91 protein-coding genes, 2 tRNA genes and 2 pseudogenes (1 of these 95 only partly in view) are annotated in these 111,965 nt (G+C 72.8%); 55 read left to right on the top strand and 40 right to left on the bottom strand.

The annotated features are described in order from the left end of the window. The first annotated feature begins 332 nt into the window (after positions 1 to 332). The 3 genes from galE (at position 333) to idi (ending at position 3,220) form a co-directional block, all read left to right on the top strand. On the top strand, positions 333 to 1,310 hold the full coding sequence (galE, locus tag ACFYXA_RS03640) for a UDP-glucose 4-epimerase GalE (RefSeq protein ID WP_389027864.1): 978 nt from the start codon (positions 333 to 335) through the stop codon (positions 1,308 to 1,310). Between the two features lie 179 nt (positions 1,311 to 1,489). Further along, positions 1,490 to 2,425, top strand: a complete 936-nt coding sequence (locus ACFYXA_RS03635) for a cation diffusion facilitator family transporter (protein ID WP_389027862.1) — start codon at positions 1,490 to 1,492, stop codon at positions 2,423 to 2,425. Positions 2,426 to 2,626: 201 nt separating this feature from the next. Beyond that, positions 2,627 to 3,220, top strand: coding sequence for an isopentenyl-diphosphate Delta-isomerase (idi, locus tag ACFYXA_RS03630; protein ID WP_351097131.1), 594 nt, complete (start codon positions 2,627 to 2,629; stop codon positions 3,218 to 3,220). A gap of 24 nt (positions 3,221 to 3,244) precedes the next feature. Here idi and ACFYXA_RS03625 read toward each other — a convergent pair whose 3' ends face one another. Beyond that, complete coding sequence (locus ACFYXA_RS03625) at positions 3,245 to 3,763, bottom strand: ATP-binding protein (RefSeq protein WP_352248298.1); 519 nt, start codon at positions 3,761 to 3,763, stop codon at positions 3,245 to 3,247. 230 nt (positions 3,764 to 3,993) lie between these two features. Between ACFYXA_RS03625 and ACFYXA_RS03620 the strand changes: the two genes are divergently transcribed. After that, positions 3,994 to 4,743, top strand: a complete 750-nt coding sequence (locus ACFYXA_RS03620) for an enoyl-CoA hydratase/isomerase family protein (protein ID WP_389027860.1) — start codon at positions 3,994 to 3,996, stop codon at positions 4,741 to 4,743. Here the strand turns inward: ACFYXA_RS03620 and ACFYXA_RS03615 are convergent. Both ACFYXA_RS03615 and ACFYXA_RS03610 read right to left on the bottom strand, forming a co-directional pair. Then, the gene (locus ACFYXA_RS03615) at positions 4,730 to 5,365 is read right to left on the bottom strand and encodes a DJ-1/PfpI family protein (protein WP_351097127.1); all 636 of its coding nucleotides are present in this window, start codon (positions 5,363 to 5,365) and stop codon (positions 4,730 to 4,732) included. The two genes, ACFYXA_RS03620 and ACFYXA_RS03615, sit on opposite strands and share 14 nt — an antisense overlap. A 41-nt stretch (positions 5,366 to 5,406) precedes the next feature. Continuing rightward, a complete protein-coding gene (locus tag ACFYXA_RS03610) occupies positions 5,407 to 6,378 on the bottom strand; it encodes a GlxA family transcriptional regulator (RefSeq protein ID WP_389027857.1) in 972 nt (323 codons plus the stop codon). 164 nt (positions 6,379 to 6,542) lie between these two features. Here ACFYXA_RS03610 and ACFYXA_RS03605 point away from each other — a divergent pair, with 164 nt between their 5' ends. Next, positions 6,543 to 6,674: an LPFR motif small protein gene (locus ACFYXA_RS03605; protein WP_389027855.1), complete on the top strand. Its 132-nt coding sequence runs from the start codon at positions 6,543 to 6,545 to the stop codon at positions 6,672 to 6,674. Between the two features lie 93 nt (positions 6,675 to 6,767). Then, positions 6,768 to 9,128: a Tex family protein gene (locus tag ACFYXA_RS03600; RefSeq protein ID WP_389027853.1), complete on the top strand. Its 2,361-nt coding sequence runs from the start codon at positions 6,768 to 6,770 to the stop codon at positions 9,126 to 9,128. A 76-nt stretch (positions 9,129 to 9,204) separates the two neighbouring features. On the opposite strand, the gene ACFYXA_RS03595 is transcribed toward ACFYXA_RS03600, so the two are convergent. Together ACFYXA_RS03595 and ACFYXA_RS03590 are read right to left on the bottom strand one after the other, a co-directional pair. Further along, the gene (locus ACFYXA_RS03595) at positions 9,205 to 10,845 is read right to left on the bottom strand and encodes an ABC-F family ATP-binding cassette domain-containing protein (RefSeq protein WP_389027851.1); all 1,641 of its coding nucleotides are present in this window, start codon (positions 10,843 to 10,845) and stop codon (positions 9,205 to 9,207) included. Positions 10,846 to 10,893: 48 nt separating this feature from the next. After that, on the bottom strand, positions 10,894 to 12,861 hold the full coding sequence (locus tag ACFYXA_RS03590) for a Xaa-Pro dipeptidyl-peptidase (RefSeq protein WP_389027849.1): 1,968 nt from the start codon (positions 12,859 to 12,861) through the stop codon (positions 10,894 to 10,896). A gap of 201 nt (positions 12,862 to 13,062) precedes the next feature. Between ACFYXA_RS03590 and ACFYXA_RS03585 the strand changes: the two genes are divergently transcribed. Further along, the gene (locus ACFYXA_RS03585; RefSeq protein ID WP_389027847.1) at positions 13,063 to 14,574 is read left to right on the top strand and encodes a M1 family metallopeptidase; all 1,512 of its coding nucleotides are present in this window, start codon (positions 13,063 to 13,065) and stop codon (positions 14,572 to 14,574) included. Between the two features lie 40 nt (positions 14,575 to 14,614). Here the strand turns inward: ACFYXA_RS03585 and ACFYXA_RS03580 are convergent, their stop codons facing one another. From ACFYXA_RS03580 to ACFYXA_RS03570, 3 genes and pseudogenes are all read right to left on the bottom strand, one after another. Beyond that, positions 14,615 to 15,550: a PfkB family carbohydrate kinase gene (locus tag ACFYXA_RS03580; RefSeq protein WP_389027845.1), complete on the bottom strand. Its 936-nt coding sequence runs from the start codon at positions 15,548 to 15,550 to the stop codon at positions 14,615 to 14,617. Between the two features lie 37 nt (positions 15,551 to 15,587). Then, positions 15,588 to 15,716: pseudogene (locus ACFYXA_RS03575) on the bottom strand (Appr-1-p processing protein); the annotation flags it as partial. A 60-nt stretch (positions 15,717 to 15,776) separates the two neighbouring features. Beyond that, positions 15,777 to 17,243 (bottom strand): amino acid permease, encoded by a 1,467-nt coding sequence (locus ACFYXA_RS03570; RefSeq protein WP_389027843.1) that lies wholly within the window; start codon positions 17,241 to 17,243, stop codon positions 15,777 to 15,779. A 218-nt stretch (positions 17,244 to 17,461) separates the two neighbouring features. On the opposite strand from ACFYXA_RS03570, the gene ACFYXA_RS03565 reads away from it, so the two are divergent. Further along, positions 17,462 to 18,184: a MerR family transcriptional regulator gene (locus tag ACFYXA_RS03565; RefSeq protein WP_389027841.1), complete on the top strand. Its 723-nt coding sequence runs from the start codon at positions 17,462 to 17,464 to the stop codon at positions 18,182 to 18,184. 41 nt (positions 18,185 to 18,225) lie between these two features. Here the strand turns inward: ACFYXA_RS03565 and ACFYXA_RS03560 are convergent, their stop codons facing one another. Genes ACFYXA_RS03560 through ACFYXA_RS03550 form a run of 3 tightly spaced genes read right to left on the bottom strand, consistent with a single transcriptional unit; the run spans position 18,226 to position 22,860 of the window. Further along, on the bottom strand, positions 18,226 to 20,403 hold the full coding sequence (locus tag ACFYXA_RS03560; protein WP_389027839.1) for a 3-hydroxyacyl-CoA dehydrogenase NAD-binding domain-containing protein: 2,178 nt from the start codon (positions 20,401 to 20,403) through the stop codon (positions 18,226 to 18,228). Between the two features lie 40 nt (positions 20,404 to 20,443). Then, a complete protein-coding gene (locus ACFYXA_RS03555) occupies positions 20,444 to 21,658 on the bottom strand; it encodes an acetyl-CoA C-acetyltransferase (RefSeq protein WP_389027837.1) in 1,215 nt (404 codons plus the stop codon). Beyond that, entirely contained in the window at positions 21,655 to 22,860 is a 1,206-nt protein-coding gene (locus ACFYXA_RS03550; protein ID WP_352248148.1) for a CaiB/BaiF CoA-transferase family protein, read from the bottom strand. The genes ACFYXA_RS03555 and ACFYXA_RS03550 overlap by 4 nt, the downstream gene beginning before the upstream one ends. 294 nt (positions 22,861 to 23,154) lie before the next feature. Here ACFYXA_RS03550 and ACFYXA_RS03545 point away from each other — a divergent pair, with 294 nt between their 5' ends. After that, positions 23,155 to 24,333, top strand: coding sequence for a saccharopine dehydrogenase family protein (locus tag ACFYXA_RS03545; RefSeq protein ID WP_389027835.1), 1,179 nt, complete (start codon positions 23,155 to 23,157; stop codon positions 24,331 to 24,333). A gap of 17 nt (positions 24,334 to 24,350) precedes the next feature. Here ACFYXA_RS03545 and mmpA read toward each other — a convergent pair whose 3' ends face one another. The 4 genes from mmpA to ACFYXA_RS03525 all read right to left on the bottom strand — a co-directional run bounded on the left by mmpA (position 24,351) and on the right by ACFYXA_RS03525 (position 26,780). Beyond that, a complete protein-coding gene (gene mmpA / locus ACFYXA_RS03540) occupies positions 24,351 to 24,497 on the bottom strand; it encodes a morphogenic membrane protein MmpA (RefSeq protein ID WP_352248143.1) in 147 nt (48 codons plus the stop codon). 82 nt (positions 24,498 to 24,579) lie between these two features. Then, positions 24,580 to 25,275, bottom strand: coding sequence for an endonuclease V (locus ACFYXA_RS03535; RefSeq protein ID WP_389027832.1), 696 nt, complete (start codon positions 25,273 to 25,275; stop codon positions 24,580 to 24,582). Between the two features lie 60 nt (positions 25,276 to 25,335). Then, on the bottom strand, positions 25,336 to 25,665 hold the full coding sequence (locus ACFYXA_RS03530) for a plasmid stabilization protein (RefSeq protein WP_351097099.1): 330 nt from the start codon (positions 25,663 to 25,665) through the stop codon (positions 25,336 to 25,338). 59 nt (positions 25,666 to 25,724) lie between these two features. Next, a complete protein-coding gene (locus ACFYXA_RS03525) occupies positions 25,725 to 26,780 on the bottom strand; it encodes a WD40/YVTN/BNR-like repeat-containing protein (RefSeq protein ID WP_389029039.1) in 1,056 nt (351 codons plus the stop codon). A gap of 382 nt (positions 26,781 to 27,162) precedes the next feature. Between ACFYXA_RS03525 and ACFYXA_RS03520 the strand changes: the two genes are divergently transcribed. From ACFYXA_RS03520 to ACFYXA_RS03500, 5 genes are all read left to right on the top strand, one after another. After that, positions 27,163 to 27,576 carry an SsgA family sporulation/cell division regulator gene (locus ACFYXA_RS03520; RefSeq protein ID WP_130437639.1) on the top strand — a complete coding sequence of 138 codons (414 nt, stop codon included), beginning with the start codon at positions 27,163 to 27,165 and terminating at the stop codon, positions 27,574 to 27,576. Between the two features lie 334 nt (positions 27,577 to 27,910). Continuing rightward, positions 27,911 to 29,533 (top strand): ABC-F family ATP-binding cassette domain-containing protein, encoded by a 1,623-nt coding sequence (locus ACFYXA_RS03515; protein ID WP_389027830.1) that lies wholly within the window; start codon positions 27,911 to 27,913, stop codon positions 29,531 to 29,533. A 196-nt stretch (positions 29,534 to 29,729) separates the two neighbouring features. Next, complete coding sequence (ddaH, locus tag ACFYXA_RS03510) at positions 29,730 to 30,506, top strand: dimethylargininase (protein ID WP_352248135.1); 777 nt, start codon at positions 29,730 to 29,732, stop codon at positions 30,504 to 30,506. A gap of 247 nt (positions 30,507 to 30,753) precedes the next feature. Further along, a complete protein-coding gene (locus tag ACFYXA_RS03505) occupies positions 30,754 to 31,728 on the top strand; it encodes an acyl-ACP desaturase (RefSeq protein WP_389027827.1) in 975 nt (324 codons plus the stop codon). A gap of 103 nt (positions 31,729 to 31,831) precedes the next feature. Continuing rightward, complete coding sequence (locus tag ACFYXA_RS03500) at positions 31,832 to 32,695, top strand: hypothetical protein (protein ID WP_389027825.1); 864 nt, start codon at positions 31,832 to 31,834, stop codon at positions 32,693 to 32,695. 13 nt (positions 32,696 to 32,708) lie between these two features. Here the strand turns inward: ACFYXA_RS03500 and ACFYXA_RS03495 are convergent. The 4 genes from ACFYXA_RS03495 to ACFYXA_RS03480 all read right to left on the bottom strand — a co-directional run bounded on the left by ACFYXA_RS03495 (position 32,709) and on the right by ACFYXA_RS03480 (position 34,748). Further along, positions 32,709 to 32,784: transfer RNA gene (locus tag ACFYXA_RS03495), tRNA-Trp, on the bottom strand. A 69-nt stretch (positions 32,785 to 32,853) separates the two neighbouring features. Beyond that, positions 32,854 to 34,284: an SDR family NAD(P)-dependent oxidoreductase gene (locus ACFYXA_RS03490; protein ID WP_389027822.1), complete on the bottom strand. Its 1,431-nt coding sequence runs from the start codon at positions 34,282 to 34,284 to the stop codon at positions 32,854 to 32,856. 32 nt (positions 34,285 to 34,316) lie between these two features. Beyond that, positions 34,317 to 34,388, bottom strand: a tRNA-Glu gene (locus tag ACFYXA_RS03485). A gap of 114 nt (positions 34,389 to 34,502) precedes the next feature. Further along, positions 34,503 to 34,748 carry a WhiB family transcriptional regulator gene (locus ACFYXA_RS03480; protein WP_207228691.1) on the bottom strand — a complete coding sequence of 82 codons (246 nt, stop codon included), beginning with the start codon at positions 34,746 to 34,748 and terminating at the stop codon, positions 34,503 to 34,505. A 128-nt stretch (positions 34,749 to 34,876) separates the two neighbouring features. Between ACFYXA_RS03480 and ACFYXA_RS03475 the strand changes: the two genes are divergently transcribed. Then, complete coding sequence (locus ACFYXA_RS03475) at positions 34,877 to 35,674, top strand: VOC family protein (RefSeq protein WP_352248126.1); 798 nt, start codon at positions 34,877 to 34,879, stop codon at positions 35,672 to 35,674. Positions 35,675 to 35,688: 14 nt separating this feature from the next. On the opposite strand, the gene ACFYXA_RS03470 is transcribed toward ACFYXA_RS03475, so the two are convergent. Further along, a complete protein-coding gene (locus ACFYXA_RS03470) occupies positions 35,689 to 36,708 on the bottom strand; it encodes a LacI family DNA-binding transcriptional regulator (RefSeq protein WP_389027819.1) in 1,020 nt (339 codons plus the stop codon). 87 nt (positions 36,709 to 36,795) lie between these two features. Continuing rightward, positions 36,796 to 37,809 (bottom strand): non-homologous end-joining DNA ligase, encoded by a 1,014-nt coding sequence (gene ligD / locus ACFYXA_RS03465; protein WP_389027817.1) that lies wholly within the window; start codon positions 37,807 to 37,809, stop codon positions 36,796 to 36,798. A gap of 74 nt (positions 37,810 to 37,883) precedes the next feature. Here ligD and ACFYXA_RS03460 point away from each other — a divergent pair, with 74 nt between their 5' ends. After that, positions 37,884 to 38,972, top strand: a complete 1,089-nt coding sequence (locus ACFYXA_RS03460) for an ATP-dependent DNA ligase (RefSeq protein WP_352252284.1) — start codon at positions 37,884 to 37,886, stop codon at positions 38,970 to 38,972. Between the two features lie 32 nt (positions 38,973 to 39,004). Here ACFYXA_RS03460 and ACFYXA_RS03455 read toward each other — a convergent pair whose 3' ends face one another. Continuing rightward, positions 39,005 to 40,195, bottom strand: coding sequence for a zinc-dependent alcohol dehydrogenase (locus tag ACFYXA_RS03455; RefSeq protein WP_352252286.1), 1,191 nt, complete (start codon positions 40,193 to 40,195; stop codon positions 39,005 to 39,007). Between the two features lie 196 nt (positions 40,196 to 40,391). Between ACFYXA_RS03455 and ACFYXA_RS03450 the strand changes: the two genes are divergently transcribed. Next, positions 40,392 to 41,513 (top strand): DUF3048 domain-containing protein, encoded by a 1,122-nt coding sequence (locus tag ACFYXA_RS03450; RefSeq protein ID WP_389027814.1) that lies wholly within the window; start codon positions 40,392 to 40,394, stop codon positions 41,511 to 41,513. Between the two features lie 17 nt (positions 41,514 to 41,530). Here ACFYXA_RS03450 and ACFYXA_RS03445 read toward each other — a convergent pair whose 3' ends face one another. Continuing rightward, entirely contained in the window at positions 41,531 to 42,004 is a 474-nt protein-coding gene (locus ACFYXA_RS03445; RefSeq protein WP_352252290.1) for a MarR family transcriptional regulator, read from the bottom strand. 255 nt (positions 42,005 to 42,259) lie between these two features. On the opposite strand from ACFYXA_RS03445, the gene ACFYXA_RS03440 reads away from it, so the two are divergent. The 6 genes from ACFYXA_RS03440 (at position 42,260) to pcaD (ending at position 47,763) form a co-directional block, all read left to right on the top strand. Further along, a complete protein-coding gene (locus tag ACFYXA_RS03440; protein ID WP_389027812.1) occupies positions 42,260 to 43,042 on the top strand; it encodes a CoA transferase subunit A in 783 nt (260 codons plus the stop codon). Continuing rightward, a complete protein-coding gene (locus ACFYXA_RS03435) occupies positions 43,042 to 43,686 on the top strand; it encodes a CoA transferase subunit B (RefSeq protein ID WP_389027810.1) in 645 nt (214 codons plus the stop codon). Before ACFYXA_RS03440 ends, ACFYXA_RS03435 begins: the two co-directional genes overlap by 1 nt. A gap of 172 nt (positions 43,687 to 43,858) precedes the next feature. Further along, on the top strand, positions 43,859 to 44,632 hold the full coding sequence (gene pcaH / locus ACFYXA_RS03430) for a protocatechuate 3,4-dioxygenase subunit beta (protein WP_389027808.1): 774 nt from the start codon (positions 43,859 to 43,861) through the stop codon (positions 44,630 to 44,632). A 1-nt stretch (position 44,633) separates the two neighbouring features. Next, complete coding sequence (pcaG, locus tag ACFYXA_RS03425) at positions 44,634 to 45,275, top strand: protocatechuate 3,4-dioxygenase subunit alpha (RefSeq protein WP_389027806.1); 642 nt, start codon at positions 44,634 to 44,636, stop codon at positions 45,273 to 45,275. Next, positions 45,272 to 46,633, top strand: coding sequence for a 3-carboxy-cis,cis-muconate cycloisomerase (gene pcaB, locus ACFYXA_RS03420; RefSeq protein ID WP_389027804.1), 1,362 nt, complete (start codon positions 45,272 to 45,274; stop codon positions 46,631 to 46,633). The genes pcaG and pcaB overlap by 4 nt, the downstream gene beginning before the upstream one ends. Then, positions 46,630 to 47,763 carry a 3-oxoadipate enol-lactonase gene (pcaD, locus tag ACFYXA_RS03415; protein ID WP_389027802.1) on the top strand — a complete coding sequence of 378 codons (1,134 nt, stop codon included), beginning with the start codon at positions 46,630 to 46,632 and terminating at the stop codon, positions 47,761 to 47,763. The genes pcaB and pcaD overlap by 4 nt, the downstream gene beginning before the upstream one ends. A gap of 13 nt (positions 47,764 to 47,776) precedes the next feature. On the opposite strand, the gene ACFYXA_RS03410 is transcribed toward pcaD, so the two are convergent. Next, a complete protein-coding gene (locus ACFYXA_RS03410) occupies positions 47,777 to 50,488 on the bottom strand; it encodes an ATP-binding protein (RefSeq protein WP_389027800.1) in 2,712 nt (903 codons plus the stop codon). 401 nt (positions 50,489 to 50,889) lie between these two features. Between ACFYXA_RS03410 and ACFYXA_RS03405 the strand changes: the two genes are divergently transcribed. After that, on the top strand, positions 50,890 to 51,888 hold the full coding sequence (locus ACFYXA_RS03405) for a DUF2510 domain-containing protein (RefSeq protein ID WP_389027798.1): 999 nt from the start codon (positions 50,890 to 50,892) through the stop codon (positions 51,886 to 51,888). Between the two features lie 400 nt (positions 51,889 to 52,288). Here ACFYXA_RS03405 and ACFYXA_RS03400 read toward each other — a convergent pair whose 3' ends face one another. Continuing rightward, positions 52,289 to 52,903 (bottom strand): TetR/AcrR family transcriptional regulator, encoded by a 615-nt coding sequence (locus ACFYXA_RS03400; RefSeq protein WP_130437662.1) that lies wholly within the window; start codon positions 52,901 to 52,903, stop codon positions 52,289 to 52,291. A gap of 211 nt (positions 52,904 to 53,114) precedes the next feature. Here ACFYXA_RS03400 and ACFYXA_RS03395 point away from each other — a divergent pair, with 211 nt between their 5' ends. Next, positions 53,115 to 53,921: a phosphatase PAP2 family protein gene (locus ACFYXA_RS03395; protein WP_389027796.1), complete on the top strand. Its 807-nt coding sequence runs from the start codon at positions 53,115 to 53,117 to the stop codon at positions 53,919 to 53,921. Next, complete coding sequence (locus ACFYXA_RS03390; RefSeq protein ID WP_389027794.1) at positions 53,918 to 54,895, top strand: hypothetical protein; 978 nt, start codon at positions 53,918 to 53,920, stop codon at positions 54,893 to 54,895. Before ACFYXA_RS03395 ends, ACFYXA_RS03390 begins: the two co-directional genes overlap by 4 nt. A gap of 80 nt (positions 54,896 to 54,975) precedes the next feature. Here the strand turns inward: ACFYXA_RS03390 and ACFYXA_RS03385 are convergent, their stop codons facing one another. Together ACFYXA_RS03385 and ACFYXA_RS03380 are read right to left on the bottom strand one after the other, a co-directional pair. Further along, complete coding sequence (locus tag ACFYXA_RS03385; RefSeq protein WP_389027792.1) at positions 54,976 to 57,027, bottom strand: phosphocholine-specific phospholipase C; 2,052 nt, start codon at positions 57,025 to 57,027, stop codon at positions 54,976 to 54,978. A gap of 242 nt (positions 57,028 to 57,269) precedes the next feature. Beyond that, on the bottom strand, positions 57,270 to 57,788 hold the full coding sequence (locus ACFYXA_RS03380; RefSeq protein WP_389027791.1) for a VOC family protein: 519 nt from the start codon (positions 57,786 to 57,788) through the stop codon (positions 57,270 to 57,272). A 316-nt stretch (positions 57,789 to 58,104) separates the two neighbouring features. Here ACFYXA_RS03380 and ACFYXA_RS03375 point away from each other — a divergent pair, with 316 nt between their 5' ends. The 3 genes from ACFYXA_RS03375 to ACFYXA_RS03365 are packed head-to-tail and all read left to right on the top strand — an operon-like array spanning position 58,105 to position 60,328. After that, entirely contained in the window at positions 58,105 to 59,169 is a 1,065-nt protein-coding gene (locus ACFYXA_RS03375) for an aromatic ring-hydroxylating dioxygenase subunit alpha (protein ID WP_352250997.1), read from the top strand. Further along, the gene (locus ACFYXA_RS03370; protein WP_352250999.1) at positions 59,166 to 59,384 is read left to right on the top strand and encodes a hypothetical protein; all 219 of its coding nucleotides are present in this window, start codon (positions 59,166 to 59,168) and stop codon (positions 59,382 to 59,384) included. The genes ACFYXA_RS03375 and ACFYXA_RS03370 overlap by 4 nt, the downstream gene beginning before the upstream one ends. Next, complete coding sequence (locus ACFYXA_RS03365; RefSeq protein ID WP_389027788.1) at positions 59,381 to 60,328, top strand: PDR/VanB family oxidoreductase; 948 nt, start codon at positions 59,381 to 59,383, stop codon at positions 60,326 to 60,328. The genes ACFYXA_RS03370 and ACFYXA_RS03365 overlap by 4 nt, the downstream gene beginning before the upstream one ends. A 71-nt stretch (positions 60,329 to 60,399) precedes the next feature. Here the strand turns inward: ACFYXA_RS03365 and ACFYXA_RS03360 are convergent, their stop codons facing one another. Then, positions 60,400 to 61,065 (bottom strand): hypothetical protein, encoded by a 666-nt coding sequence (locus tag ACFYXA_RS03360; protein WP_352251003.1) that lies wholly within the window; start codon positions 61,063 to 61,065, stop codon positions 60,400 to 60,402. 229 nt (positions 61,066 to 61,294) lie between these two features. Here ACFYXA_RS03360 and ACFYXA_RS03355 point away from each other — a divergent pair, with 229 nt between their 5' ends. The 3 genes from ACFYXA_RS03355 to ACFYXA_RS03345 all read left to right on the top strand — a co-directional run bounded on the left by ACFYXA_RS03355 (position 61,295) and on the right by ACFYXA_RS03345 (position 62,996). Continuing rightward, positions 61,295 to 61,945: a helix-turn-helix transcriptional regulator gene (locus ACFYXA_RS03355; protein ID WP_351340921.1), complete on the top strand. Its 651-nt coding sequence runs from the start codon at positions 61,295 to 61,297 to the stop codon at positions 61,943 to 61,945. Between the two features lie 32 nt (positions 61,946 to 61,977). Then, a complete protein-coding gene (locus ACFYXA_RS03350; protein ID WP_352251071.1) occupies positions 61,978 to 62,523 on the top strand; it encodes a toxin-antitoxin system, toxin component in 546 nt (181 codons plus the stop codon). Positions 62,524 to 62,756: 233 nt separating this feature from the next. Then, positions 62,757 to 62,996 carry a hypothetical protein gene (locus ACFYXA_RS03345; RefSeq protein WP_352251005.1) on the top strand — a complete coding sequence of 80 codons (240 nt, stop codon included), beginning with the start codon at positions 62,757 to 62,759 and terminating at the stop codon, positions 62,994 to 62,996. Positions 62,997 to 63,024: 28 nt separating this feature from the next. Here the strand turns inward: ACFYXA_RS03345 and ACFYXA_RS03340 are convergent, their stop codons facing one another. After that, positions 63,025 to 63,738 (bottom strand): 4'-phosphopantetheinyl transferase, encoded by a 714-nt coding sequence (locus ACFYXA_RS03340; RefSeq protein WP_389027785.1) that lies wholly within the window; start codon positions 63,736 to 63,738, stop codon positions 63,025 to 63,027. Then, entirely contained in the window at positions 63,735 to 64,613 is an 879-nt protein-coding gene (locus ACFYXA_RS03335) for a metallophosphoesterase (protein ID WP_352251009.1), read from the bottom strand. The genes ACFYXA_RS03340 and ACFYXA_RS03335 overlap by 4 nt, the downstream gene beginning before the upstream one ends. Before the next feature lie 381 nt (positions 64,614 to 64,994). On the opposite strand from ACFYXA_RS03335, the gene ACFYXA_RS03330 reads away from it, so the two are divergent. From ACFYXA_RS03330 to ACFYXA_RS03320, 3 genes are all read left to right on the top strand, one after another. Further along, positions 64,995 to 66,125, top strand: a complete 1,131-nt coding sequence (locus tag ACFYXA_RS03330) for an ATP-grasp domain-containing protein (protein WP_351340926.1) — start codon at positions 64,995 to 64,997, stop codon at positions 66,123 to 66,125. A gap of 407 nt (positions 66,126 to 66,532) precedes the next feature. Next, on the top strand, positions 66,533 to 66,946 hold the full coding sequence (locus ACFYXA_RS03325) for a hypothetical protein (RefSeq protein ID WP_389027782.1): 414 nt from the start codon (positions 66,533 to 66,535) through the stop codon (positions 66,944 to 66,946). Continuing rightward, the gene (locus ACFYXA_RS03320) at positions 66,943 to 72,495 is read left to right on the top strand and encodes a hypothetical protein (protein ID WP_389027780.1); all 5,553 of its coding nucleotides are present in this window, start codon (positions 66,943 to 66,945) and stop codon (positions 72,493 to 72,495) included. Before ACFYXA_RS03325 ends, ACFYXA_RS03320 begins: the two co-directional genes overlap by 4 nt. Before the next feature lie 334 nt (positions 72,496 to 72,829). On the opposite strand, the gene ACFYXA_RS03315 is transcribed toward ACFYXA_RS03320, so the two are convergent. The 4 genes from ACFYXA_RS03315 to ACFYXA_RS03300 all read right to left on the bottom strand — a co-directional run bounded on the left by ACFYXA_RS03315 (position 72,830) and on the right by ACFYXA_RS03300 (position 79,388). Beyond that, complete coding sequence (locus tag ACFYXA_RS03315) at positions 72,830 to 74,080, bottom strand: alpha-L-fucosidase (RefSeq protein ID WP_389027778.1); 1,251 nt, start codon at positions 74,078 to 74,080, stop codon at positions 72,830 to 72,832. An 81-nt stretch (positions 74,081 to 74,161) separates the two neighbouring features. Then, a complete protein-coding gene (locus ACFYXA_RS03310; protein WP_389027776.1) occupies positions 74,162 to 77,218 on the bottom strand; it encodes an alpha-mannosidase in 3,057 nt (1,018 codons plus the stop codon). Positions 77,219 to 77,289: 71 nt separating this feature from the next. Beyond that, positions 77,290 to 78,627, bottom strand: coding sequence for a 6-phospho-beta-glucosidase (locus ACFYXA_RS03305; RefSeq protein WP_389027774.1), 1,338 nt, complete (start codon positions 78,625 to 78,627; stop codon positions 77,290 to 77,292). After that, on the bottom strand, positions 78,624 to 79,388 hold the full coding sequence (locus ACFYXA_RS03300) for a DeoR/GlpR family DNA-binding transcription regulator (RefSeq protein ID WP_352251022.1): 765 nt from the start codon (positions 79,386 to 79,388) through the stop codon (positions 78,624 to 78,626). The genes ACFYXA_RS03305 and ACFYXA_RS03300 overlap by 4 nt, the downstream gene beginning before the upstream one ends. A 149-nt stretch (positions 79,389 to 79,537) precedes the next feature. On the opposite strand from ACFYXA_RS03300, the gene ACFYXA_RS03295 reads away from it, so the two are divergent. From ACFYXA_RS03295 to ACFYXA_RS03270, 6 genes are all read left to right on the top strand, one after another. Further along, positions 79,538 to 80,557, top strand: a complete 1,020-nt coding sequence (locus ACFYXA_RS03295; protein ID WP_389027771.1) for a carbohydrate kinase family protein — start codon at positions 79,538 to 79,540, stop codon at positions 80,555 to 80,557. 310 nt (positions 80,558 to 80,867) lie between these two features. Then, on the top strand, positions 80,868 to 82,154 hold the full coding sequence (locus ACFYXA_RS03290; protein ID WP_389027769.1) for an ABC transporter substrate-binding protein: 1,287 nt from the start codon (positions 80,868 to 80,870) through the stop codon (positions 82,152 to 82,154). Beyond that, on the top strand, positions 82,154 to 83,116 hold the full coding sequence (locus tag ACFYXA_RS03285; RefSeq protein WP_389027767.1) for a carbohydrate ABC transporter permease: 963 nt from the start codon (positions 82,154 to 82,156) through the stop codon (positions 83,114 to 83,116). The genes ACFYXA_RS03290 and ACFYXA_RS03285 overlap by 1 nt, the downstream gene beginning before the upstream one ends. Before the next feature lie 14 nt (positions 83,117 to 83,130). Continuing rightward, positions 83,131 to 83,994 carry a carbohydrate ABC transporter permease gene (locus ACFYXA_RS03280; protein WP_389027765.1) on the top strand — a complete coding sequence of 288 codons (864 nt, stop codon included), beginning with the start codon at positions 83,131 to 83,133 and terminating at the stop codon, positions 83,992 to 83,994. Beyond that, complete coding sequence (locus ACFYXA_RS03275) at positions 83,991 to 86,930, top strand: glycoside hydrolase family 2 TIM barrel-domain containing protein (protein ID WP_389027763.1); 2,940 nt, start codon at positions 83,991 to 83,993, stop codon at positions 86,928 to 86,930. The genes ACFYXA_RS03280 and ACFYXA_RS03275 overlap by 4 nt, the downstream gene beginning before the upstream one ends. A 245-nt stretch (positions 86,931 to 87,175) precedes the next feature. Then, positions 87,176 to 88,861, top strand: coding sequence for a PHP domain-containing protein (locus tag ACFYXA_RS03270; protein ID WP_389027761.1), 1,686 nt, complete (start codon positions 87,176 to 87,178; stop codon positions 88,859 to 88,861). Between the two features lie 104 nt (positions 88,862 to 88,965). On the opposite strand, the gene ACFYXA_RS03265 is transcribed toward ACFYXA_RS03270, so the two are convergent. The 4 genes from ACFYXA_RS03265 to ACFYXA_RS03250 are packed head-to-tail and all read right to left on the bottom strand — an operon-like array spanning position 88,966 to position 92,764. Continuing rightward, entirely contained in the window at positions 88,966 to 89,421 is a 456-nt protein-coding gene (locus tag ACFYXA_RS03265; protein WP_389027759.1) for a MaoC family dehydratase, read from the bottom strand. 19 nt (positions 89,422 to 89,440) lie between these two features. After that, entirely contained in the window at positions 89,441 to 90,946 is a 1,506-nt protein-coding gene (locus ACFYXA_RS03260) for a long-chain fatty acid--CoA ligase (RefSeq protein WP_389029036.1), read from the bottom strand. A 12-nt stretch (positions 90,947 to 90,958) separates the two neighbouring features. After that, positions 90,959 to 91,834 (bottom strand): amidohydrolase family protein, encoded by an 876-nt coding sequence (locus ACFYXA_RS03255; protein ID WP_389029033.1) that lies wholly within the window; start codon positions 91,832 to 91,834, stop codon positions 90,959 to 90,961. 12 nt (positions 91,835 to 91,846) lie between these two features. After that, complete coding sequence (locus ACFYXA_RS03250) at positions 91,847 to 92,764, bottom strand: SDR family NAD(P)-dependent oxidoreductase (protein WP_389027757.1); 918 nt, start codon at positions 92,762 to 92,764, stop codon at positions 91,847 to 91,849. Positions 92,765 to 93,042: 278 nt separating this feature from the next. Here ACFYXA_RS03250 and ACFYXA_RS03245 point away from each other — a divergent pair, with 278 nt between their 5' ends. After that, on the top strand, positions 93,043 to 93,471 hold the full coding sequence (locus tag ACFYXA_RS03245; protein WP_389029030.1) for a MarR family winged helix-turn-helix transcriptional regulator: 429 nt from the start codon (positions 93,043 to 93,045) through the stop codon (positions 93,469 to 93,471). A 152-nt stretch (positions 93,472 to 93,623) separates the two neighbouring features. After that, on the top strand, positions 93,624 to 94,382 hold the full coding sequence (locus tag ACFYXA_RS03240; protein WP_389029027.1) for an IclR family transcriptional regulator: 759 nt from the start codon (positions 93,624 to 93,626) through the stop codon (positions 94,380 to 94,382). Positions 94,383 to 94,430: 48 nt separating this feature from the next. Here the strand turns inward: ACFYXA_RS03240 and ACFYXA_RS03235 are convergent. After that, positions 94,431 to 94,586: pseudogene (locus tag ACFYXA_RS03235) on the bottom strand (IS5/IS1182 family transposase); the annotation flags it as partial. A gap of 232 nt (positions 94,587 to 94,818) precedes the next feature. Between ACFYXA_RS03235 and ACFYXA_RS03230 the strand changes: the two are divergent. The 4 genes from ACFYXA_RS03230 (at position 94,819) to ACFYXA_RS03215 (ending at position 101,029) form a co-directional block, all read left to right on the top strand. Continuing rightward, positions 94,819 to 95,646 (top strand): FAD binding domain-containing protein, encoded by an 828-nt coding sequence (locus ACFYXA_RS03230; protein WP_389027755.1) that lies wholly within the window; start codon positions 94,819 to 94,821, stop codon positions 95,644 to 95,646. Further along, the gene (locus ACFYXA_RS03225) at positions 95,643 to 98,360 is read left to right on the top strand and encodes a molybdopterin-dependent oxidoreductase (protein WP_389027753.1); all 2,718 of its coding nucleotides are present in this window, start codon (positions 95,643 to 95,645) and stop codon (positions 98,358 to 98,360) included. The genes ACFYXA_RS03230 and ACFYXA_RS03225 overlap by 4 nt, the downstream gene beginning before the upstream one ends. A gap of 6 nt (positions 98,361 to 98,366) precedes the next feature. Next, on the top strand, positions 98,367 to 99,338 hold the full coding sequence (locus ACFYXA_RS03220) for an antibiotic biosynthesis monooxygenase (protein ID WP_389027751.1): 972 nt from the start codon (positions 98,367 to 98,369) through the stop codon (positions 99,336 to 99,338). A gap of 284 nt (positions 99,339 to 99,622) precedes the next feature. Beyond that, positions 99,623 to 101,029 carry a glycoside hydrolase family 16 protein gene (locus tag ACFYXA_RS03215; RefSeq protein ID WP_389027749.1) on the top strand — a complete coding sequence of 469 codons (1,407 nt, stop codon included), beginning with the start codon at positions 99,623 to 99,625 and terminating at the stop codon, positions 101,027 to 101,029. A gap of 65 nt (positions 101,030 to 101,094) precedes the next feature. Here ACFYXA_RS03215 and ACFYXA_RS03210 read toward each other — a convergent pair whose 3' ends face one another. Beyond that, positions 101,095 to 101,988: an AraC family transcriptional regulator gene (locus tag ACFYXA_RS03210; RefSeq protein ID WP_352251053.1), complete on the bottom strand. Its 894-nt coding sequence runs from the start codon at positions 101,986 to 101,988 to the stop codon at positions 101,095 to 101,097. A gap of 146 nt (positions 101,989 to 102,134) precedes the next feature. Between ACFYXA_RS03210 and tkt the strand changes: the two genes are divergently transcribed. The 8 genes in view from tkt to ACFYXA_RS03170 are tightly spaced (at most 59 nt apart) and all read left to right on the top strand, a layout consistent with a single transcriptional unit that may run on beyond the window. Next, positions 102,135 to 104,228: a transketolase gene (gene tkt, locus ACFYXA_RS03205; protein ID WP_389027746.1), complete on the top strand. Its 2,094-nt coding sequence runs from the start codon at positions 102,135 to 102,137 to the stop codon at positions 104,226 to 104,228. 19 nt (positions 104,229 to 104,247) lie between these two features. Then, on the top strand, positions 104,248 to 105,417 hold the full coding sequence (gene tal / locus ACFYXA_RS03200; RefSeq protein ID WP_389027744.1) for a transaldolase: 1,170 nt from the start codon (positions 104,248 to 104,250) through the stop codon (positions 105,415 to 105,417). Next, the gene (gene zwf, locus ACFYXA_RS03195) at positions 105,414 to 106,946 is read left to right on the top strand and encodes a glucose-6-phosphate dehydrogenase (RefSeq protein WP_389027742.1); all 1,533 of its coding nucleotides are present in this window, start codon (positions 105,414 to 105,416) and stop codon (positions 106,944 to 106,946) included. The genes tal and zwf overlap by 4 nt, the downstream gene beginning before the upstream one ends. Then, positions 106,943 to 107,878 (top strand): glucose-6-phosphate dehydrogenase assembly protein OpcA, encoded by a 936-nt coding sequence (gene opcA, locus ACFYXA_RS03190; RefSeq protein ID WP_352251061.1) that lies wholly within the window; start codon positions 106,943 to 106,945, stop codon positions 107,876 to 107,878. Before zwf ends, opcA begins: the two co-directional genes overlap by 4 nt. After that, a complete protein-coding gene (gene pgi / locus ACFYXA_RS03185; RefSeq protein WP_389027739.1) occupies positions 107,871 to 109,517 on the top strand; it encodes a glucose-6-phosphate isomerase in 1,647 nt (548 codons plus the stop codon). Before opcA ends, pgi begins: the two co-directional genes overlap by 8 nt. 10 nt (positions 109,518 to 109,527) lie before the next feature. After that, positions 109,528 to 110,409: a phosphogluconate dehydrogenase (NAD(+)-dependent, decarboxylating) gene (gene gnd / locus ACFYXA_RS03180; protein WP_352251077.1), complete on the top strand. Its 882-nt coding sequence runs from the start codon at positions 109,528 to 109,530 to the stop codon at positions 110,407 to 110,409. 59 nt (positions 110,410 to 110,468) lie between these two features. Next, entirely contained in the window at positions 110,469 to 111,911 is a 1,443-nt protein-coding gene (locus tag ACFYXA_RS03175; protein WP_389027737.1) for a membrane-associated oxidoreductase, read from the top strand. A gap of 53 nt (positions 111,912 to 111,964) precedes the next feature. Further along, on the top strand, position 111,965 holds a 1-nt sliver of the coding sequence (locus ACFYXA_RS03170) for a helix-turn-helix transcriptional regulator (protein WP_351093012.1). The gene runs 443 nt beyond the window's last position; just 1 of its 444 coding nucleotides falls inside the window; the start codon is cut by the window's right edge — 1 of its three bases falls inside, at position 111,965; its stop codon lies off the right edge, out of view.

Below are 111,965 nucleotides of genomic sequence, written 5' to 3'. Positions count from 1 at the left end.
CCCACGGCGGCGGGACCGAGCCGCACCCGACAGCAGGCCCGAGCAGCCCACGGCGGCGGGACCGAGCCGCACCCGACAGCAGGCCCGAGCAGCCCACGGCGGCGGGACCGAGCCGCACCCGACAGCAGGCCCGAGCAGCCCATGACGGCGGGACCGAGCCGCACCCGACAGCAGGCCCGAGCAGCCCATGACGGCGGGACCGTGCCGCGCCCGGCGGCGGGACCGTGCCGCGCTCGACGGGCGGGCCCGTGCGGCCCATGGCGGCGGGCCAGTGCGGCGCTGGACGGCGGGACCGTGCGGTTCGTGTGGGTGCCCTCATAGAGTGGGCCGTCATGACCTGGCTGATCACCGGCGGAGCCGGATACATAGGCGCCCACGTGGCACACACCATGACCGCCGCCGGCGAACCCGTCGCCGTCCTCGACGACCTCTCCTCGGGAGACCCCGCCCGCCTCCCGGCCCACGTCCCCCTCGTCACCGGCGACACCGCCGACCCGGCCCTGCTCAAGCGCGTCCTCGCCGACCACCAGGTCACCGGCGTGATCCACCTGGCGGCCCGCAAACAGGTCCCGGAGTCCGTGGCCCACCCCACCCGCTACTACCGGGAGAACGTGGGCGCGCTGGCCACCCTCCTGGAGGCGGCGGCCGAGGCCGGAGTGCGGCGCTTCCTCTTCTCCTCCTCCGCGGCCGTCTACGGCACCCCCGACGTGGCCCTCATCACGGAGGACACCCCGTGCGCCCCGGTGAACCCGTACGGCGAGACCAAGCTCGCCGGGGAGTGGCTGGTGCGGGCCGCCGGCCGGGCGCACGGCATGGCGACGACCTGCCTGCGCTACTTCAACGTGGCCGGCGCGGCCGCCCCCGAACTGGCCGACACCGGGGTCTTCAACATCGTCCCGATGGTCTTCGACCGGCTGACGCGCGGCGAGGCCCCGCGGATCTTCGGCGACGACTACCCGACCCCCGACGGCACCTGTGTGCGCGACTACATCCACGTGGCCGACCTGGCGGAGGCGCACCTCGCGGCGGCCCGGCGGCTGGCCGCGCCGGACACGGCCGGGGACCTGACGGTGAACATCGGCCGGGGCGAGGGCGTCTCGGTGCGGGAGCTGGTCACGCTGATCGGCGAGGTCACCGGGGAACGGCGCCCGGCCGTGGTCGAGGGGCGCCGGCCGGGGGACGCCCCGCGCGCGGTCGCCTCGGCCGCGCTGGCCGGGCGGGAGCTGGGCTGGACGGCGTCCCGCGGGGTGCGCGAGATGGTCGGCTCGGCCTGGCGGGGCTGGCTGCTGCACCAGGGCGCGGCCCGGTGAGGCTGCCCTGACCTGCGGTTCGTTTGCGCAGGTCAGGGGACATGACAACGGTGTTCAATGCCGCGTTGCCGGATACCCCCCGCCCGTAGTTGACTGTGCTTTCGGACCCGCTCCGACGGACCCCGGCCGACATCGGCGGGCGCCGTCGGACACGGACGGACGGCAGGAAGGCATTCCCCATGGGGGCTGGGCACGACCACGGCCACGCGCACGGGCCGGTCACCGGCACCGCCGGGGCGGCGTACCGGGGGAGGCTGCGCGTCGCACTGTCGATCACGCTGACCGTGATGGTGGTCCAGATCGTCGGCGGGCTCCTCGCGGACTCCCTCGCCCTGATCGTGGACGCGGCGCACATGGCGACGGACGCGCTCGGTCTCGGCATGGCGCTGCTCGCCATCCACTTCGCCAACCGGCCCCCGAGCGAGAGCCGTACCTTCGGCCTCGCCCGCGCCGAGATCCTGGCCGCCCTCGCCAACTGCCTGCTGCTGCTCGGGGTGGGCGGCTATGTGCTGTACGAGGCGGTCGAGCGGTTCCTCACGCCGGCCTCCACCGAGGGCGGGCTGATGCTCGTGTTCGGCGCGATCGGCCTGGTCGCCAACTCGGTCTCGCTGACGCTGCTGATGCGCGGCCAGGCGGAGAGCGTGAACGTGCGCGGGGCGTTCCTGGAGGTGGCGGCGGACACGCTGGGCTCGGTCGCGGTGATGATCTCGGCGGCGGTGATCCTCACCACCGGCTGGCAGGCCGCCGACCCGGTCGCCTCGCTCGTCATCGGCGTGATGATCGTGCCGCGGACCGTGAAGCTGCTGCGGGAGACGCTGGACGTGCTGCTGGAGGCGGCGCCGAAGGACGTCGACATGGCGCAGGTGCGGGCGCACATCCTGGAGCTGGAGGGGGTCGAGGACGTGCACGACCTGCACGCCTGGACGATCACCTCGGGGATGCCGGTGCTGTCGGCGCACGTCGTGGTCCGCTCGGACTGGTTGAACGCGAGCGGCCACGAGAAGATGCTGCACGAGCTCCAGGGCTGCCTCGGCGACCACTTCGACGTGGAGCACTGCACCTTCCAGCTGGAGCCGAGCGGGCACGCGGAGCACGAGGCGCGGCTGTGCCACTGACACCGCCCTCTCGCTGACCTGGACCTCTCGTCGACGGGGCCTCACCGGGAGGGCGTCCGCACATCCGTTCAGGACGGTTCCGTGCCCGCACCGCAGGGCAAGATCACCTCTGCGCGGGACATGCGGGCGTTCGCGCGAAGTGCCGGAGGCGCCGGACGCGTACGGCAGACTGGGGCGCGAGGACCGATGCTAAGGATGGGTATGCCGATCACTTCTGCCACCACGACGAACGGTTCGTCGAACGGCGCCGCGGACGCGATTTTGCTGGAACTGGTCGACGCCGACGGCCTGACCATCGGCACCGCGGAGAAGCTCGCCGCCCACCAGCCCCCCGGGCAGCTGCACCGGGCGTTCTCGGTCTTCCTCTTCGACGAGCGGGGCCGGCTGCTGCTCCAGCAGCGGGCGCTGGGCAAGTACCACTCCCCCGGCGTGTGGTCCAACACGTGCTGCGGGCACCCCTACCCCGGTGAGGCGCCGTTCGCGGCGGCGGCGCGGCGTACGTTCGAGGAGCTCGGGGTGTCGCCGTCGCTGATGGCGGAGGCGGGCACCGTGCGCTACAACCACCCGGACCCGGCGTCCGGGCTGGTGGAGCAGGAGTACAACCACCTCTTCGTGGGACTGGTGCAGTCGCGGCTGCGGCCGGACCCGGAGGAGGTCGGCGACACGGCGTACGTGACGCCCGCCGAGCTGGCCGAGCGGCACGCGAAGGACACGTTCTCGGCCTGGTTCATGACGGTGCTGGACGCGGCCCGGCCGGCGGTCAGGGAGCTGACCGGCCCGTCGGCGGGCTGGTGACGCACGCCGCGGCCGTGCCGGATCTCATCTGAAGCGGGCGTCCCGGAGGGGCAGGGAGGCCCAGATCACCTTCCCACCGCTCGCCGTGTGCTGGACGTCGCACGTCCCGCCGGCCTCCCTCGCGATCTCGCGGACGAGGAGAAGCCCCCGGCCGCCGGTGCGGCCGTGGTCGGTCTCCAGGGCGGTCGGACGGTAGGGGTGCTCGTCCTCCACGGCGACCCGCACCCACCCGGCCCCGACCGCGACCTCCACCCCGAGCGTCGGGGACAGCACCGCCGCGTGCCGTACGGCGTTGGTCACCAGCTCGGAGACGATCAGCAGGAGTCCCTGCAGCAGGTCGTCGTGGAGGGGCACCCCCTGGCGGAACAGCAGGTCCCGTACGGCGTGGCGGGCCTGCGGGACGGAGGCGTCCACGGCGGGCGCGGTGAACCGCCAGACCCCTTCGTACGGCAGTGGCCGGGGACCGTCCTCGTCGTCGGGATCGTCCTGCGCGCCCGTGTCGCCGTCGGGGCGTGGGCCGGGTCCGCGCCCGTCGTCGTCCATCGTCCGGTCGCCGCCCTCGCGCTCGATTGTCGCCACACGTCGAGTGTTGGCACCGAGGTGCGCACCCCCCGATGACTGAACACAAGTCAGCTGATATCGAGCGTCCCTGACCGCCTCGGCGCGAGACGGCCGACGACACGACCGCTTCTGTCCGCCTCACGCCGCCTTCGCGCATTGTTCGGGTTGTACGGCTTCGGCGGGACGCCGACCGGGGCGCTAGCATCCGGCGCATGGAGCCCGAACTGTTGCACGGTGTCATCGAAGAGGTGGCCACCGTCGTCCTGCACCACCCGGCCAAGCGCAATGCCATGACGGCCGCGATGTGGCGCGCACTGCCGCCGCTGCTCGACGAACTGGCCGCACGCAAGGACGTGCGGGCCCTGGTGATGACCGGGGCGGGCGGCACCTTCTGCGCGGGGGCCGACATCTCCACGCTGCGGGACTCGCCGGCCGAGGCGCAGGAACTGGCCGTACGGGCCGAGGAGGCCCTCGCCTCGTTCCCCAAGCCGACGCTCGCGGTGGTGCGGGGTCACTGCGTGGGCGGCGGGGCACAGCTCGCGGCCGCCTGCGACCTGCGCTTCGCCGAGGAGGGCGCCCTGTTCGGGGTGACCCCGGCGAAGCTCGGCATCGTCTACCCGTCCTCCGCGACCCGGCGCCTGGTCTCCCTGGTGGGCCCGGCGACCGCCAAGTACCTCCTCTTCTCGGGCGAGTTGATCGACACCGAGCGGGCCCTGCGCACCGGCCTGATCGACGAGGTGCTCCCCGCCGCCGAACTCGACGCCCGCGTCGAGGAGTTCACCCGAACCCTGACCTCCCGCTCCCAGCTGACCCAGGCCGCCGCGAAGGAGTTCGCAGGCGGCCGCACGGACCGGGACGCCCACTGGGCCACCCAGTCCCGAACCGCCCCCGACCCCACAGAGGGAGTAACCGCCTTCCTGGACCGCAGGGAACCCCGCTTCACCTGGACTACGTCAGGATGAACCTGCTCCGGGAGCGAAGCCGCTCGACGAGATGCGCGGGCGCCTTCTCGGGCGACCCGGCGTCGTAGGGCGGCTGCGGGTCGTACTCCGCGGCCAGTTGGACCATCTGGGCGTGCTCGTCGCCTGCGATCGTGCCCAGCAGGGTGAGCGCCATGTCGATGCCGGCGGAGACGCCGGCCGCCGTGACGTACTTGCCGTCGGCCACCACCCGCTCCCCCGTCGGTACGGCGCCGAACGGCTTCAGATGGTCGAGGGCGAGCCAGTGCGAGGTCGCCCTACGCCCGTCGAGGAGCCCGGCGGCGGCCAGGAGCAGGGAGCCGGTGCACACCGAGGTCGTCCAGGTGCTGGCGGCGTCGGCGGTGCGCAGCCAGTCCAGCAGGACGCCGTTCCCCATCTGCGCGTTCTGGCCGGGTCCGCCGGGCACGACGACGATGTCCGGGCCGGTGACCTCGGCGAGCGTCCGGTCGGCGGTGAGGGCGAGGTTGCCCGTGTCGGCGCGCACGGGCCCGGTCCGCTCGGCCACGAAGACGGTACGGGCGTCGGGGAGCCGTCCCAGGATCTCGTAGGGGCCGACGGCGTCCAGGGCGGTGAAGCGGTCGAAGAGGACGATGGCGATCTGCATGCGTTTCCTTCGGCTCGGTGGACCGGTCGGGAGACCGGCGTTCAGTGGACGGGCGCGGTGCCCGGTGCGGGGCGGAAGCGACGGCGGTATTCGGCCGGCGGGACGCCGAGGGTCTTGAGGAAGGCGCGTCGCATGGCCTCGGGCGTGCCGTAGCCGCTCGCCCGGGAGATCCGTTCGACGCCGTCCGCCGTGTCCTCGAGCAGACGGCGTGCGTGTTCTAGGCGGACGCGCTCCACGTGGCGGCCGGGGGTCTCTCCGGTCTCGGCGCGGAAGGCGCGGGCGAAGTGACGGGGCGACAGTCCGGCGCGCGCGGCGAGGGACTCGATGCTCAGATCGTCCGCGGGATGCTCGGTGATCCAGTGCTGGACCTCCCGCAACGGTTCGCGCGTCGCCGTCTGGGCGGCGAGCTGGGCGCTGAACTGGGCCTGGTTGCCGGGGCGGCGCAGGAAGACGACAAGATGCCGGGCGACGGTCAGCGCGACGTCCCGGCCCAGGTCCTCCTCGACCAGCGCGAGGGCCAGGTCGATGCCGGAGGTGACGCCCGCCGAGGTGTAGACGTCGCCGTCCCGGACGTAGATCGGTTCGGGATCCACCTCGACGGCCGGATGGCGGCGTGCCAGCCGGTCGGAGTGGGCCCAGTGGGTCGTCGCCCGCCGCCCGTCCAGCAGCCCGGCCGCGGCCAGCAGGGCGGCGCCGGTGCACACCGACACCAGTCGCCGCGCGCGCGGACCGTGCGCGCGCAGCCAGTCGACCAGCGGCGGATCCGGCCGCCGTGTGCCCTGACCACCGGGAACCACGAGGGTGTGCGGGTCGGGCGCCTCGGCCAGGATCCCGTCCGGTACGAGGGTCAGGCCGCTGCTGGTGCGCACGGGAGCGCCGTCCAGCGAGGCGGTGCGGATGCGGTAGGAGCCCGGGGTGTGATTCTCCGCCCCGGCGAACACCTCCACGGGACCGCTCACGTCGAGACTCTGGACGCCGTCGAAGAGGACGACGAGAACGGTTCGCTGCGCCATGCGGACGATTCTTCGCGGGCCGGGCGATGTCCACAACGACGAGTTCCCCACCCTTTCTGCCATGCCTCGCCCAAGGGCGAAGCGAAAGGCGGGGCATGGTCCGGCGGTGAGGAGGTACACGAGGAGTTCCGGTCGTTCTGGCCGGGGGATGAAAGGAGTTGGTCGTGTTCCGTGCTATCGGTGATGTTCTGCGGCAGATCGGTGGGGCGATCGCCACTGTGGTGACGCTTCCCTTCCGGGCGCTGGCGCGGTTGTTCGGGGGCACCTCCTCCTCGGCTCGGGGCAGCAGGGCCTGAGGACGCCTCGCAGGGCGTGCCCTGATCCGCCGGTGTCGCCGTCGCCTGCCACAATTGCCGCGCAACCTTTAGCGGAGAAGGCGGTACGGGATCGTGACGACACCCGGGTCCAGCGAGGCCATGGCAGCAGTGTCCATCGAAGGCAGGATCGCCGAGGAGCTCGGCGTACGGGAGCGGCAGGTGAAGGCCGCCGTGGAGCTGCTGGACGGCGGCTCGACGGTGCCCTTCATCGCCCGCTACCGCAAGGAAGCGACCGAGATGCTCGACGACGCGCAGCTGCGCACGCTCGAGGAGCGGCTGCGCTACCTGCGGGAGCTGGAGGAGCGCCGGGCGGCGATCCTCGAGTCGGTGCGTGAGCAGGGCAAGCTCACCGACGAGCTTCAGGCGCGGATCCGGGGCGCCGAGACCAAGGCGCGCCTGGAGGACGTCTATCTGCCGTACAAGCCGAAGCGGCGGACGAAGGCGCAGATCGCCCGGGAGGCCGGTCTCGAGCCGCTGGCCGAGGGGCTGCTCGGGGACCCGGGCGTCGAGCCGCTCGCCGCGGCGGCCGCGTTCGTCGACGCCGGCAAGGGCGTCGCCGATCCGCAGGCCGCGCTGGACGGCGCGCGGGCGATCCTCACCGAGCGGTTCTCGGAGGACGCCGACCTGATCGGCGAGCTGCGCGAGCGCATGTGGGCGCGGGGGCGGCTGGCGGCGAAGGTGCGCGAGGGCAAGGAGGAGGCCGGCGCGAAGTTCGCCGACTACTTCGACTTCGCCGAGCCCTTCACCGACCTGCCCTCGCACCGCATCCTGGCGATGCTGCGCGGCGAGAAGGAGGAGGTCCTCGACCTCGTCCTGGAGCCGGAGGAGCCGACGGAGGGCCCGTCCTCGTACGAGGGGATCGTGGCCGCCAGGTTCGGCATCGCCGACCGGGGCCGGCCGGCCGACAAGTGGCTGACGGACACGGTCCGCTGGGCCTGGCGCACCCGCATCCTCGTCCACCTGGGCATCGACCTGCGGCTGAGGCTGCGCACCGCCGCCGAGGACGAGGCGGTCGACGTGTTCGCGAAGAACCTGCGCGACCTGCTGCTGGCCGCCCCGGCCGGCACCCGCGCCACCCTCGGTCTGGACCCCGGCTTCCGCACGGGCGTGAAGGTGGCCGTGGTCGACGCGACCGGCAAGGTCGTCGCCACGGACGTGATCTACCCGCACGTTCCGGCCAACAAGTGGGACGAGGCGATCGCCAAGCTGGCCCGGCTGGCGAGGGAGCACGCGGTCGAGCTGGTCGCGATCGGCAACGGCACCGCCTCCCGCGAGACCGACAAGCTCGCCGGTGAACTCATCGCCAAGCACCCCGAGTTGAAGCTGACCAAGGTGATGGTGTCGGAAGCCGGCGCCTCCGTGTACTCGGCGTCCGCGTTCGCCTCGCAGGAGCTGCCCGGCATGGACGTGTCGCTGCGCGGCGCGGTGTCCATCGCGCGCCGCCTCCAGGACCCGCTGGCCGAGCTGGTGAAGATCGACCCGAAGTCGATCGGCGTCGGCCAGTACCAGCACGACCTGTCCGAGGTGAAGCTGTCGCGTTCGCTGGACGCGGTGGTGGAGGACTGTGTGAACGGCGTCGGCGTCGACGTGAACACCGCGTCCGCCCCGCTGCTCGCCCGTGTCTCCGGCATCACCTCCGGGCTCGCGGAGAACATCGTGGCGCACCGCGACGCCAACGGGCCGTTCACCTCGCGCTCCGCGCTGAAGAAGGTGCCCAGGCTCGGCCCCAAGGCGTTCGAGCAGTGCGCGGGCTTCCTGCGGATCCGGGGCGGCGACGACCCGCTGGACGCCTCCAGCGTGCACCCGGAGGCCTATCCGGTGGTCCGGCGGATGGTGAAGACCTCCGGGCAGGAGGTGGCCGCCCTCGTCGGCAACACCTCCGTCCTGCGCTCGCTGCGTCCCGCGGACTTCGTGGACGAGACGTTCGGTCTGCCGACCGTCACCGACATCCTGAAGGAACTGGAGAAGCCCGGGCGCGACCCGCGGCCCGCGTTCAAGACGGCCGCCTTCAAGGAGGGCGTGGAGAAGATCTCCGACCTGGCGCCCGGGATGGTGCTGGAGGGGGTCGTGACGAACGTGGCCGCCTTCGGGGCGTTCATCGACGTCGGCGTCCACCAGGACGGTCTGGCGCATGTCTCCGCGCTGTCGCGGACGTTCGTCAAGGACCCGCGGGACGTGGTCAAGCCGGGTGACATCGTCAAGGTGAAGGTCTTGGACGTCGACATCCCGCGCAAGCGGATCTCGCTCACGCTCCGCCTGGACGACGAGGCGCAGGCCTCCGGCGGTGAGCGTCGCCAGCAGCGGAGCGGGCGTCCGCCCCAGCAGCGGCAGCAGCGGCAGGGTGGCGGCTCTCGGCAGGCTCCGGCACCGGCGAACAGTGCGATGGCCGACGCGTTGCGCAAGGCGGGGCTGCTGGATCGCGGCAAGCGCTGAGGGTTGCGGGGAGCTGCGGGCCGGTCGTTGCCGGTCGCGCAGTTCCCCGCGCCCCTTGCGGAGCGCACATCGTTCTCTAGCGCTCGGCCACCTTCCCGTCAGCCACCTCCAGCCGGCGGGTGACGTGGACCGCGTCCAGCATGCGGCGGTCGTGGGTGACCAGCAGCAGGGTGCCGTCGTAGGCGTCGAGGGCGGACTCCAGCTGCTCGATGGCCGGGAGGTCGAGGTGGTTGGTCGGCTCGTCGAGGACGAGCAGGTTGACGCCCCGGCCCTGGAGGAGGGCGAGGGCGGCCCTCGTCCGCTCCCCCGGTGACAGCGTGGCCGCCGGGCGCAGCACATGGTCCGACTTCAGACCGAACTTGGCCAGCAGGGTGCGCACCTCGACCGGCTCGGTGTCCGGGACGGCCGCGCGGAACGCGTCGAGCAGCGCCTCGGACCCGTGGAACAGCTTCCGCGCCTGGTCGACCTCCCCGACCAGGACGCCCGAGCCGAGAGCGGCGTGACCCGCGTCCAGCGGGATCCGGCCGAGGAGCGCGCCGAGCAGCGTCGACTTCCCCGCGCCGTTCGCGCCGGTGACCGCGACCCGGTCGGCCCAGTCGATCTGCAGGGTGACCGGGCCGAAGGTGAAGCCGCCGCGCCGCACCTCGGCGTCCCGCAGGGCGGCGACGACCGCGCCGGAGCGCGGGGCGGCCGCGATCTCCATGCGCAGCTCCCACTCCTTGCGCGGCTCCTCCACGACGTCCAGGCGTTCGATCATGCGCTGGGTCTGGCGGGCCTTCGCGGCCTGCTTCTCGCTGGCCTCGCTGCGGAACTTGCGGCCGATCTTGTCGTTGTCGTTGCCCGCCTTGCGACGCGCGTTCTTCACGCCCTTGTCCATCCAGGAGCGCTGGGTCTGGGCGCGCTCCTGGAGGGCGGCCTTCTTGTCGGCGTACTCCTCGTAGTCGTCGCGGGCGTGCCGGCGGGCGATCTCGCGCTCCTCCAGATAGGCGTCGTAGCCGCCGCCGTAGAGGTTGATCCGGCCCTGCGCGAGGTCGAGTTCGAGGACCTTGGTGACGGTGCGGGTGAGGAACTCGCGGTCGTGGCTGACGACGACGGCGCCGGCGCGCAGGCCGGCCACGAAGCGTTCGAGGCGCTCCAGGCCGTCGAGGTCGAGGTCGTTGGTGGGCTCGTCGAGGAGGAAGACGTCGTAGCGGGACAGCAGGAGGGAGGCGAGGCCGGCGCGGGCGGCCTGGCCGCCGGAGAGGGACGTCATCGGCTGGTCGAGGTCCACGCCGAGGCCCAGGGAGTCGGCGACCTCCTCCGCGCGCTCGTCGAGGTCGGCGCCGCCGAGGCCGAGCCAGCGCTCCAGGCTGACGGCGTAGGCGTCGTCGGCACCCGGGGCTCCGTCGACCAGGGCCTGGGTGGCCTCGTCCATGGCGTGCTGCGCCTCGGCGACCCCGGTGCGGCGGGCGAGGAAGGCGCGCACGCTCTCGCCGGGGCGGCGCTCCGGTTCCTGGGGCAGGTGCCCGACGGTCGCGGTCGGCGGGGAGAGCCGCAGCTCGCCGTCCTCCGGCGCGGTGAGGCCTGCGAGGAGCCTGAGCAGGGTGGACTTCCCCGCGCCGTTGGCTCCGACCAGCCCGATCACGTCGCCGGGGGCGACGACGAGGTCGAGCCCGGAGAAGAGGGAGCGGTCGCCGTGCCCGGCGGCGAGGTTCTTGGCGACGAGGGTGGCGGTCACAGACGCCAGATCCTAGTCGGCCCGGAGCGCTCCCCCTTCTCCGGCCTGTCACGGGACGCGCGGTGCGGGGCGTGGGGCGCGGACGCCGTCCGCCGGCGCGGAGCGGGAGGCGTCGGGCGCTGTCGTCGCGGCGCCGGAGGTGGCGACGGTGGAGGTCGCGGCGGCGAACGCCCTGGCGCCGCCGACGAGCGGGACCCGGGCCGAGGTGCGGGACAGGTCCAGGGTGAGGGTCGGGGTGTCGGCGGGCGGGTCGATGAGGTCCTTGTCGGTGCCCGCGACGATCAGCGCCAGCCGGTGGCCCGCGGGCACCACGTGGTCGGTGGCCGCCAGGTCGAGGGTGATCGAGTACGCGCGGCCCGGGGTGAGCGGGACGCCCCGCCCGGCGTCGGCGTAGGTGCCCAGGTCGGCCCAGCCGCGGCTGACGACGGTGTGGCCGACGTCGGCCGTGCGCGGCGCGGTCTCCTTGAAGCAGGCGCTGTCGCCGGCGCTGCTCTCGCCCCAGCAGGTGCGGTCGGCGAGGGTGGTGATGCCCTCGCCGCTCGCCGCGTAGTCCCGGATGGTGTCGGGGCCGAGGTCGACGAGGACGGCGGTCAGATGGGCCGTGGGGGTGCTGGGCGTGACGGTGACGGTGACCTCGGAGGAGCCGGACAGGCGCAGGTCCCGGGTGAGGGGCGCGGTGACGAAGCCGGCCTTGTCGGGGGTCGCGGTGTCGATCCGCGCCGCCCAGTCGGTCTCGCCGAGCCGCGGGTCGTCGGTGAACGCCGCGGTGCCGCGTCCCTTGCGCAGGCCCAGGGCGCCGACGCCGGGGTGGGCGCCCCGGTCGGGGCGCAGGGTGGTGGTCTGTGTGCCGCGCGGCGGCCAGGACCGCGAGGTGACCCACTGGTCGGGGTGGCGTTCGACGTCGGCCATCGGCTCGCGGTCGATGCCGTTGTCGTAGCCGAGGAGTTCGTGGTCGAACCAGCGGTGCAGGGTCTTCACCCAGTCGGCGCGGCGGAAGTCGAAGGGGTCGACGTGCCCGGTCTGGGAGAGCCAGATCTTGCGTTCGACGCCGTGCTCACCGAGCGCGTCCCACCACTGACCGACGTGTTTCATACGGACGTTGAGGTCCTGGAGGCCGTGGACGAGGAAGACGCTGGCCTTGACCCTGCTCGCGTGCCTGACGTAGTCGCGTTCTTTCCACAGCCCGGTCCGGTCGCCCGTGCGGGGCGCCTGCTCGACGAGTCTGCGCTGCACGGCGGCGCACTTGGCGCGGGCGTCAGGGCTGTCGACGTAGTCCGAGAGCCAGTCGGGGCCGGAGTCGTAGAGCGGGGCGCCCTGCTGGAAGTAGTAGTCGTACCAGGAGGAGATGGCGCTGATCGGGACGATGGTCTTCAGGCCCTTCACACCGGTGGCGGCGACGCCGTTGGCGATCGTGCCGTCCCAGCTCTTGCCGATCATGCCGGTCGCGCCGTCGGTCCAGCCCGCCTTGACGGCGGTGGCGCCGGTGCGGGTGGTGTACGCGGTGCCGCGGCCGCCCAGCCAGTCGATCACGGCCTTCGCGGAGAGGACGTCGGAGCGGCCGCCGACGTCGACACAGCCGTCGGAGCGGTTGGTTCCGGCCAGGTCGACGGCGACGAAGGCGTAGCCGCGGGGCACGAAGTAGTTGTCGTAGAACAGCGGGGTCTGGACGACGGCGCCGTTCGCGTCGTACGTCTTGCGCTGGCTCTCGTTGCCGCGTCCGCAGCACGAGTAGTAGGGGCTGGCGTCCATGATGACGGGCACCTTGCGGCCGCGGGCGGCGGGTTCGCGCGGGCGGACGATGTCGACGGCGACCCGGTCGGTCCTTCCGTCGCCGTCGCCGTCGAGCCGGGTGTCCACCCAGACGGCCTCGCGGACGGCGTCCTCGTAGGAGTACACCGGCAGGCTCTCGCGCGGGGCGGCATGGGCGGTCGCCGGGGTGAGGAAGGCGGCCGTCAGGAGGGTGACGGCCGCGGCCGCGAGCGGTCTCCAGATCGTGAAGCGCGTGCGTATCGGCATGCGCCTGGACGGTACAGCGGGCAACTCCCGTGCAGAAGAGGGCGATTGTGCGCGGGATGTGGCCGGAACGCGTCCCTGGGCAGGGTCGGTCATGACGGCCGAATGGCGATCGTGTGACAGCGGCGGCTGTGGGCAGGTCCCGGGCACAGGGAGTCCATAGGCTCCCAACAGATCTCACGCCCCCACGACTTGGAGTTCTTCGTGCACCGCAGAATCATCGCGCCGGGCGCACTGGCCGCCGCGTCCGTGCTGCTGGCGATCCCGGCGTCGGCCGCGAGCGGCTCCCCCGGCGCGCCGGGCATCGGCGACCCCTACTACCCGGCCTACGGCAACGGCGGATACGACGTCTCCCACTACGACCTGAGGCTGAAGTACCAGCCGGTGACGGACCGTCTGGAGGGCACGGCGACGCTCCTCGCGAGGACGACGCAGGACCTGTCGCGCTTCGATCTGGACTTCCTCCTCGACGTGAGCGAGGTGCGTGTCAACGGCGTGCCGGCCGCGTTCACCGCCTCGGGGGAACACGAGCTGCAGATCACACCGAAGACGCCCCTCGCGAAGGGCGCGGCGGTGACGGTGGTGGTCCGCTACAGCGGCGTGCCCTCCTCGAAGCAGGCGTACGGCTTCACCAGCTGGCACCGCACGCCGGACGGCGGGGTCGGCGCCAACGAGCCCGAGGCGGCCTGGTGGTGGTTCCCGAGCAACGACCACCCGCTCGACAAGGCGACCTACGACGTGTCGGTGCAGGTGCCCGACGGCACCCAGGCCATCTCCAACGGCACGCTCCAGTCGACGGTTTCACGGGCCGGCTGGACCCGGTACAGCTGGCGGTCGGGCAAGCCCCAGGCGACGTATCTGGCCACGCTCGCGGTCGGGAAGTTCGACGTCACGACGGGCCGGACGGAGAACGGTGTCCCGGTCGTGAACGCCTACAGCAAGGACCTGGGGGCCGACGCGGGCGCGGCGCGGGCGAGCATCGAGCGGACCGGGGAGATCGCCGACTGGCTGGCCGAGTACTTCGGGCCGTACCCGTTCGACGCGCTCGGCGGATACGTGCCGAACGTGACCACGGGGTACGCGCTGGAGACGCAGACCCGGCCCTTCTACAGCCCGCGGCAGTTCGCGAACGGCTCGAACACCTCCGTGGTGGTCCACGAACTGGCCCACCAGTGGTACGGCGACCTGGTGTCCGTCGCCGGCTGGAAGGACATCTGGATCAACGAGGGCTTCGCCCGGTACGCGCAGTGGCTGTGGTCGGAGCACGAGGGTGAGGGCACGGCCCAGGAGCTCGCGGACTACGTGTACGCCTCCCGCGCCGCCGACGATCCGTTCTGGACGGTGCGGCCGGGCGACCCGGGCCCGGAGAACCAGTTCCACGCGGCGGTGTACGACCGGGGCGCGCTGGCCCTTCAGGCGCTGCGGAACGAGATCGGCGACGAGGCGTTCTTCGCGCTCCTGAAGGGCTGGCCGCAGCGCCACGCCTACGGCAACGCCACCGTCGCCGACTTCAGGCGGTACGCGGAGGAGGTGTCCGGCCGGCCGCTGGCCGCGCTCTTCGACACCTGGCTGTTCCAGCCGTCGAAGCCGGCGGCGCCGGCGGCCGCCGAGGCGTCCCTGACGTCCCGGCCGCTCGGGACGCGGGGCGCGCCCGTGCGGCCGAAGTCGTGGCAGAAGATCGCCGCGACGAACGGTGTGCACGAGCACCGGCACTGAGTGACGTCCGGGCGGCTCGGGGGGCGGAGATCGCTGCGGCTCACCGAGCCGCCCGGATGAGGAGTTCGTCCCGGTCGATGGCGTCCGTCGCCGTCGCCGGCACGGTGCAGGCGTGCGCGCCCGCCACCGCGCCGTACAGGGCGCAGCGCTGCGGCGGCTCGCCGGTGAGACGGCCGTAGAGGAAGGCCGCCGCGAAGGCGTCGCCGGCGCCGTTGGAGTCCACCACCGGGCCGGGTGGCGGCACCGCCGGTATCCGGGTCAGCTCGCCGTCGGCCAGCAGATAGGCTCCCTCGGCGCCGGCCGTGGCGACGACCGTGTCGGCCCGGCCCCGCTCGGCGACGCGGCGCATGGTCGCCTCGGGGTCGGTGAGGTTGGACGCGGACAGGAACACGACGTCGGCCGCGTGGGCGAACGCCTCGTGGTACGGGTTCTCGCCGTCCCAGTCGTGCAGGTCGGTGGAGATGCTCACGCCGGCCTCGCGCAGCGCGGGCAGGGCGTGCGCGCAGGGCTGGGTGATCGAGACGTGTGCGTGGCGACTCGCCCCGGCCAGGGCTCGGAGCGTGGAGGGCGGGAACCGGTCGTCGGGGCCGGTGCGGCTCGTGTCGTACAAGGAGAGCCGCCGGCCGTCGGGGCCGACCAGGTTGACGGCGCGCTTGGTGCCGGCGGGCTGCGGGACGGCGGTCAGCCCGATGCCGCGGTCGCGGTGCAGGGCGCGGACCAGCGCGCCCTCGGGGTCGTCGCCGAGGAAGTCGAGATGGTGGGTGCGCAGGCCCAGGGCGGCCAGGCCGACGGCGACGAAGTCCCCCGTCTGCCCGGCGCGGGTGCGGATCCCGCTGCCGATCATGTAACTGTCGGCGTACGGGAGCGGCAGCTCGGGGACGTACACGATGGTGTCCACGCCCGCACCACCCAGGACGAGGACGTCGGTGTCCCGGGCGGACCGGGCGGACTGGGCGGACCTGTCGGACCGGCTCACCTCAGGCCTCCCCGTGGTCGTACACCGTCACCGCGATGCGGCGGGAGAGGGCCATGACGAAGCCCTTTCCCCATCCCCCGATGTCGTTGCAGACATGGGCGATCACCTTGACGCCCTTCACCGACGGCGCGGTGGCGTCACCCCGGATGTAAGTGATCTCCGACATGACGCCACCGTAGGCGATGCCACTGACAGTGGCCTGCGAGTCACGGCGTGGGCCGGCCCGCTACTTCGTGGGGCCGGTCAGCTCCTGGTCGGCGGTCCGCGCCACCCTGTTGCGGATCCCGAACCAGCCGGCGACGAGTGCGGCGGCGATGAGCGGGACGAGCAGGACGGTCTTGCGGCCGACCTCGGGGTCGTTCCACATCAGGCCGAGCACGGCGATCAGGAAGGCGATCGTGACGATCTCCGTGACCGGGCTGCCGGGGAGGCGGAAGGACGGCCGGTGGAGCAGACCCGCCCTGGCGCGGCGGACGAAGACCAGGTGGCAGACCATGATGATCACCCAGGTGCTGATGACGCCGAGGGAGGCGACGTTCAGCACGATCTCGAAGGCCTGCTCCGGCACGAGGTAGTTCAGGCCGACGCCGAGGACGCAGACCCCGCAGGTGAGCAGGATGCCGCCGTAGGGGACCTGGCTGCGGTTCATGCGGGCGGTGAACTTCGGGGCGGACCCCGCCATCGCCATCGAGCGCAGGATGCGGCCGGTGGAGTACAGGCCCGAGTTGAGCGAGGACATGGCGGCGGTGAGGACGACGAGGTTCATCACGTCGCCGGCGCCGGAGACGCCGATCTTCGACAGGACGGTGACAAACGGGCTCTGGTCGGCGGAGTAGGCCGAGCCGGGCAGCAGCAGGGCGAGCAGGACGACCGAGCCGACGTAGAACAGGCCGACCCGCCACATGATCGAGTTCACCGCGCGCGGGACGACCTTCTCCGGCTCCGCGGTCTCGCCCGCGGCGACGCCGACCAGCTCCAGTGCGGCGTACGCGAAGATCACGCCCTGCATGACGATGACGACGGGCATCAGGCCGTGCGGGAGGAGGCCGCCGTTGTCGGTGATCACGCCGAGGCCGGGCGCCCGGCCGTCGACCTCGTGCCGGGTGGCGAGCAGGAAGATGCCGATGCCCATGAAGGCGACGAGGGTGGCGACCTTGACGACGGAGAACCAGAACTCCATCTCGCCGAAGATCTTCACCGAGATCAGGTTGACGGCCAGCACCACGGCCAGTGCGACCAGCGCCAGCACCCACTGGGGGATGCTGGTGAACAGACTCCAGTAGTGCGTGTACAGCGCGATCGCCGTGATGTCGGCGATGCCGGTGGTCGACCAGTTCAGGAAGTACATCCAGCCGGCGACGTAGGCGCCCTTCTCGCCGAGGAACTCGCGCGCGTACGACACGAACGAGCCGGAGGACGGCCGGTAGAGGACCAGCTCGCCCAGTGCGCGGACGACGAAGAAGGCGAAGACGCCGCAGACGAGGTAGGCCGCGGCGAGCGCCGGGCCCGCGGTGTGGAGGCGTCCTCCGGCGCCCAGGAAGAGGCCGGTGCCGATGGCGCCGCCGATGGCGATCATGTTGACGTGGCGGTGCTTCAGGTCCTTGCTGTAGCCGGCGTCGCCCGCGTCCGCGGGTGTCGCGGTCGCCCCGGTGGGGGCGGCGACCTCGGCCGTGTGCACGGTGTCCTTGCTCACGGGAGTTCCACTCTCTGGTGCGCCCGGGCGTCGTGCGCCCGGGTTTCCTTACGGTCATGGCCCGCGGCTCCCGGGTCGGGGCACAGACCAAGGGGGCAGCTTCCCAGCAGGTGACCGCCCATGCGGTGGCTCATGTCACAGAGGGTGACTTCTCACAGGGTCCTCACTCCCGCCCCTCGGCTTTCACAGCGGTTGGTGTGACAGCGATACTGCTGCGCATGACGATCGAGACCGAGGAGCCGTCCCTCACGGTCGACGAGCTGGCCGCCCGGGCCGGCGTCACGGTGCGCACGGTCCGCTTCTACGGCACCAGGGGGCTGCTGCCGCCGCCGGTCATCGGTCCGCGCCGGGTGGGCCGCTACGGCGCGGGGCATCTCGCGCGGCTGGCGTTGATCGAGGAGCTGAGGCGGCAGGGCATGACGCTGGCCGCGATCGAGCGCTACCTGGACCGGCTGCCCGCCGGTCTCGACGCGCATGACCTCGCCGTCCACCGCGCGGTGGTGGCGTCCTGGGCCCCGGACGCGCGGGAGACGGTGACGCGGGAGGAGCTGTGCCGGCGGGCGGGGCGGGCGCTGGAGCCTGGGGACGTGGAACGGCTCACGGCGATGGGCGTGCTGACCGAGGGGCCCGCCGAGGACTCCTACCGGGTGGATCCGGGGCTGCTGAGGCTGGGCGTGCGGCTCCTGGACGTGCCGCTGTCGCCGGAGTCGATCCTCGCGGCGCGCACCGTGCTCGTGGAGCACGCGCGGGCCGCCGCGCACGAGATGTCGCGGCTGCTGCGCGAGGAGGTGGCCGAGGATGACGCGCGCGCGGTGCGGTCGCTGTCGGCGCACATGCAGCCGCTGGTGGTGCAGGCGCTGCTCACGGCGTTCCAGCGGTCGCTGACCGAGGAGGTGCGGGAGTGGCTCGGGGAGCCGCCGCCGGCGGACGGCTCCCCGTGAGGAAGCGGCTCGCCGGAGAAAGCCGCTCCCCTTGAGGCCGCTCAGCGGCCGTCGGTGAAGGTCTCCCCCTTCTCCGCCTTCTCGACGAGCAGCGCGGGCGGGGTGAAGCGGTCGCCGTAGCGCTCGGCGAGTTCACGCGCGCGTGCCACGAAGCCGGTCAGGCCGCCCTCGTAGCCGTTGACGTACTGGAGCACGCCGCCGGTCCAGCCCGGGAAGCCGATGCCGAAGAGGGAGCCGATGTTGGCGTCGGCGACGGAGGTCAGCACGCCCTCCTCCAGCAGCCGGACCGTGTCGAGGGCCTCGGCGAAGAGCATGCGCTCCTGCATGTCCCGGAACGGGATCTCCGCGCCCTCGCGGGTGAAGTGCTCGCGCAGGCCCGGCCACAGGCCCGCCCGCTTGCCGTCGGCCCCGTACTCGTAGAAGCCGGCGCCGCCGCTGCGGCCGGTGCGGCCGAACTCGTCGACCATGCGGTCGACGACGGCCTCGGCGGGGTGCGCGGTCCACACGCCGCCCGCGTTCTCCACGGCCCGCCGGGTCTCCTGGCGGATCCTGCGGGGCAGGGTCAGGGTCAGGTCGTCCATCAGGGACAGCACCTTGGCCGGGTAGCCCGCCTGGGCGGCCGCCTGTTCGACGGAGGCGGGCTCGATGCCCTCGCCGACCATGGCGACGCCCTCGTTGATGAAGTGGCCGATCACCCGGGAGGTGAAGAAACCGCGCGAGTCGTTGACGACGATCGGCGTCTTCTTGATCTGCCGGACCAGGTCGAAGGCGCGCGCGAGCGCCTCGTCGCCGGTCCGCTCGCCCTTGATGATCTCGACGAGGGGCATCTTGTCGACGGGCGAGAAGAAGTGCAGCCCGACGAAGTCGGCCTGGCGCTCCACTCCCTCGGCGAGGGCGGTGATGGGCAGGGTGGAGGTGTTGGAGCACAGCAGGGCGTCGGGCGCGAGGAGGTGCTGGACCTCCTGGAACACCTTGTGCTTGAGGGAGGTCTCCTCGAACACGGCCTCGATGACGGCGTCGCAGCCGGCCACGTCCTGCGGGTCGGCGGTGGGTGTGATCCGGGCCAGCAGGGCGTCCGCCTTCTCCTGGCTCGTACGGCCCCGGGAGACGGCCTTGGCGCACAGCTTCTCGGAGTACGCCTTGCCCTTGACGGCCGCCTCCAGGGAGACGTCCTTCAGGACGACGTCGATGCCCGCGCGGGCGCACGCGTAGGCGATGCCGGCGCCCATCATCCCGGCGCCGAGGACGGCGGCCTTGCGGACCTGGCGCCGCGGGACGTCCTGCGGCCGGCTGACGCCGGAGTTGACGGCCTGGAGGTCGAAGAAGAACGCCTGGATCATGTTCTTGGAGATCTGCCCGGCGGCCAGCTCCACGAAGTAGCGGGCCTCGATGACCTGCGCGGTCTCGAAGTCGACCTGGGCGCCCTCGACGGCGGCGGCGAGGATGTTGCGCGGGGCCGGGTAGGGGGCGCCCTTGGTCTCCTTGCGCAGACTGGCCGGGAAGGCGGGCAGGTTCGCCGCGAACTTGGGGTTGGCGGGCGTGCCGCCGGGGATGCGGTAGCCGGGCACGTCCCAGGGCTGGCGCGACTCGGGGTGGGCGTCGATGAAGGCGCGGGCCTTGGCGAGCATGTCCTCGGGCGTGTCGGCCACCTCGTGGATCAGGCCGTGCTCCAGGGCGCGCCGCGGGCTGTACTGGGTGCCCTTGAGGAGGACCTTGAGGAGGGCGTCGGCGATGCCGAGCAGGCGCACGGTGCGCACCACGCCGCCGCCTCCGGGGAGCAGGCCGAGGGTGACCTCGGGGCAGCCGATCCGGGAGCCGGGGGCGTCCAGGGCGACGCGGTGGTGGCAGGCGAGGGCGATCTCGTAACCGCCGCCCAGGGCCGCGCCGTTGAGGGCGGCGACGACGGGCTTGCCGAGGGTCTCGATGCGGCGCAGGTTGCGCTTGATCTCCAGGCCGCCGTCGAGGAGCTGCCCGGCGGTGTCGGGGGTGACGCGGATCAGGTCGCGCAGGTCGCCGCCGGCGAAGAAGGTCTTCTTCGCGGAGGTGATGATCACGCCCCGGACGGTGTCCTTCTCGGCCTCCAGGCGGTCGGCGATCGCCGCGAGGGAGTCGCGGAACGCCTGGTTCATGGTGTTCGCCGACTGTTCCGGGTCGTCGAGGACGAGGGTGACGAGGCCGGTGCGGTCCTGTTCCCAGCGGATGGCAGTGCTCTGTGTCATGACAGGGTCTCCAGTGAAGTCTGTTGTTCCGCCGGGGAGTTCAGAGGCGTTCGACGACGGTCGCGATGCCCATGCCGCCGCCCACGCACAGCGTGGCGAGGCCGTAGCGCTTGTCCTGGCGCTCCAGTTCGTCGACGAGCGTGCCGAGGATCATCGCGCCGGTGGCGCCGAGGGGGTGGCCGAGGGCGATGGCGCCGCCGTTGACGTTGACCTTGTCCAGGGACAGGCCCATGTCCTTGACGAAGCGCAGGACGACGGCGGCGAAGGCCTCGTTGATCTCGACGAGGTCGATGTCGTCGACGGTCAGGCCCGCCTTGGCGAGAGCCTTGCGGGTGGCGGGGGCGGGGCCGGTGAGCATGATGGTGGGCTCGGAGCCGGACACGGCGGCGGAGACGATCCGCGCGCGCGGGGTGAGCCCGTACCGTTCGCCGACCTCCTTGGAGCCGATCGCGACGAGCGAGGCGCCGTCGACGATGCCGGAGGAGTTGCCCGCGTGGTGGACGTGGTCGATCTTCTCCACCCAGTGGTACTTCTGCAGGGCGACCGCGTCGAAGCCGCCGAGTTCGCCGATGTCGGCGAAGGACGGCTTGAGGCCGGCGAGGGAGTCGGCGGTGGTGCCGGGGCGCGGGTGCTCGTCGTGGTCGAGGACGACCAGGCCGTTGCGGTCCCTGACCGGCACGACGGAGCGGTCGAAGCGGCCGTCCTTCCAGGCGGCGGCCGCCCGCTCCTGGGAGAGGGCCGCGTATTCGTCGACGTCGCGCCGGGTGAAGCCCTCGATGGTGGCGATGAGGTCGGCGCCGATGCCCTGGGGCACGAAGTTCACGGCGAGGTTGGTCATCGGGTCGTTGAACCAGGCGCCGCCGTCCGAGGCCATCGGCACCCGGGACATCGACTCCACGCCGCCCGCGAGGACGAGGTCCTCCCATCCTGAACGGACCTTGGCGGCGGCCAGGTTGACGGCTTCCAGGCCCGAGGCGCAGAAGCGGTTCTCCTGGACGCCGGCGACGGTGTCGGGCAGTCCGGCGGCGATCGCGGCGATGCGTGCGATGTCGGATCCCTGGTCGCCGACGGGGCTGACGACGCCGAGCACGATGTCGTCGACGGCGGCCGGGTCGAGTCCGGGGAAGCGGTCGCGCAGCTCGTGGATGAGGCCGACGACGAGGTCGACGGGCTTGGTTGCGTGCAGGGCGCCGTTCGCCTTGCCGCGCCCGCGCGGGGTGCGGATCGCGTCGTACACGTACGCTTCGGTGCTCACTGGGAGGCCTTTCGGGGAGGGTGGGCCGAGGAGGATCGGTCGCCCTGGCGGGGAGGGTCCGTGACGAGCAGGGGGACGTCCCAGTCGCGCGCCACCTCGGCGGTGTCGGCGCCGGGCCGGGCGGGGCCGCCGCGCACGGCGGCCGGGGTCAGGGAGAAGCGGGGCGCGGGGGCGGGCTGGGTGATGCCCCCGTGGTCGGTGAAGGTGCCGCGGGCGGCGAGGTGCGGGTGGCGGGGGGCCTCGGTCAGCGACAGCACGGGCGCCACGCATGCGTCGGTGTCGGCGAAGAGGGCCGTCCACTCGTCCCGGGTGCGGGACTTGAAGCGGGCGGCGACGGCCTCGCGCAGGTCGTCCCAGCGGGAGGGGTCCTTGCGGGCGTCGGTGAAGTCGTCGAGCTCCAGCAGGCGTACGAAGGTGTCGTAGAACTGCGGTTCCAGGGCGCCGACGGCCATGTGGCCGCCGTCGGCGGTCTCGTAGGTGCCGTAGTAGGGGCAGCCGCCGTCGAGGAGGTTGGCGGCGCGGCGGTCCTGCCAGCGGCCGGCGGCGAGCATGCCGTGGAGCATGGCGGACAGGTGCGCCGTGCCGTCGACGATGGCGGCGTCGACGACCTGGCCCTCGCCGGTCGCGCGCGCGTGGTGCAGGGCGGCCAGCACGCCGACGACGAGGTAGAGGGAGCCGCCGGCGTAGTCCCCGAGGAGGTTGGCGGGGGCGGGCGGGGGCGTGTCCGGGGGGCCGATCAGACCGAGGGCGCCGGTGAGGGCGATGTAGGCGATGTCGTGGCCGGCGCGGGGGGCGAGGGGGCCGTCCTGGCCCCAGCCGGTCATCCGGCCGTAGACCAGCCGGGGGTTGCGGGCGTGGCAGGCGTCGGGGCCGACGCCGAGGCGTTCGGCGACGCCGGGACGGTTGCCCTCCAGCAGCACGTCGGCGCGGGCGGCGAGGTCGAGGACGCGCGCGGGACCGTCGGGGGACTTCAGGTCGACGATCACCGAGCGCTTGTTGCGGTTGGTGACGTCGTGCGCGGGGTCGACGGCGAGGGCGGAGCCGCCGGGGCGGTCCACGCGGACGACGTCGGCGCCGAGGTCGGCGAGGAGCATCGCGGCGAAGGGGCCGGGGCCGATGCCGGCGAGTTCGACCACGCGTACGCCGGTGAGCGGGCCGTGCCGGGGCGTGGGTGCCGCGTCCGCGGTGTCTGCCGTTGTCATCGAGCCCCCTTGCTGTGACACAACCGATGTAACACCAGTGATGCTAGGAACGTGTTCCCGTGGGCACAAGAGGCGAGCGAGCAAGCGCTTAGCCAGTTTAGTGCGCGGAGCCGGGTTTCTCCCGGCAGGCGATCGAAAGGGAGCGGACGCGGGCGGCCGGCGTGCCTTCTCCCGCTTTTTCCGGGCGTTCCCGGTCACGGCCGGCCGCTGCTCGCGGCCTCGTGGACGGGCCCCGCGCCGCTCGCGCTAACCTCGCCACCCACAGCGGCGCGGGCTGCACGACAAAGGGGTGTCATGAGCAGGCTGAACAGGTCGGACCGTCCGTACGACATCGTGCTCTTCGGGGCCACCGGCTTCGTCGGGGCACTCACCGCGGAGTACCTGGCCGCCCACGCGCCCGAGGGCCTGCGCTGGGCGATCGCCGGACGCGACGAGGTCAAGCTGCGCCGGCTGCGCGACCGGCTTCCGGGCGGCGCGGAGCCGGGGGTGCTGCGGGCCGACGTGTCCGACACGGCCTCGCTGCGCGCGCTCGCCGGGCAGGCACGCGTGGTGGCGACGACGGTCGGCCCCTATGTGACCTACGGCGAGGACCTGGTGGCCGCCTGCGCGGACGCCGGCGCCGACTACCTCGACCTCACCGGGGAGCCGGAGTTCGTCGACCTGACGTACGTCCGGCACGACGCACGCGCGCGGGAGACCGGCGCGCGCCTGGTGCACGCGTGCGGCTTCGACTCAGTGCCGCACGACCTGGGCGTGTACTTCACGGTCCGTCAGCTGCCCGAGGGCGTGCCGCTGACGGTGGACGGCTTCGTGACCGCCGACGCCGCCTTCTCGGGCGGGACGTTCGCCTCGGCGCTGGGGCAGTTCGCGCGCGGGCGGCGGATGGTGGCCGCGGCTCGGGAGCGGCGCCGGCACGAGCCCCGGCTGATGGGCCGGCGGGCGGGTGCGCCCACCGGGTCGCCCCGGTTCGCGCCGGAGGTCGGCGCCTGGGCGCTGCCGCTGCCGACCATCGACCCGCAGATCGTGCGCCGCTCCGCGAAGGCACTGGAGCGCTACGGGCCCGACTTCCGCTACCGGCACTACGCGGCCGTACGGCGTCTGCCGGTCGCCGTGGGCGGTGTCGCGGGTGTGGGCGCGCTCTTCGCCGCCGCCCAGGTGCCGCCCGTACGGCGCTGGCTGTCGGAGCGGCTGAAGCCCGGCGACGGGCCGAGTGCCGAGCGGCGGGCGCGCAGCTGGTTCTCGGTGCGGTTCGTGGGCGAGGGCGGCGGCCGGCGGGTCTTCACCGAGGTGTCGGGCGGCGACCCCGGCTACGACGAGACGGCGAAGATGTTCGCCGAGGCGGCGCTCGCCCTGGCCCTCGACGACCTGCCGGAGACGGCCGGCCAGGTCACGACGGCGGTCGCGATGGGCGACGCGCTGATCGAACGGCTCAGTGCCGCGGGCATCCGCTTCCGGGTGGCGGCGCGCCGCTGAGGCCTGGGTCCGGCGGTTCAGAGGTTCCAGCTGGCCAGGGTGTAGATCATTCCGGCGATCCAGCCCAGTCCGGCCAGCACGGAGAGGACCAGCGCCGCGTTCATGGCGCGCCGCACGGGCAGGGCGGGGGCGGCCGGCGGCTCGGGGAAACGGTGCGTCGTCATGGCGGCCACACTGCCGGGCGGCGGCCGGGCGGCGCATCCGTACGGGTACTCAGACGACGTACTCAGGCGGCGGGCGCCCCGCTCAGGGGCTCGCCGTCGCCTCCCGGAGGGCCCGCCGGCACAGCGCGTCGGCCCGGCGGGTCGACTCCGGGAGCCGGTAGCGCGGGGTGAGCGCGAGCGTGTGGGCGCAGGCGTTGTCCAGGCTCACCCGGTGCCCGACGGACACGAAGACCGGCTTGACGCCCTCGCGGGTGCGCAGGGCGCGGCCCACCTCGTCGGCGCCCGCGAGCAGCGGGGACGCCGATCCGCGGGGGACGCCGGGCTCGTCGTACGTGAAGACGAAGGGGTTCTTGGCGACGCCGATCGTGGGCAGGCCGGTGAGGACGCCGAGGTGGCTGGCGAGTCCGAAGCGGCGCGGGTGGGCGAGGCCGTAGCCGTCGCACACGACGAGGCCCGGCGGGCAGGGCAGCGCGTCGAGGGCGGCCAGCACCGTGGGGATCTCGCGGAAGGCGAGCAGACCGGGCACGTACGGGAAGGAGATCCGTCCCACGGCGGTCGCCTCGGCGACGACGTCGAGGGTCGCCGCGTCCAGCACGACGGCCGCGGCGGCGACGACGTCCCGCTCGTCGTCGTAGGCGACGTCCACCCCCGTCACCCGGCCGGCGCCGGGCGGCGGCCCGGGCTCGTCGAGCACCAGCCGGGCCCGCAGCGCGTCCTGCACGGCGTGGGCCTCTGCCTCGGTCGCGGGCCGGCCCGCGGGAATGGGTACGGTCGTCATGGTGGTGACGAGCGTACGGCCCCCGCGGGCCGGTCCGCGATCGTGTTCCCGGCGGCCGGGTCAGCCCTTGTCGTCCAGGGCGCGCTGCAGCTGGCTCTTGTTCATGTCCGAACGGCCGTGGACGCCGCGGCGCTTGGCCTCCTCGTACAGCTGGTCGTACGTGGGCCCCTGTGCGCCCTTGTGGGACCGCCGGCCGCCGCGCTCGCCGGACGACATGTCCTGGGTGGAGGTGCGGCTGGCGGTCTTGGACTCGCCGGCCCGGGCGCGTTCCTTGTTGACCGTCCTGGCGGCGATCTCCTCCGCCCGGTCGGTGCTCTCACCCCGGTCCTGCGCGCTCTTCTTGATGTGCTCGTACTGGCGCTCCCGCTTGGGGCTGGAACCGCGTGGCATGTGCGCTCACTCCTTTCGCGGCTGTCGCGTTCGCACCGACCGGGTACCCCGCAAACCGCTCATCTCTCCAGCCGTGCCACCCGCCCCTGTTCGCCGGCCGCCCAGCAGGCCCCGTCCGGGACGCAGTCGACGGTGTCGTACGAACCGGTGTCGACCGTGCGCCAGGTGCGGCCGGCGTCGGTGGTCAGGTCGGTGCCGGTGGGGCCGACGGCGAGGGCGGCGGTGCGGCTGTGCGGCAGCCAGGCGACGCCGGAGCGGTAGGCGGGCGGGGGTGCGGCGGCGGTCCGCCAGGTCCGGCCGGCGTCGCCGGTCGTGGCGGCCGGGCGGGGGGAGGCCTGGTCGGGCCGGTAGTCACCGCCGACGGCGAGGCCGTGGGCGCGGTCGCGGAAGGCGAGGGCGAAGACTCCGCGCGCGGGGTCGCCCGCGGGGATGGGGGCGTCGGCGGCCTTCCAGGTCCGTCCGCGGTCGGAGGAGTGCAGCACCCGCGCGCGTGCCCCGCCGCCGGTGGCGAGCCAGACGTCGCGGGACCCGGCGGAGACGAGGCACTGGCCACTGGCCGCGAAGCCCGCCTCGCCCTCCAGGGCGGGCGGCATGCCGCGGTCGGGCAGCACCTTCCAGGAGCGGCCGCCGTCGCTCGTGGACAGGATGCGGAACCTGCCGTCCACCGGGTCGCTCATCGCGAGGCCGTGGCGGCGGTCGAAGAAGGTCATGCAGTCGTAGAAGGCGCGGGCGTCGGTGTTGCGGAAGGACTCCTTCCAGGTGGCTCCGCCGTCGTCCGTGCGGTAGACGCGGGAAGCCTCGCCCTCGCCGATGGCCAGCACCACGGCGCGGCGCGCGTCGAACGCCTCGATGTCGCGGAACTGCAGCTCGGCGGCGCCGGGCGGGGAGACGTCCCGCCAGGTCCGCCCGCCGTCGGCGGTGCGCAGGACGGTGCCGAGGCTGCCGGCCGCCCAGGCGGTGTTGCGGTCGACGGCGGCCAGGCCGCGGAAGCGGACGGTGGGCTTCCCGGTGTCCTTCAGGGCCCACGCGGGCGCGTGACCGCCCGGCACGGCAGGGGCGCGGCCCGCCTCCCGCGCGGGCGCCCCGTCCGCCGCCCCGGCCGGGACGGCCGTCATGGCCAGGACGGCCGCGCAGGCCGCCGCCGCTGCCGTCACGGCGCGCGCGGCGCGCGTCAGGAAGAGGGGGGATGTCGGGGTTGTGCGGGTCGCGGGAGCCGTCCCCGCCGTCGGAACCGTTCGTACCGTGCGTCGCGTCTTCCCCAGGGGTCTCATGGCGCGGGAAGCTAGCCCACGGCCCTGACGGCGTCCAGAGGACCACGGTCGCCCCAATCGCCTTACCGGGCGCAGGAAGAGAGGTGAGTCACTCGTGTGCATGAAACTCGGTGACCGAGGTCACTCGCATTGCATGTGCACGCACCGGCAGGTTCCGACGTCTCTTCCAGTGTCCGGCTGCACTCACCCCCGGTAGTTCGTCCCGCTGTCACAAGGGAGCAAGGCGTTGTCCATCGTCATCGATCAGCCCGTTGAGGCCCGCCTGGTCGCCGCCGCACCTCGGATGTCGAGCATCCCCGCCACGCTGCACTACGACCGTCGCGACCCCTTCGCCGTCCGCATGACCTTCCCCGCCCCGGCCACTCTCGAGGGCGTCGAGGTCTGCTGGACCTTCGCCCGCGATCTGCTCACGGCGGGGCTGCACGAGGCGGAGGGCCACGGTGACGTCCGCGTCCGCCCCTACGGCTACGACAGGACGGTGCTGGAGTTCCACGCGCCGGAGGGCACCGCGATCGTGCACGTGCACTCGTCGGAGATCCGGCGGTTCCTCCAGGCCACGAGCGAGCTGGTGCCGGCCGGGCGCGAGCACCTGCAGCTCGACCTCGACAACGGTCTGGCGGAGCTGATGCGGGACGCCTGACCGGGCCGAAGGCCCGAAGCGGGCGGGACGTCCGAAACCGGTGGGCGCCCGGCCCTCAATTGCGTTGACCGGCCCTCGCGGTCCCCTTACGGTGAGAACGCTTCTGTCGCCACCGAAGGGAGAAGGACGTTGTACGTCTGAGGTCAGAGACACCGCGCCACGCCTGTCAGGCGTGCGTGCAGCGTGCGACCTCGGCGTCGAGCCGTCCTTGCGAGCGGGCCCCCTCCCCGTGGGTTCCCTGTGACCGCATCCCTGCCGCTCCCCCGCGGTGGTCGCCGTCTCCCGGTGTCTCGATACGCGTTGCCCTGACCGCACACGCGACCGCGAGGCCCACTTGTCATCATCAGTCACCTGTTCCGCCCTGTCCTTCGCCTGGCCCGACGGCACCCCCGTCTTCGAACGGCTCGACACCGCCTTCGGCCCCGGCCGGACCGGACTCGTCGGCGCCAACGGCTCCGGCAAGTCCACCCTGTTGAAGCTGCTCACCGGTGAACTCGCCCCGGCCGAAGGCTCCGTGCACATCACGGGCGAGGTCGGCCATCTCCCGCAGAACGTCACCCTGGACACCTCCCTCCGCGTCGACGAGGCGCTGGGCATCGCCGCCCGGCGGGCCGCACTGCACGCCATCGAGGCCGGCGACGTGTCCGAGAGGCACTTCGAGACCGTCGGCGACGACTGGGACGTCGAGGAGCGCGCCCTCGCCGCTCTCGGCGAACTCGGGCTCGGCCACATCGGGTTGGACCGCACCGTCGGCGAGATCTCCGGCGGCGAGTCGGTCCTGCTGCGCCTGGCCGCGCTGCTGCTGCGCCGCCCGGACGTCCTGCTGCTGGACGAGCCCACCAACAACCTCGACCTGCACGCCCGGCAGCGGCTGTACGCGGCCGTCGCGTCCTGGCCGGGCGTCATGGTCGTCGTCAGCCACGACCGCGAACTCCTCGACCTCGTCGACCAGGTCGCCGATCTGCACGCAGGCGAGATCACCTGGTACGGCGGCAACTTCTCCGCGTACGAGGAGGCGCTCGCCGTCGAACAGGAGGCGGCCGAGCGGATGTTGAAGGTCGCCGAGGCCGACCTGCGCAAGCAGAAGCGCGAACTGGCCGACGCCCAGGTCAAGCTGGCCCGCCGCAAGCGGTACGGGCAGAAGATGCAGGAGCAGAAACGCGAGCCGAAGATCGTGATGGGGGCGCGCAAGCGGTCCGCGCAGGAGTCCGCGGGCAAGCACCGCATCCTGCACGAGGAGCGGCTCGCCGAAGCCAGGGAACGGCTCGACGAGGCCGCGGAGGCGGTGCGCGACGAGGACGAGATCCGCGTCGACCTGCCGTACACGGCGGTGCCGCCGGGCCGTGACGTGCTCACCCTGCGGGACCTGCGTCTCGCGTACGGCGCGCGCGTGGCGGGCGGTCTCGATCTGCGCGGGCCCGAACGGGTGGCGCTGGTCGGGCGCAACGGCGCGGGCAAGACGACGCTGCTGCGCACCGTCGCCGGTGAGCTGGAACCGTTGTCGGGCGAGGTGCACGCGCATGTGCCGCTGCGTTTCCTGCCCCAGCGGCTGGACGTGCTCGACGGCGAGCTGACCGTCGCCGAGAACGTGGCACGTCACGCGCCCGGCGCCACCGCGAACCGGATCCGCGCCCGGCTGGCCCGCTTCCTGTTCCGCGGCGCCCGCGCCGACCGCAGGGCGGCGACGCTCTCGGGCGGGGAGCGGTTCCGGGCGGCGCTGGCGGCGCTGATGCTGGCCGAGCCGGCGCCGCAGCTGCTGATGCTGGACGAGCCGACCAACAACCTCGACATGGCCAGTGTGCGCCAGCTGACCACGGCCCTGGAGTCCTACGAGGGGGCCCTGATCGTCGCCAGCCACGACCTGCCGTTCCTGAGGTCGCTCGGCATCACCCGCTGGCTGCTGCTGGACGGGGAGTTGCGGGAGACGACCGAGGAGGAGGTGAGCACACCGGTGTGAGCCGGGGCGCGCGGGGCGGCGCCGCGGGGTTTGTGCTGGGCGGGTGGGGGTTGCATGATGGCGGATCGGTGCCGGACAGGGGCGCCGGTCGGGGTCTGCCGGGCAGGCCCCTGGTGCCGCGCGAGGCAGCGTCTGCCCGACGGGGCGGACGTCGCCTGCCGGGGCACCAGCCACCGCCGATCCGAAAGGCCTGGACGTGCCCAGCAAGAAGGCCCTCATCCGCCGCCCCAGCCCGCGCCTCGCCGAAGGCCTGGTGACGCACCTCGAGCGGGAGACGGTCGACGTGGGCCTCGCGCTGAAGCAGTGGGAGGGGTACGTCGAGGCCCTGCGGGCGCACGGCTGGGAGACCGTCGAGGTCGATCCGGCCGACGACTGCCCCGACTCGGTGTTCGTCGAGGACGCCGTCGTGATGTACCGCAACGTCGCCCTGATCGCGCGGCCCGGCGCCGAGTCCCGGCGGGAGGAGACCGCCGGCGTCGAGGAGACCGTCGCCCGTATGGGCTGCTCGGTCAACTGGATCTGGGAGCCGGGCACGCTGGACGGCGGCGACGTGCTCAAGGTCGGCGACACGGTCTACGTGGGCCGGGGCGGCCGTACGAACGCGGCCGGCGTGCAGCAGGTACGCGAGGCCTTCGAACCGCTGGGGGCGCGGGTCGTGGCGGTGCCGGTGAGCAAGGTGCTGCATCTGAAGTCGGCGGTCACCGCGCTGCCGGACGGCACGGTGATCGGGCACATCCCGAAGGTGGACCGTCCCGCCCTGTTCCCGCGGTTCCTCTCGGTGCCCGAGGAGGCCGGCGCGCACGTGGTGCTGCTGGGCGGCCCCAAGCTGCTCATGGCGGCGAGCGCGCCGAGGACGCGCGAGCTGCTCGAAAGCCTGGGGTACGAACCCGTCGTGGTCGACATCAGCGAGTTCGAGAAGCTGGAGGGCTGTGTGACATGCCTCTCGGTGCGGATGCGGGAGCTGTACGCCTGACCGGGTGACGCGTGCGCCGTCTCAGCCCCTGGACCCTTGCGTCCGGGGGCTGTTGCGCGTACCCGGAAAGAATCGGTTCGACGGCTCGGCGCGTCGCCGAGCCCGGTCGACCGGCGTCTGATCAGCACTCTTTACGCCGACCTTAACCTACGGGTTCGTAACCTACGGGCTCGTAGCCTACGATCCCGTAAGTTCCGGTACAGCACCGGATGTCTTTCCGCTCCGCCTCCCGTCCCCTGGAGTACCCGTGACGATCGCCTCCCCGCACCTCGGCAGCCCCTCCGTCTGGACCGACGCCAAGCTGCTGTACGCCCTGGAGGAAGTGGTCGAGAAGGAGCTCAACCGGCATCTGAAGGTCACCAAGGACTGGATGCCGCACGAGTACGTGCCCTGGAGCGACGGCCGCAACTTCCCCGGCTTCTTCGAGGACGGCGAGGCCTGGGAGAAGGAGCAGTCGAAGGTCACCGAGATCGGCCGTATCGCCCTGGTCGTGAACCTGCTGACCGAGGACAACCTGCCCAGCTACCACCACGAGATCGCCTCCCTGTTCGGCCGGGACGGCGCCTGGGGCACCTGGGTGCACCGCTGGACGGCGGAGGAGGGCCGGCACGGCATCGTGATGCGCGACTACCTGCTGGCCTCGCGCGCGGTGGACCCGGACAAGCTGGAGGAGTTCCGGATGTCCCACATGAGCGAGGGCTTCGAGTCCGACAACCGGCACTCGATGCTCCACTCGATCGCCTACGTCTCCTTCCAGGAGCTCGCGACCCGCATCTCCCACCGCAACACCGGTCACCAGTCCGGCGACCCGGTCTGCGACCGCATGCTGGCCCGCATCGCGACCGACGAGAACCTCCACATGGTCTTCTACCGCAACCTGCTGAAGGCCGCCTTCGAACTCGCCCCCGACCTCACCATGCAGGCCGTGCGGGACGTCGTCGTCAACTTCCGCATGCCCGGCCACGGCATCCCCGGCTTCGAGCGGGCCGCGGCGCAGATGGCGATCGGCGAGGTCTACAACCTGCGCATCCACCACGACGACGTGCTCCAGCCGGTGCTGCGCTTCCTGAAGGTGCTGGAGATCGACGGCCTGGGCCCCGAGGGCCTGAAGGCGCAGGAGGAACTGGGCCTGTACATGAACGGCCTGGACGCCGAGGCCCTGAAGTTCGACGAGAAGCTGGCGGCGCGCAAGGCCCGGATGGCGGCACGCGCCGGAGCCTGACACCCGCCGGGCCCCGGCAACGGAAGCAGCTCTGACCGACGGCCCGCACAGGGAAACGATTTTCCCGGTGCGGGCCGTCGGCGTCCTGCGGCATCATGCCGCCATGCACCACAGCCACCCGGAGAGCCGGGCGCTCGGTTTCCTGCTCGGTCTGACCGACGAGGAGACCGCCCGGCGCGTGCGCACACGCGTCGGGCTGACGGGCGGCGCGCGCGAGACCTCCGCGTCGCGGCGGCAGCGGCTGAACCGGCCGTGGACATGGCCGCCGGACGTGCCGTCCTCCGTCGTGCTGTGGGTGCTCCAGGAGGACGACCCGCAGCTGAACGCCGTGGTGTGGCAGTACACCGGCCTCGACACGGGCCTGCGCCGGGCCCTCGCCCGCGGCATCCCGTTCGGCCCCGGCCGCGAGCGTCCCCTTCGGCCGGGCTCGCGGCTGCCGGTCGAGGAACCCGGCATACCCGAGAGCTACGTCCGCCACGGCCTGGTCGGCGCTCTGCGCGCGGCGACCACCATGGCCACCGGGCGCGCGGCCGCGTCCATGGTCCTCACCCCGGACGACTGGGCGTCGGTCACCGAGGCGGACGCCGAGCGCGCCCTGCCGGGTTACGCGCGCTGGGCGCTGTCCGTACGCCCCGACTGCCCGCCCGCGACCCGCGCCGGCTTCGGCGCGCACCCCAAGTTCGCCCACCGGCTCCGTGGCGCGGGCGTCCTCGACGGCCCGGCGGAGTACGCCCTGGACCACGGGCCCGCCGTACGCGTCCTGGACCTGCTGTCCATGGGCGGGGCGCTGTTCCCGGCGCGGATCGGCGAAGCCGAGGACGCCCTGCGGCCTCTGGCGGGGCGTCACCTGGGCGACCGGGTGGAGGCGTGGACGGCGCTGGCGCGGCTCATCGGCACGTTCCGGGGCACCGCACGCGAGTTGACGGCGGCTGCGGGTGCCGTCGCGCGAAACGGGGCGCGGCGGTAGGGAGTTGAAGGGGGGCGGGGTGGCTGGATTCGAACCAGCGTGTTCCGGTTCTGGAGACCGGTGCGCCTGCCTCTGCGCTACGACCCCGCCCTTGACGCAGAGCGTAGCGGCTCAGGTCCGGTGTCAGGGAGATCAGGGAGGGGGGACGGCGGGGCCGGTCACCACTGCGCCTCGCGGTAGTCCTTGAGGAACACGCCCGACACCGGGTCGCCGGCCTCGCCGCGGACGACGGGGTCGTACACGCGGGCCGCGCCGTCCACGACGTCCAGCGGGGTGCGGAAGCCCGCGTTCGCCATCCGGGCCTTCTTGGGCGCGGGGTTCTCGTCGGTGATCCAGCCCGTGTCGACGGCGCACATGTGCACGCCCTGCTCGGCGAGTTCGGCGGCACTGGTGCGGGTGAGCATGTTGAGGGCGGCCTTGGCCATGTTGGTGTGCGGGTGCCCTGCCGTCTTGTTGCGGACGGCGAACCGGCCTTCCACGGCGGTCACGTTGATCACGTAGCGGCGCGGGCGCGGGGAGGCGAGCAGCAGCGGCAGCAGCCGGTCGCACAGCAGGGCGGGGGCGAGGGAGTTGACGAGCTGCGTCTCCAGCACCTCGGCCGGGTCGAGTTCGCCGAGCCGCGCGGACCAGGAGTTCTCCGGGGACGGGTCGGGCAGCAGCCCGGCCTCGTCGGCCTCGCGCAGGGCGGCGGGCAGGACGGAGAGGGAGCCGCCGAGACCCTCCAGCATGCGCATCGGCGTGAAGCCGGGCGCGCCGCGCGCGCCTTCGGGCAGCGCGTCGCGCTCGCCGGCGGCCAGCAGGGCGTAGGAGGAGGGCGGGCGGCGAACGGTCTGGGCCGCGTTGTTGACGAGGATGTCGAGCGGCTCGCCGTCCCGGCGCAGGTCCTCGCACAGGCCCAGCACCTGGCGCGGGTCGCGCAGGTCGACGGCGAGGACGGTGAGCCGGTCCCGCCAGGCCGCGCTGCCGGGCTCGGCATGGAACCGGCGCACGGTGTCGTGCGGGAAACGGGAGGTGACGGCGACCTCCGCGCCGTCGCGCAGCATCATCAGGGCCAGCTGGAAGCCGATCTTCACCCTGCCGCCGGTCAGCAGGACCCGGCGTCCGCTCAGGTCGGTGCTCAGGGCGCGGCGCGCACTGTTGTCGGCGGCGCAGGCCGGACAGAGACGGTGGTAGAAGGCGTCCACCTGCCGGTACGGCAGCTTGCAGACGTAGCAGGTGCGGGGCCGGCGGTAGACGCCCACGGTGCGAGGGGTGCCGTTGCCGGGGCTTGCGACGGGCTCCGTGCCCGGGGCTCGGGCCGTGCTCTCGGCCGGCCCCACAGCCTCGGCGCCGTGTCGGACGTCGTCCGTCAGGGGCGCGTCCTCGCGGCGGTCCAGCGCGCCGGTCGCGGTCGCGGCCATCGCCGCCGCGTCGGCGGCGGACACCTGCGCGCCGCGCGCCTTGCGCCGGCGCAGCCGTCCGTCGCGGGCGAAGGACGCGGCGACCTGCTCGGCCCGCAGCCGGAGGGGATCGTCGACGGGCAGGGCGCGCAGCCGGCCCACGACGTCGTGGAAGGCGGCGATGTCCGCCCCGGTGATCTCCGCGCCCATCCGTCCCCGCCCGCCCCTGCCGCGTCGAACCGTGGTCCCGACCGGATTCGAACCGGCGTGACCGCCCTGAGAAGGCGGCGAGTCTGCCTCTGCTCTACAGGACCCCGCGCATCCGGACGGCCGGACGCGCTTTTCGGGATCTTAACCGCACCCCCGCGACGCGGTCTCCCGATTATCCCGGCCCTGCCGTGCGGCCGGTCGTGCCGTGTGTGACGGGTTCAGGACGAGGTGCGGCGCAGTTCGAGGCGTTCCTTCTCGGAGAGGCCGCCCCACACGCCGAAGCGTTCGTCGTGGTTCAGGGCGTAGTCGAGGCAGGCGGGGCGCATCTCGCACAGGCCGCAGATGCGCTTGGCCTCGCGGACCGAGCTGCCGGGCTCGGGGAAGAAGAAGTCCGCCCCGGTCTGCGCGCACAGCGCCTCCCGCTGCCAGGCGAGCTCAGGTGTGCGGATCGTGTCGGTGTACATGGCGAGGATCGTGCCGGGCGGCGAAAAACGTTCGCTCAACGCCGGATATACACGGCCGGGCGGCGAGTGTCAGTGGGCGGTGCCAGACTCGGCAGTGCACAGAACGGGACTGCGAGGAGGAGGGCGCGATGCTCACCACCCGTTTCGTCAACGGCGCTCCGAACTGGGTCGACGTCGGCACGTCGGACATCGGGCGCGCTTCGGCCTTCTACGGCGCCCTCTTCGGCTGGCGGTTCCGGTCGGCGGGGCCGGACGCCGGCGGCTACGGCTTCTTCCAGCTCGACGGGAGGACGGCTGCGGGCGGCATGCAGACCACGCCCGAGCAGGGTCCGCCGTCGTGGACGGTGTACTTCCAGTCGGCGGACGCGGAGGACACCTGCAAGGCGGTCGAGCAGGCGCGGGGCAGGGTGCTCTTCCCGCCCATGGACGTCATGAGCCAGGGCACGATGGCGATCCTCGCCGACTCGGCGGGCGCGCCGTTCGGCGTGTGGCAGCCGGGACAGGTCAAGGGCGTGGACATAGCGGGCGACCCGGGCTCGCTGCGCTGGGTCGAGCTGCACACGCCGGACGAGGCGGCGGCCGCCGCCTTCTACGCGGCGGCCCTGGGCCTGGAGACGTCGGCCGTGCCGTTCCCGGGCGGCACGTACACGTGCCTCAACCCGGCCGGCGCCGGAGAGGACGCCATGTTCGGCGGGATCGTCCCGCCGGACGACGATCCCGAGGAGACGGGGGCGGCGTCGGGCGCGTACTGGCTGCCGTACTTCGAGGTCGACGACGTGGACACGGCCGTCGCCCGTGCCGTGGAGCTGGGCGGGTCGGTGCGGCGGGCGGCCGTCGACCTGCCGGGCGTCGGCCGCATCGCCTCACTCGCCGACCCGGACGGCGCACGCTTCGCGGTGATGAGGAGCGCACCCCGGCAGGCCTGAGGGGGACACACGTCCTAGGCGGAGGCGCGGCGGATCAGGGTGGTCGGCAGGACCGTGCCCGGTCCGGAGGCGGCGGGGTCGTGTCGGCCGTGGAGCAGGAGGCGGGCCATGATCCGGCCCATCTCCTCGATGTCCTGGCGGACGGTCGTCAGCGGTGGATCGGTCTGTTCCGCCACGGGCAGCATGTCGTCGAAGCCGACCACCGCCACGTCCTCGGGCACGCGCCGCCCGCGTGCGCGCAGGACGCGCAGGGCGCCCGCGGCGCTGAGGTCGTTGGCGGCGAACACGGCGTCGAGGTCGGGGCTGCGGTCCAGGAGTTCCCGCATCGCGCGCTCGCCGCCGCCGGGGGTGAAGTCGCCCTCCGCGACGAGCCGCTGGTCGGTGTCGCCCATGACGTCGAGGAAGCCCTGGAGACGGTCCGCCGCGGAGGTCTGGTCCAGGGGCCCGGTGATGTGCGCGACCCGGCGGCGGCCGAGGTCGACGAGGTGGCGGACGGCCTCGCGGGCGCCGCCGCGGTTGTCGCTGTCGACGTGGACGACGTCCCGGGTGCCGTCGCTCCAGCCCGGGCGCCCGCCGAACACGGTGGGCACGCCGGCGCCCTGGATCAGTCCGGGCAGCGGGTCGTCGAGGTGGAGGGAGAAGACGAGGGCGCCGTCGACATGGCCGCCGGCGAGGTAGCGGGCGACCCGGGCGTGGTCGTCGCGGCCCTCGGTGAGGAGCAGGACCAGCTGGTTGTCATGGGCCGTCAACTCCTTGCTGATGCCTCGGAGTTGGAGCGCGAAGAAGGGGTCGGCGAAGACCCTGGTCTCGGGTTCGGCGATGACGACGGCGACGGCGTCGTGCCGTCTGGTCACCAGGCTGCGGGCGGCCTGGTTGGGGACGTACCCGAGTTCCTCCACGGCCCGCCGGACCCGCTCGACGAGCGGCTCCCTGACCCCGTCCCCGCCGTTGACGACCCGTGAGACGGTGGCCCGGGAGACCCCGGCCCGCGCGGCCACGGCCTCCAGGGTGGGGCGCGGGGCTGTCTCGGTCACTGCGGGGCTCCTCCTCGGTGGGTGTGGGCCAGGATAGCCCCGGCCGGCGACCTGACCGGAGAGCGCTCTCTCGCCCGTCCGCGACCGTCAGGAGGGGCTCTTGCGGGCGCGGCTCGGCTGGACCCGGCTGGGCTCCCCCGGCATCTTCGGGTACTCCGGCGGATACGGCAGGTCGCCGAGGCCGTGGTCGCGTTCGTCGCGCCGGGCGAGGTCGAGGAGGGCGTCCAGGGAGTAGGCGTGGTCGTCCATGTCGGCGTGCACGTCGCCGAGTTCGGCGTAGCGGGCCGGCATCGTCGCGATGTCGAAGTCGCGCGGGTGGGCCACGCCGACCTCCTCCCAGCGCAGGGGCGCCGACACGGGGGCGTGCGGGCGGGGCCGTACGGAGTAGGCGGAGGCGATGGTGCGGTCGCGGGCGGTCTGGTTGTAGTCGATGAAGATGCGCTCGCCGCGCTCCTCCTTCCACCACTTGATGGTGACCCGCTCGGGCATCCGGCGTTCCATCTCCCGGCCGACGGCGATGGCGGCGCGCCGGACCTGGGTGAAGGTCCAGCGCGGCTCGATCGGCGCGAACACGTGCAGACCGCGTCCGCCGGAGGTCTTGGGCCAGCCGCGCAGCCCGAACTCCTCCAGTACGGCGCGCAGTTCGTGGGCGGCGTGGACGGCGTCGTCGTAGTCGGTGCCGGGCTGCGGGTCGAGGTCGATGCGCAGCTCGTCGGGGCGGTCGACGTCGGTGCGGCGGACCGGCCAGGGGTGGAAGGTGAGCGTGCCGTACTGGGCGGCCCACAGGACGGCGGCTTCCTCGGTGGGGCACATCTCGTCGGCGGAGCGGCCGCTGGGGAAGGTGATGTGGGCGGTCGGGATCCAGTCGGGCATGTTCTTCGGGGCCCGTTTCTGGAAGAAGGACTCGCCGGTGACGCCGTCCGGGTAGCGCTCCAGGGTGGTGGGCCGCTCGCGCAGGGCGCGCAGGATGCCGGGGGCGACCGCCTGGTAGTAACGGGCGAGGTCCAGCTTGGTGAAGCCGCGCTCCGGGAAGAAGACCTTGTCGGGGCTGGACAGCCGTACGGTCCGGCCGCCCGCCTGAAGTTCCACCGCATCGCCCATGCGAGCCACGGTAGGCGTACCGCCCATGGCTCGCACACCGGGCGGTCGCCGCCGTGCCGGAGCAGAATCGGACCATGGATCTGCCGGTCATGCCGCCCGTGAAGCCGATGCTCGCCAAGTCGGTGGCGGTGATCCCGCCGGGCATGCAGTACGAGGCGAAGTGGGACGGGTTCCGGGCGATCGTGTTCCGCGACGGGCCCGACGTCGAGCTGGGCAGCCGTACCGGGAAGCCTTTGACCAGGTACTTCCCCGAGCTGGTGGCGGCGCTGCGGGAGCGGCTGCCCGCGCGGTGCGTGCTGGACGGGGAGATCGTGATCGCGCGGGAGGGGCGGCTGGACTTCGACGCGCTGACCGAGCGCATCCATCCGGCGGAGTCCCGGGTGCGCACGCTGGCCGAGCGGACCCCGGCGTCGTTCGTCGCGTTCGATCTGCTGGCGCTGGCCGACGAGTCGCTGCTCACCGTGGGGATGACGGACCGGCGGGCGCTGCTCGCCCGGGCGCTGGCCGGGGTGACGCCGCCCGTGCATCTCGCGCCGGCGACGACCGACGTCGAGGTGGCGCGGCGGTGGTTCGAGGAGTTCGAGGGGGCGGGGCTCGACGGGGTGATCGCCAAGCCGTTGACGCTGCCCTACCGGCAGGACGAGCGGGTCATGTTCAAGGTCAAGCACGAGCGCACGGCGGACGTGGTGGTGGCCGGCTACCGGCTGCACAAGAGCGGCCCCGTGGTCGGCTCGCTGCTGCTCGGCCTGTACGACGACCGGGGCGTCCTCCAGCACGTCGGTGTGTCCGCCGCGTTCTCGATGAAGCGGCGGGCCGAGCTGGTCGAGGAGCTGGAGCCGCTGCGCATGGACGACGTGGCGGGCCACCCGTGGGCCGCCTGGTCGGAGGAGGCCGCCCATGAGACGGCCAGGCTGCCGGGCGCGCCGAGCCGCTGGTCGGGCAAGAAGGACCTGTCCTGGGTGCCGTTGCGGCCGGAGCGGGTGGTGGAGGTGGCGTACGACCACATGGAGAACGGCGCCCGGTTCCGCCACACGGCCCGCTTCCGCCGTTGGCGCCCCGACCGCACCCCGGAGAGCTGCACGTACGCCCAGCTGGAGGAGCCGGTGCGCTACGACCTCGCGGAGATCCTGGGCGCGCCGCCCAGGACGCCGCCCGGACCGTGAGACCCGGGCGGCGCTGCGTCTGACGGCGCCGGCTACGGCGTCATGAGGAACTTGACCGCGCCGTCCCGCTTCTGCTGGAACGTCTCGTAGGCCTGGGGCGCCTCCGACAGCGGGACGCGGTGGGTGGCGAAGTCGTCGACGCCGAGCGGGTCCTCGTCGGTGAGGTAGGGGAGGATCTCGTCGACCCAGCGGCGCACGTTGGCCTGGCCCATCCGGATCTGGATCTGCTTGTCGAACATGGTGAGCATGGGCATCGGGTCGGCCATGCCGCCGTAGACGCCGGTCAGGGAGAGGGTGCCGCCGCGGCGCACCAGTTCGATGGCGGTGTGCAGGGCGGCGAGCCGGTCGACGCTGAAGCGTTCGGCGAGGAGGCCGCCGATCTTGCGGGGCAGCAGGGCGGAGGCGTTCTGGACGAGGCGCGCCGCGGCGCTGCCGTGGGCCTCGGTGCCGACGGCGTCGATCACGGCGTCGGGCCCGCGCCCGTCGGTCTGGTCGCGGATCGCGGCGACCAGTTCCTTCTCGCTGTCGAAGCTGCGCAGGTCGAACGTCTCGACGCCCCGCGCGCGGGCCCGCCGCAGCCGGTCCCCGACCAGGTCCACGCCGAACACGCGTCCGGCGCCGCGCACTTGCGCGACCCGGCAGGCCATGTCGCCGATGGGGCCGAGACCGAGCACCGCGACGCTGCCGCCCTCGGGGATGCCGGCGTAGGCGACCGCCTGCCAGGCGGTGGGCAGCACGTCGGAGAGGTAGACGAAGCGGTCGTCGGCCGGGCCCTCGGGGACCTTGATCGGGCCGTACTGCGCCTGCGGGACCCGCAGGTACTCGGCCTGGCCGCCGGGCACCGCGCCGTACAGGCGGGTGTAGCCGAACAGGGCGGCGCCCATGCCCTCGCCGGTGACCTGGGTGGTCTCGCACTGCGTGGGCAGGGAGTTCAGGCACATCCAGCAGTTACCGCAGGCGATCTGGAACGGGACGACGACCCGGTCGCCGGCCTTGAGGTCGGGCACGCCCGGGCCGACCTCCTCGACGATGCCCATCGGTTCGTGGCCGAGGATGTCGCCGGGGGTCATGAAGGGCGTGAGCACCTCGTAGAGGTGCAGGTCGGATCCGCACAGCCCGGTGGACGTGACGCGGATGACGGCGTCCGTCGGTTCCTGGATCGTCGGGTCGGGCACGGTCTCCACCCGTACGTCGCGCTTCCCCTGCCAGGTCACTGCCTTCATCGTGCCGCGCTCCCTCCACCGACTTCGGGGGTCCGCCCCGTCCGGGGCCGGGCCCTGGGTTCGCCCCGGGTACCCGAGGGCCCGGATGGCGAACCGCGCCGCGGACGTCCCCCTGGGCCGAACGGCCCAGTCAGCGCGAACGATCGGGATCGATCGGGTAGGGCCACCGATGAACCGATAAGCGCACAATCAAGTCATGGAACGGGGTGCGAGGGTGGGCGTGACGACGGTGGACGGCGGGACGGGCCCCTGGTGCGGAGCGCGCCGGGGGCGGCCCGTGAAGAGGTCGGTGGCGGCCCTGGCCACGGTGGTCGCGGCCGCCCTGGCGGCGGGCTGCTCGGCGCCGAGCGCTCCCGTCGACGACGCCCGCGCCGCGGGCCACGGACCCGCCGGCAACCGGCCGGACGGCGCGGGCCCCGCACCGGCCGCCCCCTCGGCGGGCAGGCCGGAACGCACCCCGGGCGGCGCGGACCGCGATCCCGGCATGAGGACACCGCCGCCCGCCGGCCCGCTGCTCGCCGTGAAGATCGACAACGTCCGGGCGGCCCGTCCGCAGACCGGTCTGGACGCCGCGGACATCGTGTACGTCGAACCGGTCGAGGGCGGACTGAGCCGGCTGATGGCGGTGTACGCGACGAAGCTGCCGAAGGCGGTCGGGCCGGTGCGCAGTGCCCGCGAGTCCGACCTCGAACTGCTGCGCCAGTTCGACCGGCCGGTCCTGGCCTTCTCGGGAGCGCAGCGCAAGCTGCTGCCCCTGATCGGCGAGGCGCCGCTGAAGGCCGTCACCCCCGACGCGGCCCCGGGCGCGTACTACCGCGACGCGGACGGCCAGGCGCCGCACAACCTGTACGTACGGCCCGGACGGCTGCTGCCCTCCGCCCCCGGCTCGGCCGCTCTGACCACCGGCTTCCGCTTCGGCGCCGCCCCTGACGGCGGAACGCCGCGGACCTCGCGCACGGTGCGGTACCCGGCCGCCCGCTTCACCTTCGACTGGTCGCCGGACAGGCGGCGCTGGCTGGTCTCCACCGACGGCCGCGCGACCACGACCGCCGACGGGCGGCGGGCGGCGCCGGCGACGGTGGTCGTGCAGTACATGAAGGTGCGCGCGTCCGCCTACCACGACTCGCTCGGCAACCACACCCCGTACCCGGAGACGGTGGGCGCGGGGAAGGCGGAGGTGCTGCGCGACGGCCGCTCCTACGCGGTGCGCTGGAAGCGGCCGACGGCCGAGGAGGGCACCCGGTTCACGACGAACGACGGCAGACCGGTCGCCTTCGCCCCTGGCCAGGTGTGGGTCGTGTTCGCGAAGGCCCCGTAGCGGGACCGGGCCTTCGATCAGCTCTCCGGGCCGGCCGGCCCCTCGCCGCTCTCCGGGTTGCGCAGCCCCTCCGCCGCGTCCGCGACCCGGCGGAGCAGGTCGAAGAAGACCGTCCGCTCCTCGGCGGACAGCGGCGCGAGGAAGACCTGGCTCATCCGGGCGGCGCGCACGGCGAGACGGCGGTGCGTGCGCGCCCCTTCGTCCGTCAGGCGCAGCAGGGAGCGGCGGCCGTCCCGCGGGTCGCGGACCTTGTCGAGCAGCCCGCGCCGGGTGAGCCGGCTGACGACCTCGGCGACGGTGGAGCGGTCCAGGTTCACCCGCTCCCCCACCGTGCGCTGGTCCAGGCCCGGCTCGGCGACGAGGGCGTTGAGGACGGCGAACTGGGGCGAGGTGGTCTCCTCGGACACCATGGCGTTCCACAGCAGGTGGTGCCCCTGCTGGAGCCGCCGGGCCAGGTGCCCGGGATGGGTGTTCAGGTCCACCGCCGCCATGCGCGCTCCCGAGGTCGGATCGTACGTGCACTGAACGATACCCGGGGCCGAACCGGCCGTCTCCCCTCCGGACACCGGCGCTCGATGGCGCTTCCAGCGGGGTTGACGGTCGGGTCCGGCGGTGGCAGCGTGAAGTGCACCTCGTCGAATCGTCAGTGCCCTGATCGATGGGAACCACGGATCAGGCGCGCGCGGATCGAGGGTGCGAAGGCCTTGCGGCGCGTCGGCGCGCCCACGAGAGATGGGGCTTGACGGATGGACAAGGTGGTCGCCACGGCCCTTGAGGCGGTGGCCGACGTGCCGGACGGCGCGTCGCTGGCGGTGGGCGGGTTCGGGCTGAGCGGCGTGCCGAACGTCCTCGTGCAGGCGCTGTACGAGCGGGGCGTCACCGGCCTGTCGGTCGTCTCCAACAACTGCGGGGCGATGGAGTCGGGCCTCGCGGTCCTCCTGGCCGCCGGGCGGATCGCCCGGGTCACCGGTTCCTACATAGGGGCCAACAAGGAGTTCGCCCGCCAGTACCTGGCCGGGGAGCTGGAGGTGGAGATGATCCCGCAGGGCACGCTCGCGGAGCGGCTGCGGGCCGGCGGCGCCGGCATCCCCGCCTTCTACACGCCCGCCGGTGTGGGCACGCAGGTCGCGGACGGCGGTCTGCCCTGGCGCTACGACGGTGAGGGCGGCATCGCGCTGGCCTCGCCGGCGAAGGAGGTCCGCGAGTTCGACGGCGCGCACTACGTCCTGGAGCGCGGTATCCGCACCGACTTCGCGCTGGTCAGGGCGGCGAAGGGGGACCGGCACGGCAACCTCGTCTTCAACCGGTCCGCCCGCAACTTCAACCCGCTCGCGGCGATGGCGGGGCGGGTGACCGTCGCCGAGGTCGAGGAACTCCTCGAACCCGGCGAGATCGACCCGGACGCGGTCCATCTGCCGGGCGTCTTCGTGCAGCGGGTGGTCGCGCTGACCCCGGAGCAGGCGGCCGACAAGAAGATCGAGCGGCGGACGGTCTCGGCGTCCCGCGCGGAGGGGGCGGTGAGCGGCTGATGGCCTGGACACGTGAGGAGATGGCGGCCCGCGCCGCGCGCGAACTCCGCGACGGCCAGTACGTCAACCTCGGCATCGGACTGCCGACCCTGATCCCCAACCACCTGCCGCCGGGCGTCGAGGTGATCCTCGAGTCCGAGAACGGCATCCTCGGGACCGGCCCCTACCCCACCGAGGACGAGGTCGACCCGGATCTGATCAACGCCGGGAAGGAGACCGTGACGGTCCTGCCGGGCGCGTCGTTCTTCGACTCGGCGCTGTCGTTCTCGATGATCCGCGGCGGGCACATCGACGTAGCCGTGCTGGGCGCGATGCAGGTGTCCGCGAGGGGCGACCTCGCCAACTGGGCGATCCCGGGGAAGATGATCACCGGGATCGGCGGGGCGATGGACCTGGTGCACGGCGCCCGCACGGTCATCGTCGTCATGAGCCACACCGCGAAGGACGGCAGCCCCAAGATCCTCGCCGAGTGCGCGCTGCCGCTCACCGGCAAGGGGTGCGTGGACCGGATCATCACCGACCTCGGCGTCCTGGACGTCACCGGCGACGGGCTGGTGCTGGCCGAGACCGCGCCCGGCGTGAGCGTCGAGGAGGTCGCCGCGCGCACCGCCGCCGAACTGACCGTCGCGGACAGCCTGCGATGAGGGAGGTCCACAGCGCCGACGCGGTCCGCGCGCCGGCCGGCCGCCGCGGCGGGGCGCTCGCAGCCGTCCGCCCGGACGATCCGGGCGCACGACCGTCCGGCATGCGGCACCGCGTCCCCCGCCCCCTTCGACCGCTCCCTTCGACGTGACCGCCAGGAAACCGGGACACCCCATGACTCTCACCCAGCACGACATCGACCTGGAGATCGCGGCCGAGCGCGCCGCGTACGAGAAGCGGATCGCCGGCGGGGCGCCCGTCGAGCACCAGCCGCGCCGCGACTACGCCCCCTACCGTTCCTCCGTGCTGCGCCACCCGAAGCAGCCGCCGGTCACGATCGACGTGGGCACGGACCCGGAGCTGGTCGAGCTGGCCTCCCCCGCCTTCGGCGAGCGCGACGTCACCGAAGTCGACAACGATCTGACCCGGCAGCACACCGGCGAGCCGATCGGTGAGCGCATCACCGTCTCCGGCCGGCTCCTCGACCGCGCCGGGCGGCCGGTCCGCGGCCAGCTGGTCGAGATCTGGCAGGCCAACTCGGCGGGCCGCTACGCCCACCGGCGCGAGCAGCACGACGCCCCGCTGGACCCGAACTTCACCGGCGTCGGCCGCACGCTCACCGACGACACCGGCTCCTACCGTTTCACCACGATCCAGCCGGGCCCCTACCCGTGGCGGCAGCACCTCAACGCCTGGCGGCCGGCGCACATCCACTTCTCGCTCTTCGGCACGGCGTTCACGCAGCGGCTGGTGACGCAGATGTACTTCCCGGGCGACCCGCTGTTCCCCTACGACCCGATCATCCAGTCGGTGACGGACGACGCGGCCCGGCAGCGGCTGGTCGCCACCTACGACCACGCCCTGTCGGTGCCGGAGTTCTCGATGGGCTACCACTGGGACATCGTGCTCGACGGCCCGCACGCCACCTGGATTGAAGAGGGACGCTGACATGACGAAGATCGACACCGCTCGCCCGGAGACGGTCCTGCCCACCCCGTCGCACACGGTCGGTCCCTTCTACGGCCACGCGCTGCCGTTCCCCGGCGGCGGTGACATCGCCCCGCTCGGCCACCCCGACACCGTCACCGTCCACGGCTATGTGTACGACGGTGAGGGCCGGCCGCTGCCGGACGCCTTCCTGGAACTGTGGGGCGCGGACCCCGAGGGCCGGCTGTCCCGGGTCGACGGCTCGATGCGGCGCGACCCGGCCGGCGGCGGCTTCCTGGGCCGCAACGGCGTGGAGTTCACCGGCTGGGGGCGGGTGCAGACCGACGCCGACGGCCACTGGGCCGCCCGCACACTGCGCCCCGGGGCGCGCGGACGCAGCGCCCCCTACCTGAGCGTCTGTGTGTTCGCGCGCGGACTGCTGGTCCACCTGTTCACCCGGATCTACTTCCCCGAGGACACGGCCGCGCACGCCGCCGACCCGCTGCTGTCCCGGCTCGACGAGGCACGCCGGGCGACGCTGGTCGCCGGGGGCGGCGGGGGCGGCGGGGGCGGCGGGGGCAGCGGGGGCAGCGGCAGGGACGCCTACCGCTTCGACGTCCGCCTCCAGGGCGAGGGCGAGACCGTCTTCCTGGAGTTCCGGTGACCCTGCCGGCGTCCGGGCCCGAGGAAACCCCGGCCGCGCCCGACGACGCCGGTCTGCTCGCCCCCGGCCGGGCCGGCTCCCCCGCCGCCTCCGCGACCGGCGACCGCGCCTATCTGCGGGCGCTGCTCGACGCGGAGGCCGCGCTCACCCGGGCCCAGGCCGCGCTGGGGCTGGCCCCCGGGGAGGCCGCGCGTGCGGTGACCGAGGCGGCCGCTTCCGGAGCCTTCGACGTACGGTCCCTGGCGGAACGGGCCCGCGCCGGCGGCAACCCGGTGATCCCGCTGGTCGGGGACCTCACCGAGGCGGTCGGCGCGGAGCACGGTCCGTACGTCCACCGGGGCGCGACCAGCCAGGACATCATGGACACCGCGACCATGCTGGTGGCCCGGCGCACCCTGGACCTGCTCCTGCCCGACCTGGAGCGCACCCAGCGGGCGCTCGCCGGGCTCGCGGCCGGGCATCGGGACACGCCGATGCCCGGGCGCACGCTCACCCAGCACGCCGTGCCCACCACCTTCGGGCTGAAGGCGGCCGGATGGCGGTCGCTGATCCTGGACGCACGGGACCGGGCGACGGCCGTACGGGACGCCCTGCCCGCCCAACTCGGCGGCGCGGCCGGGACGCTGGCCGCGTTCACCGCCTACGGCGCCGAGGACGCGACCGCGCTGCCCGCCGCCTACGCTCGTGAACTCGGGCTCGCGGCACCGCTGTTGCCGTGGCACACCCTGCGGACGCCGATCGCCGACCTCGCCGGGTGCCTCGCCTTCACGGCGGGCGCGCTGGGGAAGGTCGCCGTCGACGTGCTCACGCTCGCCCGCACCGAGATCGCCGAGGTGGCGGAGGGCAGCGGGGGCGGCTCCTCGGCCATGCCGCACAAGGCGAACCCGGTGCGCGCCACGCTGATCGCGGCGGCCGCCCGGCGTGCGCCGCAACTCGCGGCCGTGCTGTACGGATCACTCACCGCGGAGGACGAACGCCCGGCCGGGGCCTGGCACGCCGAGTGGGAGCCGCTGCGGGATCTGCTGCGGCTGGCCGGCGGCGCCGCCCGGGACGCGGCCGAGCTGACGGAGGGGCTGCGCGTGCACCCCGGCACGATGCGTTCCCATCTCTCTCTCACCCATGGGCTGATCGTCTCCGAGCGGCTCTCCGCCAAGCTGTCCCGGATCCTCGGGCGGTCCCGCGCGAAGGAGCTGCTCACCGAACTCGCGCCCCGCGCCCATACCGAAGGCCGCCCCCTCGCGGAACTACTGAGCGAACAAGTCGAGTTGAAGGACGTCGACCTGGGCGATCTCACCGACCCCACCCGCTACACCGGCTCCGCCGGAGCCCTCACCGACCGTGCGCTGGAGCGACGTTGACCGAGACACTGCTCAACCACCGCGCCGAGGGCCCCGTTTCCGCGCCCGCGCTGCTGCTCGGCCCCTCGCTGGGGACCTCGTACGCCCTGTGGGACAAGGTCGCGCCCGAACTGTCCGCCGCCCACCGGGTGATCCGCTGGGATCTGCCCGGACACGGGGGCTCGGCGGCCGAGTTGATCGGGCCGGGCGCCACCGTCGGGGACCTCGCCGCCCTGGTGCTGGCGCTCGCCGACGCGCTGGGCGTGGAGCGCTTCGCGTACGCCGGGGTGTCGTTGGGCGGCGCCGTCGGCCTGCACCTCGCGGCGCACCACCCCGAGCGGGTGTCCTCGCTGGCGGTGGTCTGCTCCTCGGCCCACTTCAACGGGGCGCAGCCGTGGCGGGAGCGGGCCGCGCTGGTGCGGCGCGAGGGGCTCGCCGAGTTGGCCGCCGGGGCCGACGCGCGCTGGTTCACGCCCGGGTTCACCGTCCCGCAGCTCGTCGCCGACCACCGGGACGCCGCCCCCGGGGCGTACGCCGCCTGCTGTGACGCGCTGGCCGCGTTCGACCTGCGGGAGCTGCTGCCCGAGATCTCGGCGCCCACGCTGGCGGTCGCCGGGCGCGAGGACCCGGCGACGCCGCCGGCGCATCTGCGGGAGATCGCGGACGCGGTGCCGGGCGCCGCGCTGGTCGAGATCCCGGGGGCCTCGCACCTGGCCCCGGCGGAGCGGCCGGAGGCGGTGCTGACGGCGCTGCGCGCCCACTTCGACGGCGACGCCCGGCGCGGGATGGAGGTCCGCCGCCAGGTGCTGGGCGACGCGCACGTGGACCGGGCGCAGGCCCGGCAGAACGCGTTCACGGCCCGCTTCCAGGACTTCATCTCGCGGTACGCCTGGGGGGAGATCTGGACCGACCCGACCCTCAGCCGCCGGGAACGCAGCATGGTCACCCTGACAGCGCTGGTGGCCCACGGCCACCTGGACGAACTGGCCATGCATGTGCGGGCGGCCCGGCGCAACGGTCTCACCGCGGAGGAGATCGCCGCGGTCCTGCTGCAGACGGCCGTCTACTGCGGCGTCCCGGCGGCGAACGCCGCCTTCGCCACGGCTCAGCGCGTGCTGGCCGAGGAGGGACCCGCCGACGGCGGCGTCTGAACCGGGAGTGGAGTCAGCGGCGGGTCTGGCCGGGGACCAGCCCCACCTGGGGTGCGCCGAGACCGTCCAGCGCCTGCTGGGCCTTGACGACCAGGCCGTCCGCGCCGCAGGAGCGGGCCAGGGTGAGGCCGCGGTGCAGTTCGGACACCGAGCGGGCGGCGATGCCGTGTTCGACACGGGCCGCCGCGTGCTCGTACTGGCAGGGTGAGGCCTCCAGGTAGGCGACGGCCTGGGCGGTCAGCCGGACCGCGCGCTGGCCGGTCTCCAGGGCGGCGGCGCAGCGCAGGGCCTCGCCGATCGCGGTGTCGGTGCCGAAGCGCTCGGCCTGGCGGCGGGCGTCGGAGGCGAGGCGGGCCGCACGCGCCGGGTCCTCGGTGGCGAGGGCGCGGGCGAGGTCGACGGCCCAGGGGACCATGACGGGGTTGAGGTGGCCGCGGACGGCCGCCGCCTTCTCGGCCTCCTCCAGTTCGTTGACGGCGTCCTTGGTGCGGCCGACGGCGAGCAGCAGCCTGCCCCGCACGGACCGCGGGTCGGGCAGCACGATCGTGGACGGGTAGGGCGGGGCGAATCCGTGCTGTTCGGCCATCTGCCACGCCTCGTCGACATGGCCCCGGGCGAGCAGCGTGTCGACGAGGTTGCAGGTCGCCGACCAGTACAGGGGCAGGCCGCGGCCGACGCGTTCGGCGAGGCGCAGCGACTCCCGCAGGGACTTCTCCGCGTCCTTCAGACGGCCCCGGCGGCGGTGGCCGAGCCCGAGGTAGGCGTGGGCGAGGGCGAGGTGGCCGCCGCTCCAGCCGGCCGTCTCGTAGGCGCGCAGGGCCTCGTTGAAGAGGGCCTCGGCGCGGTCGAGGCGGTCGGTGTAGGCGTAGGAGCTGGCCAGCATCATCAGCAGTTCGAGGCCCCATTCGGGGTCGGTCCAGCCGAGTCCGGGCGCGAGGCGGCCGTTGACGAGGGCGCGGTCGCAGTACTCGACGACCTCCTCGGCGTTCTCGCCGTGGGTCATGGCGTCGAAGCCGCGCAGGATGAGCAGGGCGCGTTCGGCGTTGTCACGGCCGGCGCAGGTCGCGGCGAGCGAGGCGAGTCTCTGCGAGCGGGCCGGGGAGGCGGTCTCGCCGGCGTGCACGCCCTCCCACATGAACTGCACGGCCTGGAGCCGCATCCGCGCCGGTCCCGGCGGCTGCCGGGCGACCTCGGCCTCGACCGTGCGCACGGCCTCCGCCATCTGGTCGTTGTGCAGGAGGGCCTGGGAGAGGCGGAAGATGGCGTCGACGCGTTCGCCGCCGTCGAGGCCCGGCATGGCGAGCGCCGCCCGCAGGTGCTCGATGGTCTTCGCGGGTGCGGTGAGGTGGGTCGCGCTGCCCAACTCGTGCAGTACGCGCGCGTGGACCTCGGGCGGGGGCGGTTCCTGCAGGGCGCGTTCCAGGCAGAGGCGGGCCGCGTCGGGGGCGCCGACGGCGAGGTGTTCGCGGGCCGCGCCGCGCAGTTGCTCGACGAGTTCCTCGTCGCCCTCGGGGTGGACCTGGATCAGGTGGCGGGAGGCGGCGGCGAGGCCCTTGCCGGCGTCGGTGACGACCGCGGCGGCGATGCCGTGCATCGCGGTGCGCAGGCTCGGCGGGATGGACTCGTAGATGGCGGAGGCGATCAGGGGGTGGAGGAACTCCAGGTCGCCGTCGGCTGAGGGCATGGCCGCCGGGTCGGGCGCGGTCAGGATGCGGGCGGAGCGCAGCAGTTCGGCGCAGCGGGCCGCGTCCTCGCGGCTCATGACGGCGAGCCGGGCCGCCTCGTCGACGGAGATGTCGGTGCCCAGGATGGCGGCCGCCATCGCGAACCGGTGGGCGTCGACGCCCAGTTCCTCCAGGCGGGCGACGAGTCCGCCGCCTCGGGCGGAGCGGTTGAGGGGGCGCAGTTCGGTGGCGGAGGGCTCGCTCGGGTCGAGTTCGCTCTCCTGCACCTTGGCGAGGAGTTCGACGGTCTCGTACGGGTTGCCGCCGGTGACGGCCCACACCTCGCGGCAGAACGGGTCGTCGGCGTGCGCGCCGAGGGTGTCGCGGGTCAGGCCCGCCACGGCGTCCGGGGTGAGGGCGCTCAGGCTGGTCACGGAGTGCGCGGCGGCGGCGGAGATCGCGTCGAGGTGTCCGGCGGCGTCGCCCTTGACGTCGGGCCTGCGGGCGATGACGAGCAGGACGGACAGGTGGTCGAGGCGTTCGGTGAAGGCGGCGAGCCAGCGCAGGGTCTCCTGGTCGGCCCAGTGCGCGTCGTCGACGAGCAGCACCAGCGGGTAGTAGCGGGCGGCCAGCCGGCTCACGGCGGCGACCAGGCCGTCGCACACGCCCTGCGGGTCGGCGTGGCCCGCGACGGGTTCGGCGATGCCGAGGGCGGGGCCGGCGATGTCGTACCAGTCGCCGAGGTACTCGCGGGCCTCCTCCGGCAGCAGCGACAGCAGCGCGGGCTGCAGCAGTTGGCGTACGACGTTGAAGGGGACGGACCGCAGGGTCTCGCCGCCTCGTGCCGACCACACGGTGCAGCCGCGGGCCTCCGCGATGCGGCGGGTCTCGGCCAGCAGCGTCGTCTTGCCCAGGCCCGCCTCGCCCCGCAGCACGTGCACATGGCCCGAGGAGGAGCGGTCGGCGCGGAGCGCCTCCACCGCCCGCTCGATGGCGGCGACTTCCGCGTCGCGCTCCCACAGGGAAGCCGAGGCGGCCGCCGCCGGCCGTACCTCCGTCATCCCGCTACCTCCCCAAGTCGCCCGAACGACGTACAGACCTTGAGCGTAGCCCTCCGGCGGCCCGCGCGGGGGCGGTCGGGCCAGCTGTTGCCTCCACGGGTGACGGCGAGCGGCCCGAGCCGCCCCGACGGGCCTGCGGAGGAGACTGCGGAGCGTCAACGCCGTTCGACGCGCGCCGAATTGACGTCGCGTTTCGGCCAGGGCGCCTTGCCTGGCTCCGGGCGTCCGGCCCGCACGGGAAGGAGGGCGCCGCCGGTGTCCGGAGGGAGCGCCGGCGTAAGAGGAACGGCGTGCGACGGCGTCGGGGGGCTCGCGCGGCGGGGGCGCGCCGGTCACCATGGGAAGGCACGAGACGGCATCCCTCTCATCCGACTTTCACCGACGCCTCATACGGTGGGGACATGACGCAGGTGACTCCCCCCGGGTGGTACCCCGACCCCGGGCAGACAAGTGACGGTCCCGCCACCGAGCGCTGGTGGGACGGCGGTGCGTGGACGGACCGGACCCGCCCCGCGGGCTCGGCCGCCGCGTGGGGTCCGCCGGCGCAGGGGCCGGCCGCCGGGCCCTACCCGGCGCACTCCGCCTATCCCTATCCGCAGTACCCGGCGGCACCGCCCGGCAAGGGCGGGCGGCGCGGGCTGCGGACCGGCATAGCCGTCGCGGCGGCGGTGGCGGTGCTGACCAGCATCGGGATCGGCGTGTACGCGCTGACCAAGAACGACGGCGGTTCGGGCGACCCCGGCACGGCCCAGGGACCCGGCGGCCGGGGCGGTCCCGACGGGCAGGACGGCGGCGGGGGCGGCCCGTTCGGCGACTCGGAGGGCTCCGACGGCTCCCCCGGCTCGCCCCGCGGGTCCGCGCCCCCGGAGATCAAGAGCGGTGCGGTGACGGACCCGCTCAACGGGATCAGCATCCCCATCCCGGCCGGCTGGACGGGGCAGCAGATGACCGGGGGCGCGCAGGTGACCTCCGACTCCGCCTACAAGTGCCCCGGCGACACCACCAAGACGTGCACCAAGGGCGGTGTGTACTCGGCCCCCGCCGAGGTGCTGGGCGCCAAGGGTGCGACGGCGGAGGCGATCGCCAAGGCGGACATCGCGGCGAACGCGAAGGAGTCCTACGGCGGCACCACCTACGGCGCGATCACCTCGCACCAGGTGCTCGCCTCGCAGGCGGTGACGGTGGCCGGGCAGAAGGGCTACCTGGTCCGCTGGAAGGCGATCACCAGCAAGGGCGCGGACGGCTTCGTCGAGTCCCTGGCGTTCCCGGCCCCGGCCGACGCGAAGCGGTTCGTCGTCCTGCGCTTCGGAGTGGACGCCGACCAGAGCCCGTCGGTGATCGACACCATCACCAAGGGAATCAAGCCGGCGAAGGGCGGAGGAAGCGGCCAGGACGTGTGAGGACGCCCCGACGGGCGGCCTCGTCGGAGCGCCGGCCACCGAAGGCGGACCGCAGGCTGCCAAGGGTGCGGACGCCCAAGCCGGGCGGCCGTCGGCTGCCGGCCAGGGCGGGCCGGGCGCGGGGCGGTCCCCCGGGCCGGCGCGGGGCGGATTCCCGGACGGGCGCGGGTCGGATTCCCGGGCCGGCGCGGGTCGGTCCCCCGGACGGGCGCGGGTCGGATTCCCGGGCCGGCGCGGGTCGGATTCCCGGGCCGGCGCGGGCGGGATTCCCCGGCGGCCGGGTGGGGCGCCTGCCGCTCATGGGGCGTCCCACCCGGCCGGGGGGTGCGCCGCCCCCGTCCCCACGGTGCGGCGCGTGCAGGTCGCCGTCCGGTCATCCCGCGGGCGGCGGCCTGGGTCTTCAGGTCAGGCCGAGCGCCGGCAGCACGGCGGCCTCCACGAAGCGGAGCAGGTACTCCTCGTCGGCGTACGTGCCGTCCACCACGGGGCGGGCGCGGACCACGCCGAACATCTGGGCCGGGATGTACTCCAGCGCCGGGTGATCCGCCGGGATCTCGCCGCGCTCGACCCCGCGCCGCAGGATGTCCCGCAGCGCCGCGATCTCCGGGTCGACGAGCGCCTCGCGCAGCGCCCGCGCGAGTTCCTGGTCCTGGGTGACGGCGTGGCCGAGGGCCTGGAGGAGCTTGGTGTCGGTCATGGACCACCGGGCGGCGGCGCGCGCGGCCTCGCGGAGGTCGCCGGCGAGGGTGCCGGTGTCGATGCCGTCCAGGCGTGAGCGCCGGCGGGAGCGCAGGGCGGCCACCACGAACTGCGGCTTCGTACGCCACTGCCGGTACAGCGTGGACTTGCTGCACCGCGTGGTCGCGGCGACCCCCTCCATCGTCACGGCGTCGTACCCGCACTCGCGGATCTGTTCGAGGACGGCGTCGAAGAACTCCTGCTCACGCTCGGGCGTGAGTTTGGAGCGGCGCGAGGCGGTGACCGACTCCGGTCCGTCCGCGGCCTGCGACGTCATCGGCGCTTCTCCTCTTGTCTCCGTCGTGTCCCACGGGTTTCCCCCCGGGGTCCTGCTTCAAGTGTGTCGTACGCAATCGATACGCCAGTGTACCGGTACCGGCGCGTATCGGTACACTGGCGTATCGGTACGGCACCGTATCGATGACGTGCCGTCATCACACGCACCACGAGTCACATGCACCACCCACCGTCAGCGAAGGGGCCGGGGGATGAATGCCCGCACCGAGCCTGTACAAGCGGAGCCGGACATACCGGCACGGCCGCCGATAGTCCGTGAGCTCCTGCTCGTCGCAGGGCTCTTCCTCGTCTACAAGCTCGGCCGTCAACTGGCCGCCGGCCACACCGGCGAGGCCTTCCGCGACGCGCACCACGTGTGGGACGCGGAACGGTGGCTGCGGCTGCCCGGCGAGGGCGCGGTGCAGTCCCTGCTGCTGCACGGCGACACGGTGGTCCGCGTCGCGAACGCCTACTACGCGACCGTCCACTTCCCGGCCACCGCCGCCTTCCTGATCTGGCTCTACCTGCGCCGCCCGGCGCACTACGTCTGGGCGCGCCGGGTGCTGGCCGCCGTGACGGCCGCCGCCCTGGCGCTGCACCTGGCCTTCCCGCTGGCCCCGCCCCGCATGCTCGCCGCGACGGGACTCGTCGACACCGCGCGCGCGTACGGACCGTCGGTGTACGGGCCGCCGCAGACCGATCACCTGTCGAACCAGTTCGCCGCGATGCCCTCGCTGCACTTCGGCTGGGCGCTGATGGTCGCCGTCGGCCTCGTCGTGGCGACCCGGTCGCGCCTGCGCTGGCTGTGGCTTCTGCATCCACTGGTCACCCTGCTGGTGATCGTCGGGACGGCGAACCACTACTGGCTCGACGCGCTGGTCGCCGCGGCCCTGCTGGGCCTGGCGCTCGCCGTGGTCCGCGCGCCCCGCCCCGGAACGGTCGGCACGCCGGCCGGACGCGGTGCGCCACGGCTCGCGCCGGCCGGCGAACGCCAGGTGCTCGTGGGGGCGGGACGATGAGCGCCGGGTACGCCACCCTCGTCGCCGTCGGCCTGTCGCTGCTGTCGGCCGTCGCCTACGCGGCCGCCGCCGTCGCCCAGGAGCGGCTGGCCTCCCGCACCCCGGGCTCGGGCGTGGCGCGGATGCTGCGCCGGGGCGCCTGGTGGGCGTCGGTGGGGCTGAACGCGGGCGCCGCGCTGCTGCACGTCGTGGCGCTCAAGTACGGTCCGCTGACCGTCGTGCAGCCGCTGGGCGCGCTCACCCTGGTCGCGGCGGTGCCGATGGGCGCACGGGTCGCGGGCCGGCGGGTGAGCGCGGCCGAGTGGCGGGGCACCGCCTGCACCCTGGCCGGGCTGGCCGCGATCCTGGTCACCGCGTCGGGGACGTCGCCCGAGGAGGTGCTGAGCGCGCCGGAGGCGCTGGCGGTGGCCGGGGCGACGGCGATGGTGATCGGTCTGCTGGCGCGGCCCGGCGCCCGGCCCGGCCTGCGGCACGCGGGCGCGTCCGGCTTCGCCTCGGGCGTGGCGTCCGCCCTCACCCAGACGGTGACGGTCGCCGCGACGGACCGGTCCGGCCCGGTGCTGAGCGTGCAGGTGATCGGGGTGGCGCTGCTGGTGGCCGCGTTCTCCACGGCGGGGCTGCTGCTGTCGCAGACGGCCTACCGGGGCGGCCTCGGGGCTCCGCTGGCGGTGGTGACGCTGGCCAATCCGCTGGCGGCCGCGGTCATCGGCCTGTCGCTCCTCGGCGAACGGCTCGAGGGCGGACCGACCGGCGTGCTGCTCGCCGCGGCGGGTGCGGGACTCGCCGGCTGGGGCGTGGTGCTGCTGTCCCGGGCGACGCCGGGAACCGGCTCCGAGGAGGAACACCCGGTGGCGGCCGTCCTCGCCCTGGAACCCGGGACGGCCTCCCCCGAACCGGCCCTGCTCCCCCGCGCGACGAGGACGTCCCGCCGCCGGCACCCCGCACGGGGCACGGGGCACCTGACGCGGCTGTGACGCGGTCAGGCTGCCCCGTACCCACGGTGACTCCAGCAGTGGCGCTGCTCCCCCAGCGGCCTGCAACCCTCCCGGTGCGGTCACACGGTCACGATGGCCGGATCGCTCACCCCGGGCCGCCCGTTCTCCACGTGCCCGGCGAACCGCCGCCGGAAGGACGGGTCTTGGAGCGAGGTCACGGTGAGGTCGTACCAGCGCCGGCTCGCCGACAGAGCGACGGTCCGCCTGAGGACGGCACGGGCCCGCACCCGTACGGTCGTCGTCCGGCCGCCGTAGCCGTCCGCCACCTTCAACTCGGCTGTCGCGGTGCCCCGGTTGGTGAACGTCAGTTCCAGCCCGCCGCCCACGTGCCGTACGACGACCTCGGGGCCGGCGGTGTCACCCCGGCCCCGGAAGACGCGCAGGAAGCCGTTGGGGCCGTGCACGGTCAGGTCGTACGTGCCGCCGGAGGGGACGTGGTCCCAGGTGCCGGAGACCTTCTTGCCGGCCTCGGTGGTGTAGTTCCACGGCCCGTCGGCCCGGTTGCCGGAGGTGACCAGGAAGGCGGCGCCCGCCGTGGCGCCCGAGGCGAAGGTGAGGGTGAGCGTGCCCCCGGCCGGGTCAAGCGAACCGTCCACGCTGGGCGCGTACTTGAGCGGCCGGGTGGGCCGGGTGCCGCGCTCCTGCCGGGGCAGGACGCCCTGGGCGGGCGGGGTGGGCCGGTAGTCGGGGTGACGCTCGCGGTCCGGGGGCTCGTAGGCGTCGGTGTCGGGGAGCGCGACCGGCTCGGCGTCCTTGCGGGAGAAGTCGAAGGCCGAGGTGAGGTCACCGCAGACAGTGCGCCGCCAGGGCGAGATGTTCGGCTCGCGCACTCCGAACCGACGTTCCATGAAGCGGATGACCGAGGTGTGGTCGAACGTCTCGGAGCAGACGTAACCGCCCCTGCTCCAGGGCGAGATGACCAGCATCGGCACGCGCGGCCCGAGACCGTAGGGCCCCGCGACATGGGTGGCGCTGCCCGGGAAGACGTCCAGGGAGACGTCGACGGTGGAGCGGCCCCGGTCGGGTGAGACGGGCGGGAGCGGCGGCACCACGTGGTCGAAGAAGCCGTCGTTCTCGTCGTAGGTGATGAACAGGGCAGTCTTCGCCCACACCGCCGGGTTGGAGGTGAGCGCGTCGAGGACCTGCGCGATGTACCACGCACCGTAGTTGGAGGGCCAGTTGGAGTGCTCGGAGAACGCCTCCGGGGCGGCGATCCAGGAGATCTGCGGCAGCCTGCCCGCCTTGACGTCGGCGCGCAGGACGTCGAACCAGCCGTCGCCGTTCTTGACGTCGGTGCCGGTGCGGGCCTTGTCGTGGAGCGGGTCGCCCGGCCGGGCGTCGCGGTACTTGTTGAAGTAGAGCAGGGAGTTGTCGCCGTAGTTGCCGCGGTAGGCGTCCTGGATCCAGCCCCAGGAGCCCTTGGCGTCGAGGCCGTCCCCGATGTCCTGGTAGATCTTCCAGGAGATCCCCGCCTTCTCCAGCCGCTCGGGGTAGGTCTGCCAGTCGTATCCGGCTTCGTCGTTGCCGAGGACGGGCCCGCCGCCGCGGCCGTCGTTGCCGGTGTGGCCGGTCCACAGGTAGTAGCGGTTGGGGTCGGTGGAGCCGATGAAGGAGCAGTGGTAGGCGTCGCAGACGGTGAACCTGTCGGCGAGGGCGTAGTGGAAGGGGATGTCCTCGCGGGTCAGGTAGGCCATGGTGGTGGTGCCCTTGGCGGGGACCCAGCGGTCGTAGCGGCCGCCGTGGTAGGCCGCCTGGCCGTCGGGCCAGCTGTGCGGCAGGCCCTCGAGGAACTGCATGCCGAGGTCGTCGGCGGTGGGGTGGAAGGGCAGCACGTCCTTGGCGCCGTCCGACTGGCGCCACACGGACTTGCCGCCGGCGAGGGTGACCGGATGCGGGTCGCCGAAGCCGCGTACGCCCCTGAGCGTGCCGAAGTAGTGGTCGAAGGAACGGTTCTCCTGCATCAGGACGACGATGTGCTCGACGTCCTCGATCGTGCCCGTGCGGTGGTGGGCGGGGAGGGCGGCGGCACGCTCGATGCTGCCCGACAGGGCGCTGAAGGCCGTGGTGGCGCCCGCGATCTGGAGGAATCTGCGCCGGTTGACTTCGGACATGGCTGGAGGACCTCTCGTGCGGTTCTTGCCGGGGGCCGGCCGGTCCGACGGTCGGTCGGTTCGACGGTCGGTCGGCGAGTCGGCCGGCGGACGACGGAGTGCGCGCGCGAGAAGTCTTCCAACGCCGCCCGGAACGAAGGGGAAGTACCGGGTGGCGTCAGCGTGAAGCTCGACGGTACGTGGGGTGTGCGGGGACGGGTGACGCCGCGTCAGCGCTCAGCGCGCCGCCGCACGACCGGTGTTCACAGCACCTCGTTGCCGTACATCTCCCCGAGCGGGTCGGCGATGAGCTCGATGCGGGCGCCGTCGGGGTCGCGGAAGTAGACGGAGACCTCGCTGTGCACGACATGGTCGACGCCGGCCTCGGCGAGCTTGTCGACGAGGCGGCGCCAGCGCTCCGGTTCGACGGAGATCGCCACATGGTGCAGCCCGCCCAGGACCTCGGCGTAGGGGCCGACGTCGAGGCCGGGGAAGTCGAAGAAGGCGAGGAGGTTGCCGTTGCCGATGTCGAAGAAGAAGTGGGAGGAGCCGGGGTAGTCGCGGTTCTCGATCAGCTCGGTCAGCGGGAACTCCAGCACGTCCTGGTAGAAGCGGACGGTCCGTTCGACGTCGCTGCTGATCAGGGCGGTGTGGTGCAGGCCGCGGGCGGACGACGCGGGGCGGGACCCGCTCGGCCGCAGGTGCCGTTCCCGGATCCGCTGCCGCTGGGCCTCGAAGACCGAACGGTCCGGCTGTGGTTCTTCCTTGGGCGTGCTGGTCATCTCTTCTCTCCTCGGGCGGCGAAGCGGACGGGTCCCTGCGTGATCAGCATCGCAGAGTCCGTCCGCCCCGGCCGGGCACGACGTCCCGGCCGCCCCCAGGCCACCTCAGGCGCTGGTCCACCTCTGCCGGGCCGGGGAGGGGACATGACATGGCAACGCCCTTCGGCGGCAAGCGGATCGGCGCGCTCACGGCCGCACGCGCGGAAGTCCTTCCGTCTGGCAGAAACCGTCTTGCGGGGCGGTCGCGGCCGTCAGGAACCTGATTCCCATCACGGCCGCGGGGCGACGGCGCCCCGCACTCAGGGACGGGAACGCCATGCCTCACACGACCGCCTTCGCCAGGAACCAGTGGTACGTCGCCGCCTACAGCCATGAGGTCGGGCGGGACCTGCTCGGCCGGACGATCCTCGGCGAGCCGCTCGTCCTGTACCGCACCGAGAGCGAGGGCACGCCGGTCGTCCTGCACGACCGCTGCGTGCACCGCCGTTACCCGCTGTCGCACAGCGGTCTCGACGGCGACCGGATCGTGTGCGGCTACCACGGGTTCACGTACGACACGACGGGCGCCTGCGTGTACGTGCCGGGGCAGAAACGCGTTCCGCGCACCGCCCGGGTCGCCTCCTACCCGGTGGTGGAGCAGGACTCCCTGATCTGGGTGTGGATCGGTGATCCGGCGCTCGCCGATCCGCGGGACATCCCGCGCGCCCGTCACCTCGACTCCCCCGGCTGGACCACCGTGCGCGGGATGGAGCCCATCGACGCCGACTACGGGCTGCTCGTCGACAACCTCCTCGACCTGTCCCACGAGACGTATCTGCACGGCGGCTACATCGGCACCCCCGAGGTCGCCGAGACGCCGATCACCACCGAGGTCGACGAGGGCGCGGGCGTCGTGCGGGTGAGCCGGCACATGGACGACGCCGAGTGCCCGCCGTTCTACGCCCGTTCGACGGGCATCGAGGGCCGGATCACGCGCTGGCAGGACATCGAGTACCACGCGCCCTGCCTGTACGTGCTGCACAGCCGGGTCGCCCCGGTCGGTGTGCTGCCCGAGGCGGACGGCAGCGACCCGGGCGGCTTCCACACCGAGGTCACGTACGCGATCACCCCGTCGGACGACGGCAAGGTGTACGACTTCTGGATGGTCTCGCGGGACTGGGCGGTCGACGACGAGGAGGTCACCGAGTTCCTGCGGACCAGCAACCACACGGTGGTCATGCAGGACGTCGACGCGCTCAACCTGCTGCAGCGGACCCTGGGCACCGAGCGCACCGGCTACCAGGAGCTGAGCATCAACATCGACACCGGCGGGCTGGCCGCGCGCCGCATCCTCGCCCGGCTGGTCGAGGAGGGCGACAAGCCGGCGGAGCCTGCGCTGTGAGCGGCCCCACGGGCGAGATCTACCGCATCGACTGGCTGCCGGGCACCGACGTCCTGCACGGCACCTGCCACTGCGGCGCCGAGCACACCGCCCAGGACCCGACCGCGATGTGGGAGTGGATGCTCGGCCACCCCGAAGGCCACCGCCCGGTGACCGCGGCTGCACGCCCCCCGGCGGACCGGCCGGCTTCCGGACCGCGAGGGAGCGGCTCGTGAACGCCGGGACGGCCGTGCCCGAGGCCGAACTCGTCGTCGTGGAGGCGGAGTCGGCGGCGGAGGGCGTGCTAGCGCTCACGCTGCGCCATCCCCTGGGCGAGCCGCTGCCCGTATGGGAGCCGGGCGCCCACGTCGATCTCGTCCTCGGGCCGGGCCTGGAGCGCCAGTACTCGCTGTGCGGCGACCCGGCGGACCGTTCGGCGTGGCGGGTCGCGGTGCTGCGCGAGCCGGCCGGGCGGGGCGGATCGGCCTATGTGCACGAGAAGTTGGCACCGGGTCACCGGGTGCGGGTGCGCGGGCCGCGCAACCACTTCGCGCTGCGGCCTGCGCCCCGCTACCGCTTCATCGCGGGCGGCATCGGCATCACCCCGATCCTCCCGATGCTCGCGGCGGCCGAGGCCGCCGGCGCCGAGTGGACCCTCCTCTACGGCGGCCGCTCCCGCAAGTCCATGGCGTTCACGGGTGAGTTGGCGTGCTACGGCGACCGGGTCAGGCTCGTCCCGCAGGAGGAGTCCGGGCTGCTGGACCTCGGAGCCGTGCTGGACGGGCTGCCCGAGGGGGCGCTGGTGTACTGCTGCGGCCCGGGCCCGCTGCTCGACGCCGTCGAGAAGAGGTGCCCGCCCGGAGCACTGCACGTCGAACGGTTCCACCCTGAGGAGCAACCGCCGGGTGAGCGAGCCGAGTTCGAGGTGGAGCTCGCCCGGAGCGGCCGGACGGTGACCGTCGCGGCGGACGTCTCCGTGCTGGACGCCGTCCGAGCGGCCGGCGTCGAGGTGCTGTTCTCCTGCACCGAGGGGACCTGCGGCACCTGCGAGACCGACGTGCTGGAGGGCACCGTGGACCACCGGGACTCGGTGCTCACCGCACAGGAGCGCGAGGCCGGGGAGACGATGATGATCTGCGTGTCGCGGTGCCGGGGGAAGCGGCTGGTCCTGGACCTGTGACCGCTCGGCGGTGACGCCGCGCGCCGGTCCGCCCGGGCGCCGTCGGCGACCTGAACGCCGGCGGTGCCCGGTCAGACCTCGGGGGCGGGAACCACGCTGAGGTGTCCCGCGGTGCGGCGGGGCCTCAGGGCCCTGCGGGGCGCGGGCACGGGGGCCTCGCGCAGCACCATCGTCAGCCGGGCGAACCCCCACTCGCTCAGGGTCCTCGGCGTCTCGTCGACGATACGGCACTGCGTGGCGCCCCAGCGAGGGTCGGGGTGGAAGAGGGGCCTGACCGCTCCGTCGTGCTCGACGGCGTCCTCGCCGACCGCGCGGATCCAGTGCGGCAGACCCTGCCGGTAGGCGGCCTCCATGATCGGGTCCTGGGCGATCTCCCGCCGGACCGCCTGGAGAGCGGGGTCGTGGCCGTGCCGTTCGAGGGCCTCGGCGAAGCGGGCCAGCATCGGCAGGCACCAGCTCGCCTCGTGGTCGCCGAGGACCGCGGCCGCGTCGGGATGGAAGAGGACGAACCGAAGGAAGTTGTCGTCGGGCTGGGCCGTCGGGTGCGGGCCCACGTCCCGGAAAAGTGTCCGGAAAGCGGTGTTGGCCAGGACGACGTCCCACCGGTGGTCCAGCACGACGGACGGGAAGGAGACGGCCTCCAGGTAGGCGGCGTAGTCCTCGAGGTAGGCCTGGGCCCGAGGACTGTCGGGGACGGGCCGCGGCGCCGACCGCTGCCCTCCTGCCTGATATGCCATCGGGAGGTCACCCCTCTTGCCTCTGCCGCCTTCAAGCGGCGCCCCGATCCTGGTGCCCCGACGCGAGGCGTGTCAACTATCGTGGCATTAGGCCCTCGTTGACGGCTGAAATAGGCCACAGTTGTGGCGATGTCTGGATGTGAGTTCGAAGGACCCGCTACTCTCCGGTCAGTTCACGGCGATCGCCTGTGCCTGTGAGAGGGTCGTGAGAGACGTAGGAGACCTGTCGGTGACGGATGGCTTCGAGGTTCCGGGCGCCACGGCGACGGTTCTGCTGTCGGCCGTCGTCGCCCGTGTCGCCGCACTCGCGGACCGGCTGGGCGTGCCGCACGCGGAGGTCTTCGACACCGGCCGGCTGTCCGTGGCCTCCGGCGTCCCGGAGGCCGTCGTCAAGGCCCTGCTGAGCGGCCGGCCCGCGGGCGAGCCGGACGTCCAGGCCCGCTTCCTGCAACGGCTGGACCTGCTGCGCCGCACCCGGCTCAAGCCCAACGGGCGCAAGTACACCCAGCAGGAGATCGCCGACGGCGCCGGCATGTCCCGGCAGCAGGCGGGCGCTCTCATCAACGGCGACCGCAGACCCACGATGGAGCACTGCGACGCCATCCAGCGCTTCTTCCACGTGAACGCCGGTTTCCTGACGGCCGAGGACCCCGAGGCGCTCGCCGGCGCCCTCCAGCGCACCGAGCAGGACCTGCTGCAGAGACTCGCCGCGCGGGAGGCGGCCGCGGCCGCCGAGGATCCGCTGGAGCGGCTGCTCCAGGACCACGGGGTGCGCGGCATCGCCTGGCGGGCCGCGCAGTTGCCCACCGACCAGCACCGCGACAAGGTCGCCGAGTGGCTGGACATGCTCTTGGAGAGCGTGAAGCGGCCCGAGTCGTGATCCGGGAGAGAACTGTGGGCATCAGCAAGGACATGCGCCGTCTGTGCGACGAGCTGGTCGCGGAGCTGGCCCTCCTCCCGGCCCCCGCCGCGCCGGCCGACCTGTACGCGGCCCTGTGCGAGGGCATGAGCAGACGCCGCGGCCGCCCCGTCCACTTCCGTACGGCTCCGTTCCCGCCCGGCACGGCCAGCGGGCTGTGGCTCGACATGGCGGACCAGGACCTCGTCGTCGTCGAGGAACGCACCGCGCCCGACCACCAGTTGGTGATCCTCGGACACGAGCTGTGGCACATGGAGGCAGGGCACTGCAGCCACCACGTGGAGGGCGCCGCCGTCGCGGCCCGTTTACTCAGCGACGGCGCCGACCTCCGGGCGACGGTCAGGAACGTGGCCGCGCGCACCCGCTTCGACCAGGCCGACGAACGGGACGCCGAACGCTTCGGCCTGCTGCTGGCCAGCAAGTGCCGTGCCTGGCTCGCGGATTCCCCGGGACGGGGCCGCGGCCGGCGCGACCACCTGGCCGGCCGCATCGAGGCGGCTCTCGGCTACCTGGGCCCGAAGGACCGCGGCGCGAGCTGAGGCGCTCCCCCCTCCCCCGCGCCCCCGGCGGTCGCCGCACGGTTCCGCTCCGGCGCGGGAGCCGTTTCCGCCGGGGCCAGGGTGACGGCGTGCCTGGGCTGAGCGGGCGAACCGGAGACGGGCGGAGCCGGATTGTCAGTGGTGGGCGGCAAGCTGGGGAGTGCGCCGCCGCACGGTGGCGTACGCGCCGTCAGGCGCGGCGGAGACGACGCCGACCCGGGGAGAGCCGACCGATGCCCACTGCCGTACTGACCGACCGCGAGCGCACCGCCGTCCAGGCCTACCTGCGGCTGCTGCACACCGTGCGGGCCGCCTTCGGCGAGGAGCCCACCGGCACGCCGTACGCCCGCCGCCCGCCGGTGGTGCCGCCCGCCGTCCTGGCCGAGGCGGAGCAGGCGCTGGCCGAGGCCGGGCTGGCGGGCAACGAGGAGGAGTTCTTCCGGCTGCTCCACCACTGGTGTTCCGGGCCGTGAGCCGGTCGCGCACGCCTTTCGCGCGCGGCTACCGGATCGCGGCGGGCGGCACCGCGACCGCCGTCGCCGTCAGCCCCCGCTCCACGGTCCAGCGGCCGTCGAAGTGCGTGAGCCGCCGTCCGCCGACGAGCGGGCCCGGGACGAGAAGCCGGGCGCGGAAGGTCCCCTGAGCGCCCGTCACCGTGGCCGCGCCGGTCGCGGTGCCGGGGCGGACGTCGATGTCGGCCTCGCTGAAGTCCAGCCACTTCCGGGTGAGGGGGAACCACGCCTTGTAGACGGACTCCTTGGCGCTGAACAACAGCCGGTCCCAGCAGATCTCGGGGTGCTCCGCGGCCAGCCGGCGAAGACGCTCGGTCTCCGCCGGCAGGGCGACGGCGGGCAGCACGTCCTCGGGCAGCGGCTCGTGCGGTTCGGCGTCGATGCCGAGCGAGGCCAGCTCCGCCGTCCGGGCCAGGGCCGCCGCGCCGTAACCCTCGCAGTGGGTCATGCTGCCGGTCAGCCCGTCCGGCCACCGGGGCGCGCCGCGCTCGCCGGGCAGCACCGGCTGCGCCGGCACGCCGAGCTTCTCCATGGCGCGCCGGGCGCAGGTGCGTACGAGGGCGAACTCGCGGCGGCGTTTGAGGACGGCGCGCGCCACGAAGACCTCCTCCTCGGGGTGCAGCGGCGCGTCACCGAACTCGCGGGCGTCCTCCTCGTCGTACGCCTCCACCACGACGGCCTCGGGGAGCAGCTTGTCGATCACGCGGTGTCGTCCTCTCGCGGCAGGATGCGGCGCAGCCGGCCGGGGGGCGTCGGGCGCTCGCGCCACTCGCGGGGGTAGCCCACGGACACCTCCTCGAAGCGGACGCCGTCGTGCCAGGTGGTACGGGGGATGTGCAGATGGCCGTAGACCATGGTCTCGACGCGGAACCGGCGGTGCCAGTCGGCTGTCAGCCGGGTGCCGCACCACATGGCGAACTCGGGGTACCACAGGACGTCCGTGGGGTGCCGGTCCAGCGGGTAGTGGTTGACGAGGACGGTGGGCAGGTCGGCCGGGAGGGCGGCGAGGCGGCGTTCGGTCTCGGCGACGCGGGCCCGGCACCAGGCCTCGCGGGTCGGGTACGGGTCGGGGTGCAGCAGGTACTCGTCGTTGCAGACGACGCCGGTGCCGTGCGCGTACGCCAGGCCCTCCTCCTTGGTGGCGCAGCCCGCCGGCAGGAACGAGTAGTCGTACAGGAGGAACAGCGGGGCGACCGCGACCGGGCCGCCGGGGCCCTCCCACACCGGGTAGGGGTCCTCGGGGGTCGTCACGCCCAGCTCACGGCAGACCTCGACCAGGTGCTCGTAGCGGGCGACGCCCCGCAGGGTGACGGCGTCCTTGGGGTGGGTCCACAGCTCGTGGTTGCCGGGCGCCCAGAGGACCCTGCGGAAACGGCCCGCGAGCGTTTCCAGCGCCCAGCGGACGTCCGCCACGCTCTCCGAGACGTCGCCGGCGACGAGCAGCCAGTCCTCGTCGGTGTCCGGGGCCATGCGCTCGACCAGGGCGCGGTTCTCTGGGTAGCCGATGTGCAGATCGCTGACGGCCAGCAGCCGTCCGGCCCCCCGGGCGCCACCCGTTTCCCCGGCTCTCGACGTCACCTCGCGCCCCCGCTCCGCTCGCCCTGTGCGCCGCACCCACCGTAGACCGCACGGCGTGAAGGCCACGCGATGCGAACACCGCACGGCGTGAACAACACACGGTGTGGTGACCGCACGATGCGAAGACCGCACGACGTGATGAACGCGCGACGTGATGAACGCACGGCGTCCCATCCTTACCCGCCCTCGCGCCCGTCATGAACAAGATCGGAAAATCCGTAACATGCGCGTTGCACGCGGCACCCCTCGGAAGCCGTATGATCCCCCCAACACCACCGCCTCGAACCCGCCTCAGAGCAGGGCGGTTTGGTGTCCCTCCATTCCCCCTGCCCGGGCACGGGCCTGCTTCGCCCTGCCCGCGAACCCTGAAAGGCGGCCTGCATGGTCTCTCGCGTACGCGTCTGGCTCAACCGCACGTACGCGGAGAACGTGTTCTTCATGGATCAGCTGCGGCGAAATCCGAAGGACCGCGCCGTCGAGATCCACGCCACACACGCCGACGCCGACTCCCCCGTCCTGGCCGCGGCCGACACCGCCGACCTGGAGCCGGAGGGCCTGTCCCCGGCCGGATACGTCGAGTTCGCGCTCGACCAGTGCGCGCGGCGCGGCATCGACGTGTTCGTCCCCCGGCTGCACCAGGCCGAGATCGTCGCCCACCGCGCCGACTTCGAGGCGGTCGGCACGGCGCTGCTCGCGCCGACGCCCGAGGGCGTCGCCGTCTTCCACGACAAGGTGGTCGCCTACGAGGCCGTCCAGGCGGTCGGCGTGCCGGTGCCGCCGTGGTGGCGGGTCCGGACAGCGGACGAACTCGTCGCCGCTGTCGAGGAGTTGGAGGACGGCGGCCACCGGGCGTGCTTCAAGCCGGCGTCCGGCGCCGGCGGTGTGGGCTTCCGCGTGATCACCCGGTCCGCCTTCTCCCTGGAGCAGCTGAACGGGTTCCCCAGCTCCTACGTCCAGCTCGACACGGTCGTGGCGGCGCTGGAGGAGGCCGAGGAGCAGGTCGACTGGCTGGTGATGCCGCGCCTGGAGCAGCCCGAGGTGTCCGTGGACTGCCTCACCGGTCCCGACAACCTGGTCCGGATGGCCATCGGCCGCACCAAGAACGGCCGTCGTCGCGGATTCACCCTTCAGGACCAGTGGCTGGAGCCGGCCCGGCTGATCGCCGAGGGCTTCGGGCTGCACTACCTGTCCAACATCCAGTTCCGGATGCTCGGCGAGCAGCCGGTTCTCATGGACGTCAACACGCGTCCCGCCGGTGGACTCCATCAGCTGTCGCTGTGTGGGGTGAACGCGCCCTGGGCGGCCGTGCAGCTGGCGCTCGGCGAGGACCCCGGGGAGATCGTCCCGCCGTTCCTCGGCCAGGACTACACGGTGGTCTCGGGGCCGCGTCCGCTGCGCGCGGTGTCGCTTCCGCACCAGCGCGCGGAGGAGACGGAGACCCTGCTCCCGGCGGTCCCGGCCCCCGCACCCCAGCCCGACCACACCGCCGTGGCCGCCCCGGCGACGGCGTAGAGCGAAGAGGCCGCCGACCGGGGGCGCGGGGCACGGGATGCGGTGACGTCGCGGGGCACGGGCTGCCGGTGACACCGCAGGGCGCGGCGGCGGCGTGAGGCGCAGGACGCGGCGGCGGCGTGAGGCACACGGCGCGACGGCGATGGCGCACGACAGTGACCCTCACGCCCTGCACCGGCCGGCGCGCCGGGCGCACGCCGTTGGCGTAGCGCCCCTGGCCACATCCGCAGCCACGCCCGCGCCCGCGCCCAACGTCGAACGTCCACGTCACGCCGGCACAGCCGTTCCGCCCGCGCGGGCCCTTTCCTCTCCGTCTGCCGGAACTGTCCCGCGCGGCCGACCCCGAGGTCTACGCTGGTGCGTCCGACGTGGTCCGGCGGTGGGGCGGGCCGAGGAACGGGGGCGGCATGGAACCGGTGTCCATGATCCTCGCGGCGCTGGCCGCCGGGGCGGCCGGGGGCGCGGTCGACGGGGTTCGGGAGTCCGCGAGCACGGCGGCGCGGGGCGCGTACGACCGGCTGCGCACAGCGCTCGCAGGCCGCTTCGGCGGTGACCGGGAGGCCGAAGCCGCCCTGGCCCGCTACGAGGCCGACCCCCTGGACCCTGCCGTGCGCGACGCTCTGGACGCCCAGTTGACGAGGACCGGCGCGGCCGGGGATCCCGAGGTCGTCGACGCGGCCGCCGCCCTGGTCCGGGCCGGCGCCGGGGCCCGCGTGGTGCAGAAGTACGGCCTCCAGGTCGACGGCGACGTGCACGGCCTTGCCCAGGGCGACCGGCAGCAGGTCACCATGCACTTCGGCACACCGCCGCGCGGGGAATGACGGCGGCGGGCCCGGCCCGGACCGCGGTCACCGCCGGCGACGTACGAGGGCTGGTCGTCGGGGACGGGAACGTCGTCCACCAGCACTTCCTGGGCGGCATCACCCGGCTGCCCACGGACTACGCGCAGCGCGTCGGCAACTTCCTGGTGGAGTACCTGGGGACCCCGGGGCGGCCGGTGCCGTTCGGCGGCAGGCGGCGGGAGACGGGACTGCTCGACGCGTGGCTGGCCGACCCCGCCGCCCCGCCCTGCCTGCTGCTGTGCGCGGCGGCGGGGCAGGGCAAGTCGGCGCTGCTGGTGCGCTGGTCGCGGGCCCTGCTCGACCGGGGCGAGGCGGTGGCGTTCGTACCCGCGAGCATCCGCTACCGGACCAACCTCGCCGGTGTGTTCTTCCCCGCGCTGGCCGCGCGCCTCGCCGGACTCCACGGCGACGAGGCCCCCTTGGACTCCCACGCCCCGGCCGAGGTGTGGCGCGGGGTGGTCGCCGACTACCTGGCGCGTCCCCTGCCGGACGGACGCCGGCTGCTGGTCGTCCTGGACGGCCTGGACGAGGCCGCCGACTGGGAGGCGGGGGCGGATCTGCTCCCCGCGGTCCCGCCGCCGGGGCTGCGGGTGGTCGTCTCGGCCCGCACGACCGCCGCCGCGCCGACCGGCGGGGACTGGCTGCGCACGCTGGGTCTGGACGGCCCGGGCCGCGCGGTCTCGCTGCCGCTGGCGGGGCTGACCGAGGACGACGTCCTGCGTCTCGTGGGCGCCGAGGCACCCGGTCCGGCACGCCAGTTGCACCGGCTGAGCGGCGGCGACCCGCTGCTGCTCTCGCTCTATCTGCGCGACGGCCGGCCCGAGGACCTCACCGGGCTCGCGGCCACCCCGCCGGGGCTCGCCGGCTACTTCGACCGGTGGTGGGCGGAGCAACGGCACCAGTGGCGGGACCGGTACGGCGCCTTCGAGGCCCTGGAGGTCGAGCGCCGGGTGGGCGCGCTGATGGCGCTGTTCTCCCGCGCCGCCGGGCCGCTCGGCCGCGACGACCTGACCGCCCTCGACCCGCAGTCGCCGCCGCACGCGATCGCGTCCGCGCTGGTCCCGCTCACCCGTTTCCTCCTCGGCGACGGCCGGACGCATGCCCTCGCGCACTCCCGGCTCGGCGAGTACTGGGCCGAACGGCACCTCGGCGCGGCCGAGTCGCGGCGACTGGACCGGCGGTTCGCCGCCTACGGCCTGGCGCTCGCCCGTGAACTGGGCGAGGGAAGTCTGGCACCGGCCGAGGTCTCGCCGTACGTCGTGCAGTACCTGTCCGCCCATCTGGACCGGATCGCCGCAGGCCCCGAGGACCGGCTCCCGCTGGTGCACGAGCGGTGGCGGCAGGCCTGGCAGCACGTCGAGGGGACCGACAGCGGCTTCCTCGCGGATGTACGGGCGTGCCGGCGGACGCTCGGCGAGGCGAACGGGCGTGCGGTCGCCGAGGGGCGGGCGGCGCCGTATCTCGCGGAGGAAGTCCGGTGCGTCCTGACGGAGAACAGCGTCGTGGACCAGTCCCGCAATCTCTCGCCCGCGCTGCTGTCCGCGCTGGTGGAGCGGGGCATGTGGAGCGCGGCGCAGGCGCTGGCGCACGCCCGGCGGCTGCCCGACCCCGACACCCGGTCGAGAGCTCTGCTCTCAGTCGCCGAACGCCTGCCCGAGGGGCAGCGGCGCGCGGTGTGCGGGGAGGCGATCGCGGCGGCGGAGGAAGAAGGGGTCTACGACCGGGAGACGCTGCTCGGGGACGTGCTCCCCTGGGCGGCACGGCTCGGGGCCGCCCCCGAGGCGTGGGAGGTCGCGCGCCGCCACCGGTACGGCGCTGTCCTCCGGACGGTCCTCCCCCGGCTCGCTCCCCACGCGGACGACGCGTTGCGCCGGGAGGTGCGCCGATGGCTGGAGGAACACATCGAGATCCTCGCCGATTTCGAGAACACCCTCGATGTCACGGGCCGCCATCGCGGTGACACCCTCCTGCTGGCGGGCTGCGCCCCCTATCTGACCGAGGACCGCCGGCGTGCGCTGGAGCGCCGGCTGTCCGACGGCGAGTGGTTCGCGTTCGGCTTCCGCTTTCGGACGCGGCAGCCGGAGGCCGGCGAGGCGGCGTCCCGAGCGGCCGTCGAGGAGGCGTCGCAAGCCTTCGCCCAGGCCATCGCGTTCGACACCGGTGGGACGGACGGAGGTGTGCGGCCGGCCGATCAGGCCGATGCGCTGGTCGCCTTGGGCCCCTGGCTCCCCGACCGTCTGCACGGCCGTCTCGTCGACGCGGTGACGGCACTGCCCCGCCCCTGGCCTCGCACGGACGCCGTCGCGGGCGTCCTCCCGCATGTGCGGGGCGAACCGCGCGAGCGGCTGCTGGCCGCCGTCGAGCTGCTGCCGCTCCACCTCATGCGGTGCAAGGCGTTCCTCGCCGCGGCGGACAGCGAGCAGCACTCCGGCCATCGCGCCCGGTACGCCCTGCGCGCGCTTGACGAGGCCCGCGCCTCGGGCAGCGAAGCGCACTGGCTCGACGTTCTGGTGCAGGAGGGGGACGCGCTGCCCGACTCCGCCCTGCCCGGCCTGGTCGGGACGGCGGCCGCCTCGGAGGACGCCGCCACCGCGCTGGGCTCGCTCACCGCCGCCCATCTGCGTCGCGGACGGGTGCGGGACGCCTTGGCCGTGGCCGCCCGGGTGGCGGAGCCGGCGGAGCGGCCCTGGCTGCTGCTGCCTCACTGCGGGCTGTTGCCCGCGTCGTGCCTGCGGGATCTGGCGCGAGACGTGGAGCGGCTCGCCGGGGGCGCGGAGCTGTGGTGGCTGGTCTCACGTCTCCGGCGACTGGCGGCCGACCTGCCCTCCGAGGTCGTCGACCCGGCGTGTGCGGCGCTGCTCGCCCGGGACGGCCCGGCGCTCGGGGACACGGCGTTCACGCTGCTCCTGGCGCGTCGCACCCCGGGTACGCCGCTGCCGTCCGGGCTGCTCGCCAGGGCCCGGAGCATCGGGGCGGGCTCGTCGGCCGACGAGGAGCAGCAGGAGGGGGCCCTGGTCGGGCTGGTCCGAGCCGGCTACACGAAGACGACCTTGACCATGGGTGCCGACCACACTCGGAGCGTGAAGATCCAGCTCCGGTTCGTCGAGGCCGTCGTCGCGCACGGCTCCGACGCGGACGTCGAAGCCGTGCTGGAACGGTACTTGTCGCCCGCCGAGGCACTGCCGGAGGCGCTGGCCGCGCTGGTGGGCAGAGCGCCGGCCGGGACGCTCCCGCGCGTGCGGGCCGCTGTCGGGCGCATCCCTTCCGGTCCCTCCGCGTGCCTGGTCGCCCGCGCCCTGGCCCGCCGCCTGCTGGACACCGGTCAGCCCGAGGAATCCCTCGAAGTCCTGGTGGGGGCAGCGCTCGGCACATTCGTCGGACCCGTCGCCGAAGCGGCGGCAGAAGTACTGCCCCACGTGCCGCGCCAGGCGCTCTCCGGGTCACTGGACTGGCTCACGCTTCTGGCACGGCGCATTCACGAAGCTGAACTCGTCGAGCGGCTGGCCAAGGCTCTGCCGCCGGACCTGGCCGAGGAGTTGTTCGACCGCCTCCGCGACGGGGACCCCCGTCAACAGGGCCGGCGGCGCGCCGCCGCCTGGGTCGTCGCCGCGTTGCCGACGCCCCGCAGACAGGAGGCGGCCCAGGAACTGTGGGCGGAACTGGAGGCCGAGCGCGGGACGACCGACGATCAGGCATCCACCACCCTGCCCCTGCTGCGCATGCTGCCCGACGCGCAGCAGGACGCGGCTGTCGCTCGCCTGCTGCGCCGCGCGCACGAGACCTCGAACGGGTTCTTCTCAGACGGGGGACGGGTGGACTCTCTACTGCCCTTCCTCCCCGACGACGACCTGGACGAGGCGGTGGAGCACGTCGTGCGGACGTGGTCCACCCATGAGGGGACCGTCGCCGCGCTGGACGCCCGGCTCGCGGAGTCCGGCCGGGCCGGGCTGCTGCACGACCGTCTCCCCCGGCTGCCCCGGAGGCTCAGGACGGTCTTCCTGGTGGGACTGTCACAGCGCGCAGAGCCCGAGGCTGCCCGCGAGATGCTGCGCGAGGCACTGAGGAGCGTCCAGCACATCGGGGACGAGGAAACGGTGCTCACATCGATGGCGGAGACGGCTCGGCAGACGACCGCGCCGCGCAGGCCTCCACTGCTCGCACGCTGCCTGAGCGCCTGCCGACGCGCGCCGACGGCGGCGCTGGAGAGCGACGACGTACTGGAAGCGCTGGCACCGCAGTTGGGCTCCGCGGACCGTGAGGACCTGCTCGCGCGAGCGGTCGCCCACTGGGAGACGCGACGCCCCACCGACCACGGCGTGCTGCACACCGCGTTCCGGCTGATGGCCGGCAACGGACACGCCCGACTCGCGTTGGATCACCTGGCGACGCCTTCGCTGGGTCACGGCTGGGCCGCCGCGTTCTGCGGGGCCGTGCAGTCGTTGCCCGAGGCGCTGATCCCCGAGGCACGCGCGCTAGTCGGGCGGCGACCGGCAGACGACACGCCGTCGGCGTACGTCGCTGTGCTGCTGACGCTGACCGGACGGGTGTCGGCGACCGAACGCGGGCCGCTGGTGGATGAGTTGCTGGAAACACTGCCCTCTCTTCAGCCCGCCGAGTTCGCCGCCGCCCTGCTGGCCGAACTCACCCACGTGTCGCCCGAGCAGCGGACCGCCATCGCCCGACATGTCATGGCGAAGGAACGGCTCTGGCGCGAGAGCCGTGCCCTTGTGCATCTCGACACCGGTGAACTCCTGGCCCTGATGCCGCGTGCGCTCCGCCTTCAGTCGGACGAGGCCGAACTCGCCCTGGGCGCTGCGGCGATGCGGCTGCACCTCCTGGGCGAGACGTCGAGCGCGGTCGGCTTCCTCCGGGCGCACCTGCCGGACGCGGCGTTCTGCCGGGCGGCGGCCTGTCTGCCGCCGACGGTCGACGACGGACGCCTCACCGGCGTCGTCCGGGCCGTCCTCGACTGCGCGCCGCACCCGGACCGCGACCGGGCGCTCCGCGTACTGGCTCCCCATGCCGACGCCGCGAGCTGGGAGCGCCTGCGGGGCGAACTCCGGTCGTTCAGCGGGGAGAACCGCGCCTTCCTCCTCGCCGAGGCCGCCCGCCGCAGCGCGCGAGCCGAGGCCGAGCGGTGGGCCGTGGCGAGCCTGGACCAGGCCGAGGCACTCGTGCCCGAGTCGCCCTACGGCCGTGACGTCTGCGTTCCGCTGCTCGACCGGCTCAAGGACGTGCTGCCGCCCGGCGCGGTCGTCGACAAGGCGCTCCCGCTGCTGACCACCCATCCGGTCCCGGACGACGCGTTGCGGCACCGGGAGATGTTCCGCACGCTGGTCACACCGCTGCTGCCGCAACCGCAACTCTCAGCCTCACAAGCCCTGTTGACCGCATGCCAAGTCAAGCCCCGCGCCGAGACGCTCGCCTGGGTCGGCACCCTCCTCCCCGTCCTGACAACCCTGGGCGGACCGGACACGCCGGAGCGGCTGTTCGACGTCGTCGAGCAGGTCGCCACCGCCTGGCCCTGACCGCGGAAACTTTTTTCTCCGAGTTTCGCCGAGGGGTGTATCAGGGCGCGGGGTGCGCGCTCTAAACGGTGTGACGCCGAAGGTCCGCGGAGGAGATCGGGGGAACACGGGGGCCTCCGCGAGGCCTTTGGCGGAGCGCGCGGGGCCGGTCGACGGGGGGACACCGGGGGAAGGCGCCGCGCACGGGGGGGAAGCACCACGCAGTACAGGAACCGACGGGGGAACGGGGATCGACGGGGGATCCCCGGCACGGGGGATCGGGCCGGCCGGCCGCTGTCACGGGGAGCGACCGGCCGGCCCGAAGCATATGCGGCCGCGCCTCCGGCGGAGCGGGTCAGAAGCGGCCCGATCCCCGGTACAACTCCAGTTCGCCGTCCAATTCCACGGCCAGCACCGTGGCGTACGGGTCGAGATCGGAAGCCGTCGGCGGGTCGATCCACAGCACGCCCACCGCCTCGTGCAGTCCGCCGACGACCCGGTGGGGCAGCTCCGTCCCGCTGCCGAGCACGGTGACCCTGCGGACGGGCGTGACGATCCCGCGGACGCCGATCTCGGCGCGCGGGGCGTCGAACAGGGTGAGGTAGAGCGTGCGGCGGTCGGCGGAGAGGGTGCTCGGTCCGTAGTGGTGCCCGGCGGGCAGTCCGCGCACCGTGCCGTACACGGCGTCGGCGTGCTTCACGATCCACTCCCCCAGGCCTTCAAGCCGCTCGACCTGCGGCTGCGGGATGGTGCCGTCCTCCTTCGGGCCGACGTCGAGCAGCAGGTTGCCGCCCCCGCCGATGGTCTCGGTGAAGTAGCGGACGAGCTGGGCGAGTGACTTGTGGTTGTGGTCGTGGTGCTGGTATCCCCACGAGTCGTTGATCGTCAGGCACAGTTCCCAGGGGCCCTCCGGCGGCACGACGGGGGCGCCCTGCTCGGGGGTCGCGTAGTCGCCCTCGCTGAGCATGCGGGCGTTGAAGACGACGTCAGGGGTGTACGAGCGGATGAGCTCGGCGAGTTGGGGGATGCGCCACTGCTCCTCGCTGCGGTCCCACTCGCCGTCGAACCACATCAGGTCGGGCCGGTGCCGGGAGGCGAGTTCGCGGATCTGGCCGTCGCGGTAGGCGATGAACCGCTCCCAGGCGTCGAGGTCCTCTTCCTCGGCCGGGCATTCGGAGTAGCGGTTGTCCTCCATCTCGGGTGGGCGGCCCGGCTTGCGGGTGGTGGCGTAGTCGGGGTGGTTCCAGTCGGAGTGCGAGTAGTAGAAGCCCACCTTGAGGTTCTTCTCGCGCAGGGCTTCGACGTACCCGGAGACGTAGTCGCGGCCTAGGCCGAGGTCGCCGAATGCGGTGTCCCACAGGGCCACGCCGTCGTGGTGGCGGGTGGTGAGCACGGCGTAGCGGGCTCCCGCGCGGGCGAACAGGTCCGCCCAGGCGCGCGGGTCGTAGCGGGCTCCGGTGAACCGGTCGAGCTGGGACATGTACCGGTCGTGCGGCACGATGTCGTCGTAGAACGACCAGGACTCCTGGACGCCGTCGACGGCGTAGATGCCCCAGTGGACGAAGATCCCCAACTTGGCGTCGGTGAACCAGGGTTGCATGGGCATGGTGGAACTCCTCGGCGGGCTGGGGGCACTTGGGGTTGGGGGGCGGGGCGCGCGCCCCGTCCCCCGGGCCGGCCTTCCTTATCAGCCGTGCGCGGCACGCTCCAGACGGAGCGTCAGGACCTGGAAGGGGCGCAACGTCACGCTGACAGCGCCCTGTTCGTCGGTGTCGGCCGGCTCCAGGGGGCGTTCCAGCAGGTCGGTTACCTGGGCGCCGGCCAGCGGGAAACCCGTGCGCAGGGCGCCGGTAGCGCGGCCGCCCCGGGACTCGTACAGGCGCACCACCACGTCGCCGGAGCCGTCGTCGGCGAGCTTGACCGCCTCCACGGTCACGCCCTCGCCGCTGACGGAGACGACCGGCTCGGGGGCGCCGGCCGCGTCCGCCACGCGCAGCGGGAGGTTGAGGGCGTAGCCCTCGGCGACGGCGTCGTCGATGCTCGCGCCGGGCAGCAGGGAGTAGGTGAAGCGGTGGCGGCCCTGGTCGGCCTCGGGGTCGGGGATGCGCGGGGCGCGGACCAGGCTCAGTCCCACGGTGGTGGTCGTGCCGCCGTCCTCGCGGACCGTGCGGGAGACGTCGTGGCCGTACGTGGAGTCGTTGATGACGGCGACGCCGTAGCCGGGTTCGCCGATGTGCACCCAGCGGTGGCCGGGCACCTCGAAGCGGGCTGCTTCCCAGGTGGTGTTGGTGTGGGTGGGGCGCTGGACGTGGCCGAACTGGATCTCGGCGGAGGAGTGCGCCGCGCGGACGTCGACGGGGAAGCCCGCCTTGAGGATCTTCTCGACCTCGTGCCAGTCGATGTCGGTCTCGAAGTCGATGCGGGCGCTGCCGGCGCGGAGGCTGATCGTCTGCGTGATCGTGGAGCCCTTGCCGAAGGAGCGCGTGACGCGGATCGCGCCGGCCAGCGGGTCGTCCTCGACGACGGTCACCGCGTCGGCGTCCAGGAGGTCGGTGTAGCGGTTCCTGTAGTGCTTGTCGATGTCCCAGGCGTCCCAGCAGTTCGGGAGGTCGGTGTGCAGGCGGAGCAGGTTGCCCGGGCCGGCGAGGACTTCGCGGTTGGCCCGCAGGTCGGTCACGGAGGACAGGGTGCCGTCCGCCGCCACCTCCACCCGGACAAGGCCGTTGTCGAGGACGTGGCCGGTGACCTGGACCGGGTGCGGCGGCTCGGCGCCGGCGGTGAGCGGGGCGCTGCCGCCGGCCGGGACCTCCACGTAGGCGCGGGCGCCGTCGGCGGTGCGGACCACCTCGGCGCGGTCGAAGGGGCTCGTGTTGAACACGCGGGGGCCGCCGGCGCCGAGCGCGGCGACCGCCTGTGCGGTCAGTTCCTCCACCTCGCCCGCCACGCGGGCGTATTCGGCCTCTGCCTCGCGGTGCACCCAGGCGATGGAGGAGCCGGGCAGGATGTCGTGGAACTGGTGCAGCAGGACCGTCTTCCAGAGCCGGTCGAGCTCTTCGTGGGGGTAGGTGTAGCCCGGCGCGTGCAGTGCGGCGGTCGTGGCCCACAACTCGGCCTCGCGCAGGCGGTGTTCGCTGCGGCGGTTGCCCTGCTTGGTGCGGGCCTGGGAGGTGTAGGTGGCGCGGTGCAGCTCCAGGTAGAGCTCGCCGACCCAGACGGGGGCGTCCGGGTACTCCTCGCGGGCCTTGGCGAAGAACGCGTCGGGGTGCTCGATGACGACCTTGGCCGAGCCTTCCAGGTCGGCGAGCCTGCGCGCCCGTTCCATGATCTCGCGGGTGGGGCCGCCGCCGCCGTCGCCCCAGCCGAAGGGCGCCAGGGAGCGGGTGCCGGCGCCCTTCTCGGCGTAGTTGCGGACGGCGCGGTCCATCTCCACGCCGTCGAAGCGGGCGTTGTAGGTGTCGATGGGCGGGAAGTGGGTGAAGATGCGGGTGCCGTCGATGCCCTCCCACCAGAAGGTGTGGTGGGGGAACTTGTTGGTCTGGTTCCAGGAGATCTTCTGGGTGAGGAACCAGTCGTTGCCGGCGAGTTTGGCGAGCTGCGGGTAGGCGGCGGTGTAGCCGAAGGAGTCCGGCAGCCAGACGCCCTTGGTCTCGATGCCGAAGTGCTCGATGAAGAACCGCTTGCCGTGGACGAGCTGGCGGACGATGGCCTCGCCGCCGGGCAGGTTGCCGTCGGCCTCGACCCACATGCCGCCGACCGGGGCCCACTGGCCCTTCTTCACGGACTCCTGGATGCGGGCCCACACGTGGGGGTAGTTGTCGCGCACCCACTCGTACTGCTGTGCCTGGGAGCAGGCGAAGATGAAGTCGTCGTACTCGTCGGCCAGGGACGTCACGTTGGAGAAGGTGCGGGACGTCTTGCGCTTGGTCTCGCGGATGGGCCACAGCCAGGCGGAGTCGATGTGGGCGTGGCCGACGCCGGAGACGGTGTGCGCGCTGGCGTGGGCGGGCTTGGCGAGGACGGGCGCGAGGACGGCGCGGACGTCGGCGGCGCTGCCGGCGACGTCGTCCAGGTCGAGGGCGTCCATGGCGCGGTCGAGGGCGTGCAGGATCTCGTGGCGGCGGGGCTCGTGCTCGCCGAGGTGGACCATGAGCTGGCGCAGCACCTGAAGGTCGAGGTCGAGGTGCCAGACCTCCTCGTCGAGGACGGCGAGGACGGCGCGGCGGAAGGTGTACAGCGGCTTGTCGCCGGCGGTGAGGATGTCGCCGAGCGGGGTGGGGCGCGCGAAGTCGTCGGCCAGGATGTCGGGGTTGGAGGCGGCCTCGACCAGGTAGTCGACGCGTTCGCCGCCCTCGGCGGGGTTGGCGACCGGCACGTACTGGTTGAGCGGGTTGACCGCCTTCAGGGGCCGGCCGTCGGGCAGGTGGACCAGGGCCTCGGCCTGGTTGCCGGGCCAGTCGCCGGTGAAGCCGAGGTCGATGACGGCCTCGACCCGCCGGCCCGCCCACTCGGCGGGAACCTCTCCGGCCATGCGGAACCAGGTCGTGCCCCAGGGCGGCCCCCACGGGGTGTCCATCGTGAAGGGCTCGTACGAGGCGGCCGCCGCCTCCTCGAAGGGGACGGGCTCCCCCGGCGCCTGCCAGGCCTCCACCGTGAGGGGGACGGTGGCCGCGTAGATCGCGGGCTGGATGCGCTGGGTGTGGAGACGCTCGGCGCGCTCCTCGATCCGGTTGCGTTCGTCGTGCATGAGAGGTTCTCCAGACAGGGAGCGGAGAGTGCGGGGAAAGGCTGGGAGAAAGCGCTTTCCGGTCGCGGAGCTTACTTGAGGTACCCGAGGCCGGGGTGCACCCGGGTGTAGCCCTCGACCAGCCTGCGGGCCACGTTGACGGAGTCGACGAGCGGGTGCAGCGCGAAGGCCTTCACCGCCGTCGCCCTGGCGCCGGACTCGGCGGCGCTCAGCACCTCGCGCTCGACCGCCTTGACCGCGCAGACCAGGCCGGTGGCGTGGTCGGGCAGCGGGTCCGCGGCGACGGGGTGCGCGCCGTTGGCGTCGACCAGGCAGGGGACCTCGATGACGGCCTCGGAGTCGAGCGCGGACAGGGTGCCGCCGTTGCGGACGTTGAGGATCAGCGTGGTGCGCTCGTCGCGGGCGATGGCCCGCATCAGCGCCAAGGCGACCTTCTCGTAGCCGCCGGACAGGTCGTCGGCGTCACGTTCGCCCGCACCGGCCGTCTCCCGGTTCTCCGCCATGTAGGTGGCCTCCCGCTCGGCGCGGGTGCGGTCCCAGGCGGTGAGGGCACAGACGCCGGGCTTGCGCGTCTCCTCGTAGAACCGGGCCTGCTGGTCGCGCAGGAAGGCCCCGCGGGTCTGAGCGGCGGCCTTGTAGGCGTCGACGGCTTCCCTGTTGAAGTAGTAGTAGTGCAGGTACTCGTTGGGGATCGCGCCGAGGGACCGCAGCCAGTCGGCGCCGAAGAGCTTGCCCTCCTCGAAGGAGCCGAGCAGGTCGGGGTCGGCGAGCAGGCGCGGCAGTTCGTCGCGGCCGGCCACGCGCAGTCCGCGCACCCAGCCGAGGTGGTTGAGGCCGACGTAGTCGATCCACGCCTCGCGCGGGTCGGCGCCGAGCACCCGGGCGATGCGCCGGCCGAGGCCGACGGGCGAGTCGCAGATGCCGATCACACGGTGGCCGAGGTGGCGGGACATGGCCTCGGTGACCAGTCCGGCCGGGTTGGTGAAGTTGATGACCCAGGCGTCGGGGGCCAGCCGGGCCACCCGGCGGGCGATGTCGATGGCGACCGGTACCGTGCGCAGGCCGTAGGCGATGCCGCCCGCGCCGACGGTCTCCTGGCCGAGGACGCCCTCGTCCAGCGCGACCCGCTCGTCGTTGGCACGGCCCTCCAGACCGCCGACGCGGATCGCGGAGAACACGAAGTCGGCGCCGCGCAGGGCCTCGTCGAGGTCGGTGGTGGCGGTCACCGCGGGGGCGTCGGGCACGCCGTCCGCCTGTTCGGCCAGCACACGGGCGACCGCGTCCAGCCGGCCGGCGTCGAGGTCGTGCAGGACGACCTCGCTCACCCGGCCCGCGCCGCGGTCCGTGAGCAGTGCTCCGTACACCAGCGGCACCCGGAATCCTCCGCCGCCCAGAATCGTCAGTCTCACCCGTGCACCTCTCCTGCCACGATCACCTCGACGCCCGCCTCCTCCAGGGAGGAGCGGGTCGCCGGGTCGACCGGCGCGTTCGTCACCACTGCGTCCAGGTCCTCGGGACCGCAGACCTTCGCCATCCCGGTACCCGGGAACTTCGCCGCGTCGGCGAGCAGGACGGCTCTGTCGCTCGCCTTGATCATGGCTCTCTTGACCGGCACCTCGACGACCGTCGTGTCCATCACCTGCCCGCCGGGGCGCACGCCGCTGGTGCCGAGGAAGAGCCAGTCGGCGTGCAGCTGGCGCAGGTTGTCCTCGGTGAGGAAGCCGACCAGGGAGCGGTACTCGCGGCGGACCATGCCGCCGAGCAGCACCAGCTCGATGCCCTCGTCGTCGGCGAGTTCCTCGTAGACCACCAGGTTGCTGGTGATCACGGTGAGCCGGCGGCCGTGCAGCTGCCGGGCCAGCCGGTAGGCGGTGGTGCCGATGTCGAGCAGCACCGACTGCCCGTCCTGGACCATCGCCGCGGCGCGCGCGGCTATGGCGTCCTTCTCGGGCACCCGCACCTCGGCGACCTCGGCGAAGGGCTGGTCGCCCTCGTCGGCGACGGCGCCGCCGTGCACCCGCGTCAGCAGCCCGTCCTCCTCCAGTTTGACCAGGTCGCGCCTGATCGTGGCGGGGCTCACGCCGAGCTGCCCGGAGAGATCGGTCACGGCCGCGGGACCGCCGGAGCGCAGGGCCCGCAGGATGAGTTGGTGTCGTCGTTCTGCCAGCACGCCATGGACACTACTCGTCATCTTCAATCATTTCCATGCTCAGTTCTGCTCGGGTATTGACCAATCCCTCGGAGCGGCGCACGATTCCGGTCACGAAATGAAGAAGTTTGACGAACCCTCCGCGTTCCCCCCGACGAGAGGACGTTTCCGTGGACGACGACCGGCCCGACGTGCTGCTGACCGGGCTGCTCTTCTACGACCTCGTCCTCACGGGGCTGGCGAAGCCCCCGACCCCGGGTGAGGAGGTCTGGACGGCCGGCATGGGCTGCGGCCCCGGCGGCATCGCCAACCTCGCGGTGGCCGCCTCCCGGTTCGGCCTGCGGACCTCGCTGGCCACCGTCTTCGGCGACGACTTCTACGGCGGCCACTGCCGGGAGGTGCTCGCCGGGCAGGAGGGCGTCGACCTCTCGCTCTCCCGCACGGCCGACGGCTGGCCCACCCCCGTCACCGTGGCCCTGGCCCAGGGCCACGACCGGGCGCTGGTCACCCACGGCCAGGAGCCGCCGTACTCGCAGGACGCCCTGATGGCCGACCCGCCCGAGGCGCGCACCGCCCTCGTGCACATCGAGGCCGAACCGCGCGCGTGGCTCGGCAAGGCCGCCGCGAACGGCACCCTGATCTACGCCGACGTCGGCTGGGACCCGACCAGTCAGTGGTCCCGCGACCTCCTGGACCAGCTCGCCCTGTGCCACGCCTTCCTCCCCAACGAGGCCGAGGCGATGGCCTACACCCGCACCGAGAGCGCCATCGCAGCCCTCGGCACACTGTGCGAACTGGTCCCGGTGGCCGTGGTGACGCGGGGCGGGGACGGCGCGATCGCCGTCGACCAGACGACCGGCGAGTACGCGGAGGTCCCCGCCCTCGACGTCGACGTGCTGGACGCCACGGGCGCGGGGGACGTCTTCGGCGCGAGCTTCGTCGCCGCCTCGCTGGGCGGCTGGCCGCTGGCGGAGCGGCTGCGGTTCGCGGTGCTGGCCGCCGGGCTGTCCGTCCGGCACCACGGCGGCGCGCTCGCGGCGCCCGGCTGGTACGGCGTGGACCGCTGGTGGCGCTCGCTGACCGACCCCGCGCTGAAGCGGGCGTACGGCTTCCTCGCGGACCGGCTGCCGGCCGACCCCGGCCCGCCCGTCCGGCACGCCCCCGTGACCCCGCCGGACCCACGGCGCTGAGCCATGGCCCGGCGCGAGGAACGGACCGCCGTGAACGGGCGCGGGACACCGGCCGACGGCGGCCCCGCGAGAGCACCGCTCCCCCGACGGCACACCACCGCACGGTTCCCACCGGGACCGGGTGAGAGCACCCCTCCCCCGACGACTCATGACCGCACGGACACACCCGGACCGGGCGAGAGCACCGGTCACCCAGGCGCGCGAGGGAGCCGGACGTCTCCGGCGCACGCGAGCGCCCATCCCCGGCGAGAGCACTGATCCCCCAGTAGGCATGCGAAGAAGCGAAGAGATCCGAAAGGCGGTGGGAGCTGTGCGGCTCTCACGAAGAGGCCTGCTCCGCGCGGGCGCGGCCGGCACGGCCGCCACGGCGTTCGGCGGCCTGGCGTCCGGCTGCGCGGTCCCGGCCGGCTCCACCGGGCGCGACATGGTCCTGTGGTACTGGAGCGGCGGTCTGAGCGACACCGTCGTGAAGAACGCGAAGGCCCGCTACGGCGGCGAGGTGAGCCTGAAGGCCGTCCAGATCGGCGGCTACTACCGCTCCAAGCTGATCACCACGATGGCCGGGCGCGCCCACATCCCCGACATCGCGGGGCTGAAGGGCGAGGACATGGCGTCCTACCTGCCCGACGCCGGCCAGTTCGTGGACCTGCGCACGCTGGGCGCGGACCGGTACCGCGGCGGGTACCTGCCGTGGAAGTGGGACCAGGGCGTCGCCGACGACGGCACGATGGTCGGCTTCCCCATCGACTGCGGCCCGGTCGCGCACTACTACCAGTACGCCGTCTTCCGCCGGGCGGGGCTGCCCTACGAGCCGGCCGACGTCTCCGCGGAGCTGAACACCTGGGAGAAGTTCTTCGGCGCGGGCGAGCAGCTGAAGAAGCGGATACCGGGGACCTGTCTGCTCACCGACGTCAACAGCGTCTTCGAGAACGCGGTGCAGCAGGGCGGCAAGCGGTACGTCGACAAGGACCGCCGCTTCATCGGCGACCAGGAGCACGTGCGCCGGGCCTGGGACCTGGCCGTGGAGGCCAAGCGGCGCGGCATCGTCTCCGACATCGTCAACGGCACCCCGGACCAGTTGTCGGCGATCGAGTCCGGCAAGCTGCCCAGCCAGCTCGGCGCCTCCTGGGCCACCGGCGACCTCAAGAACGGCGTGCCGAAGACGGCCGGCCGGTGGCGGGTGGCGGACATGCCGGTGCGGCCGTCCAACAACGGCGGCTCCTTCCTGTCGATCACCAAGGCGTGCCGCGATCCCGAGCAGGCCTTCCGGATCATCACCTGGCTGCTGGACCCGGCGAACCAGGCGCGGGGCTTCGTCGACGCGGGCCTGTTCCCCTCCACCCCGGCCTCGTACGGCATGGCGGAACTGCGCGAGCCCGACCCCTTCTTCGGCGGCCAGGTGACGATGGACGTCTTCGGGCCCGCCGCGCAGAAGATCACGGTCGCCTACAACAGCCCGTACGACGTGGCGCTCGGGCAGCCGGTCAAGGACGAGATCAAGAACGTCGGCGTCCTCGGCAAGGACCCGAAGAGAGCCTGGAGTGACGCCATGGGCAAATGCCGGCGCATCGCCGAACACCTGGGGGTGAGCTACTGATGGCCACCGTCCCCGCACTGGAGAAGCCCCCGGTCGCCGTGGTGGAGACGCCCGTCGCACGGCCGCGGGCGGCGCTGCGCAAGCACTGGCACCTCTACGCCGCGATCTCGCCGTTCTATCTGCTGTTCCTCGCCTTCGGCCTGGTGCCGGTCGGGTTCTCCCTCTACCTCTCCCTGCACCGCTGGGACGGCCTCGGCTCGATGGAGTGGGCCGGTCTGTCGCAGTACCGGTATCTGATCGGGGACTCGGAGTTCTGGAGCTCGATCGGGAACACCCTCGTCATCTGGGCGCTCGCCACCTTCCCGATGATCTTCCTGGCGATGGTGACGGCCGTGATGCTCAACTCGGCGGTCCGGTTCAAGAACGTCTACCGGTTCGCCTACTTCCTGCCCAACGTCACCTCGGTGGTGGCGGTCGCCATCGTCTTCGGCTCGGTCTTCTCCACCGACTTCGGTCTGGTCAACGCCCTGTTGCAGGCGGTCGGACTGGACCAGGTGGCGTGGCTGAACACCCCCTGGGGCATCAAGGTCGCCATCGCGACGCTGATGACCTGGCAGTGGACCGGGTACAACGCGATCATCTTCCTCGCCGGCCTGCAGACGGTCCCGGGCGAGCTGTACGAGGCGGCGCGCATCGACGGCGCCGGTCCGGTGCAGACGTTCTTCCGGGTCACGCTGCCGATGATGCGGCCGGTGCTGCTGTTCGTGCTGGTGGTCTCGACGGTGACCGGCCTGCAGAGCTTCTCCGAACCGCAGGTGCTGCTGCAGACCACCGCCAACGACTCGACGTTCTCCGGCGGCCCGGACCACGCGGGGCGCACGATGGTCCTCTACTTCTTCCAGCAGACCTTCGACAACAACGACTTCGGCTACGGCGCCGCCGTCGCGTGGGGCATCTTCCTCGTCGTCGTCCTCTTCTCGATCATCAACTGGCGTCTGGTGCAGCGCCGGGGCGAAGACTAGGAGGGTCTGACGCCATGGCTTCCATCCACGACACGAAGCGGCCCGGGGCGATCCACGGCTCCCGGCGCCGGGGCCTCGCACTGCACACCGTGCTGATCCTCGGACTGCTGCTCTCGGCCTTCCCGTTCTACTGGGCCGTGATCATGTCGACGCACACCTCGTCGGAGATCTTCTCCTACCCGCCGAAGCTGCTGCCGGGCTCGCACTTCGTGGAGAACGTCCGCAGCCTGTTCCGCACGGTCGACTTCTTCGGCTCGATGGCCAACTCCCTGCTGGTGGCGGGGTCGGTGACGTTCCTGGTGCTGCTCTTCGACTCGCTGGCGGCGTTCGTCTTCGCCAAGTTCGACTTCCCCGGCAAGCGGACGCTGTTCGTGCTGCTGATGTTCATCTTCATGGTCCCGGCGCAGCTCGCGGCGATCCCGCAGTTCGTCATCATGGCGAGGATCGGCTGGATCGGCTCGATGACCGCGCTGATCGTGCCGGCCGCCGCGAACGCCTTCGGCATCTTCTGGATGCGCCAGTACATGAAGGGCGCGATCCACGACGAACTCCTCGACGCCTCCCGCATCGACGGCGCGAGCTTCCTGCGCCAGTACTGGCACGTGGCGCTGCCGGTCGTCCGGCCGGGCCTGGCCTTCCTCGCCATCTTCACCTTCATGGGCCAGTGGAACGACTACGCCTGGCCGCTGATCGCCCTGACGAACCCGGACAACGTCACCCTCCAGGTCGCGCTGTCCCAGCTGAACGGGACCCACGGCACGACGGACTACGGGATGGTCATGACGGGCGCGCTGCTCGCCCTGATCCCGCTGCTCGTCGTGTTCGCGATCGGCGCCCGCCAGATCATCGCGGACCTCGGCAAGGGAGCCATCAAGTGACCGACCCCCTGTCCCCCGCGGCCGACCCGCTGATCGCGCTGCGCCCCTGGGAGTCGCCCGAGACGACCTCCTGGCGGCGGCTGCCCATGAACGCCGTCGACCGGCGCGCCGGCGCTCACGTCCTGGACGGCGAGTGGCGCTTCCAGCTGCTGTCCGCTCCGGACGCGCCGGCCGGCGGCACATGGTCGACGGCGGCCGTCCCCGGCGTGTGGACGTTGCAGGGAACTGCGGACCTGCCCCAGTACCTGAACATCCGGATGCCGTTCGCGCAGTTCCCGCCGGCGTCGCCCGAGCGCAATCCGACGGGCGTGTACGAGCGGGAGGTCGACGTGCCCGCCGACTGGGCCGGGCGGCGGATCGTGCTCCAGGTCGGGGCCGCGGAGAGCGTGCTGCTGGTGCACGTGGACGGGCGGCCCGCCGGCCTGTCCAAGGACTCCCACCTGGCCGCCGAGTTCGACCTGACGGACGTGGTGCGCGCCGGGGAGCGGGCCGTCGTACGGCTGACCGTCGTCAAGTGGTCGGACGCCTCGCACATCGAGGACCAGGACCAGTGGTGGCACGGCGGGATCACCCGCTCGGTCCTGCTGTACGCGACCGACCCGCTGCATCTGGCCGACGTGGCGGTGCGGGCGTCGCTCGGCGGTGAACTGCGGGTGGACTGCCGGGTGCGGGACGCGCGCGGGGCGCTGCCCGCGGGCTGGCACGTCAGCGCGGAGCTGGACGGGCTGCCGCTCACGCCGGACACCGCCTTCGACCTGGCCAACGCCGAGGACGGGCGCGTCTCCGACTTCCTCGGCGAGGCCCGGCTGCTCGCGCGGGTGCCCGACGTGCGCCCGTGGACCGCCGAGACGCCCGAGCTGTACGGCCTGACCGTCCGGCTGCACCGCGCGGACGGCACGGTCGCCGACGTGTCCCGGCACCGGGTTGGCTTCCGCGACGTGGAGATCGCCGGACGGGACCTGCTGATCAACGGGGAGCGCGTCTTCATCCGGGGCGTCAACCGGCACGACTTCCATCCGCTGACCGGGCGCACCGTGTCGTACGACGACATGCGGGCCGATCTGGTGCTGCTCAAGCGGTTCGGCTTCAACGCGATCCGCACCGCACACTATCCGAACGACCCGGCGCTGTACGACCTCGCCGACGAACTCGGCTTCTACCTCGTCGACGAGGCGGACATCGAGTCCCACGACCACGCCCACGAGATCGCCGAGGACCCCCGCTATCTGAACGCCTTCGTGGACCGGGTCTCGCGCATGGTGCTGCGGGACAAGAACCACCCGTCGATCGTCGTCTGGTCGCTGGGCAACGAGTCCGACTACGGCGCGGGCCACGACGCGGCGGCCGGCTGGGTGCGCCGCCACGACCCGACGCGGCCGGTGCAGTACGAGGGGGCCGCCAAGCGCGGCTGGGCCGACCCGGACGTGGCCTCCGACATCGCCTGCCCGATGTACGCGCCGCTGGAGGACTGCCTGGCGCACGCCCTGTCGGGGCAGCAGACCAAGCCGCTCATCCAGTGCGAGTACTCCCACGCGATGGGCAACAGCAACGGCACGCTCGCCGACCACTGGGCCGCCATCGAGGCCACCCCGGGTCTTCAGGGCGGGTTCATCTGGGAGTTCTGGGACCACGGAATCCTCCAGCGTGTGAACGACGCGGGACCGGCCGGCCGTGAGGGCGCCGGACACTATGACAACGGTGTCGCCGCGCCCGGCTACCGCTGGGCCTACGGCGGCGACTTCGGCGAGCGGGAGCACGACGGGGCGTTCATCGCGGACGGCGTGGTCTTCCCCGACCGCACGCCCAAGCCCGTGATGTACGAGCACCGGGAGCTCGCGGCGCCCGTGCGGCTGACGGGCTCGCGGCACGAGGGCCTGGTCCTCTCCAACCACCAGCACTTCCGCGGTCTGGAGTGGCTCGCGGCCGAGTGGGAGCTGTCCCTCGAGTACGGCGGCACCCTGACCGCGCCGGCCGAACTGCCGCCGCTGCGGCCGGGCGAGACGGCGGTGGTGCCGCAGCCCTTCGAGCTGCCGGAGGACGGCGGCGAGGCGTGGCTGACGCTGCGGGTGCGCACCGCGCACGACCTGTCGTGGGCGCCGTGCGGGACCGAGGTGTGCGCGCCGCAGTTGCGGCTGCGGGCGGCCGAGCCGGTCGAGGAGCGGTCGGTGGCGGCGCGCGTGGAGGTCGACGACGAGGGGCTGCTGGTGCATCCGCTGCTGAGCGCGGCGCCCACGCTGTCGCTGTGGCGGGCCCCGACCGACAACGACGAGCTGGGCGGTGCGGCGCGGCGCTGGCGGGAGTGGGGACTTGACGCGCTCGTGCGCGAGCCGGTGTCGGTGGGCCGGCACGGCCTGTCGGTGACGGTGGTCGCCGAGTACGCGGGCCAGGCGGGCGTGGTGCGGCACCGGCAGGTGCTCACGCCGGTCGAGGGCGGGGTGCGCGTCGAGGAGGAGGCCGAGCTGCCGGAGGAGTTCGACGACGTGGCGCGGGTGGGTTCGGTGTTCGAGACGGTCCCGGGACCGGACCTGCTGGAGTGGTTCGGTCAGGGCCCCTGGGAGTCGTACCCGGACCGCTGTGCGGGAGCCGCGGTGGGCCATCACTCGGTCCCCGTGGACGCGCTGTTCACGCCCTACCTGCGGCCGCAGGAGAGCGGGGGCCGGCACGGGGTGCGGCGCTTCACGCTGTCCGCGCCGGACGCCACGGGTGTCGCGGTGACCCTGGACGAGCCCCGTCAGGTGTCCGTCACCCGGTACCGCGCCGAGGAGCTGGCGGCGGCCGCCCATCACGACGAACTGACGCCGCGCGCGGGCTGCGTGGTGCACATCGACGCGGCGCACCGGGGCCTGGGCACGGCGTCCTGCGGCCCCGACACCTTCCCCTCCTACCTCGTCGCACCGGGCGTCCACCGCTGGAGCTGGACCCTGCGCGTCCTGTAGCCGCCCGCCCCCGACTCCCCTTCCTGCACGACTTACGTCACCCGGCTTTCCCACCGGGATCGCCTCCGCCGGCCTGCCCTGGCTGCTCGGCGGCTACGAGTACGGCGGTCGCATCGACCAGATCCTGCACGGGCGGCTCGGCGACGTCCGGATCGTCGAACGGGCGCTGCCCGTGACGTCGTTCATGAACCACTGAGATCCACAGACACCCGCTGGGATCCGCCGAGATCCACTGAGAGGCATCGATGACCGAGCAGCAACTGCCCGCCTGGGCCGATCCGTCCGTCCCACCCGCCGAACTCGACGCGCAGGGCGTGTCCCGGCGCGGAATCCTGCGCGGGGCGGGCCTGTTCGGCGCCGCGTTCGCTGTCGGCGGGGCGGCTACGGCCCCGGCGGCCGCGACTCCCGCCGCCGCGAGCCCGGGACGCGCTCTCGGGGGCGAGGACCCCCGGCTCGCCTATCTCGTCGGCGACCACCACGTCCACAGCGTCTACAGCCACGACGCGAAGTACACGTTCTCCCAACTGGCCGCGGCGGCCGCCCGGTACGGCCTCGACTGGATGGTGTTCAACGAGCACTCCAACTTCGGCCACGCCCGCTACGGCGCCGCCATGGAGCACCAGGAGATCCTCAAGGCCCGGGCCGAGAACCCCCGCCAGCTGATCTTCCAGGGCCTGGAGTGGTATATCCCGGCCGCCGAGCACTGCACGGTGTTCGCCGCGCCCGGCCCGCACGAGGTCGACGTGCTGACGCAGTTCGAGCTGGCCTACGACGGCAAGCTGCTCAAGTACACCGACGGCGCACCGGACAACCCGAACACCGCCCGCAACGAGGCGCACGCCGTGAAGGGCATCAAGTGGCTCGCCGAGCAGCGCCGGACGGGATATGTCGACGACATCCTCGTCCTCGCCAACCATCCGATGCGTCTGGGCATCGACTCACCGCACGAGATGCGCAACTGGCGCGACGCCGCCCCCGAGGTCATGATCGGCATGGAGGGCGCGCCCGGCGCCCAGGGCGGCGGCATCCCGGGGTGGGAGGGGCCCGGCTCGCAGCGCGGTGAGTACGCCAACAAGCCGTCGGCGGACTCGTGGGCGGGATACCCGCAGAACGCCTACGTGCTCTACGGCGGCTTCGACTGGATGACGGCGACGGTCGGCGGCATGTGGGACGCGATGCTGGCTGAGGGCAAGCTGTTCACCGTCACCACCAACTCCGACGTCCACCGGGTCGTCTTCGACACGTGGAAGAACGGCGACTGGCCTCCCGGCACGACGTTCGACGACACCGGCCGGCTCCCCGACCCCGTGAACACCGACTCCCCGCAGCCCGGCGGCGACTTCTGGCCCGGCCAGTTCAGCCGCACCCACGTCGGAGTCACCCGATACGGCTACCGCTCCGTGATGGCCGGACTGCGCGCGGGCCGGGTGTGGCTGGACCACGGCCATCTCCTCGACGGGCTGGAGGTGCGGCTGACCCGCGAGGGTGGCCGCGGCCGGGGCGTCACCCTCGGCGGCCGGCTGCGGGTCCGCAGGGGTGAGAAGCTCACCCTGTCCGTGACGGTGACGACCGCGTCGCGGGCCAACCCGCGGGGAATCCTGCCTGAGTTGGCGCACGTGGACGTCATCCGGGGCGCGGTGCGCGGCCCGGTGTCCGACCGGGACGCCTGGCGAGCGCCCGACACGAAGGTCGTCCGGACGAAGGACGTCTCCGGCCGCACGGGCACGTACAGCCTGCGCGTCCCGCTCACCGCCGGGGACGAGTCGTTCTACGTGCGGCTGCGCGGCAGCGACGGCAAACGCAACGGCCCGGGCTACCTCGGCGCGTCGATCGACCCGCACGGCCCGGTCCCGCACGAGCCGGGCAACGGCGACCCGTGGGCGGACACGTGGTTCTACTCCAACCCGGTCTTCGTCGACGTCGTCGGCTGAGAAGCGCCCCGCGGGGGCACGGGGCTGTATCGATGTACGGCTCCGCCGCGTGGGCGCGACCAGCCACAACGGTCCGCGGTTCCCCAGCACCTCCGAGGTGACCGCTACGCGTAGAAGCGGGAGAGACTCCGCAGCACCGCCGCCGGCTTCGCCCCGCCCTCTATCTCGATCGTCCCGTCCACGGTGATCTGCACGCCGCCCGGGACCTCCTCGACCTCCGCCAGTTTCCCGGCCAGCCGGATCCGGGAGCCGACCTTCACCGGCGAGGGGAACCGCACCTTGTTCAGGCCGTAATTGACCTTGGTGGTGACGCCCTGGACGTCCAGCAGTTCGGTGAAGAGCGGGATGAACAGGGAGAGCGTCAGGTATCCGTGGGCGATGGGCGCGCCGAAGGGCCCGTCCTTCGCGCGCTCGGGGTCGACGTGGATCCACTGGTGGTCCCCGGTCGCGTCGGCGAACGTGTCGACGCGCTCCTGCGTGACCTCGATCCACTCGCTCGTGCCGAGGTCGCTGCCGGCGAGCTTCTTGAGTGCGTCGAGGCCGTTGACGGTGATGCTCACGCGAGGGTCCTTCCGTCGGTCAGATGTCGGTGCCGAAGCGCCGGCGCACCCGGGCTTTGAGGAGCTTTCCGGAGGCGGTGCGCGGGAGTTCGTCCGCGATCACCACGGACTTGGGGATCTTGTACTTGGCGAGCCGGCCGTCGAGGGAGGCGAGCACCTCGTCGGGGTCCAGCGAAGCGCCCTCGCGGGGCACGACGACCGCGCGGGGCACCTCGCCCCACGTGTCGTCGTGCACGCCGATGACCGCGCACTCGACGATGTCGGGGTGGGTCAGGAGCCGGTCCTCGATCTCGGCGGGGTAGACGTTCTCCCCACCGGAGATGATCATGTCCTTGATGCGGTCGACGATGTGGACGTAACCGTCCTCGTCGACCTTCGCCGCGTCCCCGCTGCGGAACCAGCCGTCGGCGAAGGCCGCGGCCGTCTCCTCGGGCAGCCCCCAGTAGCCGGGCATGACGTGCGGGCCGCGCACGACGACCTCGCCGGTCTCGCCGGCGTCGACGGGTGTCAGGTCGGGCCGCACGACGCGGACGTCGCTGAAGAAGTGCGGGACGCCGGCCGAACCGGCCTTGCTGACGGCGTGCTCCGCGTCCAGGAAGAGGGTGCCGGGCGCGGCCTCGGTCATGCCGTAGCCCTGGAGGAAGGTGAGGCCGCGTTCCTGGTAGGCCGCGATGAGCGGGGTCGGGACGGGTGAGCCGCCGCAGGTGAGGATGCGCAGCGAGGACAGGTCGGCGTCCGGCCAGCGCGGGTGGCGGGCGAGCTGGTCGAACATGGTCGGCACGCCGAACATGAAGGTGATCCGGTGCCGTTCGACCAGGTCGAAGGTGGTCTGCGGGTCGAACGCCTCGACCAGGACGCAGGCGCCGCCCTTGAGCAGCACCGGCAGCGTCAGCATGTTCAGCCCGGCCGTGTGGAACAGCGGGGCGGTCACCAGGGCGCGTTCGTCGGCGATCAGGTCGGTGTCGACGAGGACGTTGACCGCGTTCCAGGTGAGGTTGCCGTGGGTGAGCATGGCGCCCTTGGGGCGGCCTGTGGTGCCCGAGGTGTACATGATGACGCAGGTGTCGTCGGGGCCGACGGGCTCGTCGAAGGGCTCGTCGTCGGCCGCGGCGAGCGCCTCCTCGTACTCGGCGCCGACCTCGACGTACGCGCGTACGTCGGTGCTGCCGGGCAGTCCGGCGACGAGGCCCGCGGACGCCGGGCCGTGGACGAGGACCTTGGCGCCGGAGTCGGCGAGCTGGTAGGCGATCTCGGGGCCGGCCAGGCGGGTGTTGAGCGGGACGAAGACCGCGCCGAGGGCGCCGGTCGCGAACAGGGTCTCCAGGTAGGAGGGGTGGTTGGGGCCGAGGTAGGCGACGCGGTCGCCGCGGCGCACGCCCCGGGCGCGCAGGGCGTGGGCCAGGCGTGTGGTGCGGGTGTGCAGGGTGGCGTAGTCGGTCGGCCGCTCGCCGTGGATCAGGGCGGTGCGGTGCGGGGTCTTGCGGGCCCGGCGTGCGGGCCACGACCCCAGTCCCTCGTTGCGCATCTCCACGCCCCTCTACGGTGTGGTCAGCCCGAGCAGACGGGCGGCGTTCTCCTTGAGGATCCTCGGCTTCACGTCGTCCTTGATCGTCAGCTTGTCGAAGTCGGCGAGCCAGCGGTCGGGGGTGAGGACGGGGAAGTCGGAGCCGAAGAGGACCTTGTCCTTGAGCAGGGTGTTGGCGTACTGCACGAGTTGCGGCGGGAAGTACTTCGGCGACCAGCCGGACAGGTCGATGTGGACGCCCGGCTTGTGGGTGGCGACGGCGAGGGCCTCGTCCTGCCAGGGGAAGGACGGGTGTGCCAGGATGATCTTGAGGTGGGGGAAGTCGGCGGCCACGTCGTCGACGTGGAGGGGGTTGGAGTACTTCAGCCGGATGCCTCCGCCGCCCGGGACGCCGGCTCCTATGCCGGTCTGCCCGGTGTGGAAGAGGGCGATGGAACCGGTCTCCTCGATCACCTCGTAGAGGCCGTACGCCACCGCGCGGTCGTCGGGGAAGAAGCCCTGGATGCTGGGGTGGAACTTGAAGCCCTTCACCCCGTACTCCTCGACCAGGCGGCGGGCCTGCCGCACGCCGGCCTTGCCCCGGAAGGGGTCGATGGAGGCGAAGGGGATGAGGACGTCCGCGTTGGCGGCGGCGGCCTCGGCGACCTCCTCGTTGGGCACCGGCGGGGTGCCGGTGGCGGACTCGGCGTCCACCGTGAAGATCACGGCGGCCATCTTCCGCTCACGGTAGTAGCGGGCCGTCTCCTCGATGGTCGGCTTCCGCTCGCCCTCGACCTTGAAGTAGGCGGCGGACGCGTCGTGCAGGTCGTCGTCGAGCGAGGAGTGCCCGCTGGAGGACACCTCGGCGTGGGTGTGGACGTCGATCGCGACGAGTTCCTCGACGTCGATGCTCGCCATGACTCACGCCTCCGGGAACGCGGGCGCCGGGATGCCGACGGTCTGGAGCTCGGCGCCGACCGAGGTGGGGAAGGCGTCGGCCAGGGTCGCCGGGGTCCAGCCGCCGTCGGCGTAGGCCGCGCGGATCTCCTGCGGATGCGACCAGAGTGCCACCTTGTCGCCGCCGATGCCGATGGCCTGGCCGGTGACGCCCCGGGCGGCCTCGGAGGCGAGGAAGGGCACGAGCGCGGCGCAGTCCTCGGGGGTGCCGAAGCCCTCGCCCTTGCGCAGGAAGTCGGGCAGCGCCTCGCCGTTCTTCATGGCCTCGACATAGGGGGCGAAGGCGGGGACGGTCTCGGTCATCGCGGTCGCGGCGACCGGCACGATCGCGTTGACGGTGATGTTCGCGCGGCCCAGTTCCATGGCCCAGGTGCGGGCGAAGGCGGCGATGCCGGCCTTGGCGGCGGCGTAGTTCGTCTGCCCGAAGTTGCCGCGCTGTCCGGCCGGGGAGCCCACGAGGATCAGGCTGCCGCCCTCGCCCTGCTCGCGCATCCGTACGGCGGCGGCGCGGGCGCAGGTGAAGGTGCCCCGCAGGTGGGTGGCGATGACCGCGTCGAAGTCGTCGTCGGTCATCTTCCACAGCACCTTGTCGCGCAGGATGCCGGCGTTGGTGACCATGACGTCGAGCCGCCCGAACTCCGTGACCGCGCGGTTGACGAGCCGGTCCGCGGCCTCGGTCGTGCCGACCGGCACCACCTCGGCGACGGCGGCGCCGCCGGCCTCGGCGACGGACTTCGCGGCCTGCTCGGCGGCCGCCTCGTCGACATCGTTGACGACCACGCTGGCGCCGTGGGCGGCCAGGGCCCGCGCGTAGGCGAGACCGAGGCCCCGGCCGCTGCCGGTGACGACGGCGACCTTGCCGGTGAGATCGATGGGGGGCACGGGTGGGTCCCTTCACGCGGTGACAGGGGCGGTGCGGCCAGGGTCGGGCACCGGGGTGGGCCGCGAGATCGACGTTAGGAGCAATAATTGTCGTCGTCAATAGTTGTTGTCGTCCGACGGGTGGGTCATGCTGAAATCTGAACCTCGCGGCACGCACGACCGCATGCGACGCCCGACCGCACGCACACCGCCCCGCCGGGGCCGACACCAGGGAGCCCGCCATCGCCCGCCAGCACGACACCGTGAACGCCGCCCCGATCGACTCGGAGGAGCCGTGGATGCGCGGGCTGCACGCGGACGCGGGCTACCTGCTCTACCGGCTCGGCCTGCGCTCGGGTCAGTTGTTCAACACGTTCCTCCAGGAGTCGGGGCTGCGCCTGCGCCACTACGCGGTGCTGCGTTTCCTCGCCACGGCGGAGGGCGCGCTCCAGCGCGAGCTGAGCGCACGGCTCGGGTACGACCCGAGCGCGATCGTCGGTCTCGTCGACGACCTGGAGAAGCTGGGCTTCGCCGAGCGCCGCCCGGCCCCCGACGACCGGCGCAGCCGGATCGTCGTCCTCACGGAGGCCGGCGGGGAGTTCCTGCGCGGCACGGACGAGGCCGGCCTGCGGGTGACGAACGAGCTGCTGTCCCCGCTCGACCCGGCCGAGCGGAAGACGCTGCACGCCCTGCTGCTGCGCGTCGCCGGGGACGGGCTCGGCGGATGAGAGGGCCGGGCGGACGATTGACGCCGGACCGGCGGTCTGCCTAACTTCGCGACGGTGCGGGGCGACGCCCGTCCCGCCGCAGCACGGGGAGGAGGAACCCGTTGCCGACGACGTCGAGGACACCGCCGCTCACGGGCACGGCCGCCGCACCCGTGCCGACGGTCGCGCCCACCCGTTCCGCGCCCGACCGGCTGCTGTCCGTGCTCGCCGCCTTCGACCACGCGCATCCGGCGCTGTCCCTGACCGACATCAGCCGGCGGGCGGGCCTGAGCCTGACCACCGCACACCGGCTCGTGGCGGCGCTGGCCGAGTGGGGCGCCCTGGAGCGGGACCCGGCGGGTACGTACCACGTGGGGCTGCGGCTGTGGGAGATCGCGGCGCTGGCCCCCCGGGGCCTGGCCCTCCGGCAGGCCGCGCTGCCCTACCTGGAGGACCTGTACGAGGCCACGCACGAGAACGTGCAACTGGCGGTACGGGACGGCGCCGAGGTCGTCTACACCGAGTGGCTGTCGGGACACTCGGCGGTCGGCGTGCGCATCCGCGTCGGCGCGCGCTGGCCGCTGCATGTGACCGGCGTCGGACTCGTCCTGCTGGCGCACGGCGGAGCGGAGCTCCAGGAGAGGTACTGCGCCGCCCCGCTGGCCTCGTACACGGCCCACACGATCACCGACCCCGCGCTGCTGCGCCGCACGCTCGCCGAAGTCCGGCGCACAGGAATCGCGGTGAGTGACCGTCAGGTGACGGACGACGCCCTGTCGGTGGCCGCCCCGGTACGCGGCCCGGACGGCGAGGTGGTGGCGGCGGTCTCGGTGGTCGTCCCCGCGGCGAACGCGCAAGTCCCTTCCCTGGCACCGGCGATACGACTGGCAGCAAGAGGAATCTCCCGCGCCCTGGGCTGGCACCCGACCTGAACACGGAACTCCTGGCCGGTGCGCTTCGCAAGGTCCGGCATCGCCGCCGTTGACGCACCGCTCGACGGTATTCCGCTGCTTGTGCGTCTCGCTGTCGATACCGGGCGGACGGCCACCGACCCGGCCTTGCCTGAGGCGGTGGCCGACTTGGTCGGACGGCTGCGGAATGACAGCACGGACGCCCCGGTGCCGCAGGTGGCAGCGGCGCAAGAACACCGGTGTGACTGTCCGCGCGTCGGCCACTCAGCTGTCCTCGGCGGGGCGTCATCCGCATGCTGCGATAAACTGAGGCAATACTGTGCGCCCGCCGTCCCCTCGCGGCTCGGCCGCCCGACGGTGCGGCACGGTGGTACCTGCTCGGTCAGCGGGAAATCCGCCAAGTGCACCAGGGGACGGTTGCCTTCCCGAAGGTCCGTTCTCCCGTAGGTCGGTTTTCATGGACCTCAACACCATCACCGAAGTAGTCCGGCAGCCGTCCGAGCAGCCAGGCATGGACTGGCACGAGGGCGATGCCTGGCTCGCAGGCGGAACATGGCTCTATTCCACGGAGCAGCCGGACCTGCGACGGCTGATCGACCTGACGGCGTTGCGTTGGGAGTCTCTCGTTCCGACGGACGAGGGTCTGGAGATCAGCGCCACCTGCACCATTCGCGACCTGTACGCCTTTCCATGGCCGAAGACATGGACCGCCGGAATTCTCTTCCGGAAGAGCTGCGAGGCATTCCTGTCCTCGTTCAAGGTCTGGAACGCGGCGACCGTCGGCGGAAACATCTGCATGTCCCTGCCCGCCGGCCCGATGATCACGTTGACGGTCGCGCTCGAGGCGCGGTACGAGCTGTGGGCCCCCGACGGCTCCGTACGCTTCGTCGACGCCCTCGATTTCGTCACGGGCGACCACCGCAACATTCTCGCCCCCGGGGAGATCCTCCGGCGCATCACCGTTCCGGAGCACGCGCTGCGCAAACGCACCGCGCACCGTCGCTTCACGCTGACCCGGCTCGGCCGCTCGACGGTGTTCCTCGTCGGCACGCAACGTCCGGGGGCGAATGACCTGCTGCTCACCGTCACCGCCGGCACCACACGGCCGGTCCGCATCGTCTTCGTGTCCCTGCCCGATGCCCGAACCCTGCGGCAGAGCATCGACGCCGTGCCTGCCGACGTCTGGTTCGCCGATCCCAACGGGACCCCCGACCACCGTCAGCACCTGTCACGGCACTTCGCCGAAGAGATCCGCCGCGAACTCATGGCTGGGGACCTGCCATGACCTACATCGTCAACGGCCGGAGATTCGACCGGGAACCGGCCCCGGGCCAGTGTCTGCGCACGTTCCTGCGCGCACTCGGCCACTTCGGCGTCAAGAAGGGGTGTGACGCGGGCGACTGCGGCGCCTGCACGGTGTGGCTGGACGGCGTACCGGTACACAGCTGCATCACCCCCGCCTTCCGCGCGAACGGCCGTGAGGTGACCACGATCGAGGGCCTCGGGCGACCAGGCGCCCTGCATCCCGTGCAGCGGCAGTTCGAGGACGCCCCGGGGTTCCAGTGCGGTTTCTGCACCGCTGGGGTGATCATGACGTCGGCGACCTTCACCGAGGACCAGAAGGCGGATCTGCCACGGGCGTTGAAGGGCAACCTCTGCCGCTGTACCGGATACCGGGCGATCGAGGACGCCGTGAAGGGCGTCAGTGCGGTGGAGACGGCAGCACCGGGCAAGGCCGTCGGGACGAGCGTCGGCGCGCCCGCGGGCCATGACGTGGTGACCGGTCACGCCGAGTTCACCATGGACACGCAGATCGACGGCATGCTGCACCTCAAGGTGCTGCACGCCCCCCACGCCCATGCCCGGATCCTCTCGATCGACAAGAGCGCAGCCCTCGCGGTGCCCGGCGTGCATCGGGTCTATACCTGGGAAGACGTGCCCCGCAGACGCTTCTCCACGGCGATCCACACCGACCACCTGGTCGACCCGGACGACACCTACATCCTCGATGACACGGTCCGCTTCGCCGGTCAGCGCGTCGCCGCGGTCCTGGCCGACACGATCGGGGCGGCGGAGGAGGGCTGCCGGCGTCTCGCCGTCGAGTACGAGGTGCTGCCGGCGGTGTTCGACCCGGAGGCGGCGATGTCCGACGGCGCACCCCAGCTGCACGGCTCCGACGATCCGTTCGTCCGCGACCCCGGCCACAACATCCTGGTCGAACTCCACTCCCACATCGGTGACGTCGACGCGGGGTTCGCCGCGGCCGACGTGATCCACGAAGGCACGTACTTCTCACCGCGGGTGCAGCACGCGCATCTGGAGACCCACGGTTCGATCGCCTGGATGGAGGACGGTCGGCTGAACGTCCGCACCAGTTCCCAGTCACCGTCGATCGCGAAGGTCAAGCTGGAGTACCTGTTCGCGCTGCGCCCGGACCGGGTGAGGGTGTTCTGCAAGCGCGTCGGCGGCGGATTCGGCGGCAAGCAGGAGGTGATCGCGGAGGACCTGGTCGCGCTCGCCACCCTGGACACCGGACGGCCCACCTGTTTCGAGTACACCCGTGAGGAGGAGTTCACCACGGCCTCGCCGCGGCATCCGATGAGCCTGACGGTCAAGCTCGGCGCGAAGGCTGACGGAACGCTCACCGCCTTCCAGGTACGCAACGTGTCGAACACCGGCGCCTACGGGAACCACGGCGGCGAAACGCTGTACGCGGGCGGAGCCGCCGTCATGATCTACCGCTGTCCCAACAAGAAGTACGACGCGTACTCCGTCTACACGAACACCGTGCCGAGCGGGGCGCTGCGCGGTTACGGCATGACGCAGCCGGCGTTCGCTGTGGAGTCGGCGATGGACGAACTGGCCCGTGCCCTGCACATCGACCCGCTCGAACTGCGCCGACGCAACATCGTGCGACCGGGTGAGCCCCTGCTCGCCATGCACGAGGGCCCCGACGACGTGATCTTCACGGAGGACGGCCTCGCCCGGTGCATCGACCTGGTGGGCGACGCCCTGGCTCGCACGGCCGACCAGCCGCCCCCCGGCCCCGAGTGGCTCGTCGGAGCCGGCGTGGCGAGTTCCCTGCACGAGACCGCGCCCCCGACGGACCACCTCTGCGAGGCATGGGTCACGCTGGGCGACGATCTCATCTACGAACTGGCCGTCGGCACGCCAGAGTTCGGGGAGGGTACCTCCACGGCCCATGTCCAGATCGCAGCCGACCAGCTGGGCACGACCCCGTCACGGATCCGTCTGGTGCAGTCCGACACCGACCGCACGGGATTCGACACCGGTGCATTCGCCAGCGCGGGCCTCTTCGTGGCGGGCAATGCGGTCCTGCGGGCGGCCAGTGCCGTGCGCGACCGCATTCTGCACTTCGCCGCCGCGCACACGGGCATCCATGTCGTGATGTGCACGATGGACGACGACGGTGTCGTCTGCGGGGACCGGCGGGTGTCGCTGGCCGAACTCGTCGCGCTGGCCCGGAGACGTGGAATCCGCTTCACCGCCGCCCGCAAGGCATACGGCTCGCCCCGGAGCGTCACCTCCAACACGCAGGGGTTCCGGGTCGCCGTGCACCGCGTGACGGGTGAGATACGGATCCTGTACAGCGTGCAGGCGGCCGACGCCGGGGTGATCATCAACCCGGCGCAGGTCCGGGGACAGGTGGAGGGCGGTGTCGCCCAGGGGATCGGCTTCGCGCTGACCGAGAACCATCAGGTCGACGGCAACGGCGTGGTGGGCAACCCGAACCTCCGGAACTACCGCATCCCCACCTACGCCGACATCCCCCGTACCGAGGTCCTCCTGGTGGGCTCGGCGGATTCGGTCGGGCCCCTGCGGGCGAAGGGGATGGCGGAGTGCTGCATCAACCCAGTGGCCCCCGCGCTCGCGAACGCGGTGCATGACGCCACGGGTGTCCGCTACCGTGCGCTGCCGCTGACTCCGGAACGTATTTACGGCCGGCTCCCTGCGGAGCAGTCGGTGTCGACAGGTTGAGCCACCATGAAGACCGAAAAGAACGTAGCCGCCGCGGCGACGGCGATCATCGGCCAGAAGGTCCTGCCCGGGATGGAGCGGGAGTTCGAGTCATGGCAGGAGGATCTCAACGCCGCGGCCGCCTATTACCCCGGTTTCTTCGGCGCCGAGATCTCCCCGCCGACGGCGCTGCAGTCCGATTGGGTCGTCGTGTACCGGTTCGACTCGGTGGCGCATCTGCAGACGTGGATCAACAGCGCGACCAGGCAGACGTATCTCGACGTCGGCGCCAAGTACTTCGACGGCCCAGCGACCCAGCAGGTGGTCAGCAGCGGCACCCGGTCACTGGATCCGCTGGTCACCGTGGTGGTCACTCACCGCGTCTCCCCGAACCAGGTCGACGACTTCCTCGCCTGGCAGCACCGCCTGGTCCAGGAGGAGAGCAAGTTCGAGGGGTTTCGCGGGACCGAGCTCTTCCGCCCCATCGAGGGGCTTCAGGAGGAATGGACCACGCTGTACCGCTACGACAGCGCGGAACACCTCGACGCGTGGCTGACGTCGCCCCAACGGCAGAGGATCCTGGCCGAGGGCGAGAAGTTCAGCGACTTCCACCTGCGTACGATCGACAACTCGTTCGGCAGTTGGTTCGCCTTCCAGGGCAACGGCAAGGAGGCACCGCCGCCACCCTCCGAGACCAGGACCTCCCTCGCGGTCTGGGTCGGCCTGTACCCGACTGTCGTGCTGCTGACGCTTGCTCTGTCCCCGCTGCACATGCCGCTCTGGATCGGCCTGCTCGTGGGCAACCTGCTGTCGAGTTTCCTCATGAGCTTCCTGACCATGCCCTACTACGTGAACCCGCTGCTCGGGCGATGGCTGCGGCCGGCACCGGACGTCCGGGCCAGGGCCAACCTGCGTGGTCTCGGTATCGTCGCGGTGGCGATGGCCTTCTGGTGCGTCGTCTTCTACCTCGTCACGGTCCGGTTCTGGACGCTGCCCTGACCGCCGACATCGTCAGCCTGCCGTCCTGAAGGCTGCGGCTTCTTCACGAGGCAGTGCTGGTCGTCCCCGCGCCCCGGGCCCCCACGGCGGCAAGGGCGTCAGACGGAGGGTCGCTCAGTCGGCAACGCCCTTCAAAGGCTGAACCCACCTGCGACGCAACGACTTTCACGGTTTCACCTCTTGACGCCCGAGGGCGGTGGGAGCACATTGGGCGCACTTTGAGAGCGCTCTCAAAGAGCACTTCCCGCACCCGTGCACCCCCACCCGTACCCGAGAGGCACACCATGAGTGACACCTCCGGCACCCCCCGCGGACCGCGGCGCCCCCTGCGGCGGGCGTTCGTCGCGGTGCTCAGCACCCTCGGTCTCGCGGCGCTCGCCGCCACGGCCGCCACCCTGCCCGCGACGGCCTCCGCGCCCACGCCCCCGGCCGGCTGGACGCAGGTCTTCCTCGACGACTTCGACGGCGCCGCGGGAACCGGCGTCAGCACCTCCAACTGGCAGTACTCGACCGGCACTTCGTATCCCGGCGGCCCCGCCAACTGGGGCACCGGCGAGGTCGAGACGATGACGGACAGCACGAGCAACGTCTCGCTCGACGGCACCGGAAACCTGCGCATCACCCCGCTGCGCGACTCCGCGGGCCGTTGGACCTCGGGCCGGATCGAGACCAGGCGCACCGACTTCCAGCCCCCGTCCGGCGGCAAGCTGCGCGTCGAGTCCCGGCTTCAGATGCCCGCCGTCACCGGGACCGCGGCCGAGGGCTACTGGCCTGCCTTCTGGATGCTGGGCGCGCCGTACCGGGGCAACTACCAGAACTGGCCCTCGGTGGGCGAGATGGACATCATGGAGAACGTGCAGGGCCTGAACCGTGTGTGGGCGACGCTGCACTGCGGCACCAGTCCGGGCGGCCCCTGCAACGAGACCACCGGCATCGGCGGTTCCACCGTGTGTCCCGGCGCCGCCTGCCAGTCCGGCTTCCACACCTACGCGTTGGAGTGGGACCGCTCGGTGACCCCGGAGACGCTGCGCTTCTCCGTCGACGGGACCGTCTACCACACCGTCACCGCGAACCAGGTGGACGCCACGACCTGGAACAACGCCACCCGCCACGGCTACTTCATCATCCTGAACGTGGCGATGGGCGGCGGCTTCCCCGACGCCTTCGGCGGCGGGCTGGACGCCGACACCCGCTCGGGCGTGCCGATGGTCGTCGACTACGTGCGGGTCCTCCAGGCCACGGGCGGCACCGGCGGAACCACGCCTCCCCCGAGCGGGAACCGTGACGCCTACACCGCCGTCCAGGCCGAGTCCCACGACGAGCAGTCCGGCACGACGACGGAGACGACCACCGACACCGGCGGCGGGCAGAACATCGGCTCTCTCGCCAACGGCGACTGGGCGCTGTACCGGGGCGTCGACTTCGGCTCCACCGCGGCGACCCAGTTCCTCGGGCGGGTCGCGAGCGGCGCGGGCGGCGGCGTCAGCGGTCTGGTCGAGGTCCGCCTCGACAGCCGAGGCAGCGCTCCCGTCGGGAGCTTCGCGGTGGCCGGCACCGGGGGCTGGCAGTCCTGGCGGACGGTCCCCTCGAACATCGCCCCGGTCACCGGCACCCACGACGTCTTTCTGACCTTCACCAGCGGCCAGCCGTCCGACTTCGTCAACGTGAACTGGTTCACCTTCGGCCACTGATACGGGAGTTCACCCAGGATCACCCACCACCCCATCATCCCGTCACCCCACCACCCGGCGGCGTCTCAGCGCATCTCCGCGCGGAACGCCGCCGGCGTCGTGTCCGTGTGCTGGTGGAAGAACTTGGAGAAGTTCGCCGGGTCGGGGAAGCCCACCGCGACGCCGACGCGGCCGATGGGCAGATCGGTGTGCGCCAGAAGGCGCTTGGCCTCCAGGACCACCCGCTTGTCGATGAACCCCTTGGGCGTCTCGCCGGTCGCCGCGCGGACCGCGCGCACGAGGGTGCGGCGGGAGTAACCGAGCGCGTCGGCGTAGGCGCTGACGCTGTGGACGGTGGCGAAGTCCCGTTCCACCGCCTCCCGGAAGAGGGTGAACGTGGTGTCGGCCTGGCGGCGGGCCGCCTCGGCGGAGCTGGTCGCGAGGTGCGCGAGGCGCAGCAGGAAGGCCGTCAGGCAGTGGCGCAGCACGGAGGTGTGCAGGTTCGGGGGCAGGGTCGCGCTGTCCTCGTACTCGCGCCGCAGGTGGGCAAGGGCCGCGCGCAGAGCGGCCGACCGGGCGGCGTCGGGGCGCAGGAGCGGCGGGAGGTCGTAGCGGTACAGGCCGGTTGCCTCGACGGTGTCGCGGGGCAGGAAGCCGGGCTGCATGGTGAGGGCGGTCCCCTGGTACTCGCCGGCCCGGGTGAAGCGGTGGACCTGGCCCGGGCGGATCCACAGGACGTCGCCGGCGGTCGCCTCGTACTCGTGGAAGTCGACCATGTGGCGGACGGGGCCGTCGGTGAAGAGCAGCACGACGTGGAAGTCGATGCGGTGGACGCGGTCCAGCGGGGCGTCGGCGTGCCAGGCGCGCCCGGCGCCCATGGGGCCGATCTGCATGCCGACTCCGCCGACGCTGAGTTCGACGGGGAAGGGGAAGGTTCTGATCCCGTCATCGGCGGCTTCTTGGGTACTTGTATCCACCATGTCCTTCTTGTGCTGCTCCGCTGCCGCGGTCCGTGTCCCACTTTCACCACAGGCTGACACAGGCAGACCTTCCGCCGAAAAAGTCAGACTTTTAAGTTCGAACACGCAAGACCTGATCACCGGCTCCTATCGAGGACTTCTTGAAGATGAGCACGCAGAACCGGAACAGTTTCGAGTGGACCGACCTGGACCGGCGTGCCGTCGACACGGCGCGTGTCCTGGCCGCCGACGCGGTGCAGAAGGTCGGCAACGGTCACCCCGGCACGGCGATGGCGCTGGCCCCTGCCGCGTACACGCTCTTTCAGAAGGTGATGCGACACGATCCCGCGGATCCGGAGTGGACGGGGCGTGACCGCTTCGTCCTCTCCCCCGGGCACACGTCGCTGACGCTCTACACCCAGCTGTTCCTGTCCGGCTACGAGGTCGCCCTGGACGACCTCAAGGCGTTCCGCACCCATGGCTCCCGGACGCCGGGGCACCCCGAGTACGGGCACACGGCCGGTGTGGAGACCACCACCGGGCCGCTCGGCCAGGGTGTCGCCAACGCCGTGGGGATGGCGATGGCCGCCCGGTACGAGCGCGGCCTGTTCGACCCCGAGGCCCCCGAGGGCGAGTCGCCGTTCGACCACACGATCTGGGCGATCGTCTCCGACGGCGACCTCCAGGAGGGCGTGTCCGCCGAGGCGTCCTCCCTCGCCGGGCACCAGAAGCTCGGCAACCTGGTCTTCCTCTACGACGACAACCACATCTCCATCGAGGGCGACACGGCGACGGCCTTCTCCGAGGACGTGCTCAAGCGCTACGAGGCCTACGGCTGGCACACGCAGCGCATCGAGCCGCGGGAGGACGGCGACGTCGACGTGCACGCGCTGTACGAGGCGCTGACGGCGGCGCGGGAGGAGACCGGGCGCCCCTCGATCATCGCGATGCGCACGATCATCGCCTGGCCCGCCCCGAACGCGCGCAACACCGAGGCCGCGCACGGCTCCGCGCTCGGCGAGGACGAGGTGGCCGCCACCAAGCGGATCCTCGGCTTCGACCCGGAGCGGACCTTCGAGGTCCCCGACGACGTCCTCACCCACACCCGGGCCGCCCTGGACCGGGGCGCCGAGGCCCACGCCGCCTGGGACAAGCGGCTCGCCGTCTGGCGCGGCGCCGACCCCGAGCGGGCGGAGCTGTTCGACCGGGTCGTCGCCGGTCAGCTCCCCGAGGGCTGGGAGGAGTCGCTGCCGGTCTTCGAGGAGGGCCCGTCCGTCGCCACGCGCGCCGCGTCCGGCAAGGTGCTCCAGGCGCTCGGCGGTGTGATCCCCGAGCTGTGGGGCGGCTCCGCCGACCTGGCCGGCTCCAACAACACCACCATCGACAAGACGTCGTCGTTCCTGCCCGCCGGCAATCCGCTGCCCGAGGCCGACCCGTACGGGCGTACCGTCCACTTCGGCATCCGCGAGTTCTCGATGGCGGCCGAGATGAACGGCATCGCCCTGCACGGCAACACCCGTGTCTACGGCGGCACGTTCCTGGTGTTCTCCGACTACATGCGCAACGCGGTGCGGATGTCGGCGCTGATGCAGCTTCCGGTGACGTACGTGTGGACGCACGACTCCATCGGCCTCGGCGAGGACGGCCCCACCCACCAGCCGGTCGAGCACCTCGCCTCGCTGCGCGCCGTCCCGGGCCTGAACGTGGTCCGTCCGGCGGACGCCAACGAGACGGCGATCGCCTGGGCCGAGATCCTGAAGCGGCACGCCACGCGTCCGGCCCCGCACGGTCTGGCGCTCACCCGGCAGGGCGTGCCGACGTACGCGCCGAACCCGGACGCGGCGAAGGGCGGATACGTGCTGGCGGAGTCCTCGACCCAGACCCCGGACGTCGTCCTGATCGCCACCGGGTCCGAGGTGCACCTCGCCGTGGCCGCCCGGGAGCTGCTGGAGGCCCAGGGGACCGGGACGCGGGTGGTGTCGATGCCGTCCGTGGAGTGGTTCGAGGAGCAGCCGCGGGAGTACCGCGACAGTGTGCTCCCGCCGTCGGTCAGGGCGCGGGTCGCGGTCGAGGCGGGCATCGGCCTGACCTGGCACCGCTTCGTCGGCGACGCGGGACGCATCGTCTCCCTGGAGCATTTCGGCGCGTCCGCCGACGCGAAGACCCTGTTCGCCGAGTACGGCTTCACCGCCGAGAACGTGGCCGCCGCGGCGCGGGCCGTCCTCGACGCGACCACCGGACCGGCCGCCGAGCGCGGCTGATCCGATCGCCAGAAAGAAGATGATCACAGTGACCGAAGCAGTCGCCACCGGGGGAACGCTCGCGCGTCTCTCCGCCGAGGGCGTCTCGATCTGGCTGGACGACCTGTCGCGCAGGCGCATCACGTCCGGCAACCTCGCCGAGCTCGTCGCCACCCGGCACGTCGTCGGCGTCACCACCAACCCGTCGATCTTCCAGGCGGCCATCGGCTCTGGCGAAGGCTACGAGGAGCAGCTCGCCGAGCTCGCCGCGCGCGGCGTCACGGTCGACGAGGCCGTGCGGATGATGACGACGGCGGACGTGCGCGCCGCCGCCGACGTCCTGGGCCCGGTGCACTCGGCCACCGGCGGCCGTGACGGCTGGGTCTCCATCGAGGTCGACCCCCGGCTCGCCCACGACACCAGGGCCACGGTCGCCGAGGCGAAGCAGCTGGCCTGGCTGGTGGACCGCCCCAACGTGATGATCAAGATCCCGGCGACGAAGGCGGGCCTCCCGGCGATCACCGAGGTGATCGGTCTGGGCATCAGCGTCAACGTCACGCTGATCTTCTCGCTGGAGCGCTACCGCGAGGTCATGGACGCCTACCTGGCCGGTCTGGAGAAGGCCGCCGCGCAGGGCCTGGACCTGTCCGCGATCCACTCCGTGGCCTCCTTCTTCGTCTCCCGCGTCGACTCCGAGACCGACAAGCTGCTGACGGTCCTCGGCACGGACGAGGCCCTCGCCCTGAAGGGCCGGGCAGCGCTCGCCAACGCCCGGCTGGCCTACCAGGCGTACGAGGAGGTGTTCGGCTCGGCCGGGCGTCGGACGCCGGCGGGGTCGCGCTGGACCGCCCTGGGCGGGGCGCGGGCGAACAAGCAGCGTCCGCTGTGGGCGTCGACCGGGGTGAAGGATCCCGCGTACAAGGACACCCTGTACGTGGACGAGCTGGTCGCCCCCGGCACCGTCAACACCATGCCGGAGGCCACCCTCGCCGCCACCGCCGACCACGGCCGGATCACCGGCGACACCGTCACCGGCGGCTACGCGCAGGCCCGCGCCGACCTCGCCGCCGTCGAGGCGCTGGGCATCTCCTACGACGAGGTGGTCACCCGTCTGGAGGAGGAAGGCGTCGCGAAGTTCGAGACGGCGTGGCAGGACCTTCTGGACGCGGTCGCCAAGTCGCTGAACAGCAAGGGAGTTGACGCGGAATGAACGCACGGGTGTGGAGCAACCCGCTCCGGGACCCCCGGGACCGGCGGCTGCCGCAGATCGCCGGCCCCTCCGGGCTGGTCATCTTCGGCGTGACCGGCGACCTGTCCCGCAAGAAGCTGATGCCGGCCGTGTACGACCTCGCCAACCGCGGTCTGCTGCCGCCGGGCTTCTCGCTCGTGGGCTTCGCCCGCCGCGACTGGGAGGACCAGGACTTCGCGCAGGTCGTCCATGACGCGGTCCGCGAGCACGCGCGCACGCCGTTCCGCGAGGAGGTCTGGCAGCAGCTCGCCGAGGGCATGCGGTTCATACCGGGCGACTTCGACGACGACACCGCGTTCAAGCAGCTGCGGGACGCCGTCGAGGAGCTGAACGCCTCCCGCGGCACGGGCGGCAACTTCGCCTTCTATCTGTCGGTGCCGCCGAAGTTCTTCCCCAAGGTGACCGAGCAGCTCAAGAAGCACGGGCTGGCCAAGGCGCCGGAGGGGTCCTGGCGGCGGGCCGTCATCGAGAAGCCGTTCGGGCACGACCTGGCCAGCGCCCGGGAGCTGAACGCGATCGTGCACGATGTGTTCGAGCCGGACCAGGTGTTCCGCATCGACCACTACCTGGGCAAGGAGACCGTCCAGAACATCCTGGCGCTGCGCTTCGCCAACCAGCTGTTCGAGCCGATCTGGAACCGCTCGTACGTCGACCACGTGCAGATCACGATGGCCGAGGACATCGGCATCGGCGGCCGGGCCGGCTACTACGACGGCATCGGGTCGGCGCGTGACGTCATCCAGAACCACCTGCTCCAGCTGATGGCGCTGACCGCGATGGAGGAGCCCGCCTCCTTCGACGCGGACTCCCTGCTCACCGAGAAGCTGAAGGTCCTGCGGGCCGTGAAGCTGCCGGCGGAGCTGGGCGAGCACACGGTGCGCGGCCAGTACGCGGCCGGGTGGCAGGGCGGCGAGAAGGTGCGCGGCTATCTGGAGGAGGACGGCATCCCCGCGTCCTCGACGACGGACACGTACGCCGCCGTCCGGCTGAACGTCGACAACCGCCGCTGGGCGGGCGTCCCCTTCTACCTGCGCACCGGCAAGCGGCTCGGCCGCCGGGTCACCGAGATCGCGGTGGTCTTCCAGCGGGCCCCGCACTCCCCCTTCGACTCCACCGCGACGGAGGAGCTCGGCGAGAACGCCATCGTCATCCGGGTCCAGCCCGACGAAGGGGTGACGGTCCGCTTCGGCTCGAAGGTGCCCGGCACGTCGATGGAGATCCGGGACGTGTCCATGGACTTCGCCTACGGCGAGTCCTTCACGGAGTCCAGCCCCGAGGCGTACGAGCGTCTCATCCTGGACGTGCTCCTGGGTGACGCCAACCTGTTCCCGCGCCACCAGGAAGTGGAAGAGTCCTGGAAGATCCTCGACCCGATCGAGGAGTACTGGGCCACGCACGGCAGGCCGGCCCCGTACCCGTCGGGCACCTGGGGACCCGAGGAAGCCGACGAGATGCTCGCACGAGACGGACGGAGCTGGCGCAGGCCATGAAGATCGACCTGACCGACACCACGGCAAGCAAGATCAACAAGGCGCTGGTGCAGGGTCGCCGCGCCATCGGCACACCCGCCGTGGGCATGGTCCTGACGATGGTCATCGTCACGGACGAGGAGAACGCCTACGACTCGATCCGGGCGGCGGAGGAGGCCTCGCACGAGCACCCCTCGCGCACCCTGGTCGTCATCAAGCGGCACGCCCGCAACCCGCGCGACCGCACCAACTCCCGCCTGGACGCCGAGGTGCGCGTCGGCGCCGACGCCGGCACCGGCGAGACGGTGGTGCTGCGCACCTACGGCGAGGTCTCCGACCACGCGGACTCCGTGGTCCTGCCGCTGCTGCTGCCGGACGCCCCGGTCGTCGTGTGGTGGCCGGTGGACGCCCCCGAGAACCCCGCGAAGGACCCGCTGGGCGCGCTCGCCCAGCGCCGCATCACCGACATGTACGCCGTCGAGCAGCCCCTCAAGGCGCTGGAGCTGCGGGCGAAGTCCTACGCCCCCGGCGACACCGACCTCGCGTGGACGCGGCTGACGCCGTGGCGTTCGATGCTGGCGGCGGCCCTGGACCAGGCGCGGGTGCCGATCACCTCGGCGGCGGTGGAGAGCGAGGCGGACAACCCCAGCGCCGAGCTGCTCGCCCGCTGGCTGGAGGCCCGGCTGAACGTGCCCGTCGAGAGGGTCGTCACCGCCGGTCCGGTCGTCACGGCCGTGCGGCTCGGCACCGACGCAGGCGAGATCATCATCGACCGCCCCGAGGGCCCGCTCGCCACGCTGACCCTGCCGGGCCAGCCCCCGCGCACCCTCGCGCTGAAGGTGCGCGACACCTCCGAACTGATCGCCGAGGAGCTGCGGCGCCTCGACGCCGACGAGATGTACGCCGTCGCCCTGCGCGGCGAGGGCGCCGAGGAGGCCTTCTCCCATGCCTGACACCCCCCTGCTCAACCAGCGGCCCGAGTGGACCGCCCTGGCGGACCACCGCGCCGGATGGCAGGCGCACCTGCGTGAGCTGTTCGCCGAGGACCCCGGGCGCGCCGAACGGTACGTGGTGCGCGTGGGCGATCTGCGGATCGACTACTCCAAGAACCTGGTCACCGACGAGACCCTCGCCCTGCTGCGCGAACTCGCCGCCGCCACCGACGTGTTCGGGCTGCGCGACGCGATGTTCCGCGGGGAGAAGATCAACGTCACCGAGGACCGCGCCGTGCTCCACACGGCGCTGCGCGCCCCGGCCGACGCGGTAGTCGAGGTGGACGGCGAGAACGTCGTCCCCCGGGTGCACGCCGTGCTGGACAAGATGAGCGACTTCGCGCGCCGGGTGCGTTCGGGCGAGTGGACCGGCCACACCGGCCGCCCGATCCGCAACGTCGTCAACATCGGCATCGGCGGCTCCGACCTGGGCCCGGCGATGGCGTACGAGGCGCTGCGGGCCTACACCGCGCGGGAGTTGACGTTCCGGTTCGTCTCCAACGTGGACGGCGCCGACCTGCACGAGGCCGTGCGGGACCTGGACCCGGCCGAGACCCTGTTCATCGTGGCGTCGAAGACGTTCACGACGATCGAGACGATCACCAACGCCACCTCGGCCCGCTCCTGGCTCCTCGACGGGCTCGGCGGCGACGAGAAGGCGGTCGCCCGGCACTTCGTGGCGCTGTCGACGAACGCGGAGAAGGTCGCCGGCTTCGGTATCGACCCGGAGAACATGTTCGAGTTCTGGGACTGGGTCGGCGGCCGCTACTCCCTGGACTCGGCGATCGGCCTGTCGCTGATGACCGCCATCGGCCCGGAGCGGTTCCGGGAGATGCTCGACGGGTTCAGGATCGTCGACGACCACTTCCGCAACGCCGAAGCCGAGTCCAACGCCCCTCTGATCCTCGGCCTGTTGGGTATCTGGTACGGCGAGTTCCTGGACGCCCAGTCGCACGCGGTGCTGCCCTACTCGCACTACCTGTCCAAGTTCACCGCCTATCTCCAGCAGCTCGACATGGAGTCCAACGGCAAGTCGGTGGACCGCGAGGGCAGGCCCGTGCAGTGGCAGACCGGCCCGGTGGTGTGGGGCACGCCCGGCACCAACGGGCAGCACGCCTACTACCAGTTGCTCCACCAGGGCACCAAGCTGATCCCGGCCGACCTGATCGGCTTCGTCCGCCCCGTCGCCGAACTGGACGACGAACTCAAGGCGCAGCACGACCTGTTGATGGCCAACCTGTTCGCGCAGGGGCAGGCCCTCGCCTTCGGCCGCACCGCGGAGGAGGTCCGCGCGGAGGGCGTGCCCGAGGAGCAGGTGCCGCACCGCACCTTCGCCGGCAACCACCCCACCACGACCGTGCTCGCCACCGAGCTGACCCCGTCGGTCCTCGGCCAGCTCATCGCCCTCTACGAGCACAAGGTGTTCGTGCAGGGCGCGATCTGGAACATCGACTCCTTCGACCAGTGGGGCGTGGAGCTGGGCAAGGTCCTCGCCAAGCGCGTCGAACCCGCGCTGACCGAGGGCGCTTCCGTCCCCGGCCTCGACCCGTCCACCGCCGCCCTCGTGGCCGCCTACCGCGAACTCAAGGAAGTGCACTGACATGGCATCGATGCAGTTGGGCCTGATAGGTCTCGGCAAGATGGGCGGCAACATGCGCCAGCGCATCCGCAACGCCGGCCACACCGTCATCGGCTACGACCGCAACCCCGAGCTGTCCGACGTGGCCGGCCTGCCCGAGCTGGTCGCGCGGCTCGAAGCGCCGCGCACCGTCTGGGTGATGGTCCCGGCGGGCCCCGCCACCCAGTCCGTCGTCGACGAGCTCGCCGACCTCCTGGAGCCCGGCGACACCGTCGTCGACGGCGGCAACTCCCGCTGGACGGACGACGAGAAGCACGCCGCCGAGCTCGGCGCCAAGGGCATCGGCTTCGTCGACGCGGGCGTCTCCGGCGGCGTCTGGGGCCTGGAGAACGGCTACGCGCTGATGGTCGGCGGCGACAAGGAGCACGTCGACCGTCTCCAGCCCGTCTTCGACGCGCTCAAGCCGGAGGGCCCGTACGGCTACGTCCACGCGGGCAAGGTGGGCGCCGGCCACTTCTCAAAGATGGTCCACAACGGCATCGAGTACGCGATGATGCAGGCCTACGCCGAGGGCTGGGAACTGCTGGAGAAGGTCGACTCGGTCACCGACGTGCGCGAGGTCTTCCGTTCCTGGCAGGAGGGCACGGTCATCCGCTCCTGGCTGCTGGACCTGGCGGTCAACGCCCTCGACGAGGACGAGCACCTCGACAAGCTGCGCGGCTACGCGCAGGACTCCGGCGAGGGCCGCTGGACCGTGGAGGCCGCCATCGACAACGCGGTACCGCTCCCGGCCATCACCGCCTCCCTGTTCGCGCGGTTCGCCTCCCGCCAGGACGACTCCCCGCAGATGAAGATGATCGCCGCGCTGCGCAACCAGTTCGGCGGCCACGCGGTCGAGTCCGCGAAGGAGTGAACACGGCTGCGGGGGCGTGTGATTGACACCTCCCGCAGGGCCCGCCAGAGTCGCGGCTGATGGAGATCGACGATCTGACACCGGCCGAACAACGCGTCTGGCGGGCCTTCGCCACGGGGACCACCGTGGACCTGCGCGCCGTGGGCGAGGAGGACGGCCCCGAACGCACCGTGCGCGCCGTCGTGTTGCGGGCCCTGTTGCTCAACGGCCCCCGCGAGGCGGGCGAGGTGGCCGCGCTCAAGGTGCTGGGGGCGCGTGTCATCGGCGTGCTCGACCTGAGTTACGCGGTCGTCGACGTCGTGGCCCGACTCGGGTACTGCCACTTCGAGGAGGCTCCCCGCCTCGCCGGCGCCCAGCTGGGCTACCTCAATCTGCGCGACTCGGTCCTGCCCGGGCTGTCGGCGGCCAGGACCCGGATCGACGGCAGCCTGCGGCTGACGGGCTGCCGCATCGAGGGGCCGGTGTATCTCGGAGGCGCGCAGATCTCCGGCGCGCTGTTCCTCGACGAGGCGGAGATCGGCGGCGCGGACCCGGCCGAGTCGGTGCTCCAGCTCAACCAGGTCACCGTGGACGACGACCTCTGCGCCCGAGGGCTGCGCGCCCGGGGGCGCATCCGGCTCGACGGCGCCACCGTCGCCGGCTCGCTCGACCTCCAGGACGCCGAACTGAGCAACCCCGGCGGGCACGTCCTCGACGCCGAGTCCCTGGACGTGGGCGCCAACCTGCTGGGCCGCCGGCTGCGCGCGCAGGGCCGGATCGATCTGCGCGGCGCCCGCATACCCGGCCGGGTGGACCTGATGCGGGCGGCCCTCTCGAACCCCGGCGACACCGCCCTGCGGGTCAGCAGCTGCGTGATCGGCGAACTGTGGCTGCGCGACGGCCCGCCCGTCGTGGGCCGGCTCAACCTCCGGCGTGCCGAGGTCAACCAGCTCCAGCTCGCGCCCGAGATGCTGCCCGACCAGGTCCGCCTGCTCGACCTCACCTACACCTTCCTCACCCCGCACGAGCCCGCCGAGCGGCGCCTGCCGATGCTGGAGCGGGACGACGACGCCTTCGACCCGCACGCCTACGAGCAGCTGACCGCCGCGTACCGGCGCGTCGGCGACGACCGGGCCGCCCGCCTCGTCCAGCTCGCCAAGCAGCGCCGGCACCGCGGCACGCTGCCCTGGTACGGCAGGATCTGGGGCCACCTCCAGGACGCCACCGTCGGCTACGGCTTCCGCCCGCTGCGCGCCGCGGTCTGGCTGCTGTCGCTGCTCGCCGTCGGCTCGGCCGCCTTCGCGCACCAGCACCCGCGGGCCCTGAAGGCGTCCGAGGCGCCCGAGTTCGATCCGGTCTTCTACACCCTCGACCTGCTGCTGCCGGTGATCTCCTTCGGGCAGGAGTCCGCGTTCGCCCCGTCGGGCGGCTACCGGACGCTTTCGTACGTCCTCATCGTCACCGGCTGGATCCTGGCCACGACCGTCGTCGCGGGCGTCACCCGCAGCGTCAGCCGCCAGTGAGTCACCGGGACGGGACCTTGGAACTCGCGGGGCGGCGTGGCACGATCGCCCGGG

Origin of the sequence: Streptomyces sp. NPDC002566 (assembly GCF_042889585.1) — a bacterium.
Taxonomy (GTDB): domain Bacteria; phylum Actinomycetota; class Actinomycetes; order Streptomycetales; family Streptomycetaceae; genus Streptomyces.
Note: the sequence above shows the minus strand (reverse complement) of the source record. Positions and strands in the feature narration are given on the sequence as shown.

Coding starts and splice junctions, on each gene's coding strand:
- ACFYXA_RS03285 (WP_389027767.1), top strand. CDS start 82,154: ATGGCCACCGTCCCCGCACTGGAGAAGCCCCCGGTCGCCGTGGTGGAG.
- ACFYXA_RS03225 (WP_389027753.1), top strand. CDS start 95,643: ATGACCTACATCGTCAACGGCCGGAGATTCGACCGGGAACCGGCCCCG.
- ACFYXA_RS03590 (WP_389027849.1), bottom strand. CDS start 12,861: ATGCCGATACGCACGCGCTTCACGATCTGGAGACCGCTCGCGGCCGCG.
- ACFYXA_RS03560 (WP_389027839.1), bottom strand. CDS start 20,403: ATGACACAGAGCACTGCCATCCGCTGGGAACAGGACCGCACCGGCCTC.
- ACFYXA_RS03450 (WP_389027814.1), top strand. CDS start 40,392: ATGGAACGGGGTGCGAGGGTGGGCGTGACGACGGTGGACGGCGGGACG.
- tal (WP_389027744.1), top strand. CDS start 104,248: ATGATCACAGTGACCGAAGCAGTCGCCACCGGGGGAACGCTCGCGCGT.
- ACFYXA_RS03360 (WP_352251003.1), bottom strand. CDS start 61,065: ATGGCATATCAGGCAGGAGGGCAGCGGTCGGCGCCGCGGCCCGTCCCC.
- ACFYXA_RS03440 (WP_389027812.1), top strand. CDS start 42,260: ATGGACAAGGTGGTCGCCACGGCCCTTGAGGCGGTGGCCGACGTGCCG.
- ACFYXA_RS03405 (WP_389027798.1), top strand. CDS start 50,890: ATGACGCAGGTGACTCCCCCCGGGTGGTACCCCGACCCCGGGCAGACA.
- ACFYXA_RS03345 (WP_352251005.1), top strand. CDS start 62,757: ATGCCCACTGCCGTACTGACCGACCGCGAGCGCACCGCCGTCCAGGCC.
- ACFYXA_RS03270 (WP_389027761.1), top strand. CDS start 87,176: ATGACCGAGCAGCAACTGCCCGCCTGGGCCGATCCGTCCGTCCCACCC.
- pcaG (WP_389027806.1), top strand. CDS start 44,634: ATGACGAAGATCGACACCGCTCGCCCGGAGACGGTCCTGCCCACCCCG.
- ACFYXA_RS03615 (WP_351097127.1), bottom strand. CDS start 5,365: ATGCAGATCGCCATCGTCCTCTTCGACCGCTTCACCGCCCTGGACGCC.
- ACFYXA_RS03390 (WP_389027794.1), top strand. CDS start 53,918: ATGAGCGCCGGGTACGCCACCCTCGTCGCCGTCGGCCTGTCGCTGCTG.
- ACFYXA_RS03410 (WP_389027800.1), bottom strand. CDS start 50,488: ATGACGGAGGTACGGCCGGCGGCGGCCGCCTCGGCTTCCCTGTGGGAG.
- ACFYXA_RS03220 (WP_389027751.1), top strand. CDS start 98,367: ATGAAGACCGAAAAGAACGTAGCCGCCGCGGCGACGGCGATCATCGGC.
- ACFYXA_RS03535 (WP_389027832.1), bottom strand. CDS start 25,275: ATGACGACCGTACCCATTCCCGCGGGCCGGCCCGCGACCGAGGCAGAG.
- ACFYXA_RS03475 (WP_352248126.1), top strand. CDS start 34,877: ATGCTCACCACCCGTTTCGTCAACGGCGCTCCGAACTGGGTCGACGTC.
- ACFYXA_RS03480 (WP_207228691.1), bottom strand. CDS start 34,748: ATGTACACCGACACGATCCGCACACCTGAGCTCGCCTGGCAGCGGGAG.
- ACFYXA_RS03530 (WP_351097099.1), bottom strand. CDS start 25,665: ATGCCACGCGGTTCCAGCCCCAAGCGGGAGCGCCAGTACGAGCACATC.
- ACFYXA_RS03455 (WP_352252286.1), bottom strand. CDS start 40,195: ATGAAGGCAGTGACCTGGCAGGGGAAGCGCGACGTACGGGTGGAGACC.
- ACFYXA_RS03175 (WP_389027737.1), top strand. CDS start 110,469: ATGGAGATCGACGATCTGACACCGGCCGAACAACGCGTCTGGCGGGCC.
- ACFYXA_RS03325 (WP_389027782.1), top strand. CDS start 66,533: ATGGAACCGGTGTCCATGATCCTCGCGGCGCTGGCCGCCGGGGCGGCC.
- ACFYXA_RS03400 (WP_130437662.1), bottom strand. CDS start 52,903: ATGACGTCGCAGGCCGCGGACGGACCGGAGTCGGTCACCGCCTCGCGC.
- pgi (WP_389027739.1), top strand. CDS start 107,871: ATGCCTGACACCCCCCTGCTCAACCAGCGGCCCGAGTGGACCGCCCTG.
- ACFYXA_RS03610 (WP_389027857.1), bottom strand. CDS start 6,378: ATGGCGCAGCGAACCGTTCTCGTCGTCCTCTTCGACGGCGTCCAGAGT.
- ACFYXA_RS03245 (WP_389029030.1), top strand. CDS start 93,043: ATGCGCGGGCTGCACGCGGACGCGGGCTACCTGCTCTACCGGCTCGGC.
- ACFYXA_RS03320 (WP_389027780.1), top strand. CDS start 66,943: ATGACGGCGGCGGGCCCGGCCCGGACCGCGGTCACCGCCGGCGACGTA.
- ACFYXA_RS03490 (WP_389027822.1), bottom strand. CDS start 34,284: ATGGGCGCGGAGATCACCGGGGCGGACATCGCCGCCTTCCACGACGTC.
- idi (WP_351097131.1), top strand. CDS start 2,627: ATGCCGATCACTTCTGCCACCACGACGAACGGTTCGTCGAACGGCGCC.
- ACFYXA_RS03350 (WP_352251071.1), top strand. CDS start 61,978: ATGCGCCGTCTGTGCGACGAGCTGGTCGCGGAGCTGGCCCTCCTCCCG.
- ACFYXA_RS03550 (WP_352248148.1), bottom strand. CDS start 22,860: ATGACAACGGCAGACACCGCGGACGCGGCACCCACGCCCCGGCACGGC.
- ACFYXA_RS03210 (WP_352251053.1), bottom strand. CDS start 101,988: ATGGTGGATACAAGTACCCAAGAAGCCGCCGATGACGGGATCAGAACC.
- ACFYXA_RS03280 (WP_389027765.1), top strand. CDS start 83,131: ATGGCTTCCATCCACGACACGAAGCGGCCCGGGGCGATCCACGGCTCC.
- ACFYXA_RS03460 (WP_352252284.1), top strand. CDS start 37,884: ATGGATCTGCCGGTCATGCCGCCCGTGAAGCCGATGCTCGCCAAGTCG.
- pcaH (WP_389027808.1), top strand. CDS start 43,859: ATGACTCTCACCCAGCACGACATCGACCTGGAGATCGCGGCCGAGCGC.
- ACFYXA_RS03500 (WP_389027825.1), top strand. CDS start 31,832: ATGCACCACAGCCACCCGGAGAGCCGGGCGCTCGGTTTCCTGCTCGGT.
- ACFYXA_RS03260 (WP_389029036.1), bottom strand. CDS start 90,946: ATGCGCAACGAGGGACTGGGGTCGTGGCCCGCACGCCGGGCCCGCAAG.
- ACFYXA_RS03395 (WP_389027796.1), top strand. CDS start 53,115: ATGAATGCCCGCACCGAGCCTGTACAAGCGGAGCCGGACATACCGGCA.
- ACFYXA_RS03375 (WP_352250997.1), top strand. CDS start 58,105: ATGCCTCACACGACCGCCTTCGCCAGGAACCAGTGGTACGTCGCCGCC.
- ACFYXA_RS03315 (WP_389027778.1), bottom strand. CDS start 74,080: ATGCCCATGCAACCCTGGTTCACCGACGCCAAGTTGGGGATCTTCGTC.
- ACFYXA_RS03330 (WP_351340926.1), top strand. CDS start 64,995: ATGGTCTCTCGCGTACGCGTCTGGCTCAACCGCACGTACGCGGAGAAC.
- ACFYXA_RS03635 (WP_389027862.1), top strand. CDS start 1,490: ATGGGGGCTGGGCACGACCACGGCCACGCGCACGGGCCGGTCACCGGC.
- ACFYXA_RS03625 (WP_352248298.1), bottom strand. CDS start 3,763: ATGGACGACGACGGGCGCGGACCCGGCCCACGCCCCGACGGCGACACG.
- ACFYXA_RS03380 (WP_389027791.1), bottom strand. CDS start 57,788: ATGACCAGCACGCCCAAGGAAGAACCACAGCCGGACCGTTCGGTCTTC.
- gnd (WP_352251077.1), top strand. CDS start 109,528: ATGCAGTTGGGCCTGATAGGTCTCGGCAAGATGGGCGGCAACATGCGC.
- mmpA (WP_352248143.1), bottom strand. CDS start 24,497: ATGACGACGCACCGTTTCCCCGAGCCGCCGGCCGCCCCCGCCCTGCCC.
- ACFYXA_RS03620 (WP_389027860.1), top strand. CDS start 3,994: ATGGAGCCCGAACTGTTGCACGGTGTCATCGAAGAGGTGGCCACCGTC.
- ACFYXA_RS03215 (WP_389027749.1), top strand. CDS start 99,623: ATGAGTGACACCTCCGGCACCCCCCGCGGACCGCGGCGCCCCCTGCGG.
- ACFYXA_RS03445 (WP_352252290.1), bottom strand. CDS start 42,004: ATGGCGGCGGTGGACCTGAACACCCATCCCGGGCACCTGGCCCGGCGG.
- tkt (WP_389027746.1), top strand. CDS start 102,135: ATGAGCACGCAGAACCGGAACAGTTTCGAGTGGACCGACCTGGACCGG.
- ligD (WP_389027817.1), bottom strand. CDS start 37,809: ATGGGCGATGCGGTGGAACTTCAGGCGGGCGGCCGGACCGTACGGCTG.
- ACFYXA_RS03545 (WP_389027835.1), top strand. CDS start 23,155: ATGAGCAGGCTGAACAGGTCGGACCGTCCGTACGACATCGTGCTCTTC.
- ACFYXA_RS03310 (WP_389027776.1), bottom strand. CDS start 77,218: ATGCACGACGAACGCAACCGGATCGAGGAGCGCGCCGAGCGTCTCCAC.
- ACFYXA_RS03525 (WP_389029039.1), bottom strand. CDS start 26,780: ATGACGGCCGTCCCGGCCGGGGCGGCGGACGGGGCGCCCGCGCGGGAG.
- galE (WP_389027864.1), top strand. CDS start 333: ATGACCTGGCTGATCACCGGCGGAGCCGGATACATAGGCGCCCACGTG.
- zwf (WP_389027742.1), top strand. CDS start 105,414: ATGAACGCACGGGTGTGGAGCAACCCGCTCCGGGACCCCCGGGACCGG.
- opcA (WP_352251061.1), top strand. CDS start 106,943: ATGAAGATCGACCTGACCGACACCACGGCAAGCAAGATCAACAAGGCG.
- ACFYXA_RS03435 (WP_389027810.1), top strand. CDS start 43,042: ATGGCCTGGACACGTGAGGAGATGGCGGCCCGCGCCGCGCGCGAACTC.
- ACFYXA_RS03565 (WP_389027841.1), top strand. CDS start 17,462: ATGACGATCGAGACCGAGGAGCCGTCCCTCACGGTCGACGAGCTGGCC.
- ACFYXA_RS03230 (WP_389027755.1), top strand. CDS start 94,819: ATGGACCTCAACACCATCACCGAAGTAGTCCGGCAGCCGTCCGAGCAG.
- ACFYXA_RS03385 (WP_389027792.1), bottom strand. CDS start 57,027: ATGTCCGAAGTCAACCGGCGCAGATTCCTCCAGATCGCGGGCGCCACC.